Raw genomic sequence first — 115,343 nt, 5'->3', positions numbered from 1 at the left:
TTGTCATTAATGGTGTTACAAAACAAGCTACTTTTGATCCAATTTTAGGCTCAAGTTGACAAAGACAAGGAATTGGCTTTGAATTAAAAGGGCCGGATTTATATGCGCTTTTAAATATTAGACAAAAAGTTGATGGTGATTTTGAGATTCAAAATAATAATGGATCGTTTGTTAATTTTACTCAAAGTGGCGATTCAATTACTGCACGATTCCAAGATAGAACCTTTAATTTGAAAAAGGATATAAACTGAAGCTCAAATGAGTTTAGAATTTTAGATCCAGGTCAAAATTACCAATTATTGCCAAACTGAGTTCGTGATCTAAGATCTAAAGTTGAGTATATCAATCACAAATATAAACTTAAAGAAATTGATGCAAATAGTCAAAATTTCACTGGTTTTATTAAAGAATATTTACTTTATTTAAAAAATAATAACCCTAAACAATTTGAAGAATTACAAAATATTAACTACTGGGAAAAACGGATAATAACTACTGATGGTGATCATGAAACTGTTGTCTCTGCTGATCTTTCAATTGCAGATTTAACCGTTAATTTCCAGAAAAAGGATGATCCTTCTTTTGTAAGTACAATTGCCCAAATTGAACAATTAAATAGTAACAATTTAGCACTTGTTACAAATGAAGAATTAAACAACTTATCAAATTCCAATATTAAAAATGCAACCTTTTTAAAACTTTCACAAAATGTTCAAGAATATGCAAATGTTTATTTTTATAATTATTTGCAAGACTACTCACAAAAAGTTAATGGAAGAGATGTAAAAGTAGTTGACTCAATTGGGACAAGACAAACCTTTACAATTGATGTTCAACAAAAAGGCAAAGATTCAACAACAAACCAAGTAATTCATTTTATTAATTCCGGAATTAGTCCTGAAGTTTTTAATAAAATTAGTTTTGATAATCAAAATTTAGAACAACAGCAACAACTTGGAAGACTATTTAACGAAATTCAAGATTATAAATCAAAAAGAGAAACTAAACTATTTCCACAAGCAGGAAAAATTTTAGATGACTCAAACACAAAAATTCCGCCAATTTTCCAGGCTAAAATAATTGCCGCTGCTCATGAGAGTTACGGAATTGATCCAAAGCTAATTGATTTAAAAGTAACTTTTGGCAATGTTGAATTTCAAGATGACCAAAAATTACTTTACCAAAACATTTTAAATACAAAAATTGTTTTACTTAAAAAAGTTCAAGACGAAAATCCAATTCCGACTACAAGCAATTTTGCCAACTTGGATTTTCACGGAATAATTTTGCTACCAAATTACCAATTTGGCTATGTTTTTAAAAACCTTGGTGAGGCTAAATGAACTCTGCTTCCAGAAAATATTATAAAAACTGACTCTTCAGCTCCTGGAAGTCGCGAGCAGCGAACACAAGCTTTACTGGCAAATTTCTTGGCAAGCAAAAACTTTGAAATTGATGCAAAAATTTCGCAAAATGGTTGATTCAGACGGGTAGATAATTTTTCAAATACAGCAACAATTCCGTTAATTTACTATTACTTTTCAACTAATGTTCAAAATGAAATTGACACACAAAAATCAGCCCGTTCATTATTTTTACAAGCCGCTGATGCACTAAATAATTCTGTTTTAGTCGATAATGGCTTTTTCTTAAAACCGGATGTAGATGCAATTTTTGCCGCTCTTGCTAATGCTGCTGATGAAATTAAATTAGTTGATATTCTTTCTTTTCGAACTAAAAATTATAATTTACTTTCTGAATTACTTGTAAAGGCCGGTCATAATTTAATTAAAAATAACCGACCAACAATTATTAATGATGTTCTAGCTAATTTTGTTGACCAAATAATTGCTAAAACTCAAGAGTCAGCTGTCTCTAATTCAGATCGAAGCGTTTATCTTCTTAGACAAATTTTTTCATTAAACTCAGTTTTATCTACTTTTGGTGTTGATATTTTTGATCAAATTCAACGACTTGGTGGAGTTGAGGCACTCGCTAAGGCAATTAAAAATCCAATAAATCTATTAAATGGATTTAAAACAGTCATTTATTCAATTGACTTTGAAAAACTACTTACTAATTTAAACAATTGATTCGAAGAAGCTAACAAAAACAAAACAAATTTAATTAGTCTTTTTTCAACTTCCGATTTTGTTAAAGAATTTTTGAAGTCAATTGACCAACAAAGAATAAAATCAGGACTAATTGATATTGTTAATGAAATTGATTTTAATGCAATGTTTTCAACTGTTGTTGACCAAAAAACTAAAGGTTTTTTAGGATTTTTAACAAAACCAATTGTTGAAAAATTTGCAAAAGATAAACAAGCTCAGATTATCAAAATTCTTGGAAAACTGAACGGAAAAGGAAGTACAAACCCTTATTCAAACATTAACGAAGGTCTAATTGAATTAATTACTAATTTTGACATTGCAACTTTTGCAAAAAATCTTGATTATTTAACAAAAACTTCTTTTTCAGATGGTTATGATAAATATGTAAATCTGCCAGAAAATTTGAAAAAAGCACAAGAAAACCAAGAGTTTTTCAAGCGAAGCGAACTATTTGCTAATGATTATTTAATTGGCCTTGTTGGAACTTTTCTTAAAGATGAAAAAACAAGACAAAATACAATAAATTCATTAATTAAAATAATTAATGCCTCATCAAAAGGACAAGATTCAGGAAGTGGAGAAATTGGTCTTCGTTATTTCCTTCCTGGAGTTGATGAAGATAAAATTGATATTTATGACTTACAATTTATTAGTGCTAACTGAAATTCAGCTGTAAATACTGATAATTTGCAAAAAAGTAAGCAAATTGATGTCCTTGCAAGTTCTATTCTGACAAAACTCACTGAGAATCCTGAAATAAAAATTACAAATCTAACATTAAATGAGCGAATTTTTCTAAATAGATATTTAAGAATTGCTAATCTTGATAATATTGAAGATATTAAAAATAGACTTCAAGAAATAAAAGACATTTTTGAAATCTTTAATTTTAAAAACTATACAAAAACCGGTAATATTATCACAAATATTAAACCGCCAAGTCTTGATGATACAAATATTTTTGCAAGTTCTGAATCTATTGGTGATATTCTTTACTTTTTAACAAATTCAATCAAAATTCCTGCTCCAGTTGAAGATGGCAATTCTGGCGGAAATCCCCTAAAACTAAAGCCAATTTATATTTCAGCCTCAGCAGATCAAATTGATAAATTACAAAGCTCAATTATTAGTAATCCTAGTTCAATTATTCCACTTGCAATTCGTAATTACCGTTTTTGAATTCGTTTTGTTGCCGAAAACAACCTTCCAAACTTAGAACTCCAACAGGCATTTAATAAATTATATTCTTTTGCTAGTTCTTCTTCAACAAATGGAATTTTAAATGACACACAACTTTTTGGTGGAATTAAAAATCTCCAAAACCAAGAAGGACTTTTTGCCGGACTTCCTGCTGCTTCAAGATCAATTTTGCAGCCTTATCTTACAAGTTTGCATTTAAAAAACGACAATTCCTTTAAAAATCTTTTAAATGACCCAGTTTTTGACAAACAATATACTGACCAACATGGTAATAAAAAAACTATTAAAAACTGGCTAATTGAAAATCAAACTGAATTGGTTGAAAATTTAGGATATTTGGCTTATTATTCACAAAATTATCCTTTTGATGCTAACTTTAATAAATCTGTTAAATATATAATGGATAATTATTTGCTACAAAATAAATTTTCTGACTCACCTTTCAAAAAACGCTTTTTATCAACACTTGTTGCTCAATATGCCAATTTAAATCCTTTACTTGTTGGACTAAATTTAGATTCTCTTGGACTTGGACAATTTTTCTCAGCTCAACTGCCACAAATTCCTTTATGATTTTCAACAAATCCTGATGCCCTAACCGAAACTGAATCAAACAATTTTAATCTTGCCTTTATTTTACAATCAAGAATTCCATCTGTAAGACAAATTCAAGCTGATCCTTTAGCACAGCAGTCACAACTAATTGAGCTCTTATCATCACAAATAAAAAATAGTGAAGAACTTCCGCCATTTATTTATAGTAATTTGGCAAGTAGTGTTTCGCTTGATTATTATAAATTAAAAGATATTTCTGCTTCAATTCTGGAAAAATCAAAAGATAATCCTGAATTTTTCGGTGTTAATATTTACAAATTTTACGAGAAATTCTTCGAAAAAATTATTGTTACCCGTCTTGCAAGCAACTCAATTAATATTGATGATAATCGCGCATATGTTATCAAAGTCAATAATACCTATTTAGAACAAAATCAAAAAGAAATCTACCAAGGACAAATTCCTGACAATGCTAGTGATATTGAAAAATTAATTGATCAATTAGATGATAAATACATTTTAAATGCTGGTGGTCTTAAATATATAATTGTCGGTTCTGATTTTAGTGTTGATTATTTATATCCAGTTATTGACGAAAAAAATATTAAACTTGACCCGACAAATCAAGCCTTAGCATATGTAAATAAATTTGGTTTTGATAAGGCTCGCTTTTCATTCCGTTCAAATCCAGTAAAAAATTACTTACTAATCAAATTAAAACCAGAAGGCGATCTGGAAAAATTCAAGCAAGATACTGATGATTTAATTGCCAAAAATTTTGCCCTAAATCGTCTCCAGCGAACATTTAGCGCTAATGAAATTGACTTTTTAAATCCCGAAAGATCCTTGCGGATTTCAGTTGGAACAAATATAATTTCTACTTTTTCATCAATTAATATTTATATAACTTTATTTTTATCAATTCTAGTACTTTTTGCTGTTGCCTTTATTATCAAACGTTATATTTCAACAAACAATAAAGTGCTTGGAATTCTTCGGGCTCAAGGATATACACTCTTTGAAATTGCTTCTTCATTCCTCTCAATTGGTTTATTGATTTCATTTATTGGTGGATTTCTTGGTTATTTAGTTGGATTTTTTGTCAAAATTCCACTTGTTGGCTTGATTTCACAATTTTGAGAATTTGATGTAAATCTTTATAGTTTTGAGCCAATTTCATTTGTATTTTCCTTCGTAGTTCCATTTTTGGCAATCAGTGGGCTAATTTATTTAGTAATTCTTTGAAACTTAAAACAAAAACCAAACCAATTATTATCAGGAATTACTGAAATTAACACTTCAAAATTCGCCCAAGGAGTGGCAAAACTATTTCGAAAAACCAAAATTGTCAACAAATTTTCAATTTCACTTGTTATTAATTCAACTTGAAAAATTATCTCACTAGTAATTGCAATTATTATTGTCCAATTTGCGCTAATTTTTTCACTATCTTCCCATAATATTTTCCAAAATACAATTACAAAAACTTACTCAAATCGCCATTATACATACAAATTAAATCTCTTTAGTCCAACGCGTGAAGGTGGACCGTTAGTTGTTTATAATCCAAAAAATCTTGAGAAAAACTTATATGTTCCAATTGGATCAGGTTCAGAGATTAACACTAATTCACCAAATTACTTCCGTCCAGGAAATCCTTCCGTGTTTGGTGATACCAACCAAAATGGTGAAATTAATATTAACTCAAAAAATCCGGTTGTTCTTTCTCGATCAGGGCTAAATATTAAAATTAGTGAAACAAATAACCTTTCAATTTTTGATATTGTTCTTTCAAATCTTCCTGAATCATTAAGAAATAATATTTTTTCAATTTCCAACAAAGTTGTTCACCAAATGGAACAATCACAAAATATTGAAGAAAAAATCGCTAACAAACAACCATATTTTAAATATTTAGCCGATCCAGGGAATGTTAATTTAGGTAGATTTTGGTACTTTAAATTTGATCCTGCAAAGAACGACTACCTGGCGCACGAAGTTTCAATTTTTGGTCAAGTCCAAAATCGTGATGAATACCGGAAATTTTTAGTCGAGTCATATTTGAACCCAAATGTTGAAAAAGACTTTACCGTTTCCTTTGGTGGAATTTCCCTAAGCCCTAATGCTGAAAATGTTCCACAAAATCAAGTCTATACTTACATTGACACTTCTTATAATGACGGATCTTCAGTTGAAAATGGTATTAAAATTTACGGTTATAATACTCAAAGACAAAATAACCCAATAATTGAAATCAAAGATGAATCAAACCAAGATTTACTCAAAGTCATTAAAGATTTCAAAATTGAAAATGATATTTATCCTTTAGTTGTCAACCACGTTTTTGCCAAAAAACACAATTTAGGACTAGATTCAATAATTGAAATGCCAATTATTAACACTGTTGACCGTTATTTAGCAAAAATTCGTGATATTCCACAAAAAACTGCTAAATTTAAAATAATTGGTATTTCTGATACTTATATAAATTCAGAATTAATTACCTCACAGGACGTTGCAAATAAACTTCTTGGTCTTGATATTTATGATTCAGCCTTAGAATTTTATAATTTAAAACCATTTAACGGATTAATTCTCGCTTCTCCTGATATTGAACAAATTACTAATTCCTTTACTTTGTACTCACCTTCTGGATACTGAGCAGGTAGCACAGAGATTAATGTTGATTCACTAAATCAAGATGATACAATTGGTTTTTTTGCCAACATTTTTGGTTTTAGTGAAAACGAACAAGACCAAAACAAAGGTGCCTTACAACTTGCTGGTTACTCAAAAGAAGAAATTTTAAAAATTATTAACCTCAAAAACCAGCAACAAAATGCAACCTGAATTAACCAAAATTCAAACTTAGATTTTGCATCGCTCTCTAACCAAACCTTTGTCAACCAAAACCTTTCTTCAATTAAACAGGCACTCAAAAATTTCAACGAAATTTATGGTAATACAATTTATCAAATCGCCCCCCAAGGTGTTGAGGCTAAAAATATTGAAACAAACTTTATTTCTAACTTTGCTAATCTTTTTGGAGCCGGAATTAATATTGTTGTCATTATTTTCCTAGCGGTTTCCTTAATTATTTTAATAATTATCGCTTCTTCAATCATTAATGAAAATCAAGAAAACATTGCAATTCTAGACGTTCTTGGCTATTCAAATCGAACAAAATTAAGACTTTTCTATAGCATTTATCTCCCAATTTTAGTTATAGCAACTCTAATAAGCGTTCCTTTTGCAATGCTCGGAATGGGAATATTTAGCTCATACATTCTTGCTTCAAATTCAATTTTCCTTGCTTTGGCAATATCAGTTCCTGTCTTCTTTATCGCGCTATTAATAATTAGTGTAATTTTCTTTGGTGTGCTTGGAATTCTCTGACGTTTCTTAACAAACCGTAAATCTGTTTATGTAATTAAAGAACAAAATTAATTTTCATTTGTTTACTGATTTGTTTTAATTAAGACATAAGTCAAAGAAATAATCTAAAAACTTGGGACCTACCCAAGTTTTTTATTTACTCTTTTTTGATAGTTAATTGGAAATTTTCCGTTAAAAATAACTATCAAGGCAAAAACACTAAATTTTAAATCTAAGACTCATAAAAGAAAAATCTACTTATTAATCAAATAGGGCAAACTAAAAAAGCTAAAATTTTGACTTAAAAAGCAAAATTACGAAATTTCTAAACTACTTTTTTAGTTCAAAACACTGACAAAAATCATAAAAAACAACTACTATTTAAACTCAATGTAAATAGAAAACTCATTTTTACTTACATTGAGCCTAAAAAAACATATGAAATTTTGAAAGAACCATAAATAAAAGCCATAAATTTGAAGATTTCTAAACGGTCAAATTTAAGGCATTCCATCATATTTAAAAATATAATGGATAATTCGCATTTTCTGATTTTTTTATGACAAAAACATCCTTGATTCCCCCTTAATCCAATATCCAAATTTATTAATTATTCTTAAGTGAAACTTATTATAACATAATTTTTTTCTTGTACCAAACATTTTTTTTTTTTTTTTTTTTGCAAAAGGTTAATTTTAAAATAATAAACTACCCCTTTTGGTTAAAACTCAAAGGGGTAGTTTATTTGTGTTTAATTAATTAGTTTAATTTATTTATTGAATTAAGATTGCTTTTTTCTGTGAATGTTAAATTCTTTGAATATATCACCAAAGGCATTATTAGTAAATCCACGGCCACGGGCTTTCTTAAGATCTAAAGGATCAGAGATAATATTACCAAAATAACGGTCATCAACTACATATTCAGTGTCAATAATTGGCAGTCATTTTAGTTTTTTATCTTCTTGTTTAAATATTCCAGCAAATCTAACATTTGTTGAGAAAAAATGTTCAGGTATTACAGTTTCAAATTGAATTCAACCTTTGTCCTGATAGTGTGGATTTTTTGACCCTTGTTTTAGCATATTAGCTTTGAGCATTGCAATTTGATTATTATCGTTTTGGAAAACAAAACGTCAGTCATCAGTGTCTTTGACATCTTGATAGTAGTCTTGAGTTGGAATTGGTAGATTTGTTGTAAGTGTAAAAGTACGAGTGTCGCGATTAAATGCGGTTTTTTGAACTTTAAGTGGATAGCCCCCGTCATGAATTTGGGTTCAACCTTGAGGTAAAAGGTTGACTTTTTTGAAAGCTTCTTCGTTATGTTTTGTGCGAATTTCGGCAACTTCTGAATTTTGAAAGTTAGGCCACCAATTAGTAAAATTCGGGGCAATCATTTTTATATTTTTTTCAAGTTCATCTGGATCAACAAACAGTAAGTCATTTAAATTAGCACTTATTATATTTGATTGTTCTTGAATTAGTTTTCTTGGATACCAAAGGTTAAAATAAGCACTTCCTCAGTCAGCAGCATTAGCTCCTACTTTTTCTTTAACATTATCAGTGTATTTGTCATTAATATCTTCTTGTTTTTGATCAGGATCATTAAATAAATCAGTTATAAAATCACTTGCATTATAAAAAGTAACTTTTGTTGGCTGATTAGTAATAATATTTAAATAGTTATTAGGCAAACTAAAATTATTATTACCAAAATTTGCCTGACTTGGGTGTTGGTTAGTTCAACCTTTACGAGTTGATTGTTCTTTTGTTTGATTTAGTCGATAAGAATAAAGATCAACATTTGTTGCTGATTTAGAATATAATTTTTGGTATAAATAACCATCAGGATCAAAAACTTTAAATGACAGACTAGTTAGACTTTGAACCTGAGGCACAGGAAACATATCAACAAGTGGATCAAAAAGAGGCTGGACTTGTAAAGCGGGGGTTTGATAAGTTTGTCCATTAAGTGGAATAGTAAATATTCTCCATCCATAGACAAAAAAGCTAGAGTCTTTAACTTTGGATAGATCTCGTTTTGTTGGGTCATTTAAATTTTTCTTAGCAGCAAAAACTACTTCAGAAGTACTTCATGGCACGCCAACAGTTCGCTCAACAATAAATTTTGGTTTAATAAAAGTAATTGTTGAGGTTTGTGTTTGTGTATCAGAATCTGAATTTTCTTGACTCAAAGTGTTATGAACTTTCATTGATTCAAGATCAAATTTTTTGTCAGATAACTCAGAAGCTATTTCAATTGGCGCGTTAATTAGCCTTTTAATATTTGAACTTTCTAAATCAAAGCTAATAGTTTTTTCGTTAATAAGTTTAAGATTTGCAACTTTGACTTCAGGGTTAGTGTTTGTTAAAGAATTTAGTGATAATTTAATTGGCGAATGGTTTGAATTTTGAATATGAGCTAAAGATAAAATATGCGACTTAGTTGTTTCATGACGAACAAAGGCATTTTCAACAGGGCGTATAAGACTAGATAAAATCTCAGAAACTTTGCTTTTGAGCTCCTTGATGATTTCATCGACTTGTTTTCTTTGTAGTACTTTCATAATAGTATCAGTAGTAGGACTCCCTACTAAACTATTGGTGTCTAAACGAGATAGCAACTCATTTGCTATTGCTTGGTCAAGGACATCGGCCTGAGGAGAAATGTTTATTAAGGCCGGATGAATTGTTACAGGCACTGAGGACAGTCACTGACTTGTTGGCTTACCGGTGGCATCAGTCTGTATTGGGTTTTTAAACTCAAGAGTTATTGTTGTTGAATTTGCTAAGGGCTCATCAGGATTATATTGTTTTGCTCAAGAAGTATTTGAAATTTGCGGAGATTTTGCTAGTTCAGGAATGTTAGTTTGTTGCTTTTGTACTACTAGTGTTAGACTTTTATCTGATTTAACTTTGGTAGTTGTATTTCCGTCAACAACATTTTTTACTAACGAAAGACTAACGCTGTAGACCTCCGGTGAGATTTGCTTTACTGATTCAATTTCAAAACTAATGTTTGGATCAAGATTATTAAAATAATTACTAAATTGCTCACCTAAAAGAATTTCGAGTTTTTGTTTTAGAGTCTGTAAGTCTTGATTTGAACTCTGGCTTGACTCAGAGCCTTGACTAGTCTGAGGACTGTCTTGGAATGGACTAGCAAAATAAGGACTCTCGTCTAGAGAAGAGAAGGTTGAAACCTCTACGGCAACTGGTTTTAGTTTGTCTTTAAAAAATTCATCTTGATTGATCTCAGGTCTTTTTACTTCAGGACGAGGCTGGCCAGGAACTTTGTCATCGATTCAGCGGAATTCTGATTTTTTTTGAGGAACTTCTTCTGGTTTTGGTTTTTTCTTGTCATAAATTGAATTAGCAAGAATTTGTAAATGGGCAAATTTTTCAGCATCAAGAATTAATGATTGACTTGAAAGTGGGGCATCTTCAATCATTTGGTCTAAATTATTTTTTTGTTTTACTTCAGCTTCTGACTTACCTGATGTGCGAACAAAAATTGTCTGCGGGCTTGAGGCAATTACATCATCAACAAATTTACCAGCATTATCATCAAAGCCAACAACATATTTGATTTTTAGAGCAATTACATTACCTTCTTTAGCGGTTTCAGATGCATCTTCTTCAATTTCAAATTTAATTGAAGGACGTGCTCCTGAGTCTTGATATTCATTTCAATTATTAGCTAAGGCTGCCTGAGTATAAAAGGCAAAAACTAAATCACTAAGACTTGAGATTTTACTAAAATTCTGATCTTTAAAAGGAACTTGAGATTGATTATCAGCATCTAAAGTATTTCAAAAAGCCGGTTGTTTGGCAATTTTAATTGCATCTTGGTAGTTTTTAAGAATTTTGTATGTTAGTTTTTCTTCAGTGTTTTGGGCTTTTTCTTGGCCAATAATTCTGTTTCAAATTGCAAAAGGTAGACTTGCTAACTGGTTTTTATCACTAACAAGTTTTTTAGTAATTTCAGTTTTTCAGTCTGTAGTTTGGGTTGAACTTGGCTGAGTTGAGGTTGTCTGAGTTTGATTAGAATCTAGACTTGCTGGTAAAAATAAAGCCATTCCTTGATTTGGACTTGTAATGTCATTAGCAAAATAACCATTAAAATCAAGAAGCTTTAGTCCAAATTTTGTTCCCACTGATTCGTCTTGGTTCTCATCGGCATCCTGCTCACTTAGAAAATCTTGGGAGTGCTCATAGTTATCAAATTTAGTTTTAATTTTTACTTTTGCTAGGTCCTCTAAGGTTGGATTTAGCGGTAAGTCTTGATAGCCTTCAAATTCAAGACCCATTTGAGTTCCAATATTAACAAGTTTTTTGATTGCCTCTTTAGGTTCTAATGATAAAAGATAACGGAAATAAGCAAATAAAGAAGCACGATTTTTAAATGTCGAAGTCGAAACTGAATAAATATCAGCATTTTTTAAAGACTGAGCTGAGTCAATTGTTGCATTTAAATTAGATATTTCCTTGTCAGACGGAACTTGAATATTTTGGGCTTGTAGAGTTGAGCCTAATTTAAAGTCAATATTGTAAGAATTTTGATCACTTAAAAGACTAATTAGTTTTTTATAGTCTCCTTGGTCGATTAATTGTTTAATTTCGTATTTTGAAAGTAAATAGGATTTTGGAGCACCTTGGACAATATCATAAGGATTTTCTTTGGTTGCACCTAGGGTCTCAGCAGCTGACTGAGACGGAAATGGGGAAATAGCAGCTAGTTGTTGGGCGGCCTCTTGGGTGCTTTGGGCAGCTTTTAATTGTTTTAGTTGCTCGCTAAGTTTTGGATAAAGGCTGGCTAGGGCATCCTCGATTTTTTGATCACGGAAATTATCAAGTTTAAAACTTACAGTTTTTTCCAAAATAGTTTTAATATTTTCGCCAGTGTCGCCAAAAATTGATGACTTTAGCTTAATTTTGATTGGCAGTTCAATAAATAATTTTTGTGAGACTGAATTTTGACGGATTTTAGCATTTGAAACTAAAAAGTCATAATCAAGATGCTCGCGTAAATTATCAAAAAGTAAATCGTATTTACCAAAAGAAAAAGTTAGGCCACGTGTTAAGCTGGCATCAATTATATCTTTGATTGCAGCAGGTTTACTTACAAGTTCTTGGAGTTGTTTGTAAAAATTAATTGCATCATAACGAAACAAAGAAAATTTATCAACTGACTTATCAGAAGCTTTTCTTAATAAATCACGTTGGAAAAGACTAAGTGAAGAAGGAAGTAAAACTCCAGTTGTCGGGTCAACCTGAGGCTTATCTGGATCAATATAATAATCAGAAGCATCAAGTAAATTAACATCGAGTTGGGAGCTTAGATCATTGGTGTTAGCAAATAAAGTAGACTTGTCGCTTGCTACTAAATCAATTGAAGTTAAAAATGACTCATCTTTATGTTTATAGTTTGCTAGTGTAGCTTTTGCCTGAGGCCCGAATTCAGTTTTCAAATATAAACGAACCGCAGGAACTTTTTGGTTTAGACTTGTTGCTCATTCATTTGAGTTTTGTGGATTTTTAACAAAACTAAATACAAAAGGTTCTTCTAGGTCACCTTTGGCAAAACCAAAGCCTTGGGCTTCAAGACGAATTTTTGCCTTAATTGCTTGGATGTCAAAAAATTTGCTTAAATGAGACTCAAATTCCTCTAATGTCTCAAGTTGATTTAATGTTTTTGCAAAATCATCAGCACGAGTTAGGGCTAAAGGTTTAACTGAGGTTGATGAAAAATGAGAAAGTGGACTAGGAACTAAATTAGCAAAATTTGAATCAACAATATCACTAAATTGAGCTAGTGCTGCCTTTGGGGCATCAACTACTGAAAGGTAAATTGATTTTGTTGCTGAGCGGGCAACATTTTTGTCTTCAAGAGTTTCTTCCAAATGAAAGGAAAGGAAAAAGCGTTGTTGTTCATCTTGGGCTTCAAATTTTTCAATGACAACTTTGTATTTGTTTGGAATTGCCAAAACACTACGGCCATTATTAGTTAAAAAATTGAATTTTGATGCAAAATCGCTAAATTCAGAGCTGCTTGCATTAAAAGTTTTATCCCCTAAAAGTGCTTGTTTAACAGTTTTATAATCACTTGTAAAGTGAGCAACACTTGGTTTAAAACTTACTGAATCAATTAGTCCGAGCTGACTAACAACACCTTGGGTAGGATTAACTCCGCGATATTTAGTTTTAGCAGCAAGTCCGGCGACAGTTCCAAATACTGTCGACATTAGTACAATTGCAGCTGCACTACCAATTAATATTTTTGCGTTTTTCTTTTGCATAAAATGCTCCTGGTTTTTCCCTTTTTTATCATTTTTATTATTTTAACAAAAAGAATTATACTAAATTTAAAACTTATTTTTACGTAATTTTAAAATTTTTTTTAATTAATTAAAAATACAATTAATAAAAATTTATGATATTTTCCCGAATTTCCCAGTTTGATGAGATAATCCTAAAAAAGTATCCGGTTTTGGCACTTTTTTGACTTTTTTGGCAAGCCCAGGAAAAAATAACTATCAAAGCAAAAACACTGAATTTTAAATCTAGCACTCATGAATGCAAAATCTACTTAACAGTTAAATAAAGCAAACTAAAAAAGCTAAAATTTTGACTTAAAAGCAAAATTATGAAATTTTTAAACTACTTTTTTAGTTCAAAGCACTGACAAAAATCATAAAAAAATACAACTACTATTTAAACTCAATGCAAATAGAAAACTCGTTTTTACTTACATTGAGCCTAAAAAAATATGTGAAGTTTTGAAAGAGCCATAATTAAAAGCCTAAATTTCTAGATTTCTAAACGGTGAAATTTAAGGCATACCATCATATTTAAAAATATAATGGAAAATTCGCATTTTCTGATTTTTTTATGACAAAAACATAACTAATTCCTCCCTAATTCAATATCAAATTTATTAATTATCCTTAAGTGATGGTAATTATAACATAACTTTATTTTTGACCAAGCATTTTTTTTTTTTTTTTGCAAAGGGTAAATTTAATGCATTGTACTACATTTAAAAACATAGCTCAAAATTTGTATTATTTGAGTTTATTATAGGAAAAACACAATTAAGTTAAGTGATCAAAATTCTTAAAAATTACCAAGATGCAATTAAAATTGCCAAACAACCAGCTTTTTGAAATACCTTAGATAATGACACTAATTCATCTCAAGTTCCTTTTAAAGATAAAGATTTTAGTAAAATTGCAACTCTTAGTGATTTAGTTTTTGCCTTTTATACTCAGGCAGCCTTGGCTAATAATTGAAATGAATATCAAGACTCAGGAGCGCGTCCTTCAATTAAATTTGAAATTGAAGAAGATGGTGCGGCTCAGGCTTCTAAAGAAGGTAAAGTAATTGGACTAAAAATTAAATATGTTGTTGGCTTTGATGACAATGCTGGTAAATTTGTTGATGATGTAATTCAATCAAGTCCACAGACAATTTTTGTCCGCACTTCAGGGCAGTCAGAAGCAGAAGTAAAACAAAAAAATAATTTAGACCAAATGGTTGAAGATGCCCCACTTTCAAGTCAGTCCTTAATTCTTGATGCTGAAAAATTTGGTCATTTACAAATTCTTGCTAATTCAATTTATGACAAGAAAAAGCCTGCACCAGAACCAGAAGCTCCAAGAAATCCAGATAATATCCGTTGAATTGACGACAAGATTCCAGGTCAGCCTCGTCCAGAGGTTAAAAGACCTGAAATCAATCAAGATGAATTTTTCAAAGGCAAACTAAGACCGGTTGCCGTAGAGGTATCAACCTTCTCTACCCTAGATGAGAGTCCTTATTTTGCGACTCCTTTCCAAGACGGCCCTCAAACTTCTCAAGGTTCAGATTCAACATCTGAGAGTTCAAATCAAGACTTACAGACTCTAAAACAAAAACTCGAAATTCTTTTGGGTCAACAATTTAGTAATTATTTTAATAATCTTGATCCAAATGTTACTTTTGAAATTGAATCAGTTAAAGAAATCTCACCGGAAGTCTACAGCGTTAGTCTTTCGTTAGTAAAAAATGTTGTGGACGGAAATACAACAACCCGAGTTAAATCAGATAAGAGTCTAACACTGATAGTCCACAAACAACAAGACAACATTCCTGAGCTAGCAAAGACTCCGGAGGTATCAAATACTAGCTGGGCTAAACAATACAGTCCTGACCAGCCTTTGGCTAATTCAACAACAATTACACTAGAATTTAAAAATCCAATACAGACTGATGCAAGCGGTAAGCCAACAAGTCAGTGGCTATCTTCAGTGCCGGTGACAATCCATCCGGCTGAACTGGCTTTGAGTCCGCTGCAGCCGGTGATTGCTCCTGAGTTGAAGAATACGGCTTTGGCGAATCTTCGTGACGAAGGGCATACATACTTCCAAGCACCTAATCCGAGTAGGAGACAGAATAATAGTGTTGAAATAAATAAGAAGAAGGCAGCGGCCCGAAAAGCTACTAGTGAAGCGTCTAAAATTACTGTTCAAAATCCAGCCTTAAATACTTCTCAGCCCATCTCGATCCCGAATCCTCAGCACCAATTAGTTCAACTAACCTTAAACCAATTACTTAACCAAAGCGTTGTTGACTTTAAAATAAGCGATCTAAAGGTAGAATCACCAACAAAGTTATCATTTAGTCTTGAAAGTAGTGATATAAAACGTTTAATTAATGCCCCTATTGAAATCGCAAAAGCGTCGGATTCTTCTACAGAGGAAGAAAAATCTCAACCTGAGACTAACCAGCAACCAATATCTAACATTGTAAAAATTAAACCTAAACTAGTCTTACAAGGAGCAGTTGGTGTTCCTTGAAGCACAATAAAAAAACCCACTAAGTTCTCAGCGTTCCTCAAAGAGAACGACAAATACTGACAAGATCTGTTTAGTAGACTTGCTCACTGAGAACCAAATACAAATCTACTAAATAGTACAAAACCTCAAAATAACAAAAATGTTAACCCTATACTAATAAATCAAAATTGACATGGTACCCTCCAAAATAACAACGATCCACTTTGGCAATTGTTCGCAAACGACCCTGCCGAAAATCTTTCTGCTCTATCGCTTAAAGTTTTTGACCCTTCAGGTTATTTAAATCAAAGAATATCTAAAGAAGGTACTAGTCCAACTACTAATCTTGATTTATACTCATACCAGCTCAATAAAACAAAAGAAAAAGACGTTAGAAAAGGTTGGACAAATGTTCACCCAAATCAATTTGTTAGCCCAGGGGAAAACTTCAGACTTACTAATGATTATTTAAATATTATTTTAAATCAGCCAACAAAAGTTACTTATTATAGTGCAAGTGATTTTGTTAACAATCTATTTAATGATCCTGACAAAAAAGATACTGATGTCCAAGACAAATACACAAAAACTGTTAAAGAAAAAGTAGGAGCTAATGCCGTTGACTGAGGAACTGCTTATTTGAACTTTTGGTATCCAAAAGAATTAATTCAGCAACAATCAAATATTATTAGTGCTAATTTAACTGATTTATTATTTGTTAATCCTGACGAACTAACAAACAACGAAAAAATGATTGCCCCTAATTTAGTTAATTGATGGCCTAATTTCCGAAATTCAGAAACTCCATTTATTAAAACAACTGAAAATACACAGGCAAAATCTAGTGTTCTTCAAAATCCACTTGGTTGAACCCAAGTTCAAAATGGCGGATTTGGCCTTCGGGTAAGAAAAACATTATTTAATCGTGATACTCGTACATTTACACTAACAACTAATATACCTGTTCCAACCCAGGATTATTCAGAAGTTAAAGATACCGATGACTGACGTTTTGTTTTCCAAAACGAAAGTGGTCAAATTGCAATGCTAAAAGCAACTCGCACGACCAAAGATTCAAATAACCCCGATTTTAAAGATAATGGTGCAGTTCAGTTCCAGACAGTTATTCCTGAGCATTTCTTTAGTTCAAATGTTAGATTTGCGGGGATATTCAAACAAGAAGATCAAAAATTAAAATGGCTACCAATTATTGATACTGAATTTATTATCGATGATCGTTATTTTGATAATATTACCACTGATCAACTTGACTTTAATAAAGCAAATGCCCGTGGTCTTACCAATAATGCTTTTGGTGAAATCTTCAAAGAATTTAACATTCACAAGCCAAGAAAATAACTAAATTTTAATTAAACAAATTAATTTCCCCTTTGAGTTTCAGCCAAAGGGGTTTTTATTATTTTAAAATTAACCTTTTGCAAAAAAAAAAAAAATGCTTTGTCTAAAAAAATTTTCAGTTATAATTAGACTCACTAAGAATAATTAATAAATTTTGATATTGAATTAAGGGGGAATTATTATGTTTTTTGGTGTATTAAAATAAGATAATGCGAATTTTCCATTATGTTTTTAAATATAATGGTATGCCTTAAATTTACCGTTTAGAAATCTATAAATTTATGGCTTTTGGTTATTGCTCTTTCAAAACTTCATATGTTTTTTTAGACTCGCTGCAAATAAAAACGAGTTTTCTATTTGTATTGAGTTTAAATAGTAGTTGTATTTTTTTTGTGATTTTTGCCAGTGTTTGGAACTAAAAAAGCAGTTTAAAAATTCATAATTTTGCTTTTTAAACTAAAATTATGAACACTCCCACGATTAATGTATTTTAGCCTAAATAGTAAGTTAAGTACTTATGTTGCCTTGGACTTACTATTTAGGATCTTGAGGAAACTCAAGTTTTTTGCTATAATTAAACAAGATAAAAAGGCAATAGGGGATTGTATGAACATATCGTATGAGCCATTATGGAATCTTTTGAAATCAAGAAATATGAAGAAAAAATATTTAAAAAAAACTTCTGGTATTAGTAGCAATATTGTAGCTAGAATGGGAAAAGATGAAGGTGTAAGTTTAGAAACAATAGTAAAAATATGTGCCGCACTAGATTGTAAAATTGAAGAAATGGTTGAAATAATTAGGGATACGGAGATTTAAAATGAGTAAGAATCTTAAATTTATAGATTTATTTTCAGGAATAGGAGGATTTAGGTTAGCACTTGAAGAGTTGGGATTAGAATGTGTATTTAGTAGTGAAATAGACGAACACGCAATAGAAATGTACAAAGCTAATTTTGGCGATAATTCTAAATGTGATATTACACAATTAAATCCAGATACATTGCCTAATTTTGATATTCTTTGTGCAGGATTTCCTTGTCAAGCTTTTTCAATTAGTGGAAAGCAAAAAGGTTTTGAGGACAGTGCAAGAGGAACTTTGTTTTTCGATATTTGCAGAGTATTAAAGAAAAAAAAGCCTAAAGCATTTATTTTAGAAAATGTTCAAAATTTAGAAAAACACGATAAAGGAAATACTCTATTTATAATGATAAAAACTTTGAGTGAATTAGGATATTCTGTTTCATATAAAGTTTTGAATGCAAAAGATTTTGGTGTACCTCAAAATAGAGAAAGAATAATAATAATTGGAAATAAAGAGGGTAAGGTATTTGATTTTAGTGATATACAGAAACATAAAGTAAGTTCAATGTATGAATTTCTTGATAAACAGGGTGAGTTTGAATACTTAGATGAAACAGACTACACTTTAATAGAAACAGAAAGAATTAAGAAGCAAAAATCAGGGCTTATTTTTTGTGGGTATCGAAATAAAAAAATTCGCACAATTGGAGTAAGAAAAGGAACAGAATATTTATCAAGAGTTCATAAACAACCAAACAGAATTTATTCTGCTGAGGGGATACATCCAACAATTACTTCTCAAGAGCAAAGCGGAAGATATTTTATTTATGTTGATGGTAAAGTTAGAAAACTGACACTTAATGAATGTTATAAGTTTATGGGATTTCCAAATGACTTTATAAAGGTCGGGGCAAAAGCGAAATTGTATGAAAGAATAGGGAATAGCGTTTGTGTACCAATGATAAGAAATGTTGCTAAAGAAGTAATAAATCAATTTTGGAATGAAAGTGAGGGTAATGAAGTGAATGTGAGTGAGTTTTTAGAAAAAACATATAATGACAGTTTGTCAATTAAGTCCTTAGATGAAATTGATTTAACAGATACTCAGAAAAATTATATTAAATCAATTGTTGAAAAAGAGGAAACCTTAAAAGGTGTATATACTGTCTTAATTACAAGTTTAGTATATAAATGTTTGCATATAAAACAAGATATTAGATTGCATCAAGCAAATATGGACAATGGTTATAGTGGAAGAAGTTTTGATACTAAATACATTACTCCATTTCTGAAACAGAAGCAGTTCTTAGGAGCAATGAAAGACTCAGGATGATTCACAAGAAGTCTTGAACAAAATATACCATACAACTTAGACTTTCCAGGTAAGATAAATAATAAAGTGGTTAAAGACGCTTTCTTAAAGATTTTAAATGATATAGAAGAGAATGGAGCTAAACCACAAAATTATTTAATGGGAATCTTTCATTTGAGCATAAAAGCAAGGGAACTTAAATCTGTTAGAGTGATAAACCCGGTAGAAAGAGAATCGACTTTGAGTATAAATGAGATAATAGATTTGTTAGAAAAACATTTTTATTATAGTTATAAAAGTAGAGGAGCTTCCATATTGCCAGTAGTTGCTTTATACAGTGTCTATGAATGTATAACTAAAGAGTTAAAAAGATTTGACGATAAATTTTTACAGCAAATATCATCTCATTATAGTTCTGATAGAAGTAGTGGAAATGCTGGCGATATTGTAGTTATAAACAACGATGGAAGTTTATATGAAGTTGTAGAAGTAAAGTTTGATATAGCACCAAACTATATAATGGTAGATGATGCCTATAAAAAGTTTTGTAATACAACAATACAAAGGTATTATATATTAAGTACATTGGCTCCTAAAGATGATGAATTAGAAATAATTCATGATTTAGTTGAAAAAATCAAAACGGAACATGGGTGTCAAGTAATTATAAATGGTGTATTTCCGACCTTAAAATATTATTTAAGATTGTTAGATAATACAGATTTATTTATGGAAAGGTATATTCATAACATACAAACTCATCCAGAAATAAATGCAGAACACAAAATAGCTTGGAATGATTTATTAACAAAAGAAACTAAAGGCGATTAAGAAATAAAAATCTTAGTCGCTTTTTCTATGCTCAAAAACCTAAAGGAATGAAAATGTAATTCTTAAATATAAGTACCATTTAAACCAGGGCAAAAAAATAACCCATCAAACTGTCAAACTCGGGATTCTTAGAGCAAGGATTTTTTACAAAATGTTAATTTTAAAATAATAAAAAACCCCTTTGATTGAAACTCAAAGGGGTAATTTATTTGTATTTAATTAATTTATTTGTTTTATTTTTGTTTAATTAGTTTATTTAAGGTTACTTTTTTTTGTGAATATTGAATTCTTTGAAGATTTCACCAAAAGCATTATTGGTAAGACCACGGGCATTTGCTTTATTAAAGTCAAGTTGATCAGTGGTAATATTATCAAAATAACGATCATCGATAATAAATTCAGTATCAATAATTGGTAGCCATTTTAATTTTTGATCTTCTTGTTTGAATATCCCCGCAAATCTAACATTTGAACTAAAGAAATGCTCAGGAATAACTGTCTGGAACTGAACTGCACCATTATCTTTAAAATCGGGGTTATTTGAATCTTTGGTCGTGCGAGTTGCTTTTAGCATTGCAATTTGACCACTTTCGTTTTGGAAAACAAAACGTCAGTCATCGGTATCTTTAACTTCTGAATAATCCTGGGTTGGAACAGGTATATTAGTTGTTAGTGTAAATGTACGAGTATCACGATTAAATAATGTTTTTCTTACCCGAAGGCCAAATCCGCCATTTTGAACTTGGGTTCAACCAAGTGGATTTTGAAGAACACTTTTCTTTGCCTTTGCATTTTCAGTTGTTTTAATAAATGGAGTTTCTGAATTTCGGAAATTAGGCCATCAATTAACTAAATTAGGGGCAATCATTTTTTCGTTGTTTGTTAGTTCGTCAGGATTAACAAATAATAAATCAGTTAAATTAGCACTAATAATATTTGATTGTTGCTGAATTAATTCTTTTGGATACCAAAAGTTCAAATAAGCAGTTCCTCAGTCAACGGCATTAGCTCCTACTTTTTCTTTAACAGTTTTTGTGTATTTGTCTTGGACATCAGTATCTTTTTTGTCAGGATCATTAAATAGATTGTTAACAAAATCACTTGCACTATAATAAGTAACTTTTGTTGGCTGATTTAAAATAATATTTAAATAATCATTAGTAAGTCTGAAGTTTTCCCCTGGGCTAACAAATTGATTTGGGTGAACATTTGTCCAACCTTTTCTAACGTCTTTTTCTTTTGTTTTATTGAGCTGGTATGAGTATAAATCAAGATTAGTAGTTGGACTAGTACCTTCTTTAGCTAATCTTTGGTTTAAATAACCTGAAGGGTCAAAGACTTTAAGAGATAAAGCAGAAAGATTTTCGGCAGGGTCGTTTGCGAACAATTGCCAAAGTGGATCGTTGTTATTTTGGAGGGTACCATGTCAATTTCGATTTATTAGTATAGGGTGAACATTTTTGTTATTTTGAGGTTTTGCATTATTTAGTTCAGTTTTATTTAGTTTTCAATTAGCAAGTCTACTAAACAGATCTTGTCAGTAACCGTCGTTCTCTTTGAGGAACACTGAGAACTTAGCGGGTTTTTTTATTGTTGCCCATGGAACACCAACTGCTCCTTGTAAGACTAGTTTAGGTTTAATTTTTACAATGTTAGATATTGGTTGCTGGTTAGTCTCAGGTTGAGATTTTTCTTCCTCTGTAGAAGAATCCGACGCTTTTGCGATTTCAATAGGGGCATTAATTAAACGTTTTATATCACTACTTTCAAGAGTAAATGATAATTTTGTCGCTGATTCTACCTTTAGATCGCTTATTTTAAAGTCAACAACGCTTTGGTTAAGTAATTGGTTTAAGGTTAGTTGAACTAATTGGTGCTGAGGATTCGGGATCGAGATGGGCTGAGAAGTATTTAAGGCTGGATTTTGAACAGTAATTTTAGACGCTTCACTAGTAGCTTTTCGGGCCGCTGCCTTCTTCTTATTTATTTCAACACTATTATTCTGTTTCCTTCTCAGATTAGGTGCTTGGAAGTATGTATTCCCTTCGTCACGAAGTTTCGCCAATTTGTCATTTTTCAACTCAGGAGCTATCACCGGCTGCAAAGGACTTAAAGCCAGTTCAGCCGGATGAATACTCACCGGCACTGAAGATAGCCACTGACTTGTTGGTCGACCGCTTGCATCAGTCTGTATTGGATTTTTAAATTCAAGACTTATTGTTGTTGAATTAGCCAAAGGCTGGTCTGGACTATACTGTTTTGCCCAGCTAGTATTTGATACTACCGGAGACTTTGCTAGTTCAGGAATATTGTCTTGTTGTTTGTGGACTATCAGTGTTAGACTCTTATCTGATTTAACTCGGGTTGTTGTATTTCCGTCAACAACATTTTTTACTAACGAAAGACTAACACTGTAGACCTCCGGTGAGATTTGCTTTACTGATTCAATTTCAAAACTAATGTTTGGATCAAGATTATTAAAATAATTACTAAATTGCTCACCTAAAAGAATTTCGAGTTTTTGTTTTAGAGTCTGTAAGTCTTGATTTGAACTCTCAGATGTTGAATCTGAACCTTGAGAAGTCTGGGAGTTTTCCTGGAAAGGAGTCGCAAAATAAGGACTCTCGTCTAGAGTAGAGAAGGTTGATACCTCTACGGCAACCGGTCTTAGTTTGCCTTTGAAAAATTCATCTTGATTGATTTCAGGTCTTTTAACCTCTGGACGAGGCTGACCTGGAATCTTGTCGTCAATTCAACGGATATTATCTGGATTTCTTGGAGCTTCTGGTTCTGGTGCAGGCTTTTTCTTGTCATAAATTGAATTAGCAAGAATTTGTAAATGACCAAATTTTTCAGCATCAAGAATTAAGGACTGACTTGAAAGTGGGGCATCTTCAACCATTTGGTCTAAATTATTTTTTTGTTTTACTTCTGCTTCTGACTGCCCTGAAGTGCGGACAAAAATTGTCTGTGGGCTTGAAGAAATTACATCATCAACAAATTTACCAGCATTGTCATCAAAGCCAACAACATATTTAATTTTTAGTCCAATTACTTTACCTTCTTTAGAAGCCTGAGCCGCAGCGTCTTCTTCAATTTCAAATTTAATTGAAGGGCGTGCTCCTGAGTCTTGGTATTCATTTCAATTATTAGCTAAGGCTGCCTGAGTATAAAAGGCAAAAACTAAATCACTAAGACTTGAGATTTTACTAAAATTCTGATCTTTAAAAGGAACTTGAGGATTATTATCAGTATCTAAAGTATTTCAAAAAGCTGGTTGTTTAGCAATTTTAATTGCTTCTTGGTAGTTTTTAAGAATTTTGTATGTTAGTTTTTGGGTGTTGTCTTGGGCTTTTTCTTGGCCAATAATTCTGTCTCAAATTGCAAAAGGTAAGCTTGCTAACTGGTTTTTATCACTAACAAGTTTATTAGTAATTTCAGCTTTTCAGTCAGTAGTTGGGGTTGAATTAGTTGAACCTGAACCACCACCAGTTGACTGAGTTTGATTAGAATCTAGACTTGCTGGTAAAAATAAAGCCATTCCTTGATTTGGACTTGTAATGTCATTAGCAAAATAACCGTTAAAATCAAGAAGCTTTAGTCCAAATTTTGTTCCCACTGATTCGTCTTGGTTCTCATCGGCATCCTGCTCACTTAGAAAATCTTGGGAGTGTTCATAGTTGTCAAATTTAGTTTTAATTTTTACTTTTGCTAAATCTTCTAAAGTTGGATTTAGCGGTAAGTCTTGATAGCCTTCAAATTCAAGACCCATTTGAGTTCCAATATTAACAAGTTTTTTGATTGCCTCTTTAGGTTCTAATGATAAAAGATAACGGAAATAAGCAAATAAAGAAGCACGATTTTTAAATGTCGAAGTCGAAACTGAATAAATATCAGCATTTTTTAAAGACTGAGCTGAGTCAATTGTTGCATTTAAATTAGATATTTCCTTGTCAGACGGAACTTGAATATTTTGGGCTTGTAGAGTTGAGCCTAATTTAAAGTCAATATTGTAAGAATTTTGATCACTTAAAAGACTAATTAGTTTTTTATAGTCTCCTTGGTCGATTAATTGTTTAATTTCGTATTTTGAAAGTAAATAGGATTTTGGAGCACCTTGCCTAATATCATAAGGATTTTCTTTGGTTGCTCCTAAGGTTTGACCAGCTCACTGAGTCTGAATTGGGGAAGTATCAGCGGCTAATTGTTGGGCGGCTTGTTGGGCGTCTTTTAATTGTTTTAGTTGCTCACTAAGCTCAGGATAAAGGCTGGCTAGGGCATCTTCGATTTTTTGATCACGGAAATTATCAAGTTTAAAACTTACAGTTTTTTCCAAAATAGTTTTAATATTTGAACCAGTGTCACCAAAAATCGAAGACTTAAGCTTAATTTTAATTGGCAACTCAATAAACAATTTTTTTGAAACAGAATTTTGACGAATTTTAGCATTTGAAACTAAAAAGTCATAATCAAGATGCTCGCGTAAATTATCAAAAAGTAAATCATATTTACCAAAAGAAAAAGTCAGACCACGTGTTAGGCTGGCATCAATTATATCTTTAATTGCGCTAGGTTTACTTACAAGTTCTTGAAGTTGTTTATAAAAATTAATTGCATCATAACGAAACAAAGAAAATTTATCAACTGAATTATCAGAAGCTCTTCTTAATACATCACGTTGGAACAAACTAAGTGATGAAGGAAGTAAAACTCCAGTTGTCGGGTCAACCTGAGGCTTATCTGGATCAATATAATAATCAGAAGCATCAAGTAAATTAACATCGAGTTGATCGCTTAGATCTTTTGTATTAGCAAATAAAGTAGACTTATCGCTTGCTAATAAATCAATTGAAGTTAAAAATGACTCATCTTTATGTTTATAGTCAGCCAAAGTTGCTTTTGCCTGAGACCCGAATTCAGTTTTTAAATATAAACGCACCGCAGGGACTTGTTGGTTCAAACTTGTTGCTCACTCATTTGAGTTTTGTGGATTTTTAACAAAACTAAATACAAAAGGCTCTTCTAAGTCGCCTTTGGCAAAACCAAAGCCTTGGGCTTCAAGACGAATTTTTGCCTTAATTGCTTGAATGTCAAAAAATTTACTTAAATGAGACTCAAAATCCTCTAATGATTCAAATTGATTTAATGTTTTTGCAAAATCATCAGCACGAGTTAGGCTCAAAGGTCTAACAGATGTTGATGAAAAATGACTAAGAGGACTAGGAACTAAATTAGCAAAATTTGAGTCAACAATATTACTAAATTGAGCCAAAGCCGCTTTAGGGGCATCAACTACTGAAAGGTAAATTGATTTTGTTGCCGAGCGAGCCACGTTTTTGTCTTCAAGAGTTTCTTCCAAATGAAATGAAAGGAAAAAGCGTTGTTGTTCATCTTGGGCTTCAAATTTTTCAATAACAACTTTGTATTTGTTAGGAATTGCTAAAACACTACGGCCATTATTAGTTAAAAAATTGAATTTTGATGCAAAGTCGCTAAATTCAGAGCTGCTGGCATTAAAAGTTTTGTCCCCTAAAAGTGCTTGTTTGACAGTTTTATAATCACTTGTAAAGTGAGCAACGCTTGGTTTAAAACTTACTGAATCAATTAGGCCGAGCTGACTAACAACACCTTGGGTAGGATTAACTCCGCGATATCTAGTTTTAGCAGCAAGTCCAGCGACAGTTCCAAAGACCGTCGACATTAGTACAATTGCAGCGGCACTACCAATTAATATTTTTGCCTTATTCTTTTGCATAAAACCCCTCCAGGTTTTTTAGTATACTTTTTTTAATTTAAATTAGTTAGTTATACTAATAACTAAAGACTTAATTTAAATATATTAATATTTATTATTAACAATGTGTTAATTAATTATTGATTATTTAAAATATTGATCAATAAAGGCTTTACGGATCTCAAGACGAGCTTTGTCATCTTTGGCCATTTTTTCACCTTTAAAGACCGCAAGAGCTTTAAATGTTATTCCTTCACGATCTTTGCCTGAAGAATCAAGCCCACTAATTATTCGATCACCAATTTGGGAATAATCAATTCCACGACCAAACATTACACCAATTGGGGTATCAGGATTAATATTCTGTTTAGCATCTTTATAAATTGACTGTAGTTGACTTGTTCAAACATATGGCTCTTGATTTGATTCTCTTTGGGCAATTAGACTAAATGTAACGGATGATTTATCAATACGAACTTCTAAAATTCAAGTTTTATTTAGGAATGACTCAAGTGAAACATTATCGCTTGGTCTTGTGTGATTAAATCAAATACCATCTTGATAAATTTGACCTTGACCGTCGGTAGAAGAATCAGCGGTAGTACCACTCTGAGGTATGAATTTTTTAAAGATTTCATTTACATCTTCAACTTTAACGGTTGGTTGTTGGGTAGTTCCTGAACCAACTGTACCAGTTCCAAACAATTTCTTAGACTCGGTGATTTCAAAAGTATCAATAATATCATCACCTTGTTTTTTATAATCATAAAGTTTAGATGGATCTTGTGTACTTGCTGGATCAGCATCACGTAAAACAACTAATGATTTTGTTTGGTAATTATGTTCTGTTGTTGCTATTTGATTTTTATCAATTGCTAATGAACGAGCTTTTTCAATTCTTCAACCAAGATTTATGGTTGGTGAAATTCTGTTGCCATTTCCATCGATAGTTCTAAATAGTTCAAGATAACTTGCTCCAAAAGAACCATTTTGTGCTTCTGGGGCAGTTGATAATAATTTATATGACTGATCTACTAGTTTATCTGTTTTTGCAATAGTATCTTCAGGTTTGAAAACAAAATACATTACACCTTCTTGCAGAGTTGATTTTTCAACCTGGCGACCACGTGTTTTAATGAATTTTTTGGTGTTACCGTCAAATTCATAATCGGAACCTTGGTTATCATACTCATAAACAAGCGGTTGCTTAATTGTTATACCTTTGCCATCTTGGGCTCTTTGGTTGTAAAATCCATTTTCTTTAAGCAACTTATCAAGTTCAGGATTGGCAGTAAAATTATTTACTTTATATTGGAAGGATGTTTTTGTTGAACTAATATTAGTTAAAATTGATTTTGACTGACCTTCATGGGCATGAAAATCAAGACCAGAACTTCCGTCAATAAAGACATCTGGGCCATAAGCAAGTGATGTTTTAAGAGCAGTATTATTTTTATTAACACCAACAAGTCCGAATGTTGATGAAGCTATCGTGTCATTATCGCTGTCACGAACTTCAAAAACAAAATTATATGAACGTTTTTTCTCATCATATTGACTTGATATTGCTAATTTTTGCCCTGATTCTAATTTAAATCCTGCAAACTTATCAAGATAATTAATTAAATAATCACCAAAAGCAAAAGTTTGTTCTTTTTCTGGAGCAGGGGTTGCTGGATCTTGGAAAGGTGTTGCTGTAGTTGCTACTGAAGATGAAGAAGTTGCTGCGGCGGTTGTGCTTGAACTTGAGCTTGAAGATGAAGCTGAGTTTGAGCTTGAGCTAGAAGAATCACCTGAAGTTGAGTTAGAAGTTGAAGCTGATGCACCTGAATCTGCTGGAGCACCTGGAGTTGTAGACATACCTGGATTAGCAGGAGCTGCTGGAGCTGCAGTTGAGCCTGAATCAGGAGCTGCTGGTGGGTTAGCTGGTTCCGGAGCTGGGGCAGCTTCAACTTTAGGTTTTTGCAAACTCATTTTGTCAGTAATTGGATTTAGTGTTGATTTTAAATAAGCTTTGGCATTATTTTTATCACTGTCTGAAAGACTAAATCATGAGTCAAGCTTTGCAGTTTTGAAAATTGAATCAAGATCACTTTGGAACAATAGATAAGGAAGTGAATTATTTAGTGTTCCTTGGTGATTATTACCAACTAATTTTTCAAGTTCATTTTGAACTTTTGAACCTTCTGTGTTAATTGTAATTGGAAATGTTCAACCAGCAAATCTAAATGAAGAATGATCTTTTTCTGGAGTCTTAGGAGTTACTTGAATAGCAACATCTACCGGTTTAGACTCATTACTTTGAACTTCAGTACTTTGAACTTCAGATTCTTTAACAATATCTTTTGAAACATCTAAAAATGGAACATTTTCAGGTCTAACTTCTAATTTGAAATTAGAATCAGCTTCAAAATTAACATTAAGTTTTAAAGTTTTATCTGTGCTTGATTCATCTTGTTTTTGATCTAAAGAAAAATCAAAATTATAATCATCAACTTTAAGGTTATCTTTAGTTTCAAATCAAAAATCTAATTGATCTGGGGTAACTAAAGCAGATATACCTTCAGACTGAGTAGTTGGCAATTGATAATTATAAATTTCAAAATAAGGAGCGTAAAAGTCTTTATCTTTTTTAGCTATTTGTTCAGCAGTTTCTACAGTAGGTTGTTGTGGCTGTTGAACTTGAGATTCTTGTTGTTGTTCAGCTTCACCGGTAGATGAAAGCGCAGCAACACTTGCCTGAACAGCGGTGCCAGTTTCTTGAGATGAAGAAGTTGAATCTGTTTTGACATCAATATTATATTCATCTTTTAAATATTGTTTAATTGCATCTTTTGAACTCTGTTCTCCTTTTGAAGCAAGTTCATTTAATTTTTTTACAAATTCGGTTTGAGTTTCTTCTCCAGAAGTCCCAGGTTGTGCTGGCATTTGTTCAACAGGCTTAGTTTCTCCTGTACCTGACACATCACCCATAAGTGCTTTCTTGATTTTATCATTGTCTTTTTGATACTCTTCAAAAACTTTAGCCACTTTTGAATCTGCGGCTGAACTTTTTGTGTTATATTGAGAAATTAATTTAGCAATACTTTGATTAGGATTTTTTCTAAAATATTCCGCAACTTGTGGTTTTAGACTAATATATTTATTTTGATTTTTATTTATTTTTGCAAATATTTTATCTTTAATTGAGTCAACTGAACTAAGACCGGTAATTTCTAGTCCAATTAATTTTTCTTTGTTAGATTTATCCAATAATTTTAGTCAAATTTTTGCAGTACCTTTTGCATCGTCAATATCAATTTTAACTAGTGATTTTTCAGAAGTAACTGGTAATAAAGTATACTCATTTGGAATTAAACTCTGTAATCCAGAAGCGGCAATTAATTCAAGTCCACCAAATGATTCTAAAGTTTGTTTAAGTGCAAGTTCAAGATTAGGATTTGTTGGTTTTAATTTAGAAACTAAAGGAACTTCAGGGGTTTTTGGGGTCTCAGGGGCTGTTTCAACTTTAGGGGTTTCAGGAGAAGAAGCGTCTGTGCCTAGTTGATTTGAATCACCTTGGGTTCCAGCACCTGCTCCATTTGAAGCAGTGTCACCATTTGTTCCTCCAGTTGCTCCACCTGATCCTGTTCCTCCGCCTCCGCCATCTTGAAACTGAGTTGCTACTCCAGCAGCAACTGGAGTTGTAGTTACAGCATCAAAAATTTCAGGAGAAATCTTACGAAGATTTGTTAGTAATTGATCTTGAAATTTAAGGGCAAAAGCTGAAGGAAAAATTGAATCTGAAGCAAACTTTTTAGTTAGTTGTGACTTGTCAAGATTATATTTTGAAGACTCAGCAATGAAATTTTCAAGAAAATCTTCTTTGGCAATTGCACTAAATCCAGAAAGATTTGCAGTAAAAGCACGACTTGCTACTTCTTTTTTTGTTTTTTTATCAAAAACAAAAACGGTTAAGTTCTTAATTGAATTTGACTCAACCTTTGTTTCTTCAGTTACTTGAATATCGAAAAATAAATTAGAAAATTTATTATCAACTTTTGAAAAATCAACTGCTTGACTTAATTTAAAGGCATATAATTTATCGTTGTGTAATTTAAATGCCTGTGAAGCTGAAATTTTGCTTCATTCGGGTTTTAGACTAAAATTGCTGATGGCGGCAACCAAATCAGCATCGTTTATTGGCGGGTTTAATTTCGTTTCGGACTTGTCATTATCAAATTGTGATAGGTAAGACGAGCTAAGAGCTGATCGTTGCAGACCAATACCAACTCCGGCTGTAATTCCGATGAAACTAAGTCCCGCTAAAACTATTAATACTTTGTTGCGAATTTCTTTTTTCATAATGTAAAAAATTATACCAAAAAAAATTAATTTTTTTTATTTTTGAAATACTTAATTATCCTTTTTTTTTTTTTTTGCAGGTTGTTTGAATTTCCAAATATATTATAAATTATTTTTTTGACTAATAAATGAATTTCTCCTATTTTTTTAAATTATAATTTTCATAAATAGTAAAATTATACCAAAAAGAAAATTATTTTTTCCTTTTTATTCAAAAATATGCTAAAATTAAGGCATTTTCTGCGTCTGTAGTAAGACTAGTGTCAAGTCTAACCAAGCCAAAAACCGCCCTAATAAATAAAATAAAAATAAATTATATATTATATTAAAAAATGTGGTATAATTTTTAGCGGTTAAAAAGAATGAGTTAATAAATTAAGGAAGGAAACTAATCTAATGAAAAAGGTTATCAATTTTTTTAAGACTTCTTCAGAACTACGGCTTGCATACCGTCTTTTAAAGCAGATAAACCAAAAGCGCGGTTATTATGGCTCAATGACCGATCAGGATCTTGCTAATCAGACAAATGTTCTCAAAAAGCGGCTTGCAAATGGTGAAAAACTCAAAGATATTCGGGTTGATGCTTTTGCCGTAGCCCGTGAGGCAACAAAAAGAATCCTTGGAAAAACACCATATGATGTCCAAATTCTTGGTGGGCTAATTCTTGACATGGGTTCGGTTGCTGAGATGAAAACTGGAGAAGGTAAGACAATTGCCTCAATTGCGCCAGTTTATCTTAATGCACTCTCAGGTCAAGGAGTTATTGTCTCAACTGTCAATGAATATCTATCTGAGCGGGACGCTGAAGATAATGGTAAGGTCTATAATTTTTTAGGTCTTTCTGTTGGAATTAATAAAGCCCAAATGGATCCTGAAACTAAAAGAATGATGTACGCTGCTGACATTACCTACTCAATTCATTCAGAATTAGGATTTGACTATTTGCGTGATAACATGGTCTATAGTGCTGCTGAAAAAGTTCAAAGAGGACTAAATTTTTGCCTTATTGATGAAATTGATTCAATTTTAATTGACGAGGCTAAAACCCCTTTGATTATTAGCGGTGGAAAATCCAACCTTCCAGCTCAATATTTATCTGCCAACCAATTTGTAAATACACTTGTAAATGAAGATTTTTATATTGACCAAGAAACAAAAGGTATTAAATTAAATGACAAAGGTATTGACAAAGCTAATGCCTTTTTTGGTTTGCGCAACCTTTATGAAATTGAAAACTCTGAACTTGTTCACCGAATTCAAAATGCCTTGCGTGCAAATAAAGTAATGAAAAAAGACGTTGAGTATATTGTCCAAGACGGTAAAATCGAGCTTGTTGACCAATTTACCGGGCGAATTATGGCCGGAAGATCTTATTCTGAAGGTCTCCAGCAAGCCCTTCAGGCAAAAGAAGGAATCGAAATTGAACCTGAAACAAAAACATTGGCAACAATTACTTACCAAAACTTTTTTCGTCTTTTTAAAAAACTCTCAGGAATGACCGGGACTGCTAAGACCGAAGAGCAAGAATTTATCGATGTTTACAATATGCGTGTCAATGTCATTCCCACAAACAAACCACTGGCCCGCCGCGATGAAAAAGATGAAATTTTTGCCACAATTGAGCAAAAAAATAAGGCAATTATTGCCGAAGTCCAACGAGTTCATAAAACTGGTCAGCCAATTTTAATTGGTACCTCCCAAGTTGTTGACTCTGAGACTCTCTCAGAAATGCTCAACCAAAAAGGGCTGTTTCATACAGTTTTAAATGCAAAACAAAACCAACTTGAGGCTGAAATTATCGCAAAAGCAGGCCGTAAAAATGCAATAACAATCGCAACAAATATGGCTGGCCGGGGAACAGATATTATTCTTGAACCTGGAGTTATTGACCTTGGCGGACTTTATATTTTAGGGACAGATAAGGCTGAATCAAGAAGAATTGACAACCAACTTCGTGGTCGGGCAGGTCGCCAAGGTGATATTGGTGTCTCAAGATTTTTTATTTCCCTTCAAGACCAGTTGTTGCGCCGTTTTTCCAATTTTGAACAAATTTTTGACACCTACGGACTAACTGCTGGAGCCATCAAAGGAAAATATATTCACTCAGTTTTACTAGCAGCCCAGAAAAAAATTGAAGGCTTTAACTTTGATATGCGAAAAACCGTGTTGAGTTATGATGATGTTATTCGCCAGCAACGTGATTTAATTTATACTCAACGTGACATTTTGCTTCAAATTGACAATTTTGATCACTATATTAAAAAAATGATCATTAGAACTGTTGAAGTTATTTTAGGTTATGACTTTATTTTGCTGCCAAACCAAGAAATTCACTATAAAAATTTAGTTGATTTTTTAAATGACAACCTTTCAAGAATAACTCGCTATGACTTTGGCCAGAGCGGACTGGAAAAATACCCTTTTGAAGAACTCAGCAACTTTTTAGTCCAGGAACTAAATAAAATTTATTTCGAAACTCTCCAGCCGACCTTAAAAGAAAATATTGGCCAAAACTATTTTGACTCCGAGCGGCACATAATTTTATCTGTCCTTGACAATCAATGACAAAATCATATTGACACAATTGACAAACTTCGCTCTTCGGCAAATTTAGTCCAGTATTCCCAAAAAAATCCTTACCAAATTTTTACAGAACAGGCTACTTCCAAATTTAACATTTTAATTTCCGAGTCCGCTTTTCAGGCAATTGTTGGCCTTTTTAATAACTCTAATGCCGAAAAAATTGAATATGTCCAGGCAATTCTTTCTGATGGTAGTGCAATTTCTTATCCGTCTGACACCCCTGATCACATCGTTGCTCAACTAATTGCAACTAACGAAGACCGAATTGCTTATGCAAAACAAATTGAAAAAGAAAGCCAGCCTGAATTTATTTACGAACAACTCAAAAATAACAACATTCAAAGACTCGATGCTAGCGGCGGATTTGAACTCTGACAAATTGCCAACAATAAACTTGTTAATCTCAAAGAAGATATGCCCCTTGACGAAAAACGTAATATTTTGCTAAGAATGAATCAAGAACAACTTGAACTTCTGGGCCAAAAAGAACTCAAAATTGACTCTGAAATGCAAGCAACTGAGCAAGGCCAAAATGCTGAGAGCTTTTTTGAGGCAGATCAGCAAAACCAAACCAAACAAAATAATCAAGACGACTTTTTACCTTCAAACTTCTTTTTTGATGTAAAAGACGATCCTGATGCGATCATGAAAATGTTAGAACTTGACAGGCAAAAAGAAATGGCCAAAGCTGAGCAGAGCGCCCAACAAGAGTCAGAAAATCTGGAAAATACAGAAAAACCCGAGCCAGATCAGACTTCTAATTCGCAAAATTCAAGCGACTAAAGTACCCCCCTAAAATTAAAGAAAAACTTTAGAATGCAAAGGAAATAAGAAAACTTGCTTGTTTTTACTTTTTTCTTTGTTTTTCACTAAAAGATGCTAAAATTGGCAGAGAGGATAAGTCAAAGGATGCTAAAAAATACTAATGTTTTGCTTTTATTGGCGAAAATTAGCTACTTTTTGTCACTTTTAGGTTTTGTCCTTTCTGTAGTAGAAAATTTTTTCTACTTTTGGTTCTTTCAAAACTTCACCTTTGCGATTTTTGTAGGCCTTAGTGGTCTTGCTAGTTTTTTGTTTTTTTTGTTGCTTTTTTTGCTGTTTTTGCCAAAAATTAATCCAATTTATTGAAAAAATAGTTTATTTAATGACAAAAGATTCCAGAAAGATTTGTGCAATTTTTCACGAAATAAAGGAAAACCCTTTTTAATTGCAGTTTCTTTAGCTTTTTCATTTTTAATTATTTTCAATTTGGTTAATTTATTGTTGTACGGGATTATTTATTATAGTTTTTCATTAGTTTTTGGTTCTTGCTTTAGTCTTTTTTGGATTAAGTTTCGAATTTGCGCAAAATGTTATGCCGTTTAGAAATCTTTTTAACATTTGCAAAAATTTAGTGTCCAAAATACTTTTTTATATTATAATATGCCTAAGAGGAGAATCATGACACCACATATTGAAGCTAAGAAACATGAAATTGCGCCAGTTGTATTAATGCCCGGAGATCCGCTTCGAGCAGAATTTATTGCTAAAAATTTTTTAACCGACGCCAAACTTGTTTCAAAAGTCCGTAATAACTTAATTTTTACCGGCAAATATAAAGACAAAGAAGTAACTATCGCTGCCTCAGGGATGGGTTCTGGTTCTATTGGTATTTATGCCTATGAACTGTTTAAATTTTATGATGTTGAGAAAATAATTCGGATTGGATCAGCTGGTTCTTATGATAAGGATCTTGAAATTTTTGACCTTGTTATTGCAAAATCAGCTTGATCAGATTCTTGTTCATTTCCGGCACTTTTAGGTCAGGGTCAATCTCATTTAAGTTACCCTGATTTGGAACTTGTAGCAAATTTATTCCATAGTGCTGAAAAATTAGGTTTGAGTCCGGTTTATACAAATATTCACTCAACTGATGTTTTTTACTCTACCCGCGATTTATCAAAAACAATCGAACTTTCAAGAGCACAAGCAGTAGAAATGGAATCTTTTGCTCTTTTTACAATAGCTAATCACTTGCAAAAAAAGGCAGCTTCAATTCTTACAATTTCTGATAGTTTAATTACCAAAACTTCACTTGATCCTTTAGCAAGACAAGAAAAATTTGAAGAAATGATTGAAATTGCCCTTGGAGCACTTTAAAATATGAATTTATTTGAAATTATTGAAAAAAAAGTCAAAAAAGAACATTTAAGCGAAGAAGAAATTCATTTCATGATTAATGGATTTCTGTCTGGCCTAATTGCCGACTACCAGTTTTCTTCATTTTTGATGGCAATTTTAATTAACGGCCTTGATGATGATGAGCTTTATTTCTTTACTCGCGAAATTATTGCATCCGGTAAGACAATAAATCTCAGAAAAATTAACGGAGTTAAAATTGACAAGCACTCAACAGGCGGTGTTGGTGATAAAATATCACTAATAATAGGACCAATTTTTGCTGCTCTTGGCTACAAAGTGGCCAAAATGTCTGGAAGAGGTCTTGGATTTACTGGTGGTACAATCGACAAACTTGAGTCAATTCCAGGATTTCAAACTCAACTAACAGAAGCTAGTTTTTTAGATCAAGTTCAAAAAATCGGAATTGCAATTACCGCACAGTCAAATGCAATTGTTCCTGCTGATAAAAAAATTTATGCGCTTCGTGATGTTAGTGGAACAGTTTCGTCAATTCCGTTAATTGCAAGTTCAATAATGTCAAAAAAAATTGCTACTGACACAGATGTTATTTTAATTGACGTAAAATGTGGTAGTGGCGCTTTTATGACTGATCTTGGACAGGCAAAAAAATTAGCAAGTAAAATCAAAATGCTCGGAAAAAGATTTGGGAAAAAAACTATTGTTAAAATTACCAATATGGATGCCCCGCTTGGACGAATGATCGGGAATAAAAATGAAATTATTGAATCACTAGCGATTCTTCAAGGTCAACAGTCCCAACTCGCTGATTTTGCAAAAGAATTAGTGGCCCAAACACTTTCTGAAATTGAAAAGCTAAAAATTGAAAAAGCCCGTGAAAAAGTTACTAAAATTATTGAGTCTGAACTTCCAAATGAAATTTTCTTAAAAATGGTAGTAGCCCAAGGCGGAAATCCGGCAACAATTCAGTCTTCAAACTTTTGAATTCCAGCATATAAGGAACAAATTTTTGCCCCACAAAGCGGATATATAAAATGGGAAAATGCAATAAATTTTGGAAAAATTGTTGCATTTTTAGGCGGAGGTCGTACTAAATTAAACCAAAAAATCGACTATGAAGCCGGAATTTGTCTAGAAGTTGAATCTGGAACATATGTTCAAGACGATCAGTTAATTTTTAGCCTTTATTCTTCTAATCCGATTGACTTGAGCAAAATTCAGGATTTAATTGCAAAAACTTTTTCAATCAAACCTGAACCAGAAGTTGAAAATATGTTTTTAAATTAGCCTAATTTAAAAACATATTTTTTATTTTAAAAGGAGATTTATGAATTTCAATAAATTAATCGATCACACAATTTTAAAAGCCCAGACAACTTCTCAAGATATCAAAAATCTAATTGCTGAGGCAAAAAAATACAATTTTGGCGCTATTTGCATCGCACCTACTTGAGTTAAATTAGCAAAACAAGAACTAAAAGACACAGATATTAAAATTGTCACTGTAATTGGCTTCCCACTTGGAAATCAAGTTAGCGCTGTAAAGCAAAAAGAAGCCAGTCTTGCAATAATGCACGGGGCTGATGAAATTGATATGGTAATGAACATTGGTAAATTTAAGGAAAAAGAATTTGACTTTGTTATCAATGAAATTAACCTAATAAAAAAAGAAATTGGGACAAAAATTCTGAAAGTTATAGTCGAAACCGCACTTTTATCAGCAAATGAAATTGCCGAGGCTACTAAAATTGTAAGCAAATCAAATGCAGATTTTATTAAAACCTCAACAGGATTTTCTTACCGTGGTGCAACTATTCAAGACATTGAAATAATGAGTGCTAATAAATCCAAAAACCTACAAATAAAAGCAGCGGGCGGAATTTCGTCAATTGAAGATATTAAAACATATTATAAATTAGGCGCTACTCGTTTTGGGACTTCTAAATCTGTAAGTATTGTTGAAAACTTGGACGATAAAAAATCTGAATATTAGTCTTTGAATTTTTTAAATTATGTTATAATTTAAAAATTTCAAATTTCAAAGTTAATTTTAATTTTAATTTTAAATTTAAAGGAAAAAATTATGCAAGTAAATGTTAGTCATCCTATAATTGCTAGCGAAATTGCTAAAATAAGGCAAAATGTTTCTTTAGTTGATTTCCGGGCTGCAATTGAGAAAATTTCCTATTTACTTGCCTTCCCTGTTTTAGCCAAACTTAATTCAACAGATTTTAATGGCACATCTGTTCTTAAAGAGCCTTTTTCAGGAACAAAAATTAGTGACTCTGTTGTTTTTGTGCCAATTTTACGTGCTGGATTTGCAATGTTAGATCCTTTTTTGAATCTAGTTCCTGATGCGAAAGTTGCGCCCGTGGGAATGAAGCGGAATTTAGATCTTTCAAATACAACTTACTATCTAAATTTGCCTAAAGCTAGTCCAAATTCAGTTGCAATTATTTTAGACCCTATTTTAGCAACAGGGAATTCGATAATTAGCACGATTGATTACCTTATTGAAAAAGGGTTTGCCAAAATAATTATTGCTACAATTTTAACTGTTCAAGAAGGTCTTGATAAAATTGCCAAAAAATACCCGCAAGTAAGTATCTTTTTTGGCCAGAAAGATGAAAAACTTAATGAAAAAGGTTACATTATTCCTGGAATTGGTGATGCCGGTGATCGTTTCTTTGGGGATTAGAGTTGAAAACTTCAATTTCGTGAAATTCTAACTATAATTTCAAAATAGCAATTACTGGAATTTTATTTAGTCTTTCGCTACTTTTTTTTATTTTTTCACACAATTATTTTTCATGACCGTTTTTTCAAACTCTTGGACTAAAATTTGACTTATCCACCCTTTTTTTAGTGCCAATATTCTTGCTGGGTAGTTTTTGGTTGGGTTTTTTATGCCTTTTGGTTAGATTTGCAATCGGTCCTTGACTTATTTTTAACCATTTTGGCGGAATTGACATTATCTATTTTGGCCATTTTGTACTATTTTTAGCTTCAGTTATATACATTTTTTCATTTTTTGGTTTTCGTTATCTTTTTATCAAAATTTTTAAAAATTTCGCTAAAATAAAAAGGTTCATTATTTTATCACTAATTGTCTCAACACTTACAACCAGTTTGATGATGACTTTTTTAAACGGAGTTTTGATTCTTCCAGTTTATTTAAAACTTTTTAAAGCAATAAGTTCAGTATCTCTTGACTTAGTTTATAAGGGGTGGGATAATATTCAAAAAGAGCTTTTAAAAACCGAAAATTTTTCGTATTGGTCTTTTATTTTTAGTGTTTTTATTCCTTTTAATCTTGCAAATTTTGCTTTTCAATCAGTTTTAGCTTCTCCTATTTACATGATTATTGAACATTTTCACAAAAATAAGAGGCTAAACTAAGCAATTTATAACCCCAACTTCTTTAAAATAAAAAATTTATTTGTAATTTTGCTAATTTTTTTGAGTTGTTAAAATTTTTTTAGTTTTTGTGATATAATTATCTAGAAAAAATTGAAATAAACAATCAAAGGACATTTGAGGAGTTTTTACTATGCCAGTTCATTCATACCGATTTTTAGTTGCATCAGAGGATATTTATTTTCCAAACACCGCTCAGCAAACTATTAGTTTTAGCGACCCTGAATCAATTAAGATTCTCAGGGAAATTTACCATTCAACTTCACGGACAACTTTAACAAACAAAGAGTTGTTAATTGTTTACCGTAAAGAAAATGAAGAAGTAGATTTATTTGAAGAAGAAATTATTGATGAACAACTTGACAAAAAAGCTACTGAACAAAACAAGTCAGGGGCTGCTAATGCTGCTAAGTCTAAAACTTCAGAAAATGAAAAGCTAACTGTAGATCCCAAAATCGAAAATGACTTTTCGCCAAAAATTGTTGACATTGATGAACTTTCTAAATATGCTTCTCTAATTAGAGTTCAAAGTTACCGCGCAAAAACTAGACCTGATAAAAGCGATTGACAAACCGTAATTTTAGATTTTACTGTTCTTGAAAAAGTTCAAGTTGTTGATTTAATAACTGACCCAAATAGTACAAAAGCTGACCAAATAACTATTAAATCAACTCGTGAAATCATAAAAAATCGTGAAATTCACGTAAGTTTAATTAATGATTTACTTGAATTTGGGCGAAAAACAAAAAACTTTAAGATGCCAGGTGAGCTCCTTTTGGTTGTTGACAAATTTCAAAATAGTAACACCGAAGTTGAAAAAAATGAATTCATCAAAGGTGTAACAAACACTTTATCTTCATCAGTTAGCCTTAATTATCAACAAAAATACCATTTATTTTCACTAAATTCTTATGCCTCAAAAATTAAAAAACTATACGAACATGTTCATACCTTTAATGAACAAATTCGCCTCGAGGATGAAATTAATGTTATTCTCAAATCTAACCTTGACAAACAGCAAACAGAATTTATCCTCAAAGAAAAAATTAAGGCAATCCGTAAAAAATTAGGCGAAGATTCCCGCTATGAAGATGAAATTGAAGAGCTTTTACACTCAGAAATAGGAAAATTAATTTTCCCTAAAGAAGTTGCAAAAACAATAAAACGTGAAGCTAACCGTTTAAAATCAATGATGGCAACCTCACCTGAGTCTAATATCACCAAAAATTACCTTGATTTACTAGTTGCCTTGCCTTGAAGACGTGTAAGAAAAGACATTTTAGATATTCAAAATGTTCGCCAAAAACTTGAAGAAGCACATTATGGACTTGACGAAATTAAAAAACGAATAATTGAATATCTTGCTGCCCTAATTCACCGGCGTTCACAGTCAAATCAAGAGCCAACTCTTGAGAAAATTGATGGTGACTACTGTGATTCAAATTTATTTGTTAGCTCTAAAGTTCAAAAAGGAAGAACTAACTCAATTCCAATTTTAACACTTGTCGGGCCTCCAGGAACCGGAAAAACTTCAATTGCAATGGCAATTGCTGAGTCAATTGGTAAAGAATTTGTGAAAATCTCCCTTGGAGGTGTCCGGGACGAGGCTGAAATAAGAGGTCACCGTCGGACATATGTAGGTGCTCTTCCTGGAAAAATTATTCAGGCTCTAAAAAAAGCAGGCGTTTCAAATCCGTTAATTTTACTTGATGAAATTGACAAAATGGGTTCAGATTTCAAAGGTGATCCGGCCGCTGCGATGCTTGAGGTTTTAGATCCAGAACAAAACCGTTTTTTCCAAGATCACTATTTAGAACTTGAATATGACCTCTCGCAAATTCTCTTTGTCGCCACAGCTAATGAAATTCATGACATTCCTGAGCCTTTACTTGACCGGGTTGAAATAATTGAGCTCTCATCTTACACATTTTTGGAAAAACTGCAAATTGCAAAATCACATCTAATTCCGGCAGTTCTAAAAGAAAATTCTTTAGACCCAAAATATTTCCCAATTGATGATGAGACAATCGACTACCTCATTCGCTACTACACTCGCGAGGCAGGTGTCCGTGGGCTAAAACGGGTTTTTGACAAAATTGCAAGAAAAATTATCGTCAGACTGCTTGAAAACACGCTTGCTGAGAACTTTAAAATTGATGTCAAATTTGCCCGTGAACTTCTAGGAATTGAAAAATTTGACCCCGATCCTGTTGATGCCAGTCCGCAAATTGGAACTGTAAATGGACTAGGATACTCGCCTCTGGGTGGTTCAACTTTGCAAATTGAAGTTAGCACAATTCCGGGGCGAGGCGATATTAAACTAACTGGTTCGCTCAAGGATGTAATGCAAGAATCAGCAAGGATCGCTCTGTCATATGTTCAGTCCAAAGCTAAAGATTTTGGAATTGACTTTGATTTTGAAAACACACTAATTCACATTCATGTCCCAGAAGGTGCTGTTCCAAAAGACGGGCCGTCTGCAGGAATAACTTTTACAACCGCAATAATTTCAGCCCTCAGCCAAAAACCAGTTTCGCATGACATTGCAATGACAGGCGAAATTACACTGCGGGGAAAAGTGCTTGGAATTGGCGGCCTAAAGGAAAAATCACTTGGGGCCTATAAAAGCGGAATTAAAACAATTTTTATCCCACAGTCAAATGAGAAAAATCTTGTTGATCTACCTGATGAGGTTAAAAATTCAATCAAATTTATTCCGGTTGAGACTTACCAACAAATTTATGACTTTATTTTCAAATAATTTAACTTTTGTGATATAATTATTCTTTGTCTTTCAGGTTATTATTTGTCAAAAAGGTATAAAATGAAAAACATAAAAAATTCTCAAAATAATTTTCGATTTTTTGGTATAATTAACCTTGAAAATTAAATTGAGAATTTTTGAAAATTTCTAGCACTTAAAACAACTAAATAGGATAGGAAATAGTTGCAAGGCTATTCAGTGGTGGTTTTTAGTTTGTTTTAAAGCAAGTAAAAGAAAGGAAAAATATGGCAGTTGTTAAAACTGGTGCAAAAAAAGATTTTGACCGTTCAAAAGAGCATATCAATATTGGGACAATTGGTCATGTTGACCACGGAAAAACCACTCTAACAGCGGCAATTTCAACTGTATTATCAAAAAAAGGTCTAGCTGAAGCAAAGGATTATGCTTCTATTGACGCAGCCCCTGAAGAAAAAGCGCGTGGAATTACAATCAATACAGCCCACATCGAATATAGCACAGATAAGCGTCACTATGCCCATGTTGATTGCCCTGGTCACGCCGATTATATTAAAAATATGATCACAGGAGCAGCACAAATGGATGGTGCCATTCTTGTTGTTGCCGCAACAGATGGTCCAATGCCCCAAACTCGTGAGCACATTCTTCTTTCAAAACAAGTTGGTGTGCCAAAAATGGTTGTTTTCCTAAACAAAATCGACTTACTTGAAGGTGAAGAAGAAATGGTTGACCTTGTTGAGGTTGAAATTCGTGAACTTCTTTCTTCATATGATTTTGACGGAGACAACACTCCAATAATCCGTGGTTCAGCTCGTGGTGCTCTTGAAGGAAAACCTGAATGAGAAGCTAAAGTTCTTGAACTAATGGATGCAGTTGACTCTTACATTGACTCCCCAGTTCGTGAAATGGATAAACCATTCCTAATGGCAGTTGAAGACGTCTTTACCATTACAGGTCGTGGAACTGTTGCTACTGGTAAAGTTGAAAGAGGACAAGTTAAACTAAATGAAGAGGTTGAAATTGTCGGTTACCGTCCTGAACCTAAAAAAACAGTTGTAACCGGAATTGAAATGTTTAACAAAAACCTTCAATCTGCAATGGCTGGAGATAATGCTGGAGTTCTTCTTCGTGGTGTTGACCGTAAAGATATTGAACGTGGACAGGTTATTGCCAAACCAAAAACAATTATTCCCCACACTAAATTTAAAGCAGCAATTTACGCACTCAAAAAAGAAGAAGGTGGAAGACATACTCCATTTTTCAAAAATTACAAACCTCAATTTTATTTCCGTACAACTGATGTTACCGGTGGAATTGAATTTGAAGCTGGCCGTGAAATGGTAATTCCTGGGGATAATGTTGACCTTACTGTTGAACTTATTGCCCCTATCGCTGTTGAGCAAGGAACAAAATTCTCAATTCGCGAAGGTGGAAGAACTGTTGGTGCCGGAACAGTAACTGAAATTATTAAATAAAAAATCTTTTATCTAACACAAACTTTAGGGTCGTACCCTAAAGTTTTTTTTTTTTTTTATTTTGCAGTCAAAATTAGTCGGCATTGAGAGTCCTGAGTTTGACAGTTTGATGACAAAAATATCGGTAAATCCGTGTTTTTTGAGGCTAAAATCTTAATTTTTATAGTTTTGAAATTAACCTTCTGTAAAAAAAAAAAAAAATGCTTGGTCAAAAATAAAGTTATGTTATAATTAGCATCACTTAAGAATAATTAATAAATTTGATATTGAATTAAGGAGGAATCAGTTATGTTTTTAGTCTAATGCGCTCTGATAGCACGAATTTTCCATTATATTTTTAAATATTATGGAATGCCATAAATTTAACCGTTTAAAAATCTATAAATTTATGGCTTTTAATTATGGCTCTTTCAAAACTTCACATATTTTTTTGGGCTCAATGTAAGTAAAAACGAGTTTTCTATTTGCATTGAGTTTAAATAGTAGTTGTATTTTTTAATGATTTTGCTTTTTAAGTTAAAATTTTAGCTTTTTTAGTTTACTTTATTTGATTAATAAGTAGATTTTGCTTTCGCGATGGTTAGATTTAAAATGTAGTGTTTTTGCTTCGATAGTTATTTTTCTGGGAAATTCGAGAAAATAATTTGGACTTTAGTTTTTTTTAGTGTATAATTTCTAAATTTAAAAACGATTTCAGAGGTGGCTAATATGATTTTTTGCTCTTAAAAACATAAATTTACTGCTAAAGTTAGACTTAGTTGGTAAAATTTATTATAAGTATTATTAAATTTAAACATTTATAATAAATAATAAAATTTGGAGGCAAATATGAAACTATATTTTTCCCGTCGTAGAAAAGTTGTAATTCTAGCAATGGCAACAACATTGTTATCTTTAAGTTTGTACTCAGTTAATCAAGCATTAGTTAATTTTGATTTTTTGTCCAATGAAGTTAGTTATTCAACTCAAGCGCCTTCAATAATTTTAAAAAATCAGCCAAATGATACTGGATTTAATTCGCCAGTAGCTAATACTGTTTTTGTTGCGCCAAAAATTGAAGCGCCTAAAGAGAAAATTGAAAATCCAGTTAAACCACAAATAGTAACACCAAAAATAGAAAAAATAGAGCCTTTACCTGAAAAAGTAACCCCCAAACCGATAAGAAGAATTCAAGCTGTTGAATCAACTATCCCTATTCGAACAACACCTACGCGCCAAAGTCCAACTAGGACAATATCTTCACGTCCAACAATTTCAACTTCAAGACCAGTAAGTCAACCACAAGTTCAAACTAGAAATAATTCGCGTACTGTTAATTTTGGTGATGCAGCTTATCAACGTGCCCTTGGTTTGTGAAGAAAACAACAAGACCGAAAAATCGCTGAAGTTAGGCGTGAAAGAGATAAATATCAAGCCGAAGCTGCTGAAGCAGACCGTGTTATTTCAATTATTAAAGAACATTGAGAAAAATACGCACCAACTGGAGAAGATGGCAAGCCAAAAGTTAGTCTAGAATCCTATCTTGAGGGGTATAAATACACTCGTTGAGTTGCAAATAATTATCTTGAGCGTGAACAAAATTACTTAAAAGTAATAGAGCAACGAAGACAACTTGACCAACCTTTTACAGAACAAGAATTACAATTGATAAAAGATGGTTATACCCCTGATCCTTCAACCGATGGATGAGAACCAAAAGTCAATATTGTCGTAAATGGAATTAAGGCAAATAATAAAAAAAGATTAAATGCCGTTGATTCAAAATGAACAAGATATGATGGAACTAAGATTGGTTCGCTAAAATATGAAGGATGAAATGACACTGATGTAAGTTCAGAAATTAGTGATCTCACCAATGGTAAGGGATTTTCTAACGGTAGCATTTCACTGATAAAATATACTCGAGCGCCTGGAAATACCGCCGGTAGCCTTTCAGAATTTAAAACTTTAGTTCTAAATGCCGATGATGATGTTGCTTTTAAAGCTTTTGCCGACATTATGAAAAATGCGGCTAATAAAGACAATTCAATCAAGGCAATTGTTCTTAAAAATGTCGGAGCAAAACATAAAACCCAGAACATAAAAGGGATTTTAGACCTATTGCCACCGCAAATGCAAAAAGTTTCGCTCTTTTTAGATGACCACCAAGCAATTAATGGTCTTCGTGGACTTGAAAAATTCAGCAAACTAAGCGAACTAGAACTCTATAGTAATTCACGAACCAACGAAAGCAATTGGGCAATCAATCCTAATGCCCTAAAAAATGTCGACTTTATTTCTTTTGATTATATAAACAAAGGTGACATGCATCTCCAACCTGGAGAAAAAGTTGCTGGATCAATTATTTTTGATACTCTCCGTTGAGACGAGGGGGATGATACTAACAAAGTTAACGAGGGACTTGAAATTGCTTTTAGTTCAAAAATTAATCAACGTGTTTTCCAAGGAACTTTTGGTGGTCGAGGAGGATATCCGCTACATCTTGATTTTTCTTCATCTAAAAAAATTAAGACGCTAAAAGGGATTGACTTTGCTAAAACAGAGAAACTTTTTAACGAAAAACTCCAAAGTTGAGAAGTTGAAGCTGAATCACAAAAAAATCCTGGCCATGTTAATTTACTTTTCCAATATTTATATTTTGGTGGCTCAAAAATAAGCGATTCTGGCTCAACAGGGTCAAATTATGTGTATAAAGTCGACACAAGCGACTTTGAAAATTCCCAATTTACTTCAAGACTTGTTAATGGACCTATCCAACAACCGGGAATTTATATAAAAGATGAAAATGGAAAAACCCTTTCAAATATTCCACTTTATATAACTGGTAGTTCATTTTCTGGCGATGCCTTTAGTCAATTATCCAAATTTGTTGATGTTGCAAAGAAAAGTGCCACTTTTAATAAAATTTATGTCAAAAACGCATCACTTCAAAGTCAGCTGTCAGGTTTAGGACTACCTGTTGAAACAAAAACAATTACAACAATAGACTAAACTAAAAGTAAAAAATAATTATTTTTTACTTTTTATGACCAAAATTTCTTTTTTACTTAATTTTATTGAAAAAAGCATAATTAAAAATTTTAATAAAAGGGTAAAATGGATCCAATTAGTCATTGAGTTGATAAAATTCAAGAAAATCTACTAAGATACCAAAAGGTTGTTGAACAATATCGAACAATAGCAATTTGGTGTAACCAAATTGAAAAAGTTTTTGCAATTAAGCCAAATTTACTTGATTTTCCACACGGAATTGCGCTTAAAAAAATACCATTTTTAAAAAATTGACCAACAAAAAAGATAATAACTCTTATTAACAACGGGAAATTAACAGAAAAATTCACTAGTTTTCAAAAATGAAATATTCATACAAATCGAAGCTTATTTAATCAAATCAAAGCTAAATTGTTAGTTTGAGACTATTATTTATCATTTCTTGAAGGAAATTATTGTGAAACTTGAATTATCGAAGAAGTTTTATACACTAAAAATTTATATTTTTTTCGTGGCTTACTTTGAAAAAACGAAAATTACACAATGATAGTTGGTCTTAATAAATTTCAGGGAACTAAAAAATTCGCCAATGACTATTGCTCTTTTTATACCGCGCTTTTAACCTCAAAAGAAATTAGTGATACTGCAAAAAAAATTGATAAAATTTCAAAAATCGACCGAATTTGGTACAATTATCAAAACAAGGATATAGATCAATATTCCAAACTTAGTTAAATATGTCATCTTTTTTATAATATTATTCTAAATTATTTTATAATTATATTATAGTAATTTATATTGGAGGGTGTATGGTTTGAGAAAATCCATTTGGAAAAAATAAAGTTCCATCAGTTGCTGAGTTGTGAAAAAATGAAAAAAAGCAATACCGAATTTGAATTTTTTCTTATCCGGTGTTACTCCTTTTGCTAGGTGTTTTTTTAAGTGTTCAACTTTTTTTAGACTTAGATATTAAAAATATTGGTCGCGCTTTTTCGATTTTATCAATTTTATTTACTGTTACAAGCTTATTTTTTTATGTATATTCTGTTTTTACATCATATAAAGCGAAAGATTTTGCACCTCTTGGCGATCGTTCCTTCTTTTTCACGTTCGTTTCATTTTCTACTGCTGCTCTTTCAATTATAAATTCAACAATAGTAATGATTGGAAATTTAAGCCTTAATAATCAAAATTTTGTCGCAATATTAACTATTCAAATAATTCTTATTGGCCTAATTTTTGTTTTAATTCCATTTTTCTATACAAAAGTGCTTAAAATTAAGTCAATATTCAAACTATCTCGAACATTATTCATTATTGAAAAACGTATTGATGAAATGAAAAAAGATCCTAAGGCATATTCTGAATTTATGAATATTTTTGACTTAGGTCACCAAAATCCAATGAATGCACAGCAAGCAAATAACCCTGAAAACACACAAACTCAAGAAGCTAAAAACAAACCTAAAACAAAAGAAGAAAGAATAAAAATTGCACTTGAAAAATTAAATTTAACACAATTACACGAAATTGCCCAAAAATTAGAAATTTCTGGTTTTGAACAGTTAAAAAAACAAGAATTAATTAAGCTTTTAACTCAAATTCTTGCACAACAAGACTCTGAAAAATAGTTTGATATTTTAAGCCTAAGAATTTTTCAGAAAACAAAAAAATCAAAAATTTCTTTGTTTAAAACTAAAATATGTTATAATTATATTTAATGGTTTTTAGGCAATGGCACCATAGCCAAATGGTAAGGCATAGGTCTGCAACACCTTGATGTACCGGTTCGAGTCCGGTTGGTGCCTCCAAAATGTAATGCGCCCGTAGCTCAATTGGACAGAGTGTTTGGTTACGGCCCAAGAGGTTGAGGGTTCGACTCCTTCCGGGCGCGCCATATATAATATAATTAGACCAAGAAAATTAACTAAATTATTTTAGTTAATTTTTTATTTTTTTAGTTTTTTATGGTATAATTTCAAACTAGTTTTAAATTAAATAAAACATCCTTGGTTATTTTTATAACCCACAAGCCCATAAGGAGAATTAATATGCCAAAATACGAAATTATGACAATTTTAGACCCAAAAGCAGAAGCAACAATATTAGAAAATTTGCTTTCTGCTATTTTTAGTCAAAATTCGTCATACAAACTTGTTAAGCTTGAAAATTCAAGTCTTGCTTACCCTATTAAAAAATCAAAAACTGCACAATATTTTTTAATTAATCTTGACTCACCAGCTAATTTAATTGAAGAATTTGTTCGCCGTGCGAATATTACCAAATCGATTTGACGATACTTGATAATTAATCTTGATTCTGAAAAAGGTTTTAACCAAAAACCAAAAAATTCCGATCGCCATAAAAGAACAAATGTAAGACGTGATCATTCAGATAGACCTAATTTCAAATCGGCGCCACGAACTCGTCAAGACCAAAACTCACCTAATCAGACAGAAAAAACTGATAAACCTTTTCAACGTCGAAATTTTAGACCTAATGCTCAAGGCGGAGCAAAACAAGGTTTTGCCCAACAGTCATCAGATAAGGCTAGCTCATCTCAACGCGGAAAAACAAACCAGCCAGAAACTGATGTTGATAATGCTAAAAAAACACAGGAATCCCAATAGTTTTTGCCTATTTTAGTCAATAAATAAAAATAGGTAAAAACTATAAAAAATTATGAATCGAATTATTTTAATTGGACGCGTTTCTTCTAAACCTGTATTTATGACAACAAAGTCAAATGTTAATTTTATTCGATTTAATTTAGCAATTGATAGACGAAAATATAGTCAAAATTCGCCTACAATTACTGATTTTATTCCCGTAGTTGCTTGACGACAAAATGCAACATTGCTCGACAAACTAATTACCGTAGGAAGTTTAGTAGCAATCGAAGGTTCTTTACAAGCTAATCGTGTTGTGTCAAATACAACAAATTATCTTACTAATTATGAAGTAAATGTTGATTACTTTCGTTTATTAGAAACTAAAGAACAATTAGAAATGCGCCGTCAAAAATTAGTTCAAAAAGTTGGTGAACCAACTTTTGAACCTTTATTTGATGATTTTCAACTTCCCCAAAATGATAAAAGATCATTTCAAGAAGATAATATTTTTCAGTCAGAACCATCAATAAACTTTGATGAAACTAATGTTGAAATTACTGGTGAAGATAATGATCCATTCGCTGACTGAGATATTGATGATCTTGATCCTAACAAATAAAATTAAAAAGGAATGCAAAAATGAACAAAAAATACGCTAAAAAATTCAAGAAAAAAGTGTGCCAATTTTGTGAAGCTAAACTTTTTTACATTGACTATAAGTCAACTGAAGTGCTTCAACGTTATATTAACTCTTTTGGAAAAATTCAACCTTCACGAATTACAGGGAATTGCGCAAAACACCAACGTAAATTATCACTAGCAATTAAAAGAGCGCGTTTTGTCGCTTTACTTCCGTTTGTTGGTGACAGAATCCGTGGAAGCTACGATAAAACTCGAGTTTAATTATAAAAATATAATATGAATCTAAAAGCAGGTCTTATTGGACTTCCTAATGTCGGAAAATCGTCGCTTTTTTCAGCACTGACAAAAATGAATGTTGAAATTGCTAATTATCCCTTTGCAACAATAGACTCAAACATTGCAACTGTTGAAATCCGTGATCCAAGACTAATTAATTTAGCTGATATTGTTAAGCCAAATAAAATTGTATTTTCAACTTACTCTTTTGTCGACATTGCTGGTTTAATAAAAGGGGCTTCACTGGGCGAAGGATTAGGTAATAAATTTCTTGAAAATATTCGAAATGTTGACTGTCTAGTTCATGTTGTGCGCTGTTTTGATGATTCAAAAATAATTCATGTTAATAATCAAGTAAATCCTATTTTTGACATCCAAACAATAAATTTAGAGCTAATTCTTGCCGATTTAAGTTCGATTGAGTCAATTATTGCCCGACTTAGTAAAAAAATCAACAATACAAACGACAAACAAGCAAAAATTGAATTTGAACTTGCTAAAAAAGCAAAAGGCCATTTGCAAAAAGATAAGTCATTACGTGACTTATCTTTAGATAATGAAGAGCGTCAAATAATCAAAAATTGGCAACTTTTAAGTATAAAGCCAATTTTATATGTTGCTAACATTGACCAAAAATCTGTTAGCGATCCCTTAAAAAATCGATATTTTTCTGAGCTTAAAACATATCTTGAAAAGGAAAATGCAATTTTAATCCCGATTTGCGTTGCCTTAGAACACGAAATTTCCCAACTTGATCAGGAAGAAAAACAACTTTTTTTACAAGAATTTGGACTTGAGAAGTCATCTCTTGATTTTCTTGTTCTTAATAGTTTTAAACTTCTTGGGCTAGGAACTTTTTTTACTGTTGGAAAAAAAGAAGTTCGCTCATGAATATTTAGGAAAAATACAAGTGCAGTTGATTGTAGTGGAATTATTCACTCTGATTTTGTCAAAAAATTCATAAGAGTTGAAATAATTTCATATGAGGATTTTATTGAGTTCAAAAGCGAAAAAGCACTTAAAGAAAAAGGTAAAATTCGGCTTGAGGGAAAAGAATACTTGATAAAAGACGCAGAAATATGCCATTTCCGCATAAGTAATTAGTTCAAATAAACTTTTAAAAAACCAAAAAATTATACATCAAAAAATTTATTTATAAATATTGATTGGTATAATTTTTTGGTTTTTTAAATTATCAGTTATTTCTAAAATAACAGCATTAAATTGGCAATCATTATCCGAAGTTTGGAATTTTGTGCTTTTATTATAGCGAATTCTATTATAAACATCAAGAAATTTTACACCAATTGCATCATTTGCAGGGCCTGTCATTCCAACATCAGTTATAAAAAGCGTTCCAAGCGATAATTCTCTAGCATCAGAAGTCTGAACGTGGGTGTGAGTTCCTAAAAGTGCATTAATTTTGCCATTTAGATAAATTCCAAGCACATTTTTTTCGCTTGTTGTCTCAGCGTGAAAATCAACTATATGAAAATCAGCATCATCTTCGGCAATAACTTTGTCAATTGCATCAAAAAAATTATCAGCAAACTGGTGATTTCAAGGTTTGACTAACTTATTAAATGCCACACCTAAAAGCGAAGTTATTCTGAATGTTTTTCCATTTTTTAAAACTGTAGTAGTACCTTTGCCACTATATTCTTTGTCAATGTTTAGCGGCCTAACAATATCTGGATTATCAATAATTAAAGCAATTTCAGGATTGGATCAAACATGATTGCCAATAGTAAAAATATCAACACCAAGCTCTTTTAAATATAAATAATCCCTTTTATTTAGTCCTTTTCTGCCAGTTATATTTTCAGCCTGAACTATTATTAAGTCAAAATTATAGTTTTTTCTCAAAATATTAAGTTGATTTTTAAACATTTCTATACCAGGCGCACCAAAAATATCACCAACAAATAAGACAGTAGCAGATTTCATTCAATTCCTTTAAATTTTTCAAATATTTTATTTGAAAAAAAATTAAAAAAGATGCTTTATTTTAGCATCATTGGTCAAAAAGATATGGTGCCAACAACAGGAATCGAACCTGCGACCCCATCCTTACCATGGATGTGCTCTACCGACTGAGCTATGATGGCGCTTTATTGCTTTAAAATTATAGCACTTTTTTAATATTTTTAATCAAAAAAATATTAAAAAGTCAAGCAAATTTAAAGACTAAAACAAAAAAATACTTTCAAATGCAAGCAAATATTAAGTTTTGAAAGAGCAAAATTATTAATTCTTATTTGCATTTGCATTATACCACAAAAATTTTAAAAACCAAGTTTTTTTTATATTTCTAAAAACTTGATGTATAATTTAGTTTGTAAAATAACGAAAAAAATATATTTATATACTATCTGTTTTAAATTGTGAATTGCTCTTTTAAAAATTAATTAGCAAATTAATGATGATAGCTTATTTGAAAACTTGTTATAAAGCAGAGACTGAATACAAAAAACAAGACTAAAAATAAGTTAAATTAAGGTGTTTTTTGATGAAAAAAACAAAAGAAAAAAAATTTACAAGTTCATTAATTTTTTTAAAATATTTAAAAACTAATCTTCGGAAGAATTGATTTTTATCATTTTTCCTTATAATTTTTTCAATTTTTTCAATTTTACTTATTTTATTTTTATGAGAAGCTGATAAAAATTTTGATTTACCCATTTATAATTCGCAAAATCAACGAATAACTATTGTCAGAAAAAATGGAAAAGAGTTTGGAAGTAACGAAATTTCAGAGATAAAAAACTTAAAATCTGTTAAATATATTTCAAATGGTGAATCAGAATTAGATTTTGGTGATTTTATGAATGAAGACTCATCTACCGCTCCACCTTTTATACCAACTAAAATTTTGCCAGTTGAAATCAATGATTTTTTTAAAAATGATATGAAAAACTATACTAATTTTCATGGTAAATTTTTAGAAAATGATGATGAAATAATAGTTTCGCGAGATTATGCTGATTTAAAAAAAGTTAAAATTGGCAATTATATTGATTATAAATATCAAATATTAAACCGCTCAACTAATAAAAATGAATTAATTTATACTAAAAAATTTAAGGTTGTAGGAACAGTAGGATTTGATAATGATCATCAAGATTATCTTGTTGTAATGTCTAATAATGCGTATAAAAATTTACTTGAAAATATTTTTGATAAGTCAAAAATATTTCTCAATCAAAACCAAGGTCAAAATTGGTTTTTTGAATCTTTAGTTAAAAAGTTAGCATACAATAGTGTAAAAACTTCAAATACAGAAAATGCTGTTGATTCTAAAGTTTCTACATTTTCTGATTTATATCCTAATGAAAATTTTAATCTTGATAAAAAAGATAAAAAGCTTAAAACAGGTCGTTTTACTGAAAATAAAAACGAAATTCTTGTTAGTCAAGGCCTAATTAATCATTTAAGTAAAAGTTCCAATTTAAATTTAAATGTAGGTGATGAAATAACTTTTAAAATAGAAAATATTAATTTCTTATTTTTCAGAGATAATCCCTTTACTTTTAAAATTACTGGAATTCTTGAAACTGATGAAACAAATAAAATAGAATTTAACCAAAATGTAGCTCAGCTTTTTTCTGATTCAATAAATGAAAATAAACCTTTAAGACTAAGTGTTTTTTATGATCAAAGTGAGCCAAATTTATTGCCAAAACTCGAAGAAAAAGGGTTTGAATTGGCACCAAAAATTGATTATGTAGCTCATAGAGGCGTCGCTGATATATACCCAATAATTTCAACAAGTGCAGTAATTCTAATTTTACTTTTAACTACTGTTATTGTTTTTGTTTTTGCTTTAAGAAATTTCAAAATAAACAATGGAACTATTCAAAGTTCTCATGTTGATACAAGCAAAAAAATATTCCTTAAAAAAGTAAATTTATATTGAATTTTTATATCATTATTTATTCTTATTGTTAGCTTTATACTGTTTTTTATTTCAATTAAATTGCCATTTTTTAGCGATTTTCTTGCTGGTCGATCAGCAAATTACATAGTTGGTCACATTAGTTTAGATCTTATTTGAATCTCATTATTCTATATTGTATTTTCAACTATTATTTTTAGAGTCACTACTCATTTTTTAAAAATAAGAAAAGAAAAAAATATAAAGCAATTGAAAATAAATTAGTAAATTAATTTAATTGAAAATTTTAGCTTTTTATTTAACTAGCTAGTAGCCAAATAAAATTTGGATTTTGTCTCAACATTAACATTGCACAATAATAAACAAAGTTAGCGTTTTTATGCTAACTTTGTTTAATTTCTAGTCATTTTTAACTTTTGGCACGTTTTTTTAGATTTATAAAAAACTTGATGTATAATTTTTTTTGTAAAATAACGAAAAAAAATTGACTCGCAAAATTGTGAGTACTCCCAAAAAAATATATTTATATACTATCTGTTTTAAATTGTTAATTGCTCTTTTAAAATTTAATACTACAAAATAGGAAAATTAAAAATGATAGGCTTATTTGAACACATTGTTATAAAAGCAGATCAAAATAAAACTATTTTAAATCAACAACAATTAGATTTTTTTATTAAAGCATCAAAAGCAGAATTATTTAAAAAAACTAATACAACTCAGGATTTTTTATATCATAGAGTTCTAAAAAACATTTTCGATCAACCACTGTTATTTTTACAATTTACTAATCATTATTTAATAATAACTCTTGAAAATTATGAAACTAATGAAATTGCAAATTCTAGTTTTGATAAGGAATTATTTGATAAAAATAATGTCGTTTATATTCCCGGATTTTCATTACATTATCAAGTTGATGGCGACTATTTTGGGTTAGTTTCTAAACAGAAATTAGATGAAAAAATAGTTGAACTTATAAAGAATCAAAAACATATATATTTAAGTGTAACTAGACTGAATACAGAAAAAAACAAGGCTAAAAAAGCAGAATATTTTAATTATAAATTTCGTGCAAGACGTGGAACCGCAAATCCTGGCGAAATAAAAAAAACAGCTGGAAAAGTTAGCAATCTTTTTTATTTTAATATCGGTATTAGTAATTCCTGATGATTTAAGGCAAAAGATTCATATTCAAAACTTGGTTATATAGAATATCAAGGCAATTCTAAGAAACCTGGGCTTTGTGAATATATTGCTATGTCTTTGATGTTAGAATATGCCGAAACATTCATTGCATCTGGAATATTTAGCAATGAAGAAATTGCTAGATTTTTTGATATGAAAAAAAATTATTCTAATAACTTAAGCAATGGCGTTGCAGAACATAAATATTATAAATATAAATATAAAAATAAAAATATTGATGATGGAACTTCTACATATAATTCACTTCCATATCAATTGTTTGAACTCAATGGGCGATATCAACATGTTAAGTATGCTTCTTATTTTACTAGTACATTAGAAAAATTTCTAAAAGGAAAGGAAATAAAAAAATACATAACAACTGATTATTCTGCCAATTTTATGCATTCAAGCAACCCTGAAACTTTTTTGTTTAAAAATAATATGCCAGTTATGGTATCTTTTGCTAATTTTAGTACTGGCCACAACATTGTTTTATATGGATATGATCCAGATACAGAAAAATATCTTGTAAATTTTGGATGGTCAGGTTGTTCTAATTTACTTATTTCTAAATGAGATATTTGAAGTTTTTGATCAATGGGTTATTGATGAGGATTTAAAATAGATGATGATTATATAAAAAATCATCCACCTAAACAAAAATTATTAAGTGCGAATGGTAAGTTTTATTCATATCCAGAAATTTTTGAAGAAGAACTTGTAATTGATAAAAATGGTATTCTAACTATAGATAACGACATTTATTAATATAGATAAATTAAGGTGTTTTTTTATGAAAGAAACAAAAGAAAAAAAATTCACAAGTCCATTAATTTTTTCAAAATATTTAAAAACTAATCTTCGAAAGAATTGATTTTTATCATTTTTCCTTATAATTTTTTCAATTTTTTCAATTTTACTTTTTTTATTTTTATGAGAAGCTGTTAGAGATTTTGATTTACCCATTTATAATTCGCAAAATCAACGAATAACTATTGTTAAAAAAAATCGCAAAGAGTTTCGAAATAACGAAATTTCAGAGATAAAAAACTTAAAATCTGTTAAATATATTTCAAATGGTGAATCAGAATTAGAATTTGGCGATTTTACTAATAAAGACTCATTTAGTTCTGGTTTATGAACTAAAATTTTGCCAGTTGAAATCAATGATTTTTTTAAAAATGATATGAAAAACTATACTAATTTTCAGGGTAAATTTTTAGAAAATAATGATGAAATAATAGTTTCACAAGATTATGCTAATTTAAAAAAAGTTAAAATTGGCGATTATATTGATTATAAATATTGAATAAAACATCCTTCAACTAATGAAAATGAATTAATTTATACTAAAAAATTTAAAATTGTAGGAACAGTAGGATTTGCTAATAGATATAGTGATGATTTTATTTTAATATCCGATAAAAGCTATAAAAATTTAGTTGAAAATATTTTTGATAAGTCAAAAATATTTCTCAATCAAAACAAAGATCAAAATGGGTTTTTTAAATCTTTATTTAAAAATTTAGTATATTATAATGTAAAAACTTCAAATGCTGAAAATGCTGTTAATTCTAATGTTTCTACATTTTTTGATTTAGATTCTAATAAAAATTTTAATCTTGATAAAAAAGATAAAAAGCTTAAAGCAGGTCGTTTTACTGAAAATAAAAACGAAATTCTTGTTAGTCAAGGTCTAATTAATCATTTAAGTAAAAATTCCAATTTAAATTTAAATGTAGGTGATGAAATAACTTTTAAAATAGAAAATATTAATTTTTTATTTTTCAGAGATCATCCCTTTACCTTTAAAATTAGTGGAATCATTGAATCTGATGAAGCAAATAAAATAGAATTTAACCAAAATGTAGCTCAGCTTTTTGCTGATTCAATAAATGAAAACAAACCTTTAAGACTAAGTGTTTTTTATGATAAAACCGAGCAAAATTTATTGTCAAATCTCAAAGAAAAAGGATTTGAATTGGCACCAGAAATTGGTTATCCAATTAATAGAAGCGTTCATGATATTTATCTAATAATTGCATCAGTTACAGTAATTGTAATTTTACTTTCAACTACTGTTATTATTTTTGCTTTTACTTTAAGAAATTTCAAAATAAACAATGGAACTATTCAAAGTTTTGACGTTGATATAAGTAAAAAAGTAAATTTATATTGAATTTTTATATCATTATTTATTCTTATTGTTAGCTTTATACTGTTTTTTATTTCAATTAAATTGCCATTTTTTAGCGATTTTCTTGCCGGTCGATCAGCAAATTACATAGTTGGTCGCATTAGTTTAGATCTTATTTGAATCTCATTATTATATATTGTATTTTCTACTATTATTTTTAAAGTCACTACCCATTTTTTAAAAATAAGAAAAGAAAAAAATATAAAGCAATTGAAAATAAATTAGTAAATTAATTTAATTGAAAATTTTAGCTTTTTATTTAACTAGCCAGTAGCCAAATAAAATTTGTGATTTTGTCTCAAAAATTAACATTGCACCATAATAAACAAAGTTAGCGTTTTTATGCTAACTTTGTTTAATTTCTAGTCATTTTTTAACTTTTTGGCACGTTTTTCAAAATATAAATGGAATAAGTGATATAATTATTAATTTTTGTGACTGATAAAAACAATTAAGTTAGTGAGAATAAAATGAGTAAAAATGAAGCAGTTGAACAACTTATAAAATTTATCCAAACAAAACAAGCTAGACTAAAAAGAAATCAAAAAATTGCTTATTATGGTGCTAATGCTGTTAAATGAATAACTTTTTTCTCAAATATTATAGTAATTTCCTTAGCAATTTGGGTAATAATAACTGAAATTAATCGTTATCAATTAATTGAATCTGAAAATAAATCAGTTTTTAATGACCTTGGATTAACTATTGTTTTGGCTAGTTTTATTTGTCTTACTTTTTTTATTAATTTATTTCTTGCTGTTTTTCGTGAAGTTATGAAGTTTAAAGAATATAAAAAAGCCCAAAGAGAGCTAAGTTATTTGTATTTTCAAATTCAAAATGATCCAAATTATAGTTTTGAAAAATTTGAACAGGACTATCAATCGATCTCTGATTTTTATTTTCAAAAAAAGGATGTTTCAAAAATAAAAATACTTAAAAAAATAGTTTTTGGGGGTAAAAAATGGTTATAAAAAATGTCCGACTTGATTCAGATTCTTATGAATTTGCTAAATTTTTATACAGAAAAACGCTTGTAAAAGCAAGGATTTTTCAAATTTTATTTTGAACGGTTTCCATTTTTAGTATTTTTTTTGGATTTTTTTCGACCTTAATGGGTATTTTTAAATTAGCCTCGCCAAAATTAAGTGAATTTGAACCTTTTGCTAATTTTTTTATTTCAACTGACGAAAATGGCGCAAAAGTTGACCAATGACCAATTTTTGTCTTATGAATTAACCTTTCAATCTCAATTATTAACAGTCTTTTTGCCCTTTTTCTAATAAAACCACGCTGAATTCGCAACCAGGAAATTAATGACTTTTTAAAAATTGAAATAATTTTGTTTGAAACCAAAACAGGAAAATATGCAAATTCAGAAAATTTACAAATTGAACTTTTTAATTCAATTTGTAAATTTTTAGGAATTCTTAAAGCCCTTGAAAATAAACAAAAAGAGCAAAAAACTAACATTGATAAAAAGGAACAAACTAATGAATAAAGAAAAATTGCTTTCAAAAATTGAACTTGATGTTATAAAATTAACGGCAAAAGCACGTGTTTCTAAGGGTATTTTTTTGTTTGCTAGTATTGCCTTAATTTTAATGTCAGCTTTTAATGGTATTTTATCTGCGTATGCAATTACTAAAAATCCTAATCCAACTGCGGTTAAGTTATTTGTTGCAATTGCCTTTATTAATGCAATTATTAGTTTTGTTAGTTCACTTTCTTCTTTTTTTGTTTTTGAAAATGTTTATAAAAAAGCAACAGAAAAAATTAATTTCTATGAAGAAAAGAAAAATGAGCTTTTATCCCAAGATGCAAACATTGATGAGATTGCAAAACAGTTAGGGAACATAAAAATTGAAAATTAATTTGTATTATTTTTAAAAAATGTTAAAATGTATCTATAATTTAACTTAAATTTTATTTTAAAAATTTTTTTTATAACACTGATACCGTTGTTATAACCCGAAAAAAACATTCATTTAAAGGAAAAAATGCCAACAATTTCTCAATTAGCAAAAGGGTGCCGAGTTAAGAAAACTTGAAAGTCAAAAGTTCCTGCATTGAATATGTTATATAATTCATTGCACAAAAAAGAACTCAAAATTAGCTCGCCCTTTAAACGTGGAGTTTGCACAAGAGTTGCAACTATGACTCCTAAAAAACCTAACTCAGCATTACGTAAATTTGCAAGGGTAAAACTTTCAAATGGAATTGAAATTAATGCTTATATTCCCGGTGAAGGCCACAATTTACAAGAACACTCAATTGTTTTAATTCGTGGTGGAAAAGTTAAAGACTTACCAGGGATTCGTTATCACATTGTCCGTGGAACTCAAGATACAACTGGTGTTGCAAAAAGAGCCCAAGGTCGTTCCAAATATGGAGCAAAAAAACCTAAAACTTCAAAGTAAAAATCTGAAAAAAGCTATAAAATACGACATTTTTTAAAAGGAGACAAACATGTCACGAAAAAAACAAGCCCCAGTGCGCGACGTGCTTGCTGATCCAGTTTTTAACTCAAAACTGATCACAAAAGCAATAAATAGCGTTATGTTAGACGGGAAAAAAACTACTGCCCAAAACATTCTTTATTCATCATTTAAATTAGTTGAAGAAAAAACTCAAAAAAATGCTCTTGAAGTTTTTGAACAAGCTGTGAAAAATGTAACTCCCCTAACCGAAGTTCGTTCACGTCGTATCGGGGGAACAAACTATCAAGTTCCAATGGAAGTTCGTCTAAAACGTCAGCAGACTCTTGCATTGCGTTGATTAATTCTTTTTGCCAGAAAACGTAACGAAAAAACAATGGTTGTTCGTCTTGCAAATGAAATAATTGATGCTTATAATAAAACAGGTGGGGCCTTCAAGAAAAAAGAAGATACTCACAAAATGGCTGAAGCAAACCGTGCTTTTGCACACTTTAAATGGTAGGAATTTAGAAATATGTCACGAAAATTTGAACTAAAAGATTACCGTAATATCGGAATTATGGCCCATATTGATGCCGGAAAAACAACAACAACCGAAAGAATTTTATTCCACACTGGTAAAATTCACAAAATTGGTGAAACTCATGACGGAGTTAGCCAAATGGACTGAATGGAACAAGAAAAAGAGCGTGGAATTACCATAACTTCTGCAGCAACAACTGCTTTTTGAAAAGGTAAAAGAATTAACATAATTGACACCCCAGGACACGTTGATTTTACTGTTGAGGTTGAACGTTCACTACGTGTTCTTGATGGAGCAGTTGCTGTTCTTGATGCCCAATCAGGTGTTGAGCCCCAAACTGAAACTGTTTGAAGACAAGCAACAACTTATGGCGTTCCCCGTGTTGTTTATGTTAATAAAATGGATAAAGCTGGCGCTAATTTTGAGGCTTCAATTGAATCTGTGCGCACTAAATTAAACGGTAATGCCGTGGCAATTCAGTTAAATATTGGTGCTGAGTCTGATTTTAGCGGAATTATTGACCTTGTTGAAATGAAAGCTTATAACTACGATGGTCAAAAAGAAGAAGTTGAATACGAAATTCCAATTCCTAGCGAATTACAAGACAAAGCGGCACTAATGCGCCTTGCACTCGCCGAAGCAGTTGCTGACTATGATGAAAATTTATTTAATGATCTTCTTGAAGAAAAAGAAATTTCAGTTGATCAACTAAAAGCAGCAATTCGTAAAGCAACAATTAGTGGTAATTTTTTCCCGGTTGTTTGTGGTTCATCTTTTAAAAACAAAGGTGTAAAGAAAATGATCGATGCTGTTATTGATTATTTACCTTCGCCACTTGATGTTCCGCCAGTTAAAGCTTTTCGCGATGATCAAGAAATTACAATTCAGGCTGATGACGGTGAAGAATTTTCTGCCTTAGCTTTCAAAATTATGAACGACCCTTTTGTTGGTTCACTAACTTTCTTCCGTGTTTATTCAGGAAGCCTTACAAAAGGAACTTACATAATTAACTCAACTAAAGGTAAAAAAGAACGTGTTGGCCGTATTTTAGCAATGCATGCTAATTCACGTGAAGAAATCAACGAAGTTCGCACTGGTGATATTGGTGCTTTTGTTGGTCTCAAAGACACAACAACAGGTGATACACTAATTTCTGAAAAGTCAAAAACTTTTGTGCTTGAAAAAATGAGTTTTCCCGAACCTGTTATTTCCCAGTCACTTGAACCATTTTCAAAAGCTGAAGTTGAAAAACTAGCTAATGCCCTCCAAAAACTTGCAAACGAAGATCCAACTTTCAAAACTTGAACCGACACTGAAACTGGACAGACAATTATTGCCGGAATGGGAGAATTACACCTTGATATTATTGTTGACCGGCTAAAACGTGAATTTAACGTGCAAGCGCGCGTTGGAAAACCACAAGTTTCTTACCGTGAAACAATTACAAAATCCGCTGAAGTTGAAGGAAAATACATCAAACAATCAGGTGGACGTGGACAATATGGTCATGTTTGAATTAAATTTGAACCTAATCCAGAAGAAGGCTTTGATTTTATTGATAAAATTGTCGGTGGAAAAATTCCAAAAGAGTATATAAAATCAATTCAAAAAGGTCTTGAAGAAAAAATGCAAGCCGGAATTTTGGCCGGATATCCTTTAATTAATGTAAGAGCAACTTTATTTGACGGTTCTTTCCACGAAGTTGACTCTTCAGAAATGGCCTTCAAAATTGCCGCTTCGAAAGCGCTTTCACGTGCTCGTGATGCCGTTGGAACTGTTTTACTTGAGCCAATTATGGACGTTTCTGTTTTTGCCCCTGCTGAATATGCTGGAGACGTTATGGGTGACTTATCACGTCGTCGTGGACTTGTTCGTGAACAAGAAACTAGATCTGATGGAGCAAATGTTATTCGTGGACATGTTCCATTAGCAGAAATGTTTGGATATTCAACCCAATTACGTTCAATGACATCAGGGCGTGGAACTTACCAAATGCAATTTGATCACTATGAAGTTGTTCCAAAAAATATTTCTGATGTAATTGTTAAACAACGGGCAATCAAATCTGACGACTAAAAGTTATTCCCGATTTTCCCTGTTTGATAAGATAATCTTAAAAAGGTGCCAAAACTGGGCACCTTTTTAATTTTTTTGGCAAAATCAGGATAAATAACTATCAAAGCAAAAACACGAATTTTAAATCTAACACTCATGAATGCAAAATCTACTTATTAATAAAATAAAGCAATCTAAAAAAGTTAAAATTCTAACTAAAAAAGCCAAATTATGAATTTTTAAACTATTTTTTTAGTTAAAACACTAACAAAATCATAAAAAAATACAACTACTATTTAAACTCAATGCAAAAAGAAAACTCGTTTTTATTTGCAGCGAGCCTAAAAAAACATATGAAGTTTTGAAAGAACAATAACCAAAAGCCCTAAATTTATAGATTTCTAAACGGTTAAATTTAAGGCATTCCATCATATTTAAAAATATAATGGATAATTCGCACTATCTTATTTTATTATGACAAAAAACATATTAAGTCCCCCTTAATTCAATATCAAAATTTATTAATTTATTCTTAAGTGAGGTTTATTATAACATAATTTTTTCTTAGACCAAACATTTTTTTTTTTTTTTTTCAAAAGGTCGATTTTAGAACAATAAAAATTAAGATTTTAGTGTCAAAAAAACCCGTAAATCCGGGTATTTTTTTGCATTTTTATATTAACTAAAAAGTGAATTTTTACCATTAAACTGGGAAACTCGGGTAAAGTTAATCCCGAGTTTCCCAGTTTGATAAGGTAATTTTAAAAAAGTATCTGGTTTTAAGGCACTTTTTTAACTTTTTTGGCAAAAGTTAATTACAATTTTTATTAGTGATTTATTAAGATATCAAAGTAAAAATCATACCTATTTCAAATATTCAGATCACTAGGAACGCCTTCGCGATTTTTAAATATCATTTGCTGATCCAAAGTGTTAAATTCAACCCTTTGTCTTAATTTTTGCAACATCGTTACTAAACCAATTTCAGTTAATTGATTGTTTTCAAATAACTTGTTATCACTAATATGTTTGTTGATTTTAAAGATTATAGTTTTTAAAATAACTAGCGAGATAAAGCACAAAAGAGTGTGAGCTAGAATATGCTCGTCAATTCTTAAAAATACAGGCCGAATATTCAATAAACCTTTTAGACTTCTAAAATTAGCTTCAATATTTGGCTGTTTTTGATATTTTTCAACTATGTCTAAGACATTCAAATTTAGTATATTTGTTTCATAAACATAGTAGCCATCAAATTGTTTATCTTTATCAAATTTACTTTGATCTAATTCAAATTTCATGTTTGAAATTTGCTTAAAATATTTAGGTTTTCTACCAAACAATTTGTTTACCACAATAAAACCGTCTTTATTTCGTTTTTTAATAAAACTTTGGGTTTGCTCTTCGCGAGCTTTGCTGTCTTTTATCGCTCTTTTTGTGCTGTAAGTAATAATTCTTCTTCTGATATTTTCGGTGTACCTTTTATTCTTATAAGATGAATAAAATTCTTCTTTTTTATACTTAAGATCCGCATTTACATCAACATAATCGCTTGGATCTAGTAAATAATTTTTGAATTTTTGAGTTCCTATCTTTGCACGATAAGAAATAATGAAATTATAGTTTCTTGATTCAAGAAATCGAATATTTGCCGCAGTTGACATGCCACGATCAGCGATTATTGTCATATTTTTGATATTATATTTGGATTCAACATCTAATACAAAAGGGATTAATGTACTAGAATCGGCTGTATTTCCTTTAAAAACTTTAATATGAAAAGGAATGCCGTTTTTATCACACGCTAAGGCAATGACAATTTGATCTTCTTTGAATTTAGCATCTTTTCTTTCAAAAGTCTCAAAATAGATTGTTGATGAATCAAAATAAAATTCATTGCCCCTTTCTCCAAGTTCACTTATGACCATTTTGTTAAGACTATCTAAAAGTTGATTTTGTGACTCAAAAACAAGATCTAAGAGCTTATAAAAGCTATTTTTGGAAGTATTTATTTGATTTGAGTAGTCGTCCTTTTTATCAAAAGCATTAATAATGCTGCCAGGATCAGTTATCCGCTTTGAAATTAAGTAGTTAAAAATTTCTTTCATATTTTTATGTCTACTTTTAGGAAGTGATTCAAAAATATTGTGCTTTTCAATAAATTTTTCAATTAATTCCCCACCAACAAAAACCGAACCTTCGATTATGGTTGAATTTTTGATAGAATCAAGTAAAACAGTCTTGACTTTATCTTTGTCATCTAAATTTGAAAACAATTTCAATTTTTCTTTGATAATTTGAACAGCATTTGGATTAATTTTTTCCAAATTCCGCTCATTTCCTAAACTAAATCAACGTTTTGGGCCTTTGCCATAACCTTGTGCTCAGCCAACATATTTATATGGTTTATCTTTTGAAGATCCTCAAACATTAAATAAAATCAAATTTTGCTTTTTCATAGTGTATAATTATACCATATAATACTTTAAATTAGTAATTAATTGTAATTAATAAAAATTAAGGTTTTACAATCAAAAAAACAACGATTTATGGGATTTTTGCATATTGTATTCAATAAAAAGTGAATTTTTGCCATCAAACTTGGAAACTCAGGGAAAGTTATTAAAAAATTGCAATAAAAAACTACCGATTGGTAGTTTTTTATTGCATTTAAAATTTAATTGAATAAATGATTTTTAAATTAAATTTTAATAAAAGGAGCAACATTTAAAAAATTAAATAAACTTGGACTTGATCCTAGATTCATCACTGCTTGAGAAACAACGGCGCTGTTGGTTGTAGCAACGGTTGCTGGTTGCGCGGCTTTTATAGTTTGTAATGCTTTTGAAAGTTCTTCAACAGATTTTAGTGCTTTTTGCAATTTTTCTGGCATATCTTTTAATGCATCAATTTGTGTTTTAAGCGAATCTAGATCTAAATTTGCAAGCTTATCAAAACCTTCTTGAAACTTTTTAATTTGTGCTGAGTCCAATTTAGAAAATGTTTTTTGAAATTCTTCAAATGACGCCTTGATTTTATCAATTTCGAAATTTTCAATTTGCTTTTTAAATAAAAAGTATAAAGTAGCAATTATTATTGCAAATAGGAGAATATTCCCAACAATAACAGCCAAGACTGTCGATACAAATCTTCCGATTTTACTCACTTATGCCTCCATAAATTTGTAAATTAAATTTTAATTTTTGGTCTTTTTCTATGATTCACCATCCTTATTTTTATTTACTTCTTCATTAGCTTCATTTTGTTTCTCTGTTGTTTCAGTTTTTTCTTGTGTTTTTTCTTCAGCTTTTTCGCTGTTATATTCAATTAACTTGTCAACAACTTTTTTGTTTGTTATGTTAATTTGAATTTCGCTGTGAGGGATTGTTTCGTTTAATTCTTCGACAGATTTACCTGTGAATTTTGACAACAAGGCAATTTGCTCGTCATAATCTTGCTGGGTTGGAACTAATCCCTCAAGTTTTGCAATTTCGGCAAAAATAAAGGAATTTTTAAGTAATTTTCTTGCTTCAGCATCAAGTTGATTATGAATATCTTGCTCAGTGAATTTTGTAATTCGGCAATATTCCTCAAGAGTAAATCCTTGTTGTTTTAAAGTTGAATTAAAAGTTTCATTTAAACGACTAACTTCAGCATTAACTAATTTAGTTGCAAGTGGAATTTCAACTTGGTCAACAATTTCGACAAGTGCATTTTTTTGAAACTCAATTCGTGCTTTTTCAACATTTTCACGTTTTGTAAGATCTTCAAGATAAACTTCCAATTGGCTAATTGTTTCAACATTTGGAATTTTTAATGAAGCAACAAAATCATTAGTCAATTTAGCAGGCTGACTTTCTTTGATTCTGTTGATTTTTACATGAAATCTTGCCTTTTTACTTGCATAAGCTGGAACATGGTAATCTTCAGGGAAAACCACATGAATATCGGCTTCTTTTTCAATTTCTAACCCAACTAGTTGTTCTTCAAAACCAGAAATAAAGCTATTTGAACCGATTCGAAGCTCAAAGTCTTGTGCTTCTCCACCTTCAAAAGGTTCATCATCAATAAATCCTTTAAAATCAAAATTAATAATATCTCCCATTTTTACAGGACGATTTACATTAACAAATTTTCCTTTTGATTCTAAAAGTTTTTGTTTTTGGTGTTCAATGTCATCTTTTGTCACTTGTTTTACAGCGTATTTTGTCTTAAGATTTTGATATTCAGGAAGCTTAATTTCAGGATAAACAGGGTAGAGAAACTCGATTTCTAAGGTGTTTTTGTCCATTTGAACAATATTAAAGACTGGTGATTCAATAACATTGTCGCTATCCATTACATTAGAAAAAGCTTGTTTTTCAAGTTCAGGTAAGTACATTCTAAGCGCTAATTCGAAAACTGCCTGTGGATTTAAAAATGGGCGGGCTTTTTCTAATGGCACTTTCCCTTTTCTAAAACCGCGTAATGAAACTTTTGCAACTTGTCTTTTTTCAGCTTTATCGTAATATTCAACTCATTTTTGCGGATCAGCTACTAACTTAATTTTAAGTTCGGCACTATTAGGTAAAAATTCACGTGTTATCATTAATAATAATCCTTAAATTGTTATATAAAAATAAAATAAAACTAATTATAATTTAAATTATATAAATTTGTTTAAAATTTAAAAAAAATAATAAAAAACTTAGCTTTTTCTCCTAGATTTTTAGACAAATCTATTTATTTAAAAACTAAGGCTAATATTTTATTATTATCTAGGTTTTTATTTTTACTTAAATTATAATTTATTATTGCAAAATTTAAAAAATTTTTATGCTGTTTTTTGAAATTTCTTTTATTTTTTCAATGGCAAAATCTAAACTTGCTTGTATAATTTCAGATCTACTTCCGGTAAAATTTAATTCTCAGACTTCATCATTAATGGCAATAAATACTTGTCCGAGCTTGCCATCTTGAACTGTAGGACCAGCATTTCCGGTTAAAGCTATTGCATATTTAGTTTGAAAAAAATCAAGACCGTATTTAGCCATTTTTAGGGCTGTTTCGGCATTAGTTACACCATTTTTTGTGTCAATACCAATTTTTTCCTTAATTTCATTTTGATAACAAACAACTCCGCCGGCAAAAAATTTACTTGCACCGGGCTTTTTTACAATTTCAGCAGCAAGTGCGCCTCCAGTTAAGGATTCAACTGTGGCAATGCTAAATGGTTTATTGGCCATTAATCAGTCCTTTTTATTAAATTTTTTGCTAATTGAGCAAAAATTGCATTTAAATTCAATTTTTTTATATTTTTCAATTAAAAAATCAACATCTTCTTGGCTTAAAAGTTTCAAATTTGCTTCAAAATTTGCTTTTTTACAGTTACAAATATAATCCCAATTTTGGAAGTCAACCTGATTAAAACTTGAAAAAAAGCTCATGAAATCCGTCATTTTTTCATTTTCTAGTCAGCCTTCTACCTCTTGTAGTTCTTCTTCAAAATGATTAGGCAAAAGTTGAATAATTAAGGATTGGGCTTTTGTTATTTTTGAATTTTCATCAAGTTCAATTAAATTTTTTACTACTGAATTAATTTGCTGAGATTGGTGAAAATAATACGCTAAATCACTTATAAAATCACCTTTCTGAAGCTTAACTTGACCTGAATAATTAGTTTTTTTTGTAAATTGGTTAATTTTCAAAAAACCAGAAGTTCCAATATATGAACTTACAAGTAGGTTTGTGTTGTAATTTTTGAAAACATGAGCCGGAATTTCAAAATCATTAGCTGAAAAACTAGCTCGAATTTGGCCTTTCTTATTTGTTTCAAGAACTAAAGATTCAACAGTTTCAGAATTAATTTTAACAGAAAATCCAGCTGTTTTTTCTTTAATCAAAGCTGGAAGTGGACCAAAAACATTAATAAAACTTGCTAAAATAAGCGAACTAATATTGCTTAACTTGTGAATATTAATCGCTTTATTAACAATTTCAGTCATTTCTGAGACAACTATTAGAATATGTTTGTGCAAATAAATTTTCGAATATGATGACATGATTATATTTTTTTGTCTAGTTTAGATATTGAATTTGTTCATTTTTCTCAAAGTTGTTTTCACTCTTGTTCATTTTCACAACTTAAATACTCAAGAATTTGAGCATCAACTATAGGGTCAAAACTAGGCGAAATACCTAACTTTGTATAAAAATTATACCATTTTTTAATTTTTTGTATATCATCCATAACTTGAGATTTATTAACATCAAAAGAATAAGATTTTATATGTCTTTTTTTTATAGGAAATTCTTTGGGATTTTCGTAGTCATCTTCCTCTAAAAATGTTGCTACAATCGCATATTTTTCAGCATTTTTTAAAAATGCATATAATTGGGCTTGTTTTATGTATTTTTGCGGTAAATTTTCCCCTTTTTTGCCTCACCTTTCAAAATTTTTCAGACCGGTTGTTTTAATTTCGATTATTATATTAGTTTTTTTGATAAAACCATCAGGAATTCCGCCAATAATTGGATCATTACTAAAATAATCATAATTATATTTTTCGGGAGGAAAAGTTTCAATTTCTAGGTTTAATTTTTCAGAAATGGCTTTGATGACAAGAGGTTCAATTGCAACTCCGGCATCAATATATTTAGTGTCTAAAATTGGCATATCCAATTTTGAAATTTTGACAAAAGCTCGAAAAGGGGAGCTAAAACTATCAAGTCCGAGCACTTCCCCAATTAAAGTTCCACCAATTTTTTTAAAACCGGTATTAAAACCGAACTTTTTGTTAAGTAATTTTTCATGAAAAGCAGGATTAAGAATTAAAACCCGTTTTTCATGGTCAATAAAATATTCTTTTTTATTATAAAATTTACGATTTGTATACATATTTGTCCTAAAGTCAAGGTTGTAAACTAATAAGTGAAAGTGAAACTCCGATAATAATTAACAGAAAAACATTCACCTTCCGTAAATACAAAATAAAAACTGTTATAGATCAAAAAATTGCAAATAAAATAAAAATTCAAAGTCTTCAACCGCTTATAAAATCACTTACTTCTTTTGTGACAAAATATCCATTATTAGAATTAAAAGCATAATTTACAAGCACTAAATTGATAAAAAGTTGAAAAGCAAGCGCTAAAATGATTCCAATAATTGCTGGTCGAAAAATTTGAGCTTTTTTTATAAAATTTGAGCCATTTTTTTGTGAAACTCTATTTAAAGCCTTTAATCAAATTACAACTAAAAAAATTGCCGGTAATATAAATGCCATTAAAAAAATAAATGAAAGAAATCAACCTAAAACTCCAAAATCTGCAATTAAAAATCCAGTAACTGCCGCCAATTTAATTGAAAAAACACCTGGTGTTGAATTTGCGACAGTGAAAATTTGGTTAATTTTTTCTTGATCAATTTCAAGACCTAGCTCTCCAAGTTGTAATCAAAACCAATTAAAAACAGGCATAAAAACTTGCCCGCCACCAAAGACAATTAAACTAATAACCGCTAGCCCCAAAATTGTTAAACTAATTAGTAAAATCACGTTTTTTCTTTCATTTTTTAAACAAAAATAAAACTGAATATATAAAGATAATTACTAAAATTGGGACAATCGCTAAATTATACGGGCTTGGAACAAACAAAGAATATGCAAAACTTAATAGTAAAACGGTGTAATAAACTAATTTATTCATTGAATTTTTGTCTTTTTTTCAATAAATATAACAAAATCCAAGTAAAATTCCGATAATTGTTGAAAAAATTGCTAGGTTAAAAGTGACTAAATATCTTGAAGGTAAATTTTTTACTAAAATAAATAAAGTAAAAAATAATAAAATATGCGGGAAAATTCCCAAAACTGTTGCTATAACACCCCAAAAAGCGCCTAATTTTTTAATACAAACTAATGCCATCATTTGAAGTGATGAAGGTCCGGGGAGCAAATTGGTCAAAATTAAACCTTGATCAAAATCACTTTTTGAAATTCATCCTTTTTTGACAACTGCCTGACTAAAAATAATAGGCATTAAAGAATTTCCTCCGCCAAAAGAAATTAAAGAAATTTTTACCACAAACCATAAAAGTGTTAAAAAATCTCTCATTTTCATATTTTTAATATTTTTTGTATTCATACTTAATAAAATAATATATTATTTTTTAAAAATGTGGTATAATTAAATCGGCCTAGAGGTGTAGTTCAATGGTAGAACAACGGGCTTCAACCCCGTATGTTGCGGGTTCGACTCCTGTCACCTCTGCCATTTTTTTTTTATTTTTTAAATTAAAAAATAAAAAAAAAATGGTGATAAATTCTAAATTTTTGGCAAAAGTTAATTACCTATTTTAAAACACTGGCAAAAATCAATTTACGGATAAAACAACAAAATCATAAAAAAATACAACTACTATTTAAACTCAATGCAAATAGAAAACTCGTTTTTATTTAAATTGAGCCTAAAAAAATATGTGAAGTTTTGAAAGAACAATAAACAAAAGCCATAAATTTATAGATTTCTAAACGGTTAAATTTAAGGCATTGCATCATATTTAAAAATATGACGGAAAAGTCGCATTTTTTGATTTTTTTAGACAAAAAACATAATCAATTCCCCCTTAATTCAAAATCAAAATTTATTAATTCATTCTTAGTGAGACTTATTATAACATAATTTTTTCTTAGACCAAACATTTTTTTTTTTTTTTGCAAAAGATTAATTTCAAAATAATAAAAATTAAGATTTTAGGTCAAAAAATACCCGTAAATCCGGGTCTCCCGAGTTTCCCAGTTTTAAGGCAAAAATTCACTTTTTAGTGAATATAAATATGAAAAAACACCCGTAAATCAGTGTTTTTTGATTTTAAAATCTTAATTTTTATTACTAGCATTTACTAGCATTTTAAGTAATTTTATGGTATAATTATAGATTATGAAAAAACAAAATAAAGATGGTTTTATTGAAGTAAACAAATTGTTTGGCAAAAAACCTAAATATTTTAAGGAAATTTCAAACGTGAAATTTGAAACAAGTTATTTGAAAACAATCAATTAACTGAGGTTGGTTTAGTAACGATGTTGCAAAAATTAAGGCAAAGGGTTGAATTTAACACTTTAGATCAGCAAATAACATTTAAAAATCGAGATGGTGTTCCTAGTGACCCGAATATTTGAAATAGGTATGATTTTTACTTTGATATCTTAATAAATCGCTAAAAAAAATTGTAAGTAACTTTTACCAAAAAACTTAAAAAACTGCCTAAAACCAGATGCTTTTTTAAAATTACCTTATGAAACTGGGAAACTCGGGAAAATTAAGATTTTAGGTCAAAAAATACCCGTAAATCCGGGTCTTTTTACATATTCTTATTCAATAAAAAGTGAATTTTTGCCATCAAACTGCCAAACTCGGTAAAAAATAATAAAATGCAAATAAATTCTAAACTTTTGATAAAAGGTTTAGAATTTTTTTAAAAGAAATAAGAAAAGCAATTAGTCAAGATAATTTTTACCTTTTTGAACCTCAAAACAAGACAGTCCGCTAAAATCAAGTTGGCGATAAATTTCGTATGCCACAATAACAACAGAATTTGCCAAGTTAAGCGATCTAGCATGAGGTGACATTGGAATTCGCAAGCATTTTTCCTTGTTTGATTTTAGAATTTCAATTGGAATTCCGGTTGATTCCCTGCCAAAAATGAGGAAAATCTCGCTATTATTATTGTTAAATTCGGTTTTAAAATCTATTTGCGAATAAACTTTTTGGCCATAACGGGTTATAAAATAAAGATTTTTTGTGCTATATTTTTTTTCAAAATTTTGCCAGTCACTGTGAATTTCATGTTGAATTTCTGACAAAAGAATTCCAGCAGCCGGCCGTTTTAAGTGTTTTGGATCTAGATCAAATGCAATAGGCTTTATTATATGCAATTTCATATTTAAAACAAAGCAAGAACGGATAATATTGCCTGTATTTGGGCCTATTTCGGGCTGAAATAGCACAATGTTAATCATTTATAAACTCCAAAGTGGTAAGATATGTTGAAATTTTTGAATCTTCTGGGCCGTTATTTTTGAGAAAAAGATCATATTCAATCTTAATAAATTCTGAATTTATTTCTAATTTTGTTAAAAGAGTATTGACTATAAGTTCCATTCCATTAGTAATAAACATATTTTCAACATAGTTATTTAATTCAAAAAATAAAGTGTTTTCGCCAGAAAATACTGTTAAATTTTTGTCAAAAATTTCAAATCTTATCATCATGTTATTTTCAGGATTTTGTGTTTCATAAACATCAGTTTCGGTGTTATTAATGATTTGCTTTGAAATGTAAATTGTGTTGATAAATTCGACCATTTTTTTGTCTTGGTCGTCAATAATAGTTCTAAGAGAAAATCTTACTTTCATTTTTTAAGCCTTTTTTGAATTATTTGCGGACCTAAAAGTCAAATTGCCCTTGCTAATTCAGGGCCAGATTCAGCTCATGTTGTTGCCAGTCGTAAAGGCAACAATAAATTTTTACCTTTTATTTTTAAGGTTTGGCCAATTTCCTTAATTAAATTTTCAATTTTTGAAAATTGTCAGTCATTATAGTCAATTTTTTGTGCAAAAAGTTGAATTGGTTGCTGATTTGATTGGTCCAGTAAATTGATTATTTTTTGACTCATTAAGTCTTGAGGTTTTGTGAAAAAATCTAGATTTTCAAAAAAGTCGCTGTATTTTACAGCACTTTTTTGAAATGTTTCAACAAAAAAGCGATTTCATTCAGAGTTTGTTTCAAGATTTAAATGCGGTAAAATTTGGTCTGTTTCCATTTTTGAAATGTAAGATTTTGAAAACCAGTTTAATTTTTCTGTGTCAAAATATGAAGGTGCTTTTGAAAGTCTCTTAAAATCAAATGCTTTGATTAATTCTTCGTGCTCAAAAAATTCGCGAGAATCAGCGCTAGTTCAACCTAAAAGTGCTAAAAAATTAAAAACAGCATGACTATGATAACCTTGATTTTTATAGTCCTCAATAAATTGGAAAAGTGATGAGTCTCTTTTTGACAGTTTTTTACCATTTTTATCAGTAATTATTGTAAGGTGACCAAATTCTGGTTGTTCAAATGAAAAGGCCTCATAAAGCGCAATTTGTTTTGGAGTGTTGGAAATATGCTCTTCTCCGCGGAAAATATGAGTGATTTTCATATCATAATCATCAACAACAACAGCAAAATTATATGTTGGAAACCCGTCAGATTTTATAATAACTCAATCACTAATAGCCGAACCTTCAAAGCAAATTTTTCCTCGAACTAAATCATTTCAGCAATAATTTTTGTTTTTATCAACGGCAAATCTGATAACAAACTCGTTATTTTCTATACGTTTTTGCTTCTCTTGTTCAGAAATTTTAAGTCAGTTTCTGTCATAGCGAAAACTAAAAATACCTTGTTTTTCTTGCTCTTTTTTTTGCTCTTCAAGTTCGCTGGCATTGTCAAAGGCATAATAGGCAAAGCCTTTTTGAACCAGTTCTTGGGCTAATTTTTGATAGCGGTCAATTTTTTCTGACTGACGATATGGACCATATTCTGAAATTGTGCCAGGTTTTTCGTCTGGTAAAATTCCAAGTCATTCTAAATTTTCAATTTGAGAGCGCTCACCGTCTTTGATATTTCTTTGGGTGTCAGTGTCTTCGATTCGTAAAATAAAATCACCACCGTGATGTTTTGCAAAAAGATAATTAATAAGCGCAGTCCGAGATCCACCAATGTGCAAAAATCCGGTTGGCGAAGGGGCATAGCGTGTTCTAATTTTCATTTTTTCCTTTCAATTTTTAATTGCAAAACTCAAATTATGCTATAAATTTATAGGATAATTTGAGTTTTTTTGCCAATAGGCAAATCTTGGTTTTTGATTTATATCGTTTTCAATTTTGAACTCAGGGAAATTTTTTTTGAAAAAATTGACACTATCTTTGTCAATTTCAAAAAAAATTCAACCTTTATCATTAAGAAAATTATCGATTTGGCACATTATTTTTTGATAAAATGAAAAAGGCTCCGGTTCAGAAAATAATGCACCTTCAGGTTCAAAATTAATAACTGACTCATCAAGTTTTTGTCTTTTAAGATAGGGAGGATTTGAGACAATAATATCAAATTTTTGGCCAATAATATTACTAAAAAGGTCGGATTTTACAACACTTACGTCTAAATTGTTGTATTTTGCGTTTAGTTTTGTTTGCAAAATTGCCTCATCGCTAATATCAACCAAAGTGATTTTTGCGCCACTAAATTTGGCAAGAGCAAGGCCAATAAATCCTGAACCACAACACAAATCAAGAACAAAACTGTCTTTTTTTATGACTTTTTTTACTTTTTGCAGTAATTCTTGTGTTTCATAACGGGGAATAAAAACTTTTTGATCCAGAAAAATTCGAACATTTTCCATTTCGATAAATCCGATGATTTTTTGGACTGGATAGTTCATTTCTAACTTTAAAAGTTCAAGTTTGGAAACTTCTAAGGGCAAATTATAGCGTTGTTTTTCCTTTAAAAGTTCCAATTTTCTACTATTTATCTCCATAGCTTTGCAAGATTAATTCAGCTCTTTCTTGAGATAATAAGGCTTCAATTATTGGATTTAGACTTCCTTGGATGACCGGTTTTAAAGAACAAGAAAATGCTATTCGGTGGTCGGTGATCCTGTCTTGAGGATAGTTATAAGTTCTAATTTTTTCAGAACGAGCCCCTGATCCGGCGAGTTTACGAAAATTAGCTTGTGTTTCAAGTCTTTTTTGAACTTCCAAGTTATAAATTTTTGACCTTAGAATTCCCATGGCTATTTCTTTGTTACCAATTTGGGATCTTTCATCTTGAGAAGTTACAACAATTCCGGTAGGAATATGGGTAATTCTAACAGCCGAATCGGTGGTATTTACAGACTGACCGCCTGCCCCTGAAGAGCGATAAGTATCAATTTTAAGATCTGAAGGGTTAATTTCGACTTCAATTTTGCTATCAATTTTTGGCATCACGGTAACTGTGGCAGTTGAGGTGTGAATTCTGCCCATTGTTTCAGTTTCAGGAACTCGTTGAACACGGTGGACACCTGATTCAAATTTAAGTTTTGAGTATATATTTTGACCAGAAATTTGGAAAAAAATCTGTGAAAAACCGCCAGCAAGTGCAAGTGATGAGCTAAGAACTTTAACTCTTGCCCTTTGGGAATCAGCTCATTTTTGGTACATTCGAAAAAGATCGCCAACAAAAATATTAGCCTCATCACCCCCAGCAGCTCCGCGGATTTCAACAATTACATCTTTATCGTCATTTTCATCTTTTGGAAGCATTAAAATTAAGAGTTTTTCCTCAAGTGCTTCGATATTTTTGTTGGCAGTTGCAATTTCTGATTTTGCTAACTGTTGTAATTCAGGGTCTTTTTCTTGACTAAGAAGTATTTTTGCATCTTCAAGTGTTTGCTGATTTTTTAAAAGCAAATCAAATGTCAAAGAAATTTCTTCAATTGAAGAAATTTCTTTTGCTATTTCTAAATATTTTTTTTGATTATTAATTACTTCATCAGTTAGTAAAAGCTGACTTAAGTCTTGATATTTTTTGTGAATTTTTTCTAAAGAGTCTAAAAATTTTTTTTCCATTGTTAGTCCACCTACGTTTTTATTTTTAAAATTTTAAATTTTTTTATAAATTTTAAAAATAAAAGTTAAACATCGGCGGTTGCTTGAGGATTTTGATTGTTAGAAAATTTAAGCCAACGTGCTGAGTGAGCTAGTCTTTCAATTTGGGCTGGATCCTCAAGGGAAAAGACTTTTTCAGAAGTTCTGTCCAAATCAGTTTGAATATCTTTTGTTTGAGCAAGTCATTTGGCTAAAACTGTTGGATTGTTGTCAACTTTTACACCAATTGGGTCAAATTGACCAATTCCTTTAACAAGTTGACTTCTCCCTGGAGTTGTCTGCGGGAAATATCCACCCCAAAAAATACCGATAACTTGGTTATATTCATTTACAACGAGCGAACCAGACATTCCGCGCCCGCCACGAAGTCCAGGAAGTGAAATTGAAGTTGCCCCTTGAAAAGGTTTAAGTGAATTATCTTGTTTGAACTGATTGTCTTTTTTTAGTTCATCGACTGTAACAAATGAATTTTTATCGTCAGTAATTCAGTCAAATCCACCTAAAAAACCACCTAAATAAGCATGCAATGGTAAAGCTGATTCAATTTTTGAGGTCTTAAGTTGGCTTCCTTTTGTAAAAGTAGGGAGAAATTTATTTGTTACTAAAACATCAAGTGGAGCTTCATTGTAATGTCGAACAGCATCGGGAATATTTTTTATGTATGAATCCTCACCATCACCTAAAAAATCTAAAAAGGGAATGCCAATATTAAATGGATTTTTTATCTGTTCATCATCAGGAAAAGTTACTTCAATTATTGCGATATCACGAAATTTTCCTCTGTCGGGCATATCTAGGCCAATTGGATTAATTTTTAAATTATTTCAGAATTTTTTTGACTCAGAGTTTATATACTGAAATCCTTCAGGGGGTAAAAAATCTCTGTTTCCTTCAGTTTTTGAAATTCGATCAAAACGACGGAATAAATTAGTATCATCAAAACTAATGTCATCTAACTTTTGCAAATTTCCATCAAGTAAATAAGAAAATGAATAAATTTGATCCGGTTTGTTAATTAAATCTGAAACAACATGCAAATTTGTGGCAAGATAATAAGTGTTAGTAGGTAAAAATTTTCCTGAATTTTGAGGATCAGGTTTTAATTTTCGATCAAAAACTCAAGCTGTTCCTGAGGTAATTCGGGTTGTATTTGAATTAGTTCTTGGGTCAAAAGCATTTGAACGTAACTGAATTACCATTGATCTTGAACGCAATGAGTCATTAATTATATTTTTTCCAAGAACTTTTGCACCAAAATCTTCAATAATATTTTTACTTTCATTAGTGTTGGTAAACTTTACGTTAATTTTGTAAAAGTCTTCAACTGAATTACCAAAGTGAAATGAAACTCCTGACTCATCAATTTTAAAATCAGCTAATCTACCATAACTATAATTTAATTTTTCAAAATTACTTAATTCTGCAGTATTTTTAAAAAGTGTCGGTTCTGATAGTGTTTTTTTGACTGCTTGACCAAAAAGTGGCCATAAAAGTGCATCACTTGAAGAGTTTAAACTTTGTGAAATATTTTTTAGTTTTTCTGAAATATTTGCTGTAGTAGGTAATTTATATCAAGAATCAATAAAGTTAAAATTGATTTGACTTGTAAATTCGCTTGATGCAAATATCTTATCATATGAGTTAAACCCTTCAACTTTAATAATTTGACCAGGACTTGTTGGACCTGAAGTTAAGTCGTTTTCTTTTGGACTTAAAATTAGGTAAAAATCACCATTTTGATCATTTGAAAGTGAGGGAACTTTTTTGATGTGATACATTGTGTGATTTAAATCACCAAAATCGATATATTTAGATAATTCCTCACCTGAATTTTCAGAGGAATTTATTAAAAAAGATGGCAAAAAGTTAGAATACTCATCTTTAAGTTTAAAACTTTTAATTTCAATTAATTTTTTTAGATTTTGTCTTGGCTTAATATTGAGTTTTACAATTTTTGAAACAAAATTATGGTATGAATCATGATAAATTGACAGAACAACATCGACATTGCCAGTTTGGGAATCATATGAGTCTTTTAAAATTGTTGCTTTTAAATAATAAAAATTTTTAACCTTTAAACGGTAAGGATTTTTGGCAATATCTTGAATGTTTGGGACTCCTTGTTGTTGACTTGGAACATCAAATTGATCTGAATTTCTAAGCTTAGTTATGTCAATTTTTTCAAAATTTGATGGTAAATTTATATATTCCCAAATATCTGAGTCAGATTTTAATGAGTCAATATCAAAAGTTTCCTGATTTTTTAATTCTAAAGTATCTATTTTTTCAAAAGCGGTTTGAATTCTTTCTTTATAAGCATAAATTCCGGTTTGATCAGTTTCAAAGCCGTTAACAACAAACTCTTTTGATTGAACCAAAGTTTGTGTGTCTTTATTATAAGAGTCAACCTTAACTTTAATTGAACCGTAAAAATCATTAGCAGAATTTGTAACTGGGGTAATTTTTAAGTCAAATTTTGCATTTAAGTCAAAATTATCAACACCTGGGATAAAAGTTCAAAGAATTGCTGAATCTAAAAATGAACTTCTCCTATTTAACATGCGGTGAGTTATTCCATTCAAATTATCATCTAAATCTAAGGTTGAATACTGTTTTAAAAAATCAGATGCCTTAAGTCTGCTACCTAAAGCAACTTTACCTGAAATTATTGAATCTAAAGGGTTCTTTAGATTCAGTTCTTGATCTCAAGGGTTTGATTGGCCAATTTCGAGTGTTCGCTTGAGAATTCCATTGACCGCACCAAGCGGTGTGCAAGAAGCGATAAAAAATGTAGTTGAAATTCCAACTAGCGGGAGAATTTTAATTAGTATTTTTTTCAAAGATTTATTTTGTTTTTTTGCCATGATTGATATAATTATATTATAATTATCTTTAAAACAATAAATTTTAAAAACTTTTTACGGCTCATTGGTGGAATGGTAGACACGGCAGACTCAAAACCTGCTGCAGCAATGCGTATCGGTTCGAGTCCGATATGAGCCACCAAATATAGTATACCCTCATTATTATTAATTTAATTATAAATAATTTAAAGAAAAGCACTCTGATTTGGAGTGCTTTTCTTTAAATTTGAACTGTTAAATTCAACCCTTTGTCTTAATTTTTGCCATCAAACTCGGAAACTCAAGAAAAATAACTATCAAGGCAAAAACACTGAATTTTAAATATAACACTCACAAAAGAAAAATCTACTTACTAATCAAATAAAACAAACTAAAAAAGCTAAAATTCTAACTTAAAAAGCAAAATTACGAAATTTTTAAACTACTTTTTTAGTTTAAAACACTGACAAAATTCACAAAAAAATACAACTACTATTTAAACTCAATGCAAATAGAAAACTCATTTTTATTTAAATTGAGCCTAAAAAAATATATGAAGTTTTGAAAGAACAATAACCAAAAGCCCTAAATTTAAAGATTTCTAAACGGGTAAATTTAAGGCATACCATCATATTTAAAAATATAACGGAAAATTCTCACTATCTGAGCTTATTAAGCAAAAAACATAACTAATTCCCCCTTAATTCTAATCTCAAAATTTATTAATTTATTCTTAGTGAGTGTTATTATAACATAATTTTATTTTAGGCCAAGCATTTTTTTTTTTTTTTTTACAAACGGCTAATTTCAAAACTATAAAAATTAATGTTTTAGCTTCAAAAACCCGGATTTACAGATATTTTTGCATATTTATATTCACTAAAAACTAAATTTTTGCCATCAATCTGCCAAACTCGGGATTAAAAAGAATTTAAAGAAAAGCACCCCGATTTGGAGTGCTTTTCTTTAAATTTTAAGTGTGTGACTTTGAAAACTAAAGATTTTTCATAGCGTCTTTGTAAATAGTATCGACAATTTCGACTGATTTTGCGAATTTTTCTTTTTCTTTATCATTGAGTGTAATTTCAATGATTTTTTCAATACCATTTGCACCAAGGACCGCTGGAACTCCAATATTTACGCCATCAAAGCCGTACTGACCACGTAAATTCGCGCCGACAATTAGAATATTCTTTGTGTCGTTGATAATGTTGCTTACAATTCGCGCTAATGCAGCACCAATTCCGTAAAATGTTGCTCTTTTTCTGTTAATTATTTCATAAGCGCGACGTGAAACTGGATATTCAAGCTCTTTTTCGTAATTTGAGCTGTTAATTCCGGTTAGCTCTGAAAAATGACAGAAGCATTCACCTGCAATTTTAATGTTAGAATATGCAACAAAAGATGAATCACCATGCTCACCCATTACGTAAGCCTGAACTGAATTTGGGGCAATTTTTAATCTTTTTGCAATTTCAAATTGAAGTCTTGCAGTATCAAGAATTGTTCCTGTTCCAATAACTTTTTGGTCAGAAAATCCTGAAGCATCACGGTAAGCACGAGTAATAACATCAACAGGGTTTGAGGCAATAACAGTAATCCCGCTAAAGCCACTTTCTTTTACTTTAAAAGCAATATCACGGATAATTCGAATATTATCTGCAACTAACTGAAGTCGAGTTTCACCTGGTTTTTGAGGTCTTCCCGCTGTAATTAAAATAAAATCTGCATCTTTTAGGTCGCTATACTCATAACGGCGAACTGAAAAAGGACGCAAAAGTGAAGCGGAGGCATCCTCAAAATCAAATGCATTTCCTTCTGCAAAATCAGGGTTTATATCGATAATTCCGTATTCAGATGCAAGACCTTGATTCATTGCTGCATAAAGAAATGAATTTCCAACATTTCCTGCGCCGATTAGAGCGATTTTGATTGGCTTCATATTGTATCTCCTAGTTTTTTAATAATGGTTATAACAAAAATATTAAATATCAATGTTATGTCTAATATTTTAATACATTTTTGAATAAAAAACAAGCAAAAATATACTTTTGCTTGTTTTTTACAAATTAATTGAAAAAAATGAAATTTTTTTTAATATTAAATACGTTCAATATCTGAGAGTTTACGGATTTTTAAAAGTTTCTTATAGTTTGGATGAGGTTCTTTTATAAAGGCAAGACCGATTGCAGAAGCAAGTGAAAATCCAATAATTACAATATAAGCACCTAAGGCATATCCATCAACATTTTCGGCACTAACTGCTGTTTTTAGATCTACCCCTGGAGGCGTATTAATTAATGAAGTTATTATTGTTGCTACTGTAAAGGCAGCATACCCTAGTCCTCAAATAAGACCAAATTGGAATCCGACTCTTTTAGGATTTGCGCCTGGATATTCGTGAGGTAAATTAAGAATTACACCTTGAATACCTCAGAGACAAATTCCCATAAAAAGACCTAAAATTAAAAATAATCAAGTTCAACCATCTTTGTAAGTTTCTGCACTTAGAGGGTCTTTTCCTACTTTTGTAACAAAAACAACGGTAGCAAGAACATAAAAAAGAACACCAAGGGAAATAACTGTTGTTATATATTTACGTCTTTGAAGTTTATATTTTGAAAACAATCCGACTGTAAATGCACCAACAAACATTCCTGATAAGAAAACAATTAGGAAAACTGAGATTTTTTGGTTAAAAGTATTGGCACTATCACCAATTAGACGAGCAAAAATTGGCTTAGAAAATGTAAAGGGGAAAACAACCGCAATAAGTCATGAACCATAAACAATTGTTCAATATCAAGTATCTTTTTGTTTAAAAAAGCTTGTTAAAGTTAGCTTTTCTTGTTTAGCTTGATTTGCTAAAGCTGAAGGATACAGGTCAAATTTTGCTCCTAAAATTATGTAACCAATTAAAGGAATAAGTGTTAAAAGTCCAATTACTAGGAAAATTGTTTGTCAATGTGAACGAACAGAAGCTTGAATTACATCATTCAATATAAAAGGAATAAGTGTAATTATTGTTCCAATTGGGTAAAAAAACGGTGAAAACTGTGAAATTACCGCTTTTTGACGTGGATTTAAGTAATTTGAAACAACTGGTTGAATTAAAACAATTTGCATTGTTCCACCAATTGCAAAAATAGTTCTTAAAATTATAAACCCTGCATAAGTTGGTGAATAAGGCGCTGCTATTCCAAAAAGCATTAAAACGAGCGACAATACTACAGTATATTTATGCGAAATTTTTACAATAAATCAACCAACTAGAATCGATCCAATTCCACGACCGATTGTAATTCCTCAGTTAACTGCTTGATTAACCACAGTTCCAGGCGCAGCACTAGCATCTGGAAAAAAATGTCCTAAATATCCACTTACACCAGCTTTTCCGTTGAGTCCAGCTGATGCAAATCCTCAATTTATGACAAAAATCATATAAGCAAAAACAATTAACGCTCACAGAATTAGGCCGGTACTGAAAGTTAATTTTTTTTCTTTTATGTTTTTTGAAGCAAATTTTAAAATAAAATTATCATTCATATAATTTAGTTCCTAAATTTTAAAAATGTGTACAGAGTTAATAACTCTGCTTAAAATTATATAGTAAAAATTTAAAAAAATATCAAACTGGAACATTTTGTTTAAAAAATTTAAAAAAATTTCAGTATTTCCCGTGTTTCCCAGTTTGATGAGGTAATCTTAAAAAAGTGTCTGGTTTTTAGGCACTTTTTTAACTTAAAAAGCAAAATTACAAAATATTTAAATTACCTTTTTTAGTCAAAACACTGGCAAAAGTCAATTTATGGACTAAATAACTAAAATCATAAAAAAATACAACTACTATTTAAACTCAATGTAAAAAGAAAACTCGTTTTTACTTGCATCGAGCCTAAAAAAACATATGAAGTTTTGAAAGAACAATAACCAAAAGCCCTAAATTTTAAGATTTCTAAACGGGTAAATTTAAGGCATTCCATTATATTTAAAAACATAATGGATAATTCGCACTATCTAATTTTATTAGACAAAAAACATAACTAATCCCCCCCTAATTCAATATCAAAATTTATTAATTTATTCTTAGTGAGACTAATTATAACATAATTTTATTTTAAACCAAACTTTTTTTTTTTTTTGCAACAAGTTAATCTTAAAATATAAAAATTAAGATTTTAGCCAAAAAACCCGGATTTACCGGTATTTTTGCATGTTTATATTCACTAAAAAGTGAATTTTTGCCTCAAACTGTCAAACTCGGGATTAAAAAGAATTTAAAGAAAAGCACCCCGATTTGGAGTGCTTTTCTTTAAATTTTAAGTGTGTGACTTTGAAAACTAAAGATTTTTCATAGCGTCTTTGTAAATAGTATCGACAATTTCGACTGATTTTGCGAATTTTTCTTTTTCTTTATCATTGAGTGTAATTTCAATGATTTTTTCAATACCATTTGCACCAAGGACCGCTGGAACTCCAATATTTACGCCATCAAAGCCGTACTGACCACGTAAATTCGCGCCGACAATTAGAATATTCTTTGTGTCGTTGATAATGTTGCTTACAATTCGCGCTAATGCAGCACCAATTCCGTAAAATGTTGCTCTTTTTCTGTTAATTATTTCATAAGCGCGACGTGAAACTGGATATTCAAGCTCTTTTTCGTAATTTGAGCTGTTAATTCCGGTTAGCTCTGAAAAATGACAGAAGCATTCACCTGCAATTTTAATGTTAGAATATGCAACAAAAGATGAATCACCATGCTCACCCATTACGTAAGCCTGAACTGAATTTGGGGCAATTTTTAATCTTTTTGCAATTTCAAATTGAAGTCTTGCAGTATCAAGAATTGTTCCTGTTCCAATAACTTTTTGGTCAGAAAATCCTGAAGCATCACGGTAAGCACGAGTAATAACATCAACAGGGTTTGAGGCAATAACAGTAATCCCGCTAAAGCCACTTTCTTTTACTTTAAAAGCAATATCACGGATAATTCGAATATTATCTGCAACTAACTGAAGTCGAGTTTCACCTGGTTTTTGAGGTCTTCCCGCTGTAATTAAAATAAAATCTGCATCTTTTAGGTCGCTATACTCATAACGGCGAACTGAAAAAGGACGCAAAAGTGAAGCGGAGGCATCCTCAAAATCAAATGCATTTCCTTCTGCAAAATCAGGGTTTATATCGATAATTCCGTATTCAGATGCAAGACCTTGATTCATTGCTGCATAAAGAAATGAATTTCCAACATTTCCTGCGCCGATTAGAGCGATTTTGATTGGCTTCATATTGTATCTCCTAGTTTTTTAATAATGGTTATAACAAAAATATTAAATATCAATGTTATGTCTAATATTTTAATACATTTTTGAATAAAAAACAAGCAAAAATATACTTTTGCTTGTTTTTTACAAATTAATTGAAAAAAATGAAATTTTTTTTAATATTAAATACGTTCAATATCTGAGAGTTTACGGATTTTTAAAAGTTTCTTATAGTTTGGATGAGGTTCTTTTATAAAGGCAAGACCGATTGCAGAAGCAAGTGAAAATCCAATAATTACAATATAAGCACCTAAGGCATATCCATCAACATTTTCGGCACTAACTGCTGTTTTTAGATCTACCCCTGGAGGCGTATTAATTAATGAAGTTATTATTGTTGCTACTGTAAAGGCAGCATACCCTAGTCCTCAAATAAGACCAAATTGGAATCCGACTCTTTTAGGATTTGCGCCTGGATATTCGTGAGGTAAATTAAGAATTACACCTTGAATACCTCAGAGACAAATTCCCATAAAAAGACCTAAAATTAAAAATAATCAAGTTCAACCATCTTTGTAAGTTTCTGCACTTAGAGGGTCTTTTCCTACTTTTGTAACAAAAACAACGGTAGCAAGAACATAAAAAAGAACACCAAGGGAAATAACTGTTGTTATATATTTACGTCTTTGAAGTTTATATTTTGAAAACAATCCGACTGTAAATGGACCAACAAACATTCCTGATAAGAAAACAATTAGGAAAACTGAGATTTTTTGGTTAAAAGTATTGGCACTATCACCAATTAGACGAGCAAAAATTGGCTTAGAAAATGTAAAGGGGAAAACAACCGCAATAAGTCATGAACCATAAACAATTGTTCAATATCAAGTATCTTTTTGTTTAAAAAAGCTTGTTAAAGTTAGCTTTTCTTGTTTAGCTTGATTTGCTAAAGCTGAAGGATACAGGTCAAATTTTGCTCCTAAAATTATGTAACCAATTAAAGGAATAAGTGTTAAAAGTCCAATTACTAGGAAAATTGTTTGTCAATGTGAACGAACAGAAGCTTGAATTACATCATTCAATATAAAAGGAATAAGTGTAATTATTGTTCCAATTGGGTAAAAAAACGGTGAAAACTGTGAAATTACCGCTTTTTGACGTGGATTTAAGTAATTTGAAACAACTGGTTGAATTAAAACAATTTGCATTGTTCCACCAATTGCAAAAATAGTTCTTAAAATTATAAACCCTGCATAAGTTGGTGAATAAGGCGCTGCTATTCCAAAAAGCATTAAAACGAGCGACAATACTACAGTATATTTATGCGAAATTTTTACAATAAATCAACCAACTAGAATCGATCCAATTCCACGACCGATTGTAATTCCTCAGTTAACTGCTTGATTAACCACAGTTCCAGGCGCAGCACTAGCATCTGGAAAAAAATGTCCTAAATATCCACTTACACCAGCTTTTCCGTTGAGTCCAGCTGATGCAAATCCTCAATTTATGACAAAAATCATATAAGCAAAAACAATTAACGCTCACAGAATTAGGCCGGTACTGAAAGTTAATTTTTTTTCTTTTATGTTTTTTGAAGCAAATTTTAAAATAAAATTATCATTCATATAATTTAGTTCCTAAATTTTAAAAATGTGTACAGAGTTAATAACTCTGCTTAAAATTATATAGTAAAAATTTAAAAAAATATCAAACTGGAACATTTTGTTTAAAAAATTTAAAAAAATTTCAGTATTTCCCGTGTTTCCCAGTTTGATGAGGTAATCTTAAAAAAGTGTCTGGTTTTTAGGCACTTTTTTAACTTAAAAAGCAAAATTACAAAATATTTAAATTACCTTTTTTAGTCAAAACACTGGCAAAAGTCAATTTATGGACTAAATAACTAAAATCATAAAAAAATACAACTACTATTTAAACTCAATGTAAAAAGAAAACTCGTTTTTACTTGCATCGAGCCTAAAAAAACATATGAAGTTTTGAAAGAACAATAACCAAAAGCCCTAAATTTTAAGATTTCTAAACGGGTAAATTTAAGGCATTCCATTATATTTAAAAACATAATGGATAATTCGCACTATCTAATTTTATTAGACAAAAAACATAACTAATCCCCCCCTAATTCAATATCAAAATTTATTAATTTATTCTTAGTGAGACTAATTATAACATAATTTTATTTTAAACCAAACTTTTTTTTTTTTTTTTGCAACAAGTTAATCTTAAAATATAAAAATTAAGATTTTAGCCAAAAAACCCGGATTTACCGGTATTTTTGCATGTTTATATTCACTAAAAAGTGAATTTTTGCCTCAAACTGTCAAACTCAGCAAAAATTTAAAAAAATTTCAGTTTTTAATTTAAGGATAAAAATAAAAAGCAAAGATTTTTTAACAGTCTTAATTAGACTATCAAAAAATCTTTGCTGAATTTAAAACTAGTGTAAAAATACTCAACTAAAAAAGCAAAAAATTAATTAAAAAGTGAAAATTTAATTAATTTTTGTTGCATCAAAGCGATCTGTTGTTTGTAAGATTTTAGTTGCTGAATACCAAAAACTAACGTTTGCTTTTGCAATTTCTTCTAAAATTGCGTTTTTTTCAATTATGTAAATAATTGTTTCAACTCTTCATTGTTTTTGGCCGGTGTATCCAGAAACACCTTCTCAAATATTATATGAGTGCCAGTATTTTATTGATTTAAGATGTTCAACAATTTTTTCTGGGTGATTAGTATAAATTTTTAAAAGAATTTTTCCGTATTTTGGATAAATTCGGCTGACAATTGACGAACTTACAATTAAATAAATAAAAACAGCCGCTAATTTTTGACCCAAAAGTTGACCATCAACTTGTGAAGGTTCAAAAAAATAAAGGATAACAATTGAAAAAAGCCCAAAAAATATCGAAATACTAAACATTATTTTGCCAATAGGTTTGCGATATTTTAGCGCAATATAATAAGTTATATAATCAGTTCCTCCACAAGAACCACCGAATTTTCAAGCCATTCCGATAGATCAACCAGACAAAATGGCACCAATAATTGTATAATAGAAAATAGTCCAGGAACCTTGTTGGTTTGGAATTAAAATATTGTTAATTAAAAATGTTCTTATTGGGGTATCAAGAGAAAAAACCTGGTTTCAAACAATTTGAAAAAAAAGTCAAATGAAAGTAAGATAGCTAAAACTTTTATTCGAGACTTTAACTAGAATAAAAATTATTAAAGGAATATTAATAACAAAGTAAATTATTGCAAAACTTCAGCCAATACTTACTTCATATTGAGAATTAATTATTATTATAGTAAGTGCTGGAATTGCTGAAACACCTGTTGGGACAGTTTTTGCAACTCCTAAGAAAAAAATAACCCCTAATGTAAAAAATAATGCCGAAATAGCCATCATTGTGATTGAAAGGGTTCGTCTTTTCCAGAAATTTTTCAGGTTTATTTTGCTTTGATTATGATTAAAAATTTCACGTTCTGCACGTAAAACAAGTTGATTTTTTAAACATTTAGCTAAATTATGGTTTTTCTGATTAGAACAAGAACAATGTCCGTTGCTTGATTTATTAGATTGCCGAGAAGACATAGTGTTTTTTTTACCTTTTCAAAGATTAAAAAGACCACTAAACACAATACTTCTCGATATGGCTGCTATATTTCTATCCTGACCAGGTTACAAGGTTATTATTTTAGTGGCACTAATATTGTATCACTTTTTATTTTTTTTGAAATAAAAAAATCAAAAAAATTTTTTTACTTTATAATTATTTTTAAATATACAAAAAAATATTTTAAAAGCACATTTTAATACATGAAAAATCATAAAGGAGAACAGAAAATGTCTAATTCAATTTGACCATACCCTTTTATAATGAATCAAAGTCCATACAACAAAATTAATATTGTTTTTTGTCACGGTTTTAACTCAAGTCATAAAATTTTTGGCGGTGTAATTGACTCAATTAGCAAAGAAATTGGCGTAAATTTTTATGCCCACACACTTCCAGGAAATAATTTAACTCCCGCAAAAGACGAACAACTTTATGTCGATTATTATGCAGATTTGACAGTTGAATTTATTAAAAAATTAAATATTAAAAACGTTGTTTTAGTTGGCCACTCAATGGGAGGCGGATATGGTGCTTTAGTTTATAAAAGAATTCCTGAATTAATTTCAAAAATGGTTTTCATTGGCCCTATGAATAAAGCTAATTTGCCACTAAAAGATTTATTTTACGAAAAATTCTTCCCAAAAACACCTGAAGAAATGCTAGAATTTTTGCCTATTTATGAATATGATAAAGAAAAATATAAAGATCCTAAATATTTAGAATGAGCAAAAGCCACCTTTAATTACGAATATTTTAATAATTACTATATTGTAACTCTCAGTAAAAATTTACTAAAAAATAATATGATGGATCAAATTGAGGACGGAATTAAATCAATAAAATGTCCAACTCTTCTTGTTTTAGGTGAAAAAGATGGAATTGTTCTACAACAAGAAACTAAGTCATATTTTGAAAGTCTAATTCCACACGTCCAAACCGAAATCATACCAAAAACTGGTCACTTGATTTATACAGAAAATCCTGAATATTTCAACAGAATTTTTATTGATTTCCTAAAAAAATAGTTAATTTTTAGTTTTTCAGTTCAAATTCTTAAATAAAAAAGGTGATTTTCACCTTTTTTATTTAACTATTTTTAAATTATTCCAAACTTTTTTCGACTAAAAGTTGTAATTTTGCATTTAATTTTTTAGCGGCTTTAGAAGTTTTAAGTCTTCGTGCTTCTCGCCTTTTTTGCATTTGAAGTTTTCTAATTTTACGCACTTTATACCTTTTCTAAATTAATTTTGGTTAATTTTGTTAATTTTTTGAGCTAATTCGCCTGTTCTTTCAACTGAGGTCGAAACTACTTTGGTTATATCGTGAGCTTGAATTTTTCCATTTAAATAACCAATTGCAAGTCCTGATTTACCTTCATCAATTAACTCAATTGCTTTAATTGCCATCTTAGTTGCTAATATTCGGTCAAATGCCGAAGGTCTTCCGCCTCTTTGAATATGCCCAACTTCAAAAGCTCTTGTTGTTATATTAGTTAATTTTTCAATTTGAGTAGCAAATTCTTTTAAATTTGGTAAAACATACTCTAAAACTGTAATAATAACGCTCGGCTTACCTTTTTTAAATTGCTCGAGAACAATTTTTGATGCTTCTTCTGCACTTAGACGATTTGTGTTAGTAATAACAAGTTCACTTCCAGTTGCAATTGCTGAATACAAAGCTAAATCTGGACAATGACGCCCCATAACTTCAACAACAAAACAACGTCGATGGGAATTAGCAGTATCTCTTAATTTGTCAACACTTTCTACAATTGTATTTAAAGCTGAATCAAATCCAATTGTATAATCAGTAAATTGAATATCATTATCGATTGTTCCTGGTAGAGCAATTACTTTGATTCCTTGCAAATGAAGTTTATAACCACCTTTGTAAGTTCCATCTCCACCAATAACAATTAAAGAAGAAATACCCATATCTGTTAAGATTTTTGCGGCTTTTTTTTGAATTTCTTCGTCTTTAAATTCCGGAAAACGGGTAGAACCAATTGCTGTGCCACCAAAACTAGAGATACCGTTATACGGAAATTCAGAGGCTAATATAATATTTTTATTTAAAATTCCAAGGTAGCCTTCTAAAATTAAATATGGTTCAAATCCTGAATTAAGTGCGGACTTAACAATAGCACTTATAGCAGAATTCATTCCTGGTGAGTCGCCACCAGAAGTTAAAATTGCTATTTTTTTTGACATTTTAAGCCTTTTTAATGAAAAATTATAAAAACGTTGGACAAATAAATTTGAAATGGTACGCCCTAGAGGATTTGAACCTCTGACCCAATGATTAAAAGTCATTTGCTCTACCTGCTGAGCTAAGGGCGCTTTTGGTGCTCGAAACTGGACTCGAACCAGCACGGGATTACTCCCAAGGGATTTTAAGTCCCTTGTGTCTACCATTCCACCACTCGAGCACTAATGGTTTGTTCAGTTAAAAGCATATAACATTATATCACAAAAAAAGAAAAAAAGTTTTTTTTTAATATTTTTTTAATTTGCTTAACGAAAAACCAAATTAAAATCAGTTATATTTAGATTTTTTCCCAAAAAAAGTAAAAAAATCGCTTTTTTCACTGTTTTAAAAAAATATAGATAAAAACAGCAAATATAAATTATAATGCATAAACTCAAAAAAAATATTAAAATTTTCTTTTTTTTCAAATTAACCTGGATTTTGCCTGTTTTTTTATTTGTAAGCTGCTTTAAAATTAATATAAACTCGATCCATTCACAAAACAAGGGGAAAATAAAAAGTAGCACAGATAAATTAAAACCGTTTGTTTTTGAAACAATTATGAAAGGATTGCCAAAAAATCAAGAAAAACCAAGGACAAAATTTAGCGGAATTTTAGATCAAAGCAAAATTGAAGAGCTAAAAATTGGGCAAATTGAGGAAAAAGACTATTTTGGTCTTGAAGAAATTCTAGTTCAATTTTTTAATACATATTATAGTAGCATGGATTTTAGCCAAAAAAAGGTTCTTTTTCTTAGTTTAAAAGAAAAAATTAAAAATATTGACTTAAGTTTAAATCTTGGCGCAAATGATGATGGCCAATATTTTGATGAAAATTTTGGAACTATTAATATAACAGATTTAAATATTAATAATTTAGATGACAAAGAATTTTACCAAGAACAAATAAACATATATAAATCAAAAAGTTTAGATGAATTTTTAAAAAATAAGGAAAAACATCTTTTTATCGAAGAAAAACTAATAGCCAAAAAAAGACAGTGAAACCCGGTAATTAAATTAATTTTGCACATAAATATTGCTAGATTTTACCTGCATTTTATTAAATTAAGCCAAGAACTTACAAGAAATATTATTGTTTCAATCATTGATTTTGCTATAAAATCAGATGACTCAAAAAAGGAAGAAAATAAAATAAGTCAGCAAATTAAAGAACTTTTTGAACAAAAAGAAAACTTAAAAACCAAATCTGAAAAACAAGACAAAAATAAACCTAAAAAGAGTGATTTTTCCGCTTTAGTTCAAAAAATTGACCAAGAAATTCAAGCCCTTAAAGAAAAACTAAAAACTGTTAAAGAAAATAATTTTTTAACTTTAAAATCATTAGCCAATGAAATTAATCAATTTTTGAAAGAGTTTTTTGACCCTAAAATTCACTATTCGATGAATTCTGACTATGTTTTTCTAAATGAACCCAAACTTTATATAAATAACCAGTTAGCTTATGCCAAATTTTTCCAATTTTTTACAGAAAATTTAAAAGATAAATACGATAAATTTGGAATAGACTCACCTTTTTCAATTATGGGAGAAGACAAGACAAATTTAGTGAAAAAATATTTTTTGCCATTGATTCAAGAGTAAAAAACCTTTAAATTTATAGAACTTTTTGAAAAATATGATATAATATTATCCAACTTCAAGAAGGGAAAAATATGGCAACAGGAACGCTTGGAAAGAACAAGTCTCAGAAAATCACCTTTTTTGGCGCTCTTTTAATCGTCCTTGGCGCAAGTATAGGTGCGGGAATCTTTTTTAAATCCAAGGCTATTATTGAAAATTCAGGTTATAATCTTGGGCTTGCAATTGGAAGTTGAGTTTTTGCTTGTTTTGCAATTGTTGCGATGGCAATTGCATTAATTGAAATTTCATCTGCAACAAAAAAATCAAATTTATCTGTCATTATTTGAAATAAACTCTTTAATTCTGAGAGTTTTTTTCAAATTTCAAAAAATTTCATAATTTATTTATATTTACCCTTTACTTATTTTGTTTTGCCTGTTTATTTTATGCAAATTTTGCAAGATGCAATTGCAGCTTTTGGCCTTGAATCATCTAGCGATTGAAATATAAAATTTGACTGAGTTATTGTTTTGGTTGTTTCAATTGCCATTGTTATTTACTTTTTTATAATTAGTCTAAACACAAAAATCGCTGAATTTCACAATAAAATTATATTAATTGCAAAATTTATCCCTATTTTTGTGACAGTTATTGTCGGATTTATTTTATATTTTCAAGGTGGTTCAAACAAACTTCTTTCTCAACCTGAATTTGCAAGTGTTGAAAAAATAAAAACTGAAGGAGTTTCAATTTCCTCAAGTTTGCCTGGCGTTGGTGTTTTAATTTCAATGGCTGGAATATTTTTTTCATATGAAGGATTTTTTACTGCCGCTGGTTTGCAATCAGAAATGAAAGAACCTAAAAAAACGCCAATTGCTATTCTTTTAGGAATTGGAATCACGACAATAATATATCTTTTTATTGCAATTGCAACTTCAATTGTTGGCGATGGTTCAATTTCGTCATTTATTAATATTGCAAAAAATGAATTAAAATGGCATCCACTTATAATTAAATTAATTTTAGGGACAACTTTTTTACTAATTGGAATTAGTCTTCTTGGAATTATCAATGTTTTTACATTGTGAGGTCCGCGGGCACTTGAGGAATTAATTCACAAAAACGAGTTTTTTTTGCTCAAAAGGTGAAAAAAATATGTAAATTTAAATAAACCTGTTGTTTCAACTTATTTTTTAATTATTTTTTCAGTCTTGGCTCTAATTATTTTTACACTTATTGGTGTTTTTGGCTTTGATGATCAAGAATATGGAACTTATGGTCAAAAATTAAATAATTTATATTCATTTGCAGATATTACTGGCAATTGATCGGCTTTGATTAGTTTTTTACTGATTGCTGCTGCTATTTATGGATGTATTAAAAATCGAAAAACAAAAAAAATTGCTGTTGAAAAACAAAAATACTTCCTGTTTTTTGGTTATATTTCTGTAATTTGCATTTCATTAATTTTATTATTTGCAGTTGTTGTGCCAATTGTCGATCTTTTTACAATTTTGATTTATCAACCTGAGATTGAAAATTTTAACTTAATTCTAAAAACTAGAGTTACAAAAGTTATTGTTCTTATTTTATTTATAATTGTCCCTGTTTTTCCGGTATTTTGAACCTATTTAACAAAAAAAATAAAAAAAACTGTTAAAAAAAGCAAATTATAAATATAATATAAGAAAGTTATGAAAATTAACTTAGAAAATTATATTCGCACAGTTGATAATTTCCCAAAAAAAGGGATTAGCTTTAAAGATATTTCGCCATTACTTGCAAATGGTAAAGCTTTAAATTATGCAATTGTTGAAATGGCATCGCTTGCAAAAGATATAGATATTATTGTTGGGCCAGATGCTCGAGGGTTTTTATTCGGAACACCAACAGCCGCTTTTCTTTCAAAACCATTCATAATGGTTAGAAAAGCAGGGAAATTGCCAGGTGATGTCGAAGAATTTGCCTATGATTTAGAATATGGATCTGCAATTCTAGAAGTTCAAACCGGAATGATCAAACCAGGCCAAAAAGTGGCTATTATTGATGATGTGCTCGCAACTGGAGGTACCGTAAATGCCATCACAAAAATGATCGAAAATGCCGGAGCTATTGTTTCAAAAATTATCTTTTTAATTGAGCTTGAACAATTAGAAGGTCGAAAAAAATTAGAAAATTATGAGGTTACTTCACTCATTAAAATAAAGTAATTTTTAGCCTTAAAAAATAAATAACAATATTTTTAAATTTTGTTATAATATTAATATAAGCTCAAATTAAAAAAATTTCTTGTTTTTTTTGAGTTTATAATTCAAAATATTAAAAAAATATAAAAAAGGAGATTCATGGAAAAATTTCGTTACGTGAAACCTGACCAAATTATGGACAAAGACCATGAAATGATTAGGTATCTCGATATTGATGGAAATCTCTTAACTTCGACTGTTTTTGGCGAACTTGATGAGAAAAAAGATATTAGATTATCTGCTGATCAAATCAAAAAAGCCTATGAATTTATGGTTTTATCACGTCAACAAGACGTTTATATGACCCAACTTCAACGTCAAGGTCGAATGTTAACTTTTGCCCCTAACTTTGGTGAAGAAGCTCTCCAAGTTGCTTCAGGAATGGCGCTTACAAAAGAAGATTGATTCGTTCCTGCTTTCCGTTCAAATGCAACAATGTTATATCTTGGTGTTCCAATGATAAATCAAATGCAATACTGAAACGGAAGTGAAAAAGGAAATGTAATTCCTAAAGGCGTTAATGTTTTACCAATTAACATTCCAATCGGAACTCAATTTTCACATGCTGCCGGAATTGCTTATGCTGCTAAATTAACCGGTAAAAAAATTGTTTCAATGAGTTTTATTGGTAATGGTGGAACTGCTGAAGGTGAATTTTACGAAGCTCTAAATATTGCAAGTATTTGAAAATGACCTGTTGTATTTTGCGTAAATAATAACCAATGAGCAATTTCAACACCTAATAAATACGAAAATGCCGCTTCAACAATCGCTGCAAAAGCAAAAGCTGCCGGAATGCCTGGAGTTCGTGTTGACGGAAATGACCTTTTAGCTTCCTACGAAGTAATTCAAGAAGCAGTGGATTATGCTCGTGCCGGAAACGGTCCTGTTCTTGTTGAATTTGTTACTTGACGTCAAGGTGTTCACACTTCTTCTGATAATCCAAGAATTTATCGAACTGAAGAAGAAGAAAAAGAACATGAAAAATGAGAGCCAATGCACCGTATTGAAAAATACATGTTTGATCGTGGCATTTTAACTGAAGAAGAAAAACAAAAAATTTGAGATGATTCTTTAGCTGTTGTTAAAGAAACTTACGAAAAATCTCTAATTGGTTTAGATTCAACAATCGAAGAAATTTTCGATTACACATACGAGACCTTACCTCCAGAACTTGAAGAACAAAAACAAGAAGCAATCGAATTTTTTAAAGGAGCTAAATAATGGCAAATTCAGATAAAATCGCTCTAAATAATATCGGTGCAGTTACAAATGCTATTGATTTAATGATGGAAAAAGATCCTCGCGTTGTTCTTTGAGGAGAAGATGCTGGATTTGAAGGTGGAGTTTTCCGTGCAACTGAAGGATTACAAAAAAAATACGGAATTGATCGTGTTTGAGACGCCCCAATAGCCGAAGCATCTATTTGTGGTGTTGCAGTTGGAGCAGCCATTGCCGGGTTACGTCCAATTGCAGAAATGCAATTCCAAGGTTTCTCATTCCCTGCCTTTCAACAGCTTTTTGCTCACGCAGTCCGTTATCGTAACCGTTCTCGTGGTCGGTTTACTGTGCCAATGGTTTTAAGAATGCCAATGGCAGGTGGAGTTCGTGCTCTAGAGCACCACTCAGAAGCAATTGAAGCAATGTTCGCCCACATTCCTGGAGTAAAAGTTGTTATGCCTTCAACTCCATATGACACTAAAGGTCTTTTAATTGCCGCAATTAATGACCCAGATCCGGTTGTATTTCTTGAGCCAAAAAAAATATACCGTGCATTTAAACAAGAAGTTCCTGCTGGAATTTACGAAGTTCCAATCGGAAAAGCTAATGTAATTAAAGAAGGAAGTGACTTAACACTCGTAACTTACGGTGCTCAAGTTCATGAATCAATCGCCGCTATTCAAGCTCTTAGTTCAACTCCTGGACTTGAAGATGTTGATGTTGAATTAATTGACTTAAGAACAATTAAGCCAGTTGATACTGAAACTATTATCGAATCAGTTAAGAAAACTGGACGTATTTTAGTTGTTCACGAAGCTGTTAAATCTTTTTCAGTTTCAGCCGAAATTATAACTCGTGTTAACGAAAAAGCATTTGAATATTTAGAAGCAGCTCCTGCTCGTCTTACTGGATATGACATTACAGTTCCGTTAGCAAAAGGTGAAAATTTCCACACAATTACAAAAGAAAAAATAATCGATAAAATTCGCCAAATTATGAACTCTTAATAATTTGCATGTTTAAAAATTTCCCTAATTATTAAGATAAACCCCTAAAATCATAAAGTCCTTTGATTTTAGGGGTTTTTATTATAACAAAAAACTGAGTTTTCCAGTTTAATGAGATAATCTTAAAAAAGTGTCCGGTTTTAGGAGCTTTTAACTTTTATTGGCAAACTCAGGAAAAATAACTATCAAAGCAAGAACACAGAATGTTAAACTAATCATCATGAAAGAAAAATCTACTTATTAAGTAAACTAAAAAAGCTAAAACTTTAACTTAAAAAGCAAAATTATGAAATTTTTAAACTACTTTTTTAGTTTAAAACGCTGACAAAAATCATAAAAAAATACAACTACTATTTAAACTCAATGCAAATAGAAAACTCGTTTTTATTTGCAGCGAGCCTAAAAAAATATGTAAAGTTTTGAAAGAACAATAATTAAATGCCATAAATTTGTAGATTTTTAAACGGTTAAATTTATGGCAATCCATTATATTTAAAAATATAATGGATAATTCGCATTTTCTGATTTTTTATAGCAAAAACATTCTTAATACCTCCTTAATTCAATACAAAATTTATTAATTCATTCTTAGTGACTCCATTATAACAGAAATTTTTTTTAGACCAAGCATTTTTTTTTTTTTTTGCAATTGGGTAAATTTAAAATAATAAAACTAAGATTTTAGGTCAAAAAACCCGGATTTAGCGGTATTTTGTCATATTTACATTCACTAAAAAGTGAATTTTTGCCATTAAACTGCCAAAGTCAGGGAAAAATTCTAAATATAAAAAACTAGACTGCTTAAAGTCTAGTTTTGTTTTTGGTCTATTTAAAGAAATGGGGCGGATGACGGGGATCGAACCCGCGTATGTCGGAACCACAACCCGATGCGTTAGCCACTTCGCCACATCCACCAAATTAATTAAATATTATAACATATTTTTAATTAATTTTTTTATTTTTTTGCTAATTTTAATTGCAAAAAAATAAGATTTTTACGATTCTTCTTCGCGAGAAAGTGTTTTAAATCCATTTTCAGTTACAAGAACAACATCCTCGATTCGAGCACCACCCAGTCCGGGGATATATATTCCAGGTTCAACGGTTATAACCATTCCTGGCTCTAAAATTGTATCACTATTAGCACTAACAACCGGCAATTCGTGAATATCAATTCCAACTCCGTGACCAGTTGAATGAACAAAATATTGTCCATAACATTTTTGGTCAATATAATCACGGCAAGCTTTGTCAATTTCTGATGCCTTAACACCTGGGGCAACTTTTTTACGCCCTAATTCTGCAGCTTTTTTGACTATTTCAAGAATTTCCTCTTTTTTTGCCTCAAGTTTTCCAAGATATGAAGTTCTAGTAATATCAGCACAATAACCATTATAAAGAGCGCCAAAATCAATTTTTAGAAGATCATTGTCAAGAATTTTTGCCAAACTGGCTCTTCAATGAGGCATTGCTGAATTTGGACCGGTTGCAATTATTGAATCAAAAGATTCTTTTTCAGCACCAAGTAATTTCATTTGATAATTTAGTTCAATATCAACTGATTTTTCAGTCAGTCCTGGTTGAATTTTTGGCAAAATTTTGCTGTAGGCTTCAAGTGTAATATTAACTGCTTTTTGGATGTTTTGAATTTCTTCGTCAGTTTTAATAATTCGAAAAAGTTGAGCTGATAAATTGATAATTTCAGAATTAGGGAATCACTGTTTGATTTTATTAAGTTGTTCAACTGTTAAATATTCAGCCTCAACTCCAATTCGGTGATATTTTTTTTTGGCTAAAAAGTCTTCAAGATTTTGCTTGGTAATTAGTAAAACTTGGCAATTTTTAGCATTTTTTTGGGCTGCTTCAATATAACGGCCATCAACAAACAAATAAGAATCGCTCTTTTGAATAAATAAAAGTCCATCAGTAGCAGAAACTTTTGTCAATCAAAGGCGAGTTTGGTAAGAAAATGAAATTATAACATCTAAATTATTTTCTTCAAAAGCTTTATTTAAATATTTAGGATTCATATTATTTTTTCTCACGGTGTAAAGTGTGTTTGTTGCATTTGTGGCAGTGTTTTTTTACTTCAATTTTTTCAGGTTTTGTTTTTTTATTTTTTTTAGTGATGTAATTTTCCATTTTACAATCAATGCATCTTAATGTTAGTCCTTCTCTTGGCATTTTGGCTCCTTTTAAAAAAAATAAATCTTAGTAAATATATAATTATAACATAATTTTGCTTTTTATTATAATAAATTGCAAAATTATTGAAGTTCGTCTTTTAAAATTTCTTTTGCTTTGGAAAGTTCAACAGAAAAAATTGAACTAACTCCACGTTTTTGCATTGTAATTCCTAAAAGTTGATCAACGCGTGACATTGTGCCATGACGGTGAGTGATAATTAAAAATTGTGTTTTTTGTTTTAATTGCTTTAAAAATTCAACATAGCGAATTACGTTAGACTCATCAAGGGCGGCCTCGACCTCGTCAAGAATACAAAGTGGAATTGGCCGGGCTTTTATAATTGAAAATAATAGTGAAATTGCGATTATTGCTTTTTCACCACCTGAAAAAAGACGGATATTTTTGATAGTTTTGCCTGGCGGTTGAGCGCTTATTTCAATTCCAGAATTCAAAATATCATTTTTGTCACTAAAGTAAATTTTAGCACTTCCGCCACCAAACATATTTTGAAAAACTAAGTTAAATTCAGAATTTACAAGGTCAACAATTTCTTGAGTTTTTGCGATTATAATTTTGTCAAGATCAGAAATTACTTCTAAAATTTTTGATCTAGCCACTTCAAGTTCGTGCTGACTAGTTTTTAATTTTTCTAGTCGATTTGATGTGGTCTCAAAATCTTCAATTGCATCAAGATTTATATTTCCTAGCGCTTTTATTTCCGAATTTAAACTATTGACAAGGTCGTGTGCATCTTGAGTTTCAATTTCTAATTGGTGTGTTTCAAGGGCTGATTCAAAGGTGAGATTATATTTTTGCGACAAAGTAGTATTTAGATTCGATAAAAGGAACTCATATTTATCTTTGCTTGTTTGATTTTGATTTAATTCGGCATTAACATTTCGCTGACTTTGATTGAGTTGCTGAACTAAAACTGTTAATTTAGAAATTTGGGAGTCGTATTCTTGTTTTTCCCGGTTTAAAATTTTTAGTTCAGATTCAAGGGCTGCAATTGAATTTTCAAGTTCGATTTTTTGTTTTAAAGTCTCATTGATTTTTGAATCAATTTCATCACTTTGCGATACAGCTTCAATTCCTTCATTTTCAATTCTAATTTTGTCAAGCTCATTTTTTGCAGCATTATATTTATTTTCTAATGCATCAAGAGAAATTTGTGTTTGCTGCAAAAAGTAAGACTCTTTGTTAATAGTTTGTTCAAGATTATTAGATTCTACCTTAAATTCTTGTATTTTTTTCTCAAAAAAACTCACCTTATTTTTAAGGTCATTAATTCTTAATTCCAAAGAATGAACTGAATCATTTTTTTGCTTAAAACCACCGGAAATTATACCGCTTGTACGGACAATATCTCCATCTAAAGTGACAACAACAAATTTATGATCGACAAATTTTGAAATTTTATTAACATTGTCGATTGTATCATTAACAATAACGCCACCAAGCAAAAAATCAGCTAGAATTTGGTATTTTTTCTCATAATTTACCAAATTAGAACCAATTCCGATAAAGCTCTCTTGAGTCTGAAGGTGTGTTAAATACAAATCAGGAATAAATCGCGGTTTTAATGTTGAAAGTGGAATAAATGTTGCACTTCCGGCGTGATTTTTTTTCAAAAAATTAATCGCCTCAACGGCATTTTCTGGTTTTTCAACAACAATTTGTTTCAAACTTGAGCCAAGAGCAGTTTCGATTGCTTCTGTATATTTTTGTGGAATTTTAATTAAATCAGAAACAAAACCACAATAACCTGAAAAAAGATGACTATTTTCAACGATTACTTTTGTACCTTTGGGTAAAAAAGACCTAGATTCAACTGTTTTTTGCAGTTCAAAAATTTGTGTTTGACTTATAATTTTTTCTGAATTTAAACTACTTAATTTTGAGTCAATTTCTGATTTTTTTGCATTTAGATCAGCAATTCTTTGAGCAACTTCTGATTTTGTTTGTTTGTTTTGACTAATTAGGTTAGAAAAATTGTCTTTTTCAACTAGAATTTGATCATACTTTTGCTTTAAAGCGGCTATTTTTTGTTCAAAATTAACGTTAATTTGCTGGGATAATATCATTTCCTGAAGTTGCGTCATTTTAGCATAAGTTAAGTTTATATTGTTAATTTCGCTTTTAAGATTACTTATTTGATTGCTTTTTTCAGTAATTTCTAGATCAGTTTGTGTTCTTTTTTGGACATTGTCATTTATTATTCTTTCATTAGATTCAATTTCACTTACAAATTTAGGCTCTTCAAATTTAAGGCGTGATAATTGCTCGTCAATTTTTTCTAATTCAGCTTGATATTTTTTGATATCACTAACAATTAATCCAACTTCAACTGATTCTAATTGCTTTGATTTTTCTAAATATATTTTGGCATTTTTTGCTTGTTTTTCAAGTTGTTTTGCTTGAGTTTCAAGCTCTTTTACACGAATTTCAATTTTTTCAATACCCATAAGGGTTTGATCAAGTTTTACAATAGCTTCTTGTTTGTCATTTTTGTACTTGGAAGTTCCAGCAACTTCTTCAATTACAAGCTTTCTTTGCTCAGGAGTTGACTCGGCGATTTCAGAGATTGTACCTTGAGAAATAATTGCGAGGGATGACTTTGAAATTCCAGCCTCAATTGCTAAATTACGGATATCTTTATACCGAACTGGTTGGTCATTATAAAAATATTCATTAGTCCCCTGACCTCTTTTAATAAGTCGTGAAATTGTAAAAATTTGGGCAGAATCTTCGCGACTTTCATCGCTAAATGTTAATTTTACCATCGCTTTTTCAACAGGAGCAACTGTTTTTGAACCAGCAAAAATAACATCCTCCATATTGTATCCACGTAGTTGTTTTGCTGATTTTTCACCTAAAACCCATTTAATTGCATCATTTATGTTTGATTTTCCAGAACCATTTGGTCCAATTATTCCAACAATAGAACCGTCAAATTTGATGCTAACAGGTTCGGCAAAGGATTTAAAACCTTCAATTTCAATTTTAATTAACTTCATAATTTGGTATTTCTTGATAAATTAAATTTTTAAAATAAGTAAATTATATTAAACTTATCCTAAAAAACGCTAAAAAAAGCATTTTTTTTGCATTTGTGACTCATAAAATGATTCATTCTTTTTTAATTTTTTAAATTTTGCCGTTAAAAATAATTAGAACTTAGAAACTTTGAAAATAAAACGTTATAAATACTAATTCAAGAATAAAACTCTAATTTTTTTGCCGAGTTTACCAGTTTGATGAGATAATTTTAAAAAGTGTCTGGTTTTAGGCACTTTTTAACTTTTTTGGCAAACTCAGTAATAATAACTATCAAAGCAAAAAACTAAATTTTAAATCTAACACTCATGAATAAAAAAACAACTACTATTTAAACTCAATGCAAATAGAAAACTCATTTATATTTAAATTGAGCCTAAAAAAATATATGAAGTTTTGAAAGAGCCATAACTAAAAGCCTTAAATTTGTAGATTTCTAAACGGTCAAATTTAAGGCATTCCATCATATTTAAAAATATAATGGATAATTCGCATTTGCTGATTTTTTAGACAAAAAACATAATCAAGTCCCCCTTAATTCAATATTAAAATTTATTAATTATTCTTAGTGATGGTTATTATAACATAATTTTTTCTTAGACCAAACATTTTTTTTTTTTTTTTTGCAAACGGTTAATTTCAAAATAATAAAAATTAAGATTTTAGCGTTAAAAAGACGGATTTACTGGTATTTTTCGTAATTACATTAACCAAAAAGTGAATTTTTGCCATCAATCCGGCAAACTCAGGGCTTTTTATATTATTTTCAAAAAGCTAAAGAATAATTTTTCATTTAAAAACATAAAAAAACCTATGAATTCATAGGTTAATTTAAGATAATTTTGGAAACAAGTAAGTTTGACAAACACAAAAATAAAAATTTTAAATAGCTTTTTCGAGAAACTTCTGATGTCTTTTTTTGAAAATAATTGTATTAACAATAAGGAAAATTGATGAAAACAGCATTAAAGACATTGAAAAAACTGGATTTATAAAACCTAAAAACGCCAAAGGTATGAAAAGCGAATTAAATAAAATTGCTCACAAAAAGTTTAATTTTACTAATTTATTAGTTTTTTTGATAATTTCAATTGATTTATAAACCATAACAAGATCTGTTTCAAATAAGGAAATATCAGCAATTGAATTACTAAGGTTAGAACCACTTTCAAAAGCGATTGAAAGATCAGCGGATTTTAAAGCTAAAATATCATTTAAACCGTCACCTACAAAAATAATTGGGGTATCTTTTTTTAATTTTTCTACTAGTTCAAACTTGTCATTAGGTTTTAAGTTTGCATAAAATTGCTTTATTCCCAGTATTTTTGCGACATTTTCGACATTTTTTGGATTGTCTCCTGAGGCAATAATGCAATTTAGCCCTTGAGATTGGAATTTTTTAACAACCTTTTTTGCACTTTCTTTAACTTGATCAATTATTAAAAAAACGGCAATAACTCTATCATTTTTAGCAAAAACTGTGTAATTGCCTATCTTATCAAAGTTAAAACTATCATCAATCAAAAAATTATTATTTTTTGCAAACTCATGAGAAATAAGGCTATATTTATTTGAATCTAAATCAATATGTTCTAGGCCTTGACCTGAAATTTCGCTAACCTTAAAATTGTCGAATTTTACTTGATTTTCTGGTAAAAAATTATGAATTGAAAGTGAAATTGGGTGTTTAGAATTTTGAGCCATTTCCTTAATTAAAGGTCAAAAACTTGAATCACCTTGAAATTCAACAACTTTTGGTTTTCCTTCAGTTAGAGTTCCGGTTTTGTCAAAAATTATTGTTTTTGTGGTAATAATTTTTTCATAAATCTCTGAATTTGCAAATAAAATTCGATTTTTTGAGGCCAAAATCGAAGAAGAATAAATGGCCATTGGCGCTGCTATTCCAAAAGCACATGGACAAGAAATTACCAAAACAGCAACTCCTATATGAGCGCCAACATAAAGTGGGTGAGAATTTCGCGGAGGTGTAAAACCTGTATAAATTTTTTCAAAATCACCAAGTGAATAACCGATTATGACTCAGATTGCAAAAGCCAAAAATGACAAAATTAAAACAGTTGGGGTAAAAAGTGAAACTATTTTAGTTGAAACTCTTTCAATTTTGGAAGGAGTTTCAAAAATTGACTCTAATCTGTTAATTGTTTGCATTAAAAATGAATCTTGGGCTTTTTTTGTGGAAGTTAGGTGAATCGGTTCGCCAATATTGATACTTCCGGACAAAATTTCTTGATTTTTAGCAAATTCAATCGGCAAAGACTCACCGTTAATTGACGAGTAATCGATAGTTGCAAAGTCAGAATTTAGGGTTGAATCAGTTGGAATAACTTCGCCTTTTGGAACAAAAACAATATTACCAGGAGTAATTTTACTAGTTAAAATTTGTTCTTTTTTGCCATCGACTATTATATGTGAATAGCGATTTTTTAATTTTAGTATTCCTTGAAAGTCTGAACTTGATTTTTTTTGTAGTTTTTCCTCAAGATATTTACCAGCATTAAAAAACAAGAACAGAATAATTGAAACTTCAAAAAATTCCATACTAATTTTATCACCGGTGCTTATTTTATACAAAAATGAAACTGCAGAATAAATAAATGAAACATGGCTTGCAATCGCTATTAGCAATTCCATTGTAAAAATTTTTCTTAAAAGGTTTTTGTATGCTAAAAAATATTTTTTTTCTAGAAAAATAACTAAAAATGCAAAGAAAAACAAAATTGACGCTAAAATTAGATGAATTTTGTGATCGTGACTAAAATTTAAAACTTTATAATTATTTAAAGTATCAAAAATAAAAGAAAAAAAGGCAAAAATAAAAATTAATAACTCAATAAATATTTTTATTTTTGCCTTTTGTTTAGAGTCAGCGAAAAATTTTCTGTTATTCGTCGATTTTTTCACTTGTATAACCAACAGAAGTTAATTTTTCAATAATAAATTCGTCAGGATATTTTTCTTCATCAGCGTTAATTTTCAAAACTTTTGCGCTAATATTTGCGTTCCATTGAAAATCTTGCAAATTTGCAAATAGTTTTTCAAAAACTACCTTGCAGCTTGCACATTTAATGTCAATACTAAAATATCTTGTTGTTTTCATTTTAATTCCTTTATTTAAAATTATTGATTAGGATATAATTTTACAATAAAAAACAATTATAAATGTATTAATTTTTTTATATTTTTTTAAATGCTATAAAAATTTTTTTATCAAGATTATTGGCAAATTCTACTACCTGATAATCGCAGTTTTTGCAATTTTTGAGTTCTTCAAAAATTTTTGGGCCTTTAATAAAGGCAAATATTGTATTTTTAGTCTTGATTTTATTAACAATTTTATCGAGTTTTTCTAGATTTGCAACTGCTCGGGCTGTCACAAGATCAAAATTGTCGTTTTCAATTTCTTGGACTGATTTACAAACTAAATTAAATTTAATTCCCAGAGTTTCAGATACTTTTTTTAAAAATTGGCACCTTTTTTGCATAGACTCGCAAATAGTCAAGTCAATTTTTGGATCAAAAATTAAATACGGAATTGAAGGAAAGCCTACACCCGCCCCAATATCTAAAATTTTTGGTTTTTCTGAAATGTTTTCTTTTTTCAATAAATTTCTTATAAAATTCATTGTAAGAATGGACTCAAGGATGCCTTCTTTTCAAAGAATATCGCCTGAAAAACCGGTTAAATTAAATTTTTGATTACAAAATTCGATTAATTTTACGTATTGTTCAAGTTTTTCAAATACATCTAAATCAACAAGTAACTTTACTTTTTCTTTATACATAAAAACATTGAAAATATTTTAATTTTCGTTTGCTGAAATTAATTTTTCCTTGATTTCTTTATAAATACTTGTAATTGATGTTGAATGGATGCATGCTAGTATACTTTTTGACAAAAATTCAGCCAAAGATGTAACTAGTAATTTATCATATTTTGCTACAAGTTCTCTATTATCAATTGAATCAGTAATTATTACTTTGTCAATATTTTCATTTTCTTGAAATTTGTCAAATCCGTGGCTAAAAACACCATGTGTTGCTGCTAAAATGACGGATTTTGCACCTTTTTGTTTGACAACATTTGCGGCATTTATTATAGTTCCACCTGTATCAATAATGTCGTCAATTATGATGCAATCTTTATTTTCAACGTTTCCAATTAGTCCTAGAACTTCAGTTTGATTTGTGCCGGTTCTTCGCTTGTCAATAACCGCAAAATTTGTTTGTTTTCCTAGAATTTCTGCTAAAATTCTAGCTCTAACAGCACCACCATGATCTGGGGTTACAACAACATAATCCTTGTTTTTGCCCACAAGTTCGTTTGCAAGAATATATTGACCATGAAGTTCATCAACTGAAATGTCAAGAAATCCTTGAATACTTGGATTGTGAATATCAACTAAAATTAGTTTAGTTACACCTGCTTTTTCAAGTAAATTAGCTACTAATTTTGCGGTAATTGGTTCTCTTCCAGATGATTTTCGGTCTTGTCTAGCATAACCATAATATGAAAGAACCACAACAATTTCTTGGGCATAAGCTCGCTTTAGAGAGTCAATGAAAATTAAAAGTTCCATTATATTTTCATTAACCGGCCTTGATGTATTTGCAATAACAAAAACGGTTGAATTTCTAACAGTTTCATTAGATTTTAGCAAAACCTCACCATCAGCATAAACTATTCGTTCAATCCCTGAGAGCGGAATTCCGGTTAGAGTTGAAATTTTTGTTGCTAAATCTAGTGAATTTCTCATTCCAAAAAGAATTACATTTTTCTTTGTATCTATGTTCATTTTTTCGCCTTGTTTATTTTTATATTTAAAATATTATTATATAATAAAATATAATTAATTTTAATAATATTTTGAAAAGTTACAATGTATTTAAAAATCGAACAATTTTCGCCGCGACATTTAAATTTACTTCTAAATGCGGTTAAAAAATTTAATTTAGAAGTAAATTTAAAAACTAAAAATGGTAAAACTAATGTTGCCAATTTAGATTATTTCCAAAATTTTGAAAATAATCATGAATTTACTATTTTTGATTTTGACAAAAATTTAGACTTTAGTTTAGCACATTTTATTCTTTCTAAAAAAGAACAAACTTTCTATTTAAGTTTGGTGTTTTTTAGTGAGCTTTTGGACTCTAACTGAATTAATATTATTGGAGAATTTGTCCTTGATTTTATCAAAAAACACTATAAATTACGGGATTTTTATCTTAAACTTGACCAAAAAAGTTTAGTTTTCAAAAATTTTTTTGGACCGGCGTTTCAAGAAACAAATTCTTCAGTTTTGACATTCCAAATTAAGGAAATTGAAAAATATAACTTTACTGACGTACACTGCCATCCTTTTTTGGAATATTTTCAAAACCCAAAACAAGAAATTAGCAAATGATTTGATAATAATATTGGTCTTTTATTTGTTGTTGGAACTTCTTGAGAGGATCTTGAAGAAACTAAACAAATTAGTTTATATTCTGATAAAATATATAAAATTATTGGAATACATCCAAATTTAATAAAAACAACAGATGATTATAATAACCTTTCGAAATACATTGACAAAAATGTAGTGGGAATTGGCGAAGTTGGGCTTGATTTTTATTATGAAAATAACCCTGACCAACAAGAGCAAATAAATGCACTTTTGGCCCAAATTGAAATCGCAAAAAGCAATAATATCGCTGTAATGTTGCATATTCGCGACAAACTTGATGAATTTAAAGCGATTAATGAAATAATTTTAATAATTGACAAATTTCCTGAAATTAACTTTATTTTTCATAATTTTTCAACAAATTATGAAAAATTTACAGAAATAGTGAGCAGAAAAAATTGTTACTTTTCATTTTCAGGAGTAATAACCTTTAAAAAGAGCGTTGAACTAAGAAAAATAGTATCTCAAACTCCGATTTCAAGAATTTTATGTGAAACTGATACACCATATTTAAGTCCCGAACCTAATCGACAAGTTTGACCAAATACATCTCCGCAAATTGAAAATACCTATCAAACAATAGCTAATTTGAAAAATTTAACAAAAAGGGAGCTTTCTAAAATAGTTTATGAAAATGCGCTAAAAATTTTTAAGGTAAAAAATGCTTAAAATATCGCCTAAAAAACATCTAGGTCAAAATTTTTTAAAAGATGAAAAAATTGCACAAAAAATTGTAAATAGCATTGACTTAGCAAATAAAAATCTTGTGGAAATAGGGCCTGGAACCGGTTTTTTGACTAAATATTTAATCCAAAAAGCTAAATTTTTGACCTGTTATGAAATTGACAAAAATTTAATTCCTTTACTTGAAAATAAATTTAAAAACAAGAATATTAAAATAATTAATGAGGATTTTTTACTGTCAGATCTAAATTTTTCAGAAAAACAATCGGTTATTGGCAATCTTCCTTATTATATAACGTCAAAAATTCTGTTTAAAATATTTGATAATTTTGAGAAATTTGATGAAATCTTAATAATGGTTCAAAATGAGGTTGCCGATAGAATTATTGCAACACCAGGAACGGCATCTTACTCAAAATTATCACTAACCTGCCAATATGTTGCTGAAGTAAAAAAGCTTTTCGTTGTGCCACCAAGTTCTTTTTTTCCAGTTCCAAAGGTAGATTCTGCTATTGTTTATTTTTCAATAAGGAAAAATTTAAACCCTGAAAAAGTTGCACAATTTTTTAAATTTACTAAATTGTGCTTTCAATTCAAGCGAAAAACATTATATAATAATCTCAAAAATTCTTTGTCACAAGACGAAATTGAAAAAATTTTCAATTTTTTCAATTTTGACCCAAAAATACGCCCCCAAGAAATAAATGTTGAAACTTACGCTAGAATTTCAAATTTTTATTTTGACAATATTAAAAATAAATAATTTTTATTTTTTTAGTTTTGAATTTCAAAAAATAGTGTATAATTTTAAAAATCTCCCTCCCTTAGTCGTTACATTATTTTTATATAAAATCTTTTTAAAAAATTTATAGAAAGGTAGACATGAGACAAACTACGTTTATAAAACCACATGAAGTTGAAAAAAAATGGTTTGTTATTGATGCAGAGTCACAAATTTTAGGGCGTTTAGCCGCGTTTGTCGCTAGCCGTTTGCGCGGAAAACACTCTCCGCTTTTTACTCCTAACGTTGATATGGGAGATAAAATAATTATAATTAACGCTGAAAAAATTTTATTAACAGCAAAAAAAGAAGACCAAAAACTATATTATAGACACTCTGGTTATCCTGGTGGTTTAAAAGTTAGAACTGCTAGAGAACTTCGAGCAAAAAAACCAATTGCTTTAATTGAAAAAGCGGTTTATGGTATGCTACCTCACACAAAACTAGGGGACAAACAAAGAAAAAATCTTTATGTTTATGCCGGAACTGAACACCCACACCAAGGTCAAAACCCTGAAAAATTAGAGGTCAAATATTAAAATGAATCAAGAATTAACTTATTATGGAACAGGAAGAAGAAAATCTTCAGTTGCCCGTGTTATTTTAAAACGTGGAAATGGTCATTTTAAAATTAATAACCGAATAGCAAAAGAGTACCTAAAATCTGATATTTTAATTAAAGACGCTCTACAACCACTCGCTATTACAAATACAATTTCTGAATTTGATATTCGCGTTAATGCTCATGGTGGTGGAATTTCTGGACAAGCCGGTGCGATTAGACTAGGAATTGCAAAAGCTTTATTAGAAATTTCAGCTGATTATCGTCCAAGTCTTAAAATGTCCGGAATGTTGACACGTGATGCTAGAGCTAAAGAACGTAAAAAATTTGGATTGAGAAAAGCCAGAAGAGCGCGTCAATTTTCAAAACGGTAATTTTTTCTTCCTTTTTAAAAAAATTTTTAAAAAAATATGATATAATTATAGCAACGTAATTATATCACCTTCGGGAGCGTAGCTCAGACGGTTAGAGCACACGACTGATAATCGTGAGGTCGATGGTTCGATCCCATTCGTTCCCACCATATCTAATTGACTTTAAAACTTTAAAAAAAACCTTTGAAAAAAAGGTTTTTTTTATTTATTATTTTAAAAAGTGAATTTTAAGTTCGAACTCAAGTTTTTAGATCAATATCATAAATTTTTGAGGGGCGACCTGAACCGTGACCAAAATCGTAAAATTTTGTAATTTGTCAAAATAATTGGCACGCTTCTTTAAAATTAAGCGGTTTTTGACCAGAAATATTGGCGCTGGTAACAAAAGCAGGTCCATTTTTTATAAATAATTCTTGAGACTTTTTCAACGCAGGAATTCTAAATGATTTTTTTTCAATTATAAAAGTAACTGCGCCAGGTCAATGTTTTTTGCTTTTTTGTTTAAGAATTTTGTAACTACTTGGACTAATTAATGGCTGTATTTGCGATATTTTTCCCACTAAAGTTACGATTTTTTTGCTAACATCACGGTTTTTTATTTTATAAATTGCCTCAAGATCCAAATCATGATAAAACGAACCAAGTCCAACAACAGTATCTGTAGAACAAATAAATAGTTTAGAATTTTTATGGATTTGCTCCTTAAAAACGGCATAGTTTTGCGCAAATAAATCGCTAAATTCATGGTCATCTTCAATAAAAATGACAAGACTGTTCATCTTATATTTTCAAAACAAAATGTGGAAATTATTCAACAATTTTAGAACAAATATTTTATTTTTAGACAAATTAAGTCCGTTAAATAAATGTTTTTCTGAAATTAAATTTTGACTTGCAAGTCAAAATAAAAAATTATTAAAATATGGAATTTTTAAATTAAAGCAAAAATTGAATCTAATGGTTTTAGACTCCAAATCTGAAAAAAATGCTGTAAAAACAGGTGTTTTTACTTTCATTAGCGCTTTTTTTTGACTATCATAAAAACATAGCGATGAGAGTGATTTATTATAAAATAATTCCAATTTCATTTTAACACTTTATTTTTAAAATGGATCTGCTTTTTGTTTAATTTCGGCAATTAGGTCCCGAATTTGAATAGCTTCTTCAAAACGGTTAGCATTAGAGGCGTTTCTCATCTCTTTTTCCAAAATTTGTATCTGTTTTTCAATCTCTTTTTTATTCATTTTTTTCTCGTGGAGAACTTTACTTAATTTTAGAGCATTTGGATTTATGCTTTCAGGAATTGGTTTTTTTATTGTTTTTGGAATTATTTTATTTTCCTGATTGTGTTGGATTTGAATTTTTCGTTTAGCTAAATTGTCATCAATAACTTCTTGAATTATTTTTGTAATTCCGTCAGTAAAAAGGACTACTTTTCCTGATTGATTTCGAGCAGCACGGCCAATTATTTGAATTAGTGAAGTTTTTGACCTTAAAAAAGAAGCAAGACCTGCATCTAATACAAGAATCAGTGAGACTTCCGGAATATCAACACCTTCACGAAGCAAATTTATCCCAACAATTGCATCAAAAATTCCTTTTCGTAATTTAATAATAATTTCATCACGTTCAAAAGTTGTCATTTCTGAGTGCAAATAATAAACATTGTGTAATTTTTTTTCTTGCAAATACTTACTAATTTCCTCAGCATTTCGTTTTGTTGTTGTTAAAATTAAAGTTCGTTCCTTTTTCTCTTTTTGCAAAGCTAAATATTTAGAAATTTTTGCCATTTGATTATCAGTATTTTCAATTATAATTTCAGGATCAAGCAATCCAGTTGGCCTTATAATTTGACTAACAACTTCGCCGTCAGTTTTTTCAAGTTCATATTGAGCTGGTGTGGCTGAAACAAAAATTTTAGGCTGCCTAAATTGTTCAAATTCATATAATTTTAAAGGACGATTATCAAGCGCAGAAGGAAGACGGTAACCATAGTCAACAAGAGTTTGCTTGCGACTTCGGTCACCTTTGTACATTCCATCAATTTGCTTGACCATCTCGTGAGACTCGTCAATAAAAATTAGGGCATCTTGGGGTAAATAGTCAAGCAAAGAAAATGGTTGTTCATCTTGCTGGCGGCCGTCAATATGACGGGCATAATTTTCAATTCCAGAGCAAATTCCAAATTCACTTAATGAGTCAATATCATTATTAACACGGTCTTTTAGCCTTTGTTTTTCGACAAGTTTATTATTTTGCTCAAAAAAAAGTAGGCGCTCTTCAAGCTCAATTTTAATAGATTCAATTGCTTTGTCAATTATAGATTTTTTAACACTATATGCAGTGGCAGGATAAATTGTATAGACCGAATAGGTTTTTATTAGCTTTTTTGAAACTGGCTGAATTGTGCTGATTTTTTCGATTGTATTGCCAAAAAATTCGACCCTGATATTAAAAGTCTCATCTCATGCTGGAAAAATTTCAATTACATCACCTTTTAGTGAAAAAAGTCCCGGTTTTTGCTCAACTGAGTTATTAAGATACTTAATTCGCGTTAATTTTAGGGCTAATTCTTTTGGTTTTATTTCCTGACCCACATTTAAAAGCAAAAAATTATCATGATATTCATTCGGATTTAGAGTTCCATAAATTGCCGAAACTGAAGCAACAACGATAGTATCATTTCGTTCAATTAACGAATTAAGGGCTGACATTCGCATTGCTTCAAGATCAGCATTTGTTTTACTTGTTTTTTCAATATAAACATCTTTTGAAGGAAGGTATGATTCGGGGCGATAAAAATCAAAGTATGATACATAAAATTCAACTCGGTTTTCAGGAAAAAATTCCTTAAATTCAGTGTATAATTGAGCAGCAAGCGTTTTATTATGTGACAAAACTAATACTGGTTTGTTAAAGTGGGCAATTACATTTGCCATTGTAAAAGTTTTTCCAGAACCAGTTACACCCATCAAAATTTGCGATTCTTTACCAGTTTCAATGTTTTGAATTATGCTTTTTATTGCTTTGGGTTGGTCGCCACTAGGTTTATAATTTGACTTAAGGTTGAATTTATTAAATTTTTTTTCACTTATCATTTGAAATCAGACCGTTTTTTTGGAGAATAAGAGAAATTTTAGCACAAATTTCCTTTATTCGATTATATTTATTTTTGTGGTGCTTTGTTTGATTGATTTTTTTGGCTTTTAGACAAAAAAGCAAAAAAATTAAATTTTAAATACTTATTAAAAGCAATAATTTCAGCAGTTTGTGGTATAATTTTTTATTTAGGAATGAGGAAAATGGAAAAAATAAAAAATTTTAAAAGAAAAATAAAATTTTTGACACTTCAGACAGGTTTATTTGCATCCGTACCTGTTATTTTTGTTGCATGCACAGATAGCGAAATTCCTGAAATTTCAATTCAGAATATACAGTCAAAATCTGTCGAACTTTTGCTAAATAATATTGCACTAACTCCACAAGACAATATAGCTAAAACATTCAAAGTTGAATTGAGAAAAGAAAACACCGAAAACTATGAGCAGGTTAAATTTTCAGCTTTTCGCACACTTCATGACAATAAGCCCAAAATTTTGCTAAAAATTAACAATTTAGACGCAAAAACTAAATATGTTGTTAGAATTACTCGCATTAACGGCCAAGAAGAAGAGCAATTATTTGTTCGTGGAAATGTTTTTCAAACTAATCCAAATCCAACAATAATTCCTGGTTCATTCCAAAAACTAGATGCAACCGACCCTTCAAGCCAATATGATTTTAAGGTTTCACTTTCTGATACAACTTTGAACTCACAGCCAATCGATGTTCAATATAGAAAAGCAAACGCACTTCGATCTAATCCTGAAACACAAACTTTTATACATAACTTAAGATCTGATCAGTCATTATATGTAAGCCTAAAAAATCTTGAGCGAGACACAACTTACATAATTTCCGGGCTTTATGATCAAAAAGGTAACATGCTAAGTTTTGATGAGAATTTATTCCCATTAACTTTTAGAACCGATGGTGATATCGTTGGTGTTGAAGTTTCTAACAGTAAATTCCCAGGCCAAATTCATAGTGATCTTCAAAATATTGACGTTGATTTTAAAGTTAAATTTAGTCCTGGTGTAGTTAAAATTAACACTGTAAATAATTATAGTCTTGTTTTTAAACGCGAAAATACAGCGGTCCAAACTGGATTTGATCAAATTAACAATAAAGATATTGAATATTTAGCAAATTATTTAAGACCTGTCGAAAATGAAGATAATACTTTTATTTTTAGAGTAAAATTGCCTTGAAGATCACAAAATAATTTTTATAAAATTGTTGGCGGTTATAATAAACTTTTTACTGACAGTCATATTTTTGATCAAAATCTTGTTGATTCGCCAAATATTTTGAAAATTAACCCGGCAATTTTAGACCAGAAATTTCAAATAGATACCTAATTATCAAGGGTTTTGTATTTAAATGGAAAGAATTAATTTTTCTCGTTACTTTAAATTGCATACTCAACAAAAATATTTTATTTGAAACAATCCAGATGCACAAAATTCAGATCAAGCTGACATAGATGATAATGATGATTTTGGTCAAGAACTTTGAGATTTTGACTCTTTTCATGAAAATGAAATAAAATTTCCCGAATTACATGAAAATATTTTTAAAAGTTTTAACAAAACATTTTACTTTTATATAAAAGAAAAGTTTGCTGACAAAAAAGTTTGCCTTGTTTCTAAAATTTCTATTGATGAAAAAATTGAGCAAACAATTGATTTTTATAAAAATCAAAAATGCGATATAATTTTCAATCCTGCCTTTGAATATAAAAATGCATCGGCTAATCCGTCAGTTTTTTTTGTTTTTAACAAAAAATTAAGTATTTTAAAACTTTCTACCTCAACTAAAGTCAAAGATTATTTAAGAGCAAATTGAGATTTTTGAATATCAAATTATATGCTTCGAGAAATCAGCGGTGATTTAAACCCGATTGATGAGGTATCTTATTTTTTAATTAACACAGTTGAACATCCAATAAAAAATAAAATTGAATTTCATGAAACATTCTGAATTTCAAGGTATAAATCAGCAAAAACTGTATCCAAAGCTGATTCTGAAAGTGGAAATATTTTTCTTGCAAAAAAAATTGCAAAGCAAAATGGCCTTAGTTTAAATGAGTTTTGGGATAATACATTTTTAGAAAACAATAAAATAATAAACAACTTATTCAGAAATCAAATTGAAAAAATTTCTAAGGTTAAAGATAAAAAAGTGATTCACATGATCCCTGTCAATATTGCTATTGATGAGATAATTGATGCTAAAAATGTAACAAAATTTACTAAACCTAGCGAAATTGATAACAGCGCCTTTGAAAAAAGTGCTAACTTTGCTTTCCTTGTTGAACAGTTTTATCCTCAACTGACTGGTATTAGCGGAACACTTTTAAATTCTAGAAAAATTTTATCACTTGTTAATGATGAATCCAGGCTCATTTTTTTTGAAACAAATTCATATTGATATAATTTTTTCAAAAAAAGTAATTCAATAATTATTAATGAACTTGAAAATTTAGAAACCTTCATTAATAAAATGAATGGAAAAAAAATCGTTTGGTATGATTTCGAAGCTCTTTCCTTGCCTTTTCCAGCTATAGATTATGCTCAGCCTTTTCAACAAATTGTTACCCAAGTTTCGATTGTTGTTACTGACAATGGCGAAATTTTGCCTCAGGATTTTAACGAAACTAATGTTGTTTTTGATCCTAAAACTTATAGTTGGGATAATTTTTGCAAAATAATTGATAAAATTTATCTCGAAAGTGCTGATTTTTACGTTGTTTTTAACAAATCATACGAACTTACAAGACTTAAAGAAATGGTGAACATAATTTTTATGCATTACCAAAGAAATAATCCATATCATGAGGCCATTGCAAAAATTCAAAGATATCAAAAAAAAGTTGATGAAATAATTGCAAAAACTATCGATTTAAAAGATCCATTTTCAAAATATTGAATTGTCATTTCTGATCTTAAAGGTTTTTACTCAATTAAAAAAATTGAAAATTTTATTAATAAATATAATTATAATTTAGATCACTTAATAACACCTTATAAAAAATTAGCTGTAAAAAATGGTCTTGAGGCAATGATTAAAGCCGTTGATCGTTATTTCAATTACATTGGAGATATTGAGTGAATAGAAACTAGAAAAAATTTACAAATTTATTGCCAAAATGATGTTATAGCGATGATAATGGTTTGAGATTTTTTAAAATTTGTTCATAAAAATAGGGATAAATTAGTACATATTAAAACAAAAACACCTAAAAAGGTTGCACTTTTTTAGGTGCCCGGTTTTTCGTCGTTTTTAACTTAAAAAGCAAAATTATAAAATATTTAAACTACCTTTTTTAGTTAAAACACTGGCAAAAATCATAAAAAATACAACTACTATTTAAACTCAATGCAAATAGAAAACTCGTTTTTATTTGCAGCGAGCCTAAAAAAATATATGAAGTTTTGAAAGAACAATAACCAAAAGCCCAAAATTTATAGATTTATAAACGGTTAAATTTAAGGCATTCCATCATATTTAAAAATATAATGGATAATTCGCATTTTTTGATTTTATCATGCAAAAAATATAATTAATTCCCCTTTAATTCTAATCTCAAAATTTATTAATTCATTCTTAGTTAGGATTATTATAACATAATTTTATTTTAGACCAAGCATTTTTTTAAAATTTTTTTGCAAAAGGTTAATTTCAAAACTATAAAAATTAAGATTTTAGCCTCAAAACCCGTATTTACTGGTATTTTTGCGTATTTAATTGACTAAAAAGTGAATTTTTGCCATCAAACTGGAAAACTCAGGAA

At 30.1% G+C, this 115,343-nt stretch carries 73 protein-coding genes, 9 tRNA genes, 1 other RNA gene and 1 pseudogene (1 of these 84 running past the window's edge); 46 read left to right on the top strand and 38 right to left on the bottom strand.

The genetic code is table 4. The features are described 5' to 3' along the window. On the top strand, window positions 1–7,316 hold the 3' portion of the coding sequence (locus tag V3255_RS01470; protein ID WP_341516289.1) for an ABC transporter permease. The gene continues 607 nt to the left of window position 1, outside the view; the window shows 7,316 of its 7,923 coding nt (coding positions 608–7,923); its start codon lies beyond the left edge, outside the window; its stop codon occupies window positions 7,314–7,316. 709 nt (window positions 7,317–8,025) lie between these two features. Here the strand turns inward: V3255_RS01470 and V3255_RS01465 are convergent. Beyond that, window positions 8,026–13,542 (bottom strand): P97 family adhesin, encoded by a 5,517-nt coding sequence (locus V3255_RS01465; protein WP_337902945.1) that lies wholly within the window; start codon window positions 13,540–13,542, stop codon window positions 8,026–8,028. Window positions 13,543–14,346: 804 nt separating this feature from the next. Between V3255_RS01465 and V3255_RS01460 the strand changes: the two genes are divergently transcribed. The 3 genes from V3255_RS01460 (at window position 14,347) to dcm (ending at window position 20,365) form a co-directional block, all read left to right on the top strand. Next, entirely contained in the window at window positions 14,347–17,418 is a 3,072-nt protein-coding gene (locus V3255_RS01460; protein WP_341516288.1) for a hypothetical protein, read from the top strand. A gap of 606 nt (window positions 17,419–18,024) precedes the next feature. After that, window positions 18,025–18,237, top strand: a complete 213-nt coding sequence (locus V3255_RS01455; protein WP_303438935.1) for a helix-turn-helix domain-containing protein — start codon at window positions 18,025–18,027, stop codon at window positions 18,235–18,237. Between the two features lies 1 nt (window position 18,238). Beyond that, window positions 18,239–20,365: a DNA cytosine methyltransferase gene (gene dcm / locus V3255_RS01450; RefSeq protein WP_333503406.1), complete on the top strand. Its 2,127-nt coding sequence runs from the start codon at window positions 18,239–18,241 to the stop codon at window positions 20,363–20,365. A 262-nt stretch (window positions 20,366–20,627) separates the two neighbouring features. Here dcm and V3255_RS01445 read toward each other — a convergent pair whose 3' ends face one another. Together V3255_RS01445 and V3255_RS01440 are read right to left on the bottom strand one after the other, a co-directional pair. Further along, the gene (locus V3255_RS01445) at window positions 20,628–26,120 is read right to left on the bottom strand and encodes a P97 family adhesin (RefSeq protein ID WP_341516287.1); all 5,493 of its coding nucleotides are present in this window, start codon (window positions 26,118–26,120) and stop codon (window positions 20,628–20,630) included. A gap of 123 nt (window positions 26,121–26,243) precedes the next feature. Further along, window positions 26,244–30,443 carry a P110/LppT family adhesin N-terminal domain gene (locus tag V3255_RS01440; RefSeq protein WP_337902950.1) on the bottom strand — a complete coding sequence of 1,400 codons (4,200 nt, stop codon included), beginning with the start codon at window positions 30,441–30,443 and terminating at the stop codon, window positions 26,244–26,246. Between the two features lie 396 nt (window positions 30,444–30,839). Here V3255_RS01440 and secA point away from each other — a divergent pair, with 396 nt between their 5' ends. The 17 genes from secA to ychF all read left to right on the top strand — a co-directional run bounded on the left by secA (window position 30,840) and on the right by ychF (window position 50,425). Continuing rightward, entirely contained in the window at window positions 30,840–33,809 is a 2,970-nt protein-coding gene (gene secA / locus V3255_RS01435; protein ID WP_337898837.1) for a preprotein translocase subunit SecA, read from the top strand. Window positions 33,810–34,466: 657 nt separating this feature from the next. Further along, window positions 34,467–35,165, top strand: a complete 699-nt coding sequence (gene deoD, locus V3255_RS01430) for a purine-nucleoside phosphorylase (RefSeq protein WP_044285916.1) — start codon at window positions 34,467–34,469, stop codon at window positions 35,163–35,165. A 3-nt stretch (window positions 35,166–35,168) separates the two neighbouring features. Next, entirely contained in the window at window positions 35,169–36,452 is a 1,284-nt protein-coding gene (locus tag V3255_RS01425; protein ID WP_044285915.1) for a thymidine phosphorylase, read from the top strand. 40 nt (window positions 36,453–36,492) lie between these two features. Further along, window positions 36,493–37,158: a deoxyribose-phosphate aldolase gene (deoC, locus tag V3255_RS01420; RefSeq protein WP_303466031.1), complete on the top strand. Its 666-nt coding sequence runs from the start codon at window positions 36,493–36,495 to the stop codon at window positions 37,156–37,158. Between the two features lie 90 nt (window positions 37,159–37,248). Next, window positions 37,249–37,863 (top strand): uracil phosphoribosyltransferase, encoded by a 615-nt coding sequence (upp, locus tag V3255_RS01415; protein WP_303571568.1) that lies wholly within the window; start codon window positions 37,249–37,251, stop codon window positions 37,861–37,863. 2 nt (window positions 37,864–37,865) lie between these two features. Then, the gene (locus V3255_RS01410; RefSeq protein WP_337898836.1) at window positions 37,866–38,564 is read left to right on the top strand and encodes an MPN527 family putative ECF transporter permease subunit; all 699 of its coding nucleotides are present in this window, start codon (window positions 37,866–37,868) and stop codon (window positions 38,562–38,564) included. Window positions 38,565–38,715: 151 nt separating this feature from the next. Beyond that, window positions 38,716–41,343, top strand: coding sequence for an endopeptidase La (gene lon / locus V3255_RS01405; RefSeq protein WP_337895856.1), 2,628 nt, complete (start codon window positions 38,716–38,718; stop codon window positions 41,341–41,343). Between the two features lie 248 nt (window positions 41,344–41,591). Continuing rightward, window positions 41,592–42,800: an elongation factor Tu gene (tuf, locus tag V3255_RS01400; protein ID WP_010321121.1), complete on the top strand. Its 1,209-nt coding sequence runs from the start codon at window positions 41,592–41,594 to the stop codon at window positions 42,798–42,800. An 828-nt stretch (window positions 42,801–43,628) separates the two neighbouring features. Continuing rightward, on the top strand, window positions 43,629–45,791 hold the full coding sequence (locus V3255_RS01395; RefSeq protein ID WP_337898835.1) for a putative immunoglobulin-blocking virulence protein: 2,163 nt from the start codon (window positions 43,629–43,631) through the stop codon (window positions 45,789–45,791). Between the two features lie 105 nt (window positions 45,792–45,896). Further along, window positions 45,897–46,526 carry a hypothetical protein gene (locus tag V3255_RS01390; RefSeq protein WP_337898834.1) on the top strand — a complete coding sequence of 210 codons (630 nt, stop codon included), beginning with the start codon at window positions 45,897–45,899 and terminating at the stop codon, window positions 46,524–46,526. A gap of 74 nt (window positions 46,527–46,600) precedes the next feature. Next, window positions 46,601–47,422: a Rho termination factor N-terminal domain-containing protein gene (locus tag V3255_RS01385; protein ID WP_341516286.1), complete on the top strand. Its 822-nt coding sequence runs from the start codon at window positions 46,601–46,603 to the stop codon at window positions 47,420–47,422. 105 nt (window positions 47,423–47,527) lie between these two features. Then, a tRNA-Cys gene (locus tag V3255_RS01380) sits at window positions 47,528–47,602 on the top strand. Window positions 47,603–47,611: 9 nt separating this feature from the next. After that, window positions 47,612–47,688 (top strand) — tRNA-Arg (locus tag V3255_RS01375). Between the two features lie 154 nt (window positions 47,689–47,842). After that, window positions 47,843–48,421, top strand: a complete 579-nt coding sequence (rpsF, locus tag V3255_RS01370; RefSeq protein ID WP_337898833.1) for a 30S ribosomal protein S6 — start codon at window positions 47,843–47,845, stop codon at window positions 48,419–48,421. 52 nt (window positions 48,422–48,473) lie between these two features. Beyond that, the gene (locus V3255_RS01365; protein ID WP_337898832.1) at window positions 48,474–49,022 is read left to right on the top strand and encodes a single-stranded DNA-binding protein; all 549 of its coding nucleotides are present in this window, start codon (window positions 48,474–48,476) and stop codon (window positions 49,020–49,022) included. 20 nt (window positions 49,023–49,042) lie between these two features. After that, complete coding sequence (gene rpsR, locus V3255_RS01360) at window positions 49,043–49,306, top strand: 30S ribosomal protein S18 (protein ID WP_044284513.1); 264 nt, start codon at window positions 49,043–49,045, stop codon at window positions 49,304–49,306. 15 nt (window positions 49,307–49,321) lie between these two features. Further along, on the top strand, window positions 49,322–50,425 hold the full coding sequence (gene ychF, locus V3255_RS01355) for a redox-regulated ATPase YchF (protein ID WP_337898831.1): 1,104 nt from the start codon (window positions 49,322–49,324) through the stop codon (window positions 50,423–50,425). A 45-nt stretch (window positions 50,426–50,470) separates the two neighbouring features. Here the strand turns inward: ychF and V3255_RS01350 are convergent, their stop codons facing one another. Together V3255_RS01350 and V3255_RS01345 are read right to left on the bottom strand one after the other, a co-directional pair. Beyond that, on the bottom strand, window positions 50,471–51,268 hold the full coding sequence (locus V3255_RS01350) for a TIGR00282 family metallophosphoesterase (protein WP_337898830.1): 798 nt from the start codon (window positions 51,266–51,268) through the stop codon (window positions 50,471–50,473). An 85-nt stretch (window positions 51,269–51,353) separates the two neighbouring features. Continuing rightward, window positions 51,354–51,429 (bottom strand) — tRNA-Thr (locus tag V3255_RS01345). Window positions 51,430–51,830: 401 nt separating this feature from the next. Here V3255_RS01345 and V3255_RS01340 point away from each other — a divergent pair. The 9 genes from V3255_RS01340 (at window position 51,831) to fusA (ending at window position 61,638) form a co-directional block, all read left to right on the top strand. After that, window positions 51,831–53,480, top strand: a complete 1,650-nt coding sequence (locus V3255_RS01340; protein WP_337898829.1) for a hypothetical protein — start codon at window positions 51,831–51,833, stop codon at window positions 53,478–53,480. A gap of 330 nt (window positions 53,481–53,810) precedes the next feature. Then, a complete protein-coding gene (locus V3255_RS01335) occupies window positions 53,811–55,175 on the top strand; it encodes a putative cysteine peptidase (RefSeq protein ID WP_337898828.1) in 1,365 nt (454 codons plus the stop codon). Between the two features lie 25 nt (window positions 55,176–55,200). Continuing rightward, window positions 55,201–56,829, top strand: coding sequence for a hypothetical protein (locus tag V3255_RS01330; RefSeq protein ID WP_337898827.1), 1,629 nt, complete (start codon window positions 55,201–55,203; stop codon window positions 56,827–56,829). 245 nt (window positions 56,830–57,074) lie between these two features. Next, window positions 57,075–57,575, top strand: a complete 501-nt coding sequence (locus tag V3255_RS01325) for a hypothetical protein (protein ID WP_318085223.1) — start codon at window positions 57,075–57,077, stop codon at window positions 57,573–57,575. Then, a complete protein-coding gene (locus V3255_RS01320; RefSeq protein ID WP_069099618.1) occupies window positions 57,566–58,102 on the top strand; it encodes a DUF4231 domain-containing protein in 537 nt (178 codons plus the stop codon). The genes V3255_RS01325 and V3255_RS01320 overlap by 10 nt, the downstream gene beginning before the upstream one ends. Beyond that, a complete protein-coding gene (locus V3255_RS01315; RefSeq protein WP_044284508.1) occupies window positions 58,095–58,475 on the top strand; it encodes a DUF4231 domain-containing protein in 381 nt (126 codons plus the stop codon). The genes V3255_RS01320 and V3255_RS01315 overlap by 8 nt, the downstream gene beginning before the upstream one ends. Window positions 58,476–58,601: 126 nt before the next feature. After that, complete coding sequence (gene rpsL, locus V3255_RS01310) at window positions 58,602–59,021, top strand: 30S ribosomal protein S12 (protein WP_341516285.1); 420 nt, start codon at window positions 58,602–58,604, stop codon at window positions 59,019–59,021. A gap of 49 nt (window positions 59,022–59,070) precedes the next feature. Then, complete coding sequence (gene rpsG, locus V3255_RS01305; protein WP_044284507.1) at window positions 59,071–59,541, top strand: 30S ribosomal protein S7; 471 nt, start codon at window positions 59,071–59,073, stop codon at window positions 59,539–59,541. Window positions 59,542–59,553: 12 nt separating this feature from the next. Next, entirely contained in the window at window positions 59,554–61,638 is a 2,085-nt protein-coding gene (fusA, locus tag V3255_RS01300; RefSeq protein ID WP_332976995.1) for an elongation factor G, read from the top strand. An 806-nt stretch (window positions 61,639–62,444) separates the two neighbouring features. Here fusA and V3255_RS01295 read toward each other — a convergent pair. The 7 genes from V3255_RS01295 to V3255_RS01265 form a co-directional block, all read right to left on the bottom strand. Further along, window positions 62,445–64,076, bottom strand: a complete 1,632-nt coding sequence (locus tag V3255_RS01295) for an IS1634 family transposase (protein WP_337898826.1) — start codon at window positions 64,074–64,076, stop codon at window positions 62,445–62,447. 242 nt (window positions 64,077–64,318) lie between these two features. Continuing rightward, the gene (locus tag V3255_RS01290; RefSeq protein ID WP_337898825.1) at window positions 64,319–64,783 is read right to left on the bottom strand and encodes a hypothetical protein; all 465 of its coding nucleotides are present in this window, start codon (window positions 64,781–64,783) and stop codon (window positions 64,319–64,321) included. Between the two features lie 48 nt (window positions 64,784–64,831). Beyond that, a complete protein-coding gene (gene tig / locus V3255_RS01285; RefSeq protein ID WP_337898824.1) occupies window positions 64,832–66,205 on the bottom strand; it encodes a trigger factor in 1,374 nt (457 codons plus the stop codon). Window positions 66,206–66,419: 214 nt separating this feature from the next. Next, window positions 66,420–67,658 (bottom strand): Hsp33 family molecular chaperone HslO, encoded by a 1,239-nt coding sequence (locus V3255_RS01280; protein WP_341516284.1) that lies wholly within the window; start codon window positions 67,656–67,658, stop codon window positions 66,420–66,422. Between the two features lie 2 nt (window positions 67,659–67,660). After that, window positions 67,661–68,494, bottom strand: a complete 834-nt coding sequence (locus V3255_RS01275) for an MAGa7180 family putative nuclease (protein WP_337902956.1) — start codon at window positions 68,492–68,494, stop codon at window positions 67,661–67,663. Window positions 68,495–68,501: 7 nt separating this feature from the next. Beyond that, window positions 68,502–69,152 carry a chromate transporter gene (locus V3255_RS01270; RefSeq protein ID WP_337898821.1) on the bottom strand — a complete coding sequence of 217 codons (651 nt, stop codon included), beginning with the start codon at window positions 69,150–69,152 and terminating at the stop codon, window positions 68,502–68,504. Then, window positions 69,136–69,711 (bottom strand): chromate transporter, encoded by a 576-nt coding sequence (locus V3255_RS01265; protein ID WP_341516304.1) that lies wholly within the window; start codon window positions 69,709–69,711, stop codon window positions 69,136–69,138. The genes V3255_RS01270 and V3255_RS01265 overlap by 17 nt, the downstream gene beginning before the upstream one ends. A gap of 84 nt (window positions 69,712–69,795) precedes the next feature. Here V3255_RS01265 and V3255_RS01260 point away from each other — a divergent pair. Together V3255_RS01260 and V3255_RS01255 are read left to right on the top strand one after the other, a co-directional pair. Further along, window positions 69,796–69,870 (top strand) — tRNA-Trp (locus V3255_RS01260). 666 nt (window positions 69,871–70,536) lie between these two features. Further along, window positions 70,537–70,820 (top strand): annotated as a pseudogene (locus V3255_RS01255) (IS1634 family transposase); the annotation flags it as partial. Window positions 70,821–71,096: 276 nt separating this feature from the next. Here V3255_RS01255 and V3255_RS01250 read toward each other — a convergent pair. From V3255_RS01250 to V3255_RS01225, 6 genes are all read right to left on the bottom strand, one after another. Continuing rightward, the gene (locus V3255_RS01250) at window positions 71,097–71,618 is read right to left on the bottom strand and encodes a tRNA (cytidine(34)-2'-O)-methyltransferase (protein ID WP_313359418.1); all 522 of its coding nucleotides are present in this window, start codon (window positions 71,616–71,618) and stop codon (window positions 71,097–71,099) included. Beyond that, window positions 71,611–72,015 (bottom strand): hypothetical protein, encoded by a 405-nt coding sequence (locus V3255_RS01245; protein ID WP_337898819.1) that lies wholly within the window; start codon window positions 72,013–72,015, stop codon window positions 71,611–71,613. The genes V3255_RS01250 and V3255_RS01245 overlap by 8 nt, the downstream gene beginning before the upstream one ends. Next, entirely contained in the window at window positions 72,006–73,409 is a 1,404-nt protein-coding gene (gene gltX, locus V3255_RS01240; protein WP_337898818.1) for a glutamate--tRNA ligase, read from the bottom strand. Before gltX ends, V3255_RS01245 begins: the two co-directional genes overlap by 10 nt. Before the next feature lie 39 nt (window positions 73,410–73,448). Further along, complete coding sequence (locus V3255_RS01235; RefSeq protein ID WP_332977011.1) at window positions 73,449–74,177, bottom strand: peptide chain release factor N(5)-glutamine methyltransferase; 729 nt, start codon at window positions 74,175–74,177, stop codon at window positions 73,449–73,451. Beyond that, window positions 74,164–75,249 carry a peptide chain release factor 1 gene (prfA, locus tag V3255_RS01230; RefSeq protein ID WP_332977013.1) on the bottom strand — a complete coding sequence of 362 codons (1,086 nt, stop codon included), beginning with the start codon at window positions 75,247–75,249 and terminating at the stop codon, window positions 74,164–74,166. The genes V3255_RS01235 and prfA overlap by 14 nt, the downstream gene beginning before the upstream one ends. A 65-nt stretch (window positions 75,250–75,314) precedes the next feature. Continuing rightward, window positions 75,315–78,152, bottom strand: a complete 2,838-nt coding sequence (locus V3255_RS01225; protein ID WP_341516283.1) for a DUF31 family putative serine protease — start codon at window positions 78,150–78,152, stop codon at window positions 75,315–75,317. A 58-nt stretch (window positions 78,153–78,210) separates the two neighbouring features. On the opposite strand from V3255_RS01225, the gene V3255_RS01220 reads away from it, so the two are divergent. Further along, window positions 78,211–78,294 (top strand) — tRNA-Leu (locus V3255_RS01220). Window positions 78,295–79,125: 831 nt separating this feature from the next. Here V3255_RS01220 and V3255_RS01215 read toward each other — a convergent pair. The 6 genes from V3255_RS01215 to ffs all read right to left on the bottom strand — a co-directional run bounded on the left by V3255_RS01215 (window position 79,126) and on the right by ffs (window position 87,126). Next, a complete protein-coding gene (locus tag V3255_RS01215) occupies window positions 79,126–80,073 on the bottom strand; it encodes an L-lactate dehydrogenase (RefSeq protein WP_333503758.1) in 948 nt (315 codons plus the stop codon). A gap of 158 nt (window positions 80,074–80,231) precedes the next feature. Next, complete coding sequence (locus V3255_RS01210; RefSeq protein WP_341516282.1) at window positions 80,232–81,677, bottom strand: hexose phosphate transporter; 1,446 nt, start codon at window positions 81,675–81,677, stop codon at window positions 80,232–80,234. Between the two features lie 794 nt (window positions 81,678–82,471). Continuing rightward, window positions 82,472–83,419, bottom strand: coding sequence for an L-lactate dehydrogenase (locus tag V3255_RS01205; RefSeq protein ID WP_333503758.1), 948 nt, complete (start codon window positions 83,417–83,419; stop codon window positions 82,472–82,474). 158 nt (window positions 83,420–83,577) lie between these two features. Further along, window positions 83,578–85,023, bottom strand: a complete 1,446-nt coding sequence (locus V3255_RS01200; RefSeq protein ID WP_069099537.1) for a hexose phosphate transporter — start codon at window positions 85,021–85,023, stop codon at window positions 83,578–83,580. Between the two features lie 881 nt (window positions 85,024–85,904). Beyond that, on the bottom strand, window positions 85,905–87,008 hold the full coding sequence (locus V3255_RS01195; protein ID WP_258825111.1) for a YitT family protein: 1,104 nt from the start codon (window positions 87,006–87,008) through the stop codon (window positions 85,905–85,907). Window positions 87,009–87,028: 20 nt separating this feature from the next. Further along, window positions 87,029–87,126: signal recognition particle sRNA small type (gene ffs / locus V3255_RS01190), an RNA gene on the bottom strand. Window positions 87,127–87,260: 134 nt separating this feature from the next. Here ffs and V3255_RS01185 point away from each other — a divergent pair. Further along, window positions 87,261–88,058 (top strand): alpha/beta hydrolase, encoded by a 798-nt coding sequence (locus V3255_RS01185; RefSeq protein WP_333503808.1) that lies wholly within the window; start codon window positions 87,261–87,263, stop codon window positions 88,056–88,058. Window positions 88,059–88,134: 76 nt separating this feature from the next. On the opposite strand, the gene V3255_RS01180 is transcribed toward V3255_RS01185, so the two are convergent. From V3255_RS01180 to V3255_RS01165, 4 genes are all read right to left on the bottom strand, one after another. Then, a complete protein-coding gene (locus V3255_RS01180; RefSeq protein ID WP_282861452.1) occupies window positions 88,135–88,257 on the bottom strand; it encodes a hypothetical protein in 123 nt (40 codons plus the stop codon). A gap of 17 nt (window positions 88,258–88,274) precedes the next feature. Then, on the bottom strand, window positions 88,275–89,243 hold the full coding sequence (gene pfkA / locus V3255_RS01175) for a 6-phosphofructokinase (protein ID WP_333503760.1): 969 nt from the start codon (window positions 89,241–89,243) through the stop codon (window positions 88,275–88,277). Window positions 89,244–89,296: 53 nt separating this feature from the next. Beyond that, window positions 89,297–89,372 (bottom strand) — tRNA-Lys (locus tag V3255_RS01170). A 3-nt stretch (window positions 89,373–89,375) separates the two neighbouring features. Beyond that, window positions 89,376–89,461, bottom strand: a tRNA-Leu gene (locus V3255_RS01165). Window positions 89,462–89,841: 380 nt separating this feature from the next. Here V3255_RS01165 and V3255_RS01160 point away from each other — a divergent pair. The 5 genes from V3255_RS01160 (at window position 89,842) to V3255_RS01140 (ending at window position 95,338) form a co-directional block, all read left to right on the top strand. Next, window positions 89,842–90,885 carry a hypothetical protein gene (locus V3255_RS01160; protein WP_337902960.1) on the top strand — a complete coding sequence of 348 codons (1,044 nt, stop codon included), beginning with the start codon at window positions 89,842–89,844 and terminating at the stop codon, window positions 90,883–90,885. A 71-nt stretch (window positions 90,886–90,956) separates the two neighbouring features. Beyond that, on the top strand, window positions 90,957–92,540 hold the full coding sequence (locus tag V3255_RS01155; protein ID WP_337902961.1) for an amino acid permease: 1,584 nt from the start codon (window positions 90,957–90,959) through the stop codon (window positions 92,538–92,540). Between the two features lie 18 nt (window positions 92,541–92,558). Further along, the gene (locus V3255_RS01150; protein ID WP_333503764.1) at window positions 92,559–93,074 is read left to right on the top strand and encodes an adenine phosphoribosyltransferase; all 516 of its coding nucleotides are present in this window, start codon (window positions 92,559–92,561) and stop codon (window positions 93,072–93,074) included. A gap of 135 nt (window positions 93,075–93,209) precedes the next feature. Further along, window positions 93,210–94,334: a pyruvate dehydrogenase (acetyl-transferring) E1 component subunit alpha gene (gene pdhA, locus V3255_RS01145; protein ID WP_333503765.1), complete on the top strand. Its 1,125-nt coding sequence runs from the start codon at window positions 93,210–93,212 to the stop codon at window positions 94,332–94,334. Further along, window positions 94,334–95,338 (top strand): alpha-ketoacid dehydrogenase subunit beta, encoded by a 1,005-nt coding sequence (locus tag V3255_RS01140; protein WP_044285882.1) that lies wholly within the window; start codon window positions 94,334–94,336, stop codon window positions 95,336–95,338. Before pdhA ends, V3255_RS01140 begins: the two co-directional genes overlap by 1 nt. Before the next feature lie 838 nt (window positions 95,339–96,176). Here V3255_RS01140 and V3255_RS01135 read toward each other — a convergent pair. From V3255_RS01135 to V3255_RS01100, 8 genes are all read right to left on the bottom strand, one after another. After that, window positions 96,177–96,252: transfer RNA gene (locus V3255_RS01135), tRNA-His, on the bottom strand. Window positions 96,253–96,333: 81 nt separating this feature from the next. Further along, a complete protein-coding gene (locus V3255_RS01130) occupies window positions 96,334–97,368 on the bottom strand; it encodes an aminopeptidase P family protein (protein WP_341516281.1) in 1,035 nt (344 codons plus the stop codon). Between the two features lies 1 nt (window position 97,369). Continuing rightward, window positions 97,370–97,522: a 50S ribosomal protein L33 gene (gene rpmG / locus V3255_RS01125; protein ID WP_010321078.1), complete on the bottom strand. Its 153-nt coding sequence runs from the start codon at window positions 97,520–97,522 to the stop codon at window positions 97,370–97,372. A gap of 83 nt (window positions 97,523–97,605) precedes the next feature. Then, window positions 97,606–100,542: an AAA family ATPase gene (locus tag V3255_RS01120; protein WP_337902962.1), complete on the bottom strand. Its 2,937-nt coding sequence runs from the start codon at window positions 100,540–100,542 to the stop codon at window positions 97,606–97,608. A 922-nt stretch (window positions 100,543–101,464) separates the two neighbouring features. Next, on the bottom strand, window positions 101,465–103,234 hold the full coding sequence (locus V3255_RS01115; RefSeq protein ID WP_333503768.1) for a cation-translocating P-type ATPase: 1,770 nt from the start codon (window positions 103,232–103,234) through the stop codon (window positions 101,465–101,467). Between the two features lie 250 nt (window positions 103,235–103,484). After that, window positions 103,485–103,700, bottom strand: a complete 216-nt coding sequence (locus tag V3255_RS01110) for a hypothetical protein (protein WP_333503769.1) — start codon at window positions 103,698–103,700, stop codon at window positions 103,485–103,487. Window positions 103,701–103,776: 76 nt separating this feature from the next. Then, a complete protein-coding gene (rsmG, locus tag V3255_RS01105; protein WP_333503770.1) occupies window positions 103,777–104,385 on the bottom strand; it encodes a 16S rRNA (guanine(527)-N(7))-methyltransferase RsmG in 609 nt (202 codons plus the stop codon). Between the two features lie 18 nt (window positions 104,386–104,403). After that, window positions 104,404–105,396 carry a ribose-phosphate pyrophosphokinase gene (locus V3255_RS01100; protein ID WP_333503771.1) on the bottom strand — a complete coding sequence of 331 codons (993 nt, stop codon included), beginning with the start codon at window positions 105,394–105,396 and terminating at the stop codon, window positions 104,404–104,406. A gap of 84 nt (window positions 105,397–105,480) precedes the next feature. Here V3255_RS01100 and V3255_RS01095 point away from each other — a divergent pair, with 84 nt between their 5' ends. The 5 genes from V3255_RS01095 (at window position 105,481) to V3255_RS01075 (ending at window position 108,597) form a co-directional block, all read left to right on the top strand. Beyond that, a complete protein-coding gene (locus tag V3255_RS01095) occupies window positions 105,481–106,716 on the top strand; it encodes a TatD family hydrolase (protein WP_333503772.1) in 1,236 nt (411 codons plus the stop codon). Next, window positions 106,709–107,494 (top strand): 16S rRNA (adenine(1518)-N(6)/adenine(1519)-N(6))-dimethyltransferase RsmA, encoded by a 786-nt coding sequence (gene rsmA / locus V3255_RS01090; protein WP_341516280.1) that lies wholly within the window; start codon window positions 106,709–106,711, stop codon window positions 107,492–107,494. Before V3255_RS01095 ends, rsmA begins: the two co-directional genes overlap by 8 nt. A 119-nt stretch (window positions 107,495–107,613) precedes the next feature. Next, on the top strand, window positions 107,614–108,051 hold the full coding sequence (gene rplM, locus V3255_RS01085; RefSeq protein ID WP_044284471.1) for a 50S ribosomal protein L13: 438 nt from the start codon (window positions 107,614–107,616) through the stop codon (window positions 108,049–108,051). Window position 108,052: 1 nt separating this feature from the next. Next, window positions 108,053–108,448 carry a 30S ribosomal protein S9 gene (gene rpsI, locus V3255_RS01080; RefSeq protein WP_010321069.1) on the top strand — a complete coding sequence of 132 codons (396 nt, stop codon included), beginning with the start codon at window positions 108,053–108,055 and terminating at the stop codon, window positions 108,446–108,448. Window positions 108,449–108,520: 72 nt separating this feature from the next. Next, window positions 108,521–108,597 (top strand) — tRNA-Ile (locus V3255_RS01075). Between the two features lie 78 nt (window positions 108,598–108,675). Here the strand turns inward: V3255_RS01075 and V3255_RS01070 are convergent. Together V3255_RS01070 and uvrB are read right to left on the bottom strand one after the other, a co-directional pair. Next, window positions 108,676–109,536: an L-threonylcarbamoyladenylate synthase gene (locus tag V3255_RS01070; RefSeq protein ID WP_303437825.1), complete on the bottom strand. Its 861-nt coding sequence runs from the start codon at window positions 109,534–109,536 to the stop codon at window positions 108,676–108,678. Between the two features lie 15 nt (window positions 109,537–109,551). Next, window positions 109,552–111,546, bottom strand: a complete 1,995-nt coding sequence (gene uvrB / locus V3255_RS01065; protein ID WP_333503774.1) for an excinuclease ABC subunit UvrB — start codon at window positions 111,544–111,546, stop codon at window positions 109,552–109,554. Between the two features lie 204 nt (window positions 111,547–111,750). On the opposite strand from uvrB, the gene V3255_RS01060 reads away from it, so the two are divergent. Both V3255_RS01060 and V3255_RS01055 read left to right on the top strand, forming a co-directional pair. Further along, window positions 111,751–112,908 carry a hypothetical protein gene (locus V3255_RS01060; RefSeq protein WP_333503775.1) on the top strand — a complete coding sequence of 386 codons (1,158 nt, stop codon included), beginning with the start codon at window positions 111,751–111,753 and terminating at the stop codon, window positions 112,906–112,908. 22 nt (window positions 112,909–112,930) lie between these two features. Continuing rightward, window positions 112,931–114,811, top strand: coding sequence for a DUF2779 domain-containing protein (locus V3255_RS01055; protein ID WP_337902966.1), 1,881 nt, complete (start codon window positions 112,931–112,933; stop codon window positions 114,809–114,811). The last annotated feature ends 532 nt before the right edge of the window (window positions 114,812–115,343 follow it).

The sequence above is a fragment of the Mesomycoplasma ovipneumoniae genome (assembly GCF_038095975.1).
GTDB lineage: Bacteria > Bacillota_I > Bacilli_A > Mycoplasmatales > Metamycoplasmataceae > Mesomycoplasma > Mesomycoplasma ovipneumoniae_C.
The sequence above is the reverse complement of the archived record's forward strand: the minus strand, read 5'-3'. Positions and strand labels throughout refer to the sequence as shown.